We start from the raw sequence: 110,710 nt of genomic DNA, 5'->3' as shown, positions 1-110,710 counted from the left end.
GATCGCCTTCCACCACGCCAGCCGCGGCGGGCGCGTCCTGTTCGCCACCCTGCTCTCCGAGACGCATGAGCGGCTGTTCCAGTTCCTGTCGACGCTGAGCTTCTTCAGGCGGGACCGGGTGGGCGCGGAGATGCAGTTCGTCAGCGCCTTCGACACGCTGGAGAATGAGGGGCTGGACGAGGTGGTCAAGCTGCTGCGGCGCGAGATCAGCCGGCAGAAGGCCTCGGTGATGGTGGTGGACGGGGTGCTCAACGCCCGTTCCCGCGCCGAGACGCAGCTCGACACCAAGCGCTTCATCGCGGAGCTGCAGGGCCATGCCGCCTTCGCCGGCTGCACCGTGCTGTTCCTCACCAGCGCCCGGCTGGATGATGGCAGCCCGGAGCACACCATGGTGGACGGGGTGATCGAGCTGGGGGAGGAGCTGGTCGGCAGCCGCTCCCTGCGCCGCATCCACCTGCGCAAGACCCGCGGCAGCGGCGCCCTTGCCGGCCTGCACGAGTTCGAGATCAACAGCCAGGGCGTCGTGGTGTATCCCAGGCTGGAGACCGTCTGGGGGCAGGTCGCCTCGCAGGAGCCGGTGAGCGTGGCGCGGGAGAGCAGCGGCATCCCGGTGATGGACGAGATGCTGGGCGGCGGCCTGCCGCCTGCCTCCATCACCTTGGTGCTGGGGCCTTCGGGCAGCGGCAAGACCTCGCTCGGCCTGCATTTTCTGTCACGCTGCACGCCGGAGGAGCCGGGGCTGCTGTTCGGCTTCTACGAGACGCCGGAGCGCCTCTGCCTGAAGGCCGCCAACCTGGGCATCGACCTGCGCGGCCTGGTCGCCTCCGGCGCGGTCGAGATCATCTGGCAGCCTGCCTCGCAGCGGTCCCTGGATCGGCTGGGCCATCAGCTGCTCGGGGCCGTGGAACGGCGCAAGGTGCGGCGCGTGATGATCGACAGCCTGAGCGGCATGGCCCGCGCCGCCGCCCGCCCGGACCGGCTGATCGACTTCTACACGGCCCTGACCAACGAGTTGCGCGAACGCGGCGTCACCACCGTGTTCACATGGGAGATGCGCGGCCTGTTCGGAGCGGAGATCAATGCGCCGGCGCCGGAACTCTCCAGCCTCATGGACAACCTGCTGATGCTCCGTTTCGTCGAGGTGGAAGCGGATGTGAGGCGGGTGCTGACCATCCTGAAGGTGCGCGACAGCGACTACGACCCCTCCCTGCGCGACGTCACCATCACCAGCGATGGCATCCTCCTCAAGCCGAGCTTCGAGAAGATGTCCATGGTGCTTTCCGGCTCCCCTACGAAGAAGGGGAGCTGACCGCGCGAGCGTTCAGAGCGGTACCACATCATGACAACGATCTTGGTCGCGGACGACGAGTTCCTCATCACGGACGTGCTCGCCTTCGCCCTGGAGGATGAAGGGTTCATGGTGGTCCGTGCCAGCAACGGCAGGAAGGGGCTGGACGTGCTGGACCGCGAGCGCCCCGATCTCGTCATCACCGACTACATGATGCCGGTCATGAACGGCGTGGAGTTCGCCCAGGCGATCCGGGGCCGCCTTGGCACCGGCATGCCGATCATCCTGATGAGCGGCGCGCATGCCGACCTCGCCCGCGAGAGCGGACATTTGTTCGCCCGCATCTTCGAGAAGCCCTTCATCATCGGCGAGGTGATCGAGGCGGTGATCGCCCTGGTGGGCCGCCCGGGCTGAGGCAAGGCGCCGCCGCGCCGCCCCTCGCGCCGCCCCCTCGTGCCGCCCCCTGGTCAGCCTCCGGCGGGCGCCGGGGCCAGGCGGGCGGAGGCGGCCAGGGCCGGTGGCTCCAGCGCATGCAGCGCGTCGAGCAGCGCGACCTGGAAGCTGCCGGGGCCACACGCCTGCCCCGCCGCCCGCTCGGCCGCCACGCCCAGTGTGGCCAGCCCGGCCACCGCCGCCGCCATCCCCGGCAGCCCGGCGCCCAGGAAGGCGCCGATCAGCGCCGTCGCGGTGCAGCCCATGCCGGTGACGCGGGTGAGCAAGGGGTGGCCATTGGCCACCGCGACGGCCCTCTCCCCGTCGGTGACATGATCCACCGCCCCGGTGACGGCGACCGTGATGCCGAGCGCGCGCGCCAGCCGCGCCGCCGCCGCGTGCGCCATCGCCGTGGGATGCGCGCTGTCGACGCCGCGGGAGGCGAGGCCGGCCTCGCCGGCCACGGCCAGGATCTCGGAGGCGTTGCCGCGCAGCACGGCGGGACGCAGCGCCGCCATCTCCTGCGCCGCCGCCAGCCGGAACGGGGTGGCGCCGGCCGCCACGGGGTCGAGGACCCACGGCACGCCCGCCGCCCGCGCCGCCGGGACGGCGCGGCGCATGGCCCGCAGCTGCGGCGCGGTGAGGGTGCCGATATTCACCACCAGCGCGGCGGCGTGGGGGGCGAAATCGGCCACCTCCTCCTCCGCCTGCACCATGGCCGGCGAGGCGCCCACCGCCAGCAGGGCATTGGCCGTGACATTGGCGACGACGACATTGGTGATGTTGTGGACCAGCGGCGCGGCGAGGCGCAGCCGTTCCAGGGCGGCGGCGGCCTGCCGGGGCAGGTCCGTCGCGGTGGTCTCCGGCACGGGTGGAACTCCCTTGGCAATCCGGCGGGCAGGCCACGGCGGGCAGGCCGTGGCGGGCCGGCATGTTGCGGCGGCCGCGGGCCGGCCACAAGCGGCGGGGCCGCCGGGCAGCGGCGCAAAAAAGGCCGGGGAAGCGGATGCTCCCCCGGCCGGCCTCCGGCGCGGTCCGGGGCTGGTCGCCCCGGCGCGCGCGGCGCGTCACTCGGCCGGCTGCGCCAGCCCGATGGCCTCCGGCGCCTCCGGCAGCGCCTTGCCGCTGAGCGCCAGGCGCAGCTGCTCCTGGTCCAGCTCGCCTTCCCAGCGGGCGACGACGATGCAGGCCACCGCATTGCCCACCAGGTTGGTCAGCGCCCGGCACTCGGACATGAAGCGGTCGATGCCGAGGATCAGCGCCATGCCGGCCACCGGCACCGCCGGCACCACCGAGAGGGTGGCGGCCAGGGTGATGAAGCCCGCGCCGGTGATGCCCGCCGCGCCCTTCGAGGAGAGCATGGCCACCAGCAGCAGCAGCACCTGGTCCCACAGGCTCAGCTCGATGCCCGTGGCCTGGGCGATGAACAGCGCCGCCATGGTCATGTAGATGTTGGTGCCGTCCAGGTTGAAGCTGTAGCCGGTGGGCACCACGAGCCCCACCACCGACTTGCGGCAGCCGGCGCGCTCCATCTTCTCCATCAGTGTCGGCAGCGCCGCCTCGGAGGAGGAGGTGCCGAGCACCAGCAGCAGCTCCTCCTTGATGTAGCGGATCAGCGCCAGGATCGAGAAGCCGTTGTAGCGGGCGACCGCCCCCAGCACGACCAGCACGAAAATCAGCGCCGTGAGGTAGAAGGTGGCGATCAGCAGCGCCAGGCTGGCGATGGAGCCGATGCCGTAGCGGCCGATGGTGAAGGCCATGGCGCCGAAGGCGCCGATCGGCGCGGCCTTCATCAGGATGGCCACCAGCTTGAACATGCCGGCCGAGGCGGAGTGCAGCACGGCCATGACCGGCTCCGCCTTGTCGCCCACCGAGGCGAGGGCGATGCCGAACAGCACCGAGAAGAACAGCACCTGCAGGATGTCGCCCGAGACGAACGCGGCCACCGGGGAGGCGGGGATGATGTTGGTCAGGAAGCCGACCAGCGTCGTCTCGTGCGCCTTGGCGGCGTAGCCGGAGACGGCCTTGGGGTCGAGCGTGGCGGGGTCCACGTTCAGCCCGGCGCCGGGCTGCACGATGTTGGCCACGATCAGCCCGACGATCAGCGCCAGGGTGGAGAAGACCAGGAAGTAGAGCATCGCCTTGCCGGCGACGCGGCCGACCTTGCCGATGTCGCGCACCCCGGCGATGCCGGTCACCACCGTCAGGAAGATGACCGGGGCGATGACCATCTTGACCAGCTTGATGAAGGCGTCGCCCAGCGGCTTCATGTCCGCGCCGGTCTGCGGATAGAAGTGCCCGAGCAGGATGCCGACGGCGATGGCGAAGAGAACCTGCACATACAGGTGCTGGTAGAATTTGCGCGGCGCGCCGGGCGCGGTCGCCGCTTGGATGGGTGCATAGGCCATGGATATCCCCCCCTGCCTGAAGTTCCGGCGTGGCCGTGCCGCCGCGCCGGCGGTGTCGTTCCGTGGTGTGGACCGCCGCGAGGGCGGTGCTCGGAACCCCCATGGCAAGGGGGGTGCCAGAGCGGGCAGGGTCCGGCCGCTCTGGCTTACTCCTTGATCTTATACATGTTTGTGCGGCGGCATGGCCGGCACGCCGGCGCTGATCGTGCGGATTTCCGCACAGATTCCAGAGGCGTTGTGCGGCTTTCCGCCCGGCCTGGCGGGCATCCGGCATGAGCGCCGCGCCCGGCGCGGCCCGCCCATGGCGGAGCCTGTTCCAGGTTGTCGCGGCCCTCGCCGTGCTGTTCGCGCTCGACCGTGGCGCCGACCATCTGGCGCGGCGCTGGGTGCTGGCCGACCTCGCCGCCTCGGCCGGCGCCGCCGCCGAGCTGCGCGGCGCCGTGCTGCAGGCCGAGATCGAGAAGCAGCGCAGCCTGCCCCTCATCCTGGCGCAGGACCCCGACCTGCGGGAGGCGCTCGCCGCCCCCAGCCCGGCGCGGCTGGAGGCGCTGAACGCCAAGCTGGAGGCGCTGGCCCAGGGCACCCGCACCGCCGTGATCTACGCGCTGGACCGCACCGGCGTGGCGCTGGCCGCCAGCAACTGGCGCACCGGCACCAGCTTCGTCGGCAGCGACTATGCCTTCCGCCCCTATTTCCGCGATGCGCTGCGCGAGGGCGCGGCGGAGCATTTCGCCCTCGGCACCGTCAGCAACCGCCCCGGCCTCTACCTGGCGCGGCGGCTGGACGGGCGGGACGGGCCGGCCGGCGTCATCGTCGTCAAGGCGGAGTTCGAGGCGGTGGAGGAAGCCTGGCGCCGGCTGCCCGGTCCCGTCCTGGCCACGGACCCGCGCGGCATCGTCACCGTCACCAGCGTGCCGGCCTGGCACTTCCTGGCCACCCGGCCGCTGGCGGGGCCGGAGCACGAGGCGATCCGCGAGAGCCTGCAATTCGGCAATGCGCCGCTCGGCGACCTCCGCCTCGCGCCGCTGGCCGGCGATGCCACGCTGCGCCGCCTGCCGCCCGGCGCCCGGCCGGAGGACAGCCCGGCCCTGCCCGTCACCCGCCCCGTGCCCGGCACCGGCTGGACGCTGACCCTGCTGGCCCCGGTGCGCCCGGTGCTGGAGCCGGCCCGCCTGGCGGCGCTGCTGGGCGCGCTGCTGCTGGGCGGCGCCATGCTGGCGGGCATGGCGCTGGCGCGGCGGCGGCGCGGCCAGCTGCGCCGCGACCTGGCGCGCGACGCCGCCCGCCGGCAGGAGCTGGAGGAGCAGGTGAGCCTCCGCACCGCCGAGCTGCGCACCGCCAATGCAAGGCTGCGCGCCGAGGCAGTGGAACGCCAGCGCGCCGAGGCCACGCTGCACGGGCTGCGCGACGAGCTGGCCCAGGCCAACCGCCTGGCCATCCTCGGCCAGATCACCGCCAGCGTGGCGCATGAGATCAACCAGCCGCTGGCCGCCATCCGCACCTTCGCCGACAACGCGCTGAAGCTGCTGGGGCGCGGCGACGCGGCCACGGCCGGGCGCGCGGTGGAGACGATCGCCGGGCTGACAGGGCGGATCGGCACCATCACCGAGGGGCTGCGCGGCTTCGCCCGCAAGGGTGGCGGCGAGAGCGAGCCGGTGGCCCTGCGCGCCGCCATCGAGGGGGCGCTGCTGCTGGTCGGCCACCGGCTGCGGCAGCACGGCGTCGCGGTGGAGGTGGCGGTGGAGGGCGAGCCCCGGCTCCGCGCCGAGCGGGTGCGGCTGGAGCAGGTGCTGGTGAACCTCGTCCAGAACGCCATCGAGGCGTTGCAGGGCCGCGCCGATGGCCGCATCCGCATCAGCGCCGCCGCCGGGCCGGAGGGCGGCGCCACGCTGCGGGTCGCCGATAACGGCCCCGGCCTCGCGCCCGTGGTGCGCCGCTCATTGTTCATGCCCTTCACCACCACCAAATCCGCCGGTCTCGGCCTGGGGCTGGTGATCTGCCGCGACATCGTGGCCGATCTCGGCGGCACGCTGGAGGCGCCGGAACGCCCGGAGGGCCTGGAAGGCGCGGAATTCGTCATGACCTTCGGGAAGGCGCTGTGATGGACGTTGTGTTCGTCGACGACGACGACACCCTGCGGGAGGCCAATCTGCAGAGCTTCGCGCTGGAGGGGCTGACGGCCATGGCCGTGCCCTCCGCCGGGCGGGCGCTCGATGTGCTGGACGCCGACTTCCCCGGCGTGGTGGTGACCGACATCCGCATGCCGGGCATGGACGGGCTGGCCCTGTTCCGCCGCCTGCGCGCCCTGGACCCGGACCTGCCGGTCATCCTCATCACCGGGCATGGCGACATCCCGATGGCGGTCGGCGCCATCCGCGAGGGGGCCTACCACTTCCTGCCCAAGCCCTACCCGGCCGAGCAGCTCCTCGCCGCCGTGCGCCACGCGCTGGAGAAGCGGCGGCTGGTGCTGGAGAACCGGCGCCTGGCCCGGGCGGTGGAGGCGGCCGGGGCGGAGGACGGGGCCTTCCTCGGCGCCGCGCCGGCCATGCGCCGCCTGCGGGAGACGCTGCGCCAGGTGGCCGACGCGGCGGTGGACGTGCTGGTGGAGGGGGAGACGGGCAGCGGCAAGGACGTGGTGGCGCGCCAGCTCCACGCGCTGAGCCGCCGCGCCGCCCGCCCCTTCGTGGCGCTGAACTGCGGCGCCCTGCCCGAGAGCGTGATGGAGAGCGAGCTGTTCGGCCACGAGGCCGGCGCCTTCACCGGCGCGCAGAAGCGCCGCGTCGGCCGCATCGAGCATGCCGATGGCGGCACGCTGTTCCTCGACGAGATCGAGGCCATGACGCCCGCCATGCAGGTGAAGCTGCTGCGGGTGCTGGAGAGCCGCGAGATCGCCCCCCTCGGCACCAACGAGGTGCGGCGGCTCGACCTGCGCGTGGTGGCCGCCACCAAGGTGGGTCTGGCCGAGCTGGTGCGGCAGGGCGCCTTCCGCGAGGATCTCTACTACCGGCTGCATGTGGTGACGCTGCGGGTGCCGCCGCTGCGCGAGCGGCGGGAGGATATCCCGCTGCTGTTCGCGCATTTCCTGGCCCGCGCCGCGGCGCGCTTCGAGCGGCCCGCGCCGGCGATCGACGCCGCCACGCGGCGCCATCTGGAGAGCCATGCCTGGCCCGGCAATGTGCGCGAGCTCTCCCACTTCGCCGAGCGGGTGGCGCTGGGCCTGGCCGATCTGCCTGCCGCGGCCGGGGCGGCCCCGGCTGGGGCGATGGCGGGGGCTGCCTCCCTGCCGGAGCGCGTCGATGCCTATGAGGCGGCGCTGCTGGCGGAGGCGATGGCGGCGCACCAGGGCGATGTGCGGCAGGCCGTCGCCGCCCTCGGCATTCCGCGCAAGACCTTCTACGACAAGCTCAAGCGCCACGGTATCGCGCCGCAGGACTACCGCGGCGGCAGGGAGGAGGGCGCGGCCGGGTGAGGCGCCCCGCCCGCCGCCGGGCGTTCAGTCGATGCGGCGCAGCCCCTTGGCGAAGCGGCGCCAGTTCCGCACGTAGTTCTCGGCCGAGGCGCGCAGGCCGGCGATCGCCGCCTCGTCCAGCTCCCGCGCGGCCTTGGCGGGCGAGCCGATGATCAGCGAGTTGTCGGGGAATTCCTTGCCCTCGGTCACCAGGGCATTGGCGCCGATCAGGCAGTTGCGGCCGACCCGCGCATTGTTCAGCACCGTGGCCCCCATGCCCACCAGCGTGCCGTCGCCGATGGTGCAGCCATGCACGATGGCATGGTGGCCGACCGTCACCCCGGCGCCGATGGTCAGCGGCGCGCCGGGATCGGCGTGCAGCATCGCGCCCTCCTGGATGTTGGTGCCGGCGCCGACGATGATGGGCGTCCGGTCCCCGCGCAGCACGGCGCCGAACCAGATGCCCACATCCTCGCCCAGCGTCACGTCGCCGATCACATGCGCGTCGGGGGCGATCCAGTAGCGGCCGGCCTCCGGCAGGCGGGGCGCGATTCCATCCAGTTCATAGAGCGGCATGGCGTTTCCTGTGTTCTTCCCGGCGGGGTGGCCCCCGTCCGCGCGGTAGGATGCGTCAGGGGGCGGCAATGGTCCAGCACCCCCCTCCCCCACGCGCCAGGGCCCCTTGCCCCTGCCGCCGGAAGCCTCTAGCGACGGCGGCATGACCCGGTCCGCCTCCGCCATCACCGTGCTCGGCGCCTCGGGGCGCACTGGCGCGGCCCTCTGCCGCGCCCTCCTCGCCCGCGGCGACAGCGTCATCCCCGTGGTGCGCAACCCGGCCCGCTGGGCGGCGCGCGGCATCCCGCTCGAGCCCCGCCTGGCCGAGATCGGCGACCACACGGCGCTGGCGCGGGCGCTGGAGGGGGCGGAGCGCATCGTCTCCACCGCCCATGCGCGCTGGGCGGCCGCCATCCAGCGGGCGGCGCCGCCGGATGCCACGCTGGTGCTGATCGGTTCCACGCGCCGCTTCTCGCGCTGGCCGGACGCGCATGGCGATGGCGTGCGTGCCGGGGAGGCCGCCTTCCTGTCGGGGCCCCAGCCGGGGGTGATGCTGCACCCCACCATGATCTACGGCGCCCAGGGCGAGAACAACGTGCAGCGCCTGGCGGCCCTGCTGCGCCGGCTGCCCGTGGCGCCGCTGCCGGGGGGCGGCCGGGCCCTGGTGCAGCCCATCTACCAGGACGACCTGACCGCCTGCCTGCTGGCGGCGCTGGACCGCGACTGGCCCACCCCCCGCACCCTGGTGCTGGCCGGCCCGGAGCCCGTCGCCTACCGGGATTTCCTGGCGGCGGTGGCCCATGCCGCCGGGCGCCGGGCGCCGCCGGTGCTGCCCATGCCGCTGGCGCCGCTCGTCCTGCTGGGCCGCGTGGCCGCGCTGGTGCCCGGCCTGCCGCGCATCGGCCCGGACGAGCTGCGCCGGCTGACCGAGGACAAGGCCTTCGACATCGCCGAGATGCGCGCCACGCTGGGGGTCTCGCCCCGGCCGCTGGCGGAAGGGCTGGCCGAAACCTTCGCCCACGCCACGGGTTGAGGGCGGCGGCCGCCCGGGCCGGTGCTGTGGCAGAAAGGTTACGCCTTCTGCCATGTCGGTCATCATGACGGTGCAGCCGCAACCGTACGTTGTTCCGCTCCGTTATCCTGCCGAGACGCAAGCGCCCGGGAGGGCGAAGCCCGTGACTGATGACAGGCCACAGACGATGAAGACGCAAGCTCCGCCCGCCCTCCGCAGCCTGCCCGACCGGGCGCTGGATGCCTGGCTGCGGGCCAATCTCGAGCAGCCTGCCGCCCTGGATCAGGACCAGGATCTTCCGGCCGAGCTGGTGGCGCTGGTGCGCCATGCCAGCTTGAACTGACCGCCGCCTCCGCCTGAGGGAGAGCCACGCCGCTCTCCCTCCTCTCCACGCCTTCAGCGGGTGGCCGCGCAGAGCAGCTCCACCGCCTCGGCCCGCCCCAGCACCACGGGCCGGCGCCAGCCCGCCAGTTCCTCGGCGGCGCCGAACCCCGCGAAATCCTCCCACCCTTCTGCGCCAAGGGTGCGGATGGTGCCCCCCGCCGCCTGCACCAGCGCGAACCCGCCGGCCACGTCCCAGGCATTGGGCCGCTCGAACCGGGCCACTTCCAGCAGCCCCGCCGCGATGAAGGCGCACTCGATGGCGGCCGAGCCGGTCCGCCGCACCTCCCAGGCCGAGGGGATGTTCGGCGCATGGTTGGCCAGCCCGGCGAGGCGCCGGCGGATCGCCGGATTGTAGGCGCGGGCGACGGGCTCCTCCTCGAAGCGCAGCGTGCTCTGCACCGTCGCGTGATAGACACCGGCGCGCAGCGCGTGGCTCGAGGCGCACCACACCGCGCCCGCAATCGGCCGGCCGTCCAGCAACACGCCCACGGAGCCGGAGAAAAGCGGAAAGCCGTTGATGAAGTTGGCGGTACCGTCCACGGGGTCCACCGCCCAGACGAAGCGGCTGCCGAAGGCGGGGCGGTCCGGCATCTCCTCGCCGAGCACGTCATGGTCGGGAAAGCGCTCCGCCAGCCGGGCGCGCATCAGCACTTCCACGGCGCGGTCCACTTCCGAGACCGGGTCGCGCAGGCTGAGCTGCCCGGCGGGATCGCTCTTGTATTCCACGGCCAGGGTATGGCCCAGCGCCTGCGCCATCTGCGTCCCGGCCAGACGGGCCAGTTCCAGCGCCATCGCCTCGATCTCGGCCAGAAGGGCGGGGCTCAACCCATCCGGCAGCCCGACTCCGGCGGCGCTCATGCCACGCGCTCCGCCGCGGCGGGAACCAGCACGGTGAGCGCCTCCTGCTCCAGCCCCAGGCGGATTTCCTCGGGCAGCGTCTCGTCGCGGCACGTGTCGTCCTGCCGCACCGGGCCGGCGGGCCATGAGAGGACGATCTCATGCGCGGCGCGGCTTAACGTCGGCGGCGGCCCCTGCTCGGGGGCGTGCAGCCACGCGATCATGGCCTCGCGCCGCTCGGGTGGCAGCACCACAAGGTCCAGCCGGCCGTCTCCGGGGCGGGCCTGCGGCGCGATGGCCAGGTTGGGGCCGAAGAGCGGGATGTTCATGGCTTCGGCGAACAGGCTTTCCCCTTCCCATGGCTCGCCGTCCAGCAGGGCCCGGAAGCGCCGCGGCTCGGCATGGGAGAGGATGGTGCGGAAGGCGGCACGCCCGGCCTCGATGCCTTCCGTGCCGCTCTTGTCGGCATGGTCCACAGCGCGCGCGAGCGCACCGAAGCCCACCGCCTCCAGGAAGCGCTGGCGCTCGCCCAGGCCTTCCACGAAGGCGCGGTCAAGCCGGACCTGGCGGGCCTGCCTCCAGGATTCGGCGAAGGCCCGATGCGAATCCCACAGCCCCAGGGAGCGTGCCAGGTTGTTGGCGGTGCCGAAGGGCAGGATGGCCAGATGGGCCCTGCTGGGCATCCGCGTGGCGATGCGCCCGACCGTGCCGTCGCCGCCGGCCACGATGACCAGATCCGGCGCCGTCTCCAGCGCGCTGGCGGCGGCCTCGCCCTTGCTGGGGCAGACGCGCAGGGAGAGGCCGGCTCTCTCGAGCGCCGCCGTGAGCTCCCGCAGGGAATGGTCGCCCTGCCCCGCGGAAGGATTGTGGAACAGAAGAGCTTGCATGCCGAGGTAACACAGCATGGACGCCGCCGTTCCCCGGTCCCTTGAAGGGAGGAGGGGATGGCGCTTCTCAACTTCGCGCGCGGACCGCAAACAACTGTAGAAAAAAACGGACGAAGCGCGTTAATTCATCGCCATCAAAACAAATTCTATCAATTCTTCCGCGCATGCGGTTATCATGTCGCTTCACCAGTCATGTTAGTATCCAACAGCGGGCCGCCGAGAAGCGAACCCACCGCTCCCGCACGGACCGGCTTCGGAGGACAAAAGTTTCGTGAACCTGACGCCTGAAGAGGCCGCCATTGCGAAGGCGCGCGGCTGCCGCCTGGTCGCGGCTGATGCACAACAGGTGGCTGTGTTGTCGATGCAACGGCGCGTGTTCTGGATCCAGGGCGAGCCCTGGCTGATCATGCGGGAGGATGGCTTCTTCGAAACGGCCGCCACGCTCCGGCATCTTCTGGAACAGCCCGGGCCCGTGGCGGTTCCCGCGCCCGAGGCGCCCGCTGCTCCTGCCGCGCCGGCTCCCGCCGCCGCGGATGCCACCGCTTCCGACATCGCCGCGTCCGAGCCGCCCGCCGCCGAGCCGCCCGCCGCCGAACCACTTCCGGCGGCAGTCCCTGCCGGCATGGCCGCGGCGCAGGAACCGGCGGAGATGCCGGCGGATGCCGGGGCGCCGGAAGCGGAGGACACGCCGCCCCTGCCTTCTCCGCCGCTGCCTTCTCCATCCCTGGCTTTTCCGCCGCTGCCCGTGCCGCCGGACCTGCCGATCGCCGGTGGCATCCTGGCGCTCGGGGCGCAGGATGCCCCGCCACGGACCATTCCGGCGGCGCTGGTGATCACCGCGAACATCGTCTCGCGCTATGTCGCCGCCACGCCGGTGGACACGAAGGACCTGCCGGACCTGATCCGCAGCATCCATCGCAGTGTTTGTGCGTTGCAACCAAGCAAGGAAGGGGCCTGATCCCGGCTCCCTTCCGCGCGGTTTCCTCCGCGGTGCCGGGAGCAGCCCTGCCGCCCGGATGAGCGGAGGCGCGCACAACGCTGAAAGGATGACCGTGACGCTTGCGCTGCATGGCCTGGACAGGTTGATCCGCCTGCGCCAGCGCTGGAGCCGCCTGTTCGTCGGCGCGCCGGAAGGCCCCGCGGATGATGGCCGCCTGAACGAGATCGCCGATTTCGGCGAAAACCCGGGCGCGCTACGGATGCTCGTCCATGTGCCGGCCGCGCTCCGCCCCGGCGCGCCGCTGGTGGTGGCGCTGCATGGCTGCACCCAGACCGCTGCGGGCTATGACCGCGGCTGCGGCTGGTCCGCCATGGCGGACCGCCTCGGCTTCGCCCTGCTGCTGCCCGAGCAGCGCAGCGAGAACAACCCCAAGCGCTGCTTCAACTGGTTCGCCCCGGACGATACGCGCCGCGATTCCGGCGAGGCCGCCTCCATCCGCCAGATGGTGGACCACATGCTGCGCGAGCACCGGCTGGACCCGCGCCGCGTCTTCGTCACCGGCCTGTCGGCGGGCGGCGGCATGAGCTCGGCCCTTCTGGCCTGCTATCCGGAGGTGTTCGCGGCAGGGGCCATTCTCGCGGGCCTGCCCCATGGCGCCGCCGCCAGCGTGCCGCAGGCCTTCGAGGCCATGTTCCAACCGAAGATCCTGAGCGCCGAGGAACGGGCCGCGCCGGTGCGGGCCGCGTCCGGCCATGCCGGGCCCTGGCCGCGGATATCCGTCTGGCAGGGTGCCGCGGACCGGACGGTGGCCCCGGCCAATGCCGACGAGATCCTGAAGCAGTGGCTGGCGCTGCACGGGCAGGACCTGGAGCAGCCCGCCGGCAGCGCCACGGCCGATGGCGTGACGCACCGGCTGTGGCTGGCGCCGGACGGCCGGCGGCTGGCCGAGGCCTACAGCATCGACAGCCTGGCGCATGGCGTGCCGCTGCACCCGCCCGGCGAGGCGCAGGAGCATGAGGGCCGGATCGGCGAGGCCGGCCCCTACATGCTGGATGTCGGCCTTTCCTCCACCCATGCCATCCTGGATTTCTGGGGCCTGGCACCGGCCCCGCAAAGGGCCTTCGTGGTCAGCCGCGGCGGCGAGGCACGGGAGGTGACGGAGCGCCCCTCCCTGGCCGCCCGCCTGCTGCGCAAGGCCCGGCGTCTGGCCGGGCTGGGGAGCGATTGACCGACCCGCCCGGCCCGCGCCACAAAGCGCGCGGGCGCCATGACGGGGCGTCCGCAACCATGGCGGGTGGACCCCTTGACGAATCCCTATCTCGGTCTTCCGGACCATGCCTTCTGGTCGCGCGCCGTCTCGCGCCCGGCGGCGCGGGATGCGGTCGATCCGCTGGCCGGCACCCCCTTCACCATCGGCCCGCGCGACGCCGTGGCCACGGCGGGAAGCTGCTTCGCCCAGCACATCGCGCGGCATCTGGTGGCGCAGGGCTTCAGCTATCTCCGGGCGGAGAGCGGCGGCGACCCGGAGGCCGACCCGCATGGCTACGACCTGTTCTCCGCCCGCTACGGCAACATCTACACCTGCCGGCAGCTGCTGCAGACCTTCAACCGCGCCTACGGCCTGTTCGAGCCGCAGGACGATGTCTGGCAGCGGCCGGACGGGCGCTATGTCGACGCCTTCCGCCCGCGCATCCTGGAGACGGGGCATGACAGCTCGAAGGCGGTGCGGCGGGCGCGGGAGCCGCATCTGCAGGCGATCCGCCGCGCCTTCGAGGAATGCGACGTCTTCGTCTTCACCCTGGGGCTGACGGAGGGCTGGGTCAGCCGGCTGGACGGCGCGGCCTATCCGCTGGCGCCCGGCGTGGTCGGCGCGGGCCGGCCGGCGGAGGACTACGCCTTCCACAACTTCACCGCCGCCGAGACGCGCGCCGACCTCGCCACCTTCCTGGCCCGCCTGCGGGCGGTGAACCCCCGGGTGCGGGTGATCCTGACGGTCTCGCCCGTCTCGCTGATCGCCACCTACACGGCGCAGCACGTGCTGCCGGCCACGGTCTACAGCAAGTCCGTGCTGCGGGTGGCCGCGCAGGAGGTGGCCGACGGCCTGCCGGGCGTCCTCTACTTCCCCTCCTTCGAGATCATCACCGGCCCGCAATCCCGTGGCCGGTACTACGAGGAGGATCTGCGCTCCGTGACGCCGGAGGGCGTGGCGGCGGTGATGGACGTGTTCAGCCGGCACCTGCTGCGCTTGGCGGAGGAGGAGGATGGCGAGGCCGCGGCGGCCGAGCCCTTTCCGCTGCCGGAGGAGCCCCCCGCCGGGCCGCCGCCGTCCGATATCGGGGCTGGCACGGTGCCGCCCTCCCTGCGGCAGGACTATGCCGCCGAATACGCGCAGAACCTCGACATCATCTGCGACGAGGAGGAGATCGAGCGCAGCCTGCGCTGAGGCGCCGCCGGTTTCCTATGTTTTCCCGCCCGGCCGAAGGCGCCGGGCGATGCGCCACGGGTCCTGAAGAGGTGTCAGACGTCGAGATGAAAATTCTGCTCATCGGCAATTGCCAGACGGGCTCCTTCCGGGACGCGCTCCAGATCTGGCTGCCGGGGGCGCGGATCGACCACTTCCCGACCACGCGCCCGGATACCGCCCGCCAGGCGGAGGAGATCGCCGCCGCCATTCCCGGCTACGACCATGCCTTCGTCCAGCCGATCGGCGGCGCCCGCTTCGGCCCGCTGCGCCGCCAGGCGCTGGCGCAGGCGGCGCACGCCAACCTGCACTTCATCCCCGGCGTGACCTTCGGCGGCTACCATCCGGACTGCGTCTCCCTCGGCGATACCGCGGGGAACATCCAGGGGCCGATGGGCACCGGCAATTCCGCCCTGATCGCCGCCGCCTTCGTGGCCGGCCTGCCGCCCGAGCGCACGGCCCGCATGTTCAACAGCTTCGTCTATGCCCGGCTCGGCTATTTCGACGAGTTCGCGCTGGCGAGCCAGGCCTTCACCGCCCACATGGCGGGCTTCGGCCTCGACGGCGCCGCCCTGCTGCAGGGCTGGCGGGGCCGCGCCTTCATGCACACCGTGATCCACCCCAAGCCCTACGTCATCTCGGACATCGCCCATGCGGTGCTGCGGCGGCTCGGCCTGGTGGAGGAGCACACCGGCGAACTGGGCGATGCGCTGGGCGACCGGCTGCTCAACCATCCGGTCTGGCCGGTCTACCCCGAGATCGGCCGGCGCCTGGGCCTCCGGGGGCACCTGCATTTCCGCGGCTCGATCACGGGCAAGGGGGACCGGGAGCTCAACGTGATGGACCTCCCGGCCTATATCGCGCGCAGCTTCGAGCATTACGCCACCATGTCGGAGCGGGTGGCGCAGGCGGTGGCCGGCCACCGCCGCGCCGCCGCCGCGCTGGCGCTGCTGCGCGCCGAGCTGAACCTGGCGGAGGCCGCCATCGGCGCCGCCTGAGCGCGGCGCCGCGGCACGCTCAGAACATGGCGGTGGGCGCCACGGTGGAGCCGGTGCCGCCGCTGATCTTCAGCGGCTGCAGCATGAAGGCGAACTCCGACTGGCCGCGCCGCGCCAGCTCGTCCAGCTTCATGTTCTCCAGCAGGTGCACGCCATGCACCACCAGCGCCAGCTGATGCACCGGCAGGCTGGCATCCGGCATGGTCTTGGAGGGCGCGCATTCCACCGGCCAGTTGTCGGAGCCCATCAGCATCGGGTTGCGCTGCAGGATCCACTGCGCCGCCGCCACGCCGATGCCGGGGCAGCCGGCGACGTAGCGCGCATTCTCGCGGCCCCAGAGCAGGCCCCAGCCGGTGTGGATGATGACGGCGTCGCCCTCCTCCAGCGCCACGCCCTGCCGTTGCAGCGCCTGCTCCAGGTCGGCCACGGTGATCTCGTAGTCGTCGGGTAGGGTCTGCACCCCCTTCAGCCCGGCCACGTCGATCAGCACGCCGCGGGTGAAGATGGTGCCGACCCGGTCCACCCCCATCTCGCGGAAGCCGTCGCGGCCGGCGATGTCCTCGTACTTGACGCAGTTGTACACCTCGTCGCCGATGGTCTGGTGCGGGAAGGCGTCGAGCTGCGTGCCGACCTGGCCGATCTCGGAGACCACCAGCTCCTCGTTGCTGCCGCGCCGGTTGGCCTGGGGGTTCATGAAGGTGCGCTTCAGGTGCACGTCGAAGCGGCGGGTGCCGAAGAAGGGCATGGTCTGCGCCAGGGTGTGGCCCAGCTCCACCATGGTGCCGTTGCGCACCAGCCCGGCGGCGCGCTTGGCGCGCTCCGGCGTCATCAGGTTCATGCTGCCGCGCCGGTCCTGCGGGCCCCAGCGGGAGGGGCAGCGCTCACCCGAGGCCGGCGGGCTCCAGCGCGGGGACGAGGTGGACTGGGCCTGGGCCGGCGTGGCGCGCAGCCCGAGATGCGCGCCGCCACAGCCGAGGCAGGCCGCGCCGAGCAGGAACCGGCGGGAGAGGGATTTCACGGCATATCCTCCACAGGGCTTGCTTCATGGGCGGCCTCTTGCGGGCCGCGCCTTCAGCCTGCGGGCGTGGCGGGAGGATGGCCAGAGCCAAGCCGGGGCGGCCGGGCCCGCTCAAGATTTTGTGACGAGTCCGAACCGAAAAGGCTCAGCGGCGCGTGCTCCGGTAGAGCGTGCCGTTCCAGGCGGCGCGCCGCCAGGGGCCGTTGACGAAGCGCATCTCCAGATCCTGCCAGCCCTGGCTGCGCTCGCCGGCCAGCCGCACCCGGTCGGCGAAGAAGGTGCCGATCTCGACATGGCGGCCATCGGGCTGGCGCTGCAGCACCAGCATCGGGCAATCCGCCCGGCCAAGCGGCGCGCAGCCGCGCGGGGTGGAGAGGCGGGCCAGGATCTCCGGCTCGCCATCGCCGTTCAGGTCGAGGCGCAGAGTCTCGACCTCCACTGGCAGGCCGTTGGCCCGGACACGGACCAGCAGGGGGCCGCGCGCCTGCTCCACCGCCGACAGCGCCGCCGGGTCGGCCGCCGCGAAGCGGGGCATGGGCGCCTCGGCCCGGGCCGGGCCGGCCGCCGTGAACCCCTCCAGCGCCGGGCCGAGCCCGGTGCCCAGCACCGCGCCCAGCGCCAGCATCCCCAGGCCCCGCATCATCCATCCGCCGCGCATCGCTCCGCCCTCCTGGCCCGGCATCGTCCGCCCGTCCGGCAGGATGGCGCGGCAATGCTTGCGGCGCGGTGAAAGCGGCGCCGCGCGCGCTCAGCCCGCGCGGTGGAACAGCGGCATCAGGTTGTTGGCCGGCATCTCCTCCACCGGGCCGGGGCGGAAGCCGGCGGCGACGGCCGCGGCGGTCACCGCCTCCAGGTCGCGCACGCCCCATTCCGGGTCGCGCTGGCGCAGGCTCTCGTCGAAGGCGGCGTTGCCGGGGGCGGTGTGGGCGCCGCCCCGCCGGTAGGGGCCATAGAGCAGCAGCGGCGCCCCGGGCGGCAGGCAGCGCGCGGCGCCCGCCATCAGCGCCGGCGTCGCCGCCCAGGGGGCGATGTGGATCATGTTGACGCAGAGCACGGCATCCGCCCGCGTCACCGGCCAGTCCGGCGCCCGCACGTCGAGCGCCAGGGGCGAGCGGAGGTTGGGCAGGCCCGTCTCCGCCAGCCGGGCGGCGAGGCTGGCGCGTGCCTCCGGCGTCGGGTCGGTGGGCTGCACCGTCCAGCCGGGCAGATGGGCGGCGAAGTGCACCGCGTGCTCGCCGCCGCCGCTGGCGATCTCCAGCAGCAGCCCGGCGGGCGGCAGGTGGCGGCGCAGCACCGCCAGGATGGGGTCGCGGTTGCGCAGCGCGGCGGGGGAGGAGATGCGGGGGTCTTCGCTCATCCCCCTCACCTTCCCCGCCCGGGCGGCGCCGTCAAGCGGCGCGGCTCAGCCGCGGCCGAGCAGCGCCGCGCCCATGCGGCGCAGGCCGAGCACCTGCTGGCGCCACCAGCCGCCGGTGGCCAGCGCCTCCGGCAGCGAGGATTCGCCGGTGGGGCGGAAGATGTCGCGGCGGAAATCGGCGGTGCCGAACATCCAGTCCCACACCGGCAGCAGCACGCCGTAGTTGCGGCCTTCCTCGCCCGGCGCCAGCTCGCTGTGGTGCAGCCGGTGGAAGCGCGGCGAGACCAGCAGCCGCTCCCCCACCCGGCCGAAGGAGAGGCGCACATTGGCGTGGCTCAGCGCCTCCGCCAGCCGCAGCACCAGCACCACGATGGGGAAGTGCCCCGGCGGCACGCCGATCAGCAGCGCGATGCCGCCGAACCAGACGGCGCCGATGACGTCGTCCAGGATGTGGTTGCGGTCATCCGTCCAGAAGGTCATCTGGCGCTGGGCGTGGTGGATGGAATGCAGCGCCCACCACCAGCCGAAGGTGTGCTGGAAGCGGTGCCGCCAGTACTCGCCGAAATCCAGCACCACGATGTAGACGGCCAGCGCCAGCAGCGGCCAGTCCCGCAGGATCGGGAAGAGGGTCTCCAGCGTCGGCGGCACCCAGCCGCTGTCGGCCACCGAGGCCTCCCACCAGGCGCCGAGCGAGGCGAAGGCGATGAAGGCCAGCAGCGGCAGCAGCCCGAGCCGGGTGAGCACGGTGTAGAAGACATCCGTGCGGATGCTGCGCCCGTCGGTGCGCGGCTCCACCGGCTTCCACGCCTCCAGCGGCCGGCACACGGCGTAGATCACCAGCACCTGCACCACGCCGAACAGCGCGAAATTCATCCACTCGAAGGCGTCCTCGGCCCATTCCATCAGGCCGAGCGCGTAGAGCGCGGGCTGGACCAGCACCTCGAACAGCCAGCCCTGGCCCATGTTCCAGGCATCCTGCAGCGCGTCGATCATGCGCGCCCTCCTCTTTCCTCAGGCACCGCGTGTCGTCTCAGGCACCCGGCCTTCTCAAGCACCCGGTCTTCTCAAGCACCCGGTCTTCTCAAGCACCCGGTCTTCTCAAGCACCTTGGGCCGGCAGGGTGGCGAAGCAGAAGCCCTTCGCCAGCAGCCCGTCCAGCAAGGCGGGAAAAACCAGCCCGTAGGGCTCGCGCCGGCTGCGCACGCCCCAGTGCATCACCAGCACCTCGCCATCGCGGATGGCGCCCAGGGCGCGGGCGAGCAGCGCGGCGTTGGGGTGGGCGGCGCTGTCCAGCTCGTCGCCCAGGAAGCCGTTCGCGGTCCAGCCCTGGTGGCGCAGGCCGCAGGCGGCGGCCAGTCGCAGCGCGTTGGGGCTGGTGCGGCCGCCCGGCGCGCGCCACAGCGGCAGGATGCGGGCCTCCGGCGCCATGGCGCGCAGCGCATCGACCGGCCGCGCCAGCTCGGCGCAGAGGCCGGCGCCATCCAGCACCACCGCCCCCTCCCCCCGGCGGGAGGCGTAGCGCACCCGCCCCGGCCCGGGATCGGCGCCGAAATACCAGTGGCGGAAGGTGTGGCTGGCGAAGGCGTGGCTCTCCGCCGCGCGGGCGCGCCAGAACGGCGCCCAGCCCTCGCCCAGGGTGCGGCCGCCGCGGTAATCCGGCTCGTCGGCGACGAAGAGGGTGGCGCGCACGTCCCGCGCGCGCATGGCGGCGGCGATGTCCTCCGCCTCCCGGCCCCAGCCCGTGTCGATGGTGAGGTAGAGCGTGCCGGCGCGGCATTGCGCCAGGGCCGGCCTGGAGAGGGCCTGGCTGGCGGCCGGCTGGGCGGCCAGCCCGCCCAGCGCCACGCACAGCAGGCCCCGGCGGGAGGATGGCAACCGCATGGCGCTCAACGGGCCGGGGCGGCCGGCGCCCCGGCGGCGGGCGGCGCGGCCACTGCGGGCGCGGGCGGCGGAGCAGCCCCTGGGGCCACGCCAGCGGCCATTCCCGGAGCCATGACGGGGGCCATCTTGGCGGCGGCGGGCGGCGGGGGGGGCGCGGCGGGTGCCGGCGCCGGGCTGGCCGTGGCGCCCGGCGTGGCGGCGGCGGTGGTCCCTGCGGCGGCCTCCGGCGCGGCGCTGGCCACGGCCGCGTAGAGGATGCCGTGCGGCGAGCGGCCGACGCGCTGCGTCTCCAGCTTGCCGGTCTCGACATCCAGCACGCCGATGCGGCCCTGCCAGCGCAGCGTCACCCAGAGCCGGCCCTGCGGGTCGATGCTGATGCAGTCCGGCCCGCCCGGCACCTTCAGGCTGCGCACCACCTCGAGGCTGGCCGGGTCGAGCAGGGTGATACGGCTGTCCACCCGGCTGGTGACGTAGATCGTGCTGCCGTCCGGCGAGGGAAACAGCGCGTGCGCGCCGCGCCCGACCGAGACGGTGCGCTCCACCGCCTGGGTGGCGGGGTCCAGCACCGCCACGTGGTCGCTGCCCATGATGCCGACCAGCAGCCTGTCCCGGTGCCAGATGATGCCGGCCGGCTCCGGCCCCACCGGCACGGTCCAGAGCGGCTCCAGCGTCTCCAGGCTGATGGCGGCGACGGTGCCGCTGCCCTGGAGGGTGACATAGACCACGCGATTGTCCGGGCTGTAGGCGAGGTGGCTCGGCATGTCCGGCATGCCAAGCCGCTTGGCCAGGGTCAGCGCCGCGCCGTCCCAGCGGTAGATGTCCACCTGGTCCCGCCGCAGGCTGGTGATGACCAGGAAGCGGCCATCCGGGCTGAAGCCCAGGTGGTAGGGGTTGGAGAGCGCCTCGCGCCGGATCAGCTCGCCCGTGGCGGGGTTGATCATCAGCATCTCGTTGGCGCCGGAATCGCCCACCATCAGAGTGCTGCCATCCGGCGTCAGGGCCAGGTGGTGCACCTCGCGCAGCACGGGGATGCGGCGCACCTCCGCCCGCGTCTCGGCATCCAGCACCTGGATGGTGGCGTCGCCCGAGTTCAGCACATAGACCAGCCCGGCGGCGCGCGGCGCGGCGGGCGCGCCCAGCAGCAGCGCCAGGGCCGGCAGGGCCGCCAGCCAGGGGTGGGTCAGGCGCAGTCGGGGCATCCGCATCAGGCGAGGCTTTCGGGAAACGGCGGGCCGGGAGGACCAGGAGGAAGCACAGGAGAGGCGCGGCGGCCAGGATAGCAGCTTCGCCCCCCGGCCTGCCAGCAAGGCCATTCGCCCCCCCCCGCATGGTGGCCGCGCTCAGCCGCGGCCGAGGCGGCGCGGCTCCACCGGCTCCGGCGGCGCCGCCGCCACGGCGAAGCGCCCGGCATTGGCCGAGGCGGCGTGGTGCGCCGCCACCTCCCCCACCGTCGCCACCCAGGCCTCCGGCTCGGCGGTGACGCGCGCCAGCAGCCGCTCCAGCAGCACCAGCTGCTGCGCCCGGCCGGAGATCCAGTCATGCACCGTCACGGTCATCATCTGGCCCAGCCGGTGCAGCGCCGCCCATTCGTCCAGCCAGCCCTCCAGCACCGGGCCGGGCGCCATGGGCGGCCCGCGATCGGTCGGCAGGGCGGAGAACTTGAAGTGCACCGCGTCGTCGATCGCCCACTGCACCGGCACCTCCACCACGCCCTCCATCTCGTAGGGGTGGTCGGCGCCCATCAGCGAGCTGTCATAGAGGCCGTGGCGGCGCAGTTCGGCCAGCATGTGCGGCGTCATCTCCCAGGCGGGGGAGCGGAAGCCGCGCGGCGCGGCGCCCGTCTGCCGGCGGAACAGCTCGAGCGAAGCCTCCAGCGCCGCGGTGAACTCGGCATCGCTGCTCTGCGCCACGATCTCGTGGAACCAGCCATGCAGCCCCACCTCGTGCCCGCGCTCCAGGAAGGCGGGCAGCAGGTGCAGGTTGGCCTCGGCCACCACGCCGGGGACGAAGAAGCTGCCCTTCACCCCGAAGCGGTCCAGCAGGTCGAGCAGGCGCCAGATGCCCTGCCGCAGGCCGAAGCGGCGCTGCTCCAGCTGGCCCAGCATGCGGGCATCCTCCGGCCGGCGCTGCGCCCAGAGATAGGGCGCGTCCGCATCGACATCGACGCTGAGGCAGAAGGCACTGCGCTTCCCCTCCGGCCACTGGTAGGCCGGCCAGGGGCCCCGCTCCGCCCCGCTCACAGCGCCGACTTCTTGTCCTGGTGCACGGCGAGCGAACCGATGGAGTTGCCGCCATCCACCGTCATGGTGCCGCCTGTCATGTAGGCGGAGGCGCTGCTGGCCAGGTAGACCAGCGCGTTGCCGACATCCTCGGGCGAGCTGCCGCGGCCGAGCGGAATGGCCGCCACGGTGGCCTCCACATGCGCCGCCGTCAGCGGGCTGGCGGTGCTGCCGGGGGCAAAGCCGGGCTCCAGCGCGTTCACGCGGATGCCGTATTCCGCCAGCTCGATGGCGAAGCCCTTGGTCAGCCGGTCCAGCGCCGTCTTGGAGACGCAGTAGGGCACCACCGAGCGGCGCATCTTGCGCGAGGCGCCGGAGGAGATGTTGATGATGCTGCCCTTCACCCCCTGCCCCACCATCTGCCGCGCCAGGGCGCGGGTCAGCACGAAGGGCGCGCGCAGGTTGACATCCATGATGCGGTCCCACTCCGCCGCGTCGATGTCGAGCAGGAAGCCGCTGGGATAGACGCCGGCATTGTTCACCAGCACCTCGGCCGCGCCCCAGCGCGCGCCGATCTCGGCGGCCAGCGCCTCGATGGCGGCGGCGTCGGTCAGGTCCACGGCGCGGGCGAAGCCGCCCTCGCCCAGCGGGGTGGCCTCCGCCAGCGCCTCCAGCCCGGCGGCGTCGGCGTCCGTCAGGCAGAGCCGCGCGCCGGCGCGGGCGAAGGTGTCCACGATCCAGCGGCCCACCACGCCGCAGGCACCCGTCACCACCACCCGCCGGCCGGCCAGTTCCTGCGTGAAATCCATGGAGGTCGCTCCTCTTGCTGGCGAAGGCTCCGGGGCTATCCGAGCGAGAGAGAAGTGAAAAGGGCGGGGGAAGGAATTCCCCCGCGCCCCCATCTTTTTTCTGTCAGGTGCGGCGGGGCCAGTCGCCGGATTCGAAGCGGGCCGCGTCCATGGTGGGCAGGTCGAAATGGTCGCGCGTGCGGGCATAGGCGTGGCCGCCCATGCGGCCCACCGCGTCCAGCCCCGCCGGGTCCACATGCAGGCTGTCGTTGACGATGCCGGCGTGCAGATGGGCGTGCACCACCTCGCCCAGCACGATCTCGCGCGAGGCGCCGATCTCCAGGAAGGAGTGCAGCCGGCATTCCAGCGCCGCCGGCGCGGCGGCGATGCGCGGGCTGGCCACCGCCGTGCCGGGCAGCAGCGCCAGGCCCGCGCGCTCCAGCTCGTCCACCCCCGGGGGGAAGGGCACGGCGCAGACATTCATCGCCTCCAGCAGCGCGTCCGAGACGATGTGGACGGTGAAGCAGCCCGTCTCGCGGATGTTGCGCCCCGTATCCTTGGGCGAGCCGTCGGCGCGGAACTCGATGCCGAGCGCCACGATCGCCGGGTCGGCCGAGAGGCAGTTGAAGAAGCTGTAGGGCGCGGCATTCGGCCGGCCGGCGCCATCCACCGTCACCACCCAGGCGATCGGGCGCGGCACCACGGTGCCGATCAGCAGCTTGTAGCGCTCGCGGGGGGTGAGGCTGGCGAAGTCGAAGTCTCGCGTCTCGGTCATGCGGCGGCCCTGGGCTGGGTGGGGAGGGTCGGGAGGGGATGGGCGGGCGCGCGGGCCGGGGCGGTTCCGCCCCCTCCTGGCAGGGCCTGCGGGAATCGCATACCGTGCCCGGGCCGGGCGCGCCAGGGCGTGGCCGCGGCCCCACCCCTGACGCCGTCCTGGCCCTGCCGGAGCCTGCCCGCCGCATGACCGCGCTGCCCGTCACCTCCCTCTACGCCGCCCTCTCCGGGCTGCTGCTGCTGGCGCTCTCCCTGCTGGTGATCCGCGCGCGGCTCGCGGCGCGCGTGGCGCTCGGGCTCGGCGAGGATGTCCGGCTGCTGCGGGCCAGCCGGGCGCAGGGCAACTTCACCGAATACGCGCCGCTGACCCTGCTGCTCCTGCTGCTGCTGGAGGCCGCCGGCAGCGGGCCCGCCCTGCTGCACCTGCTGGGCGGCCTGGCGCTGGCGGGCCGGGTCCTGCACGCCATCGGCATCTCGCGCGAGCCGGAGACGCTGATCCTGCGCCAGGCCGGCATGGCGCTGACCTTCGCGGTGCTGGGCCTGGCGGCGCCGCTGCTGCTCCTGCGGCTCGCCGCCGGCTAGCCGCGCCCCGCACTCCCCCTTCGTCCCCGCGCGGCGCCGCCGCCAGCCCCGGAAGGCCCCATGACCCAGGATCTGCTGATCACCGACATCCGCCCGATGGGCGGCGCCCCCGCCGCCCTGCTGATCCAGGGCGGCCGCATCGCCGGCCTCGGGCCGGAGGTGACGGCGCCGCCCGGCGTGCCGGTGGAGGCCGGCGGCGGCGCCCTGCTGATCCCCGGCCTGGTCGAGGCGCACACCCATCTCGACAAGTCGCTGCTCGGCATGGGCTGGCGGCCGCACCAGGCCGGCCCGGCGCTGATCGACAAGATCGACACGGAGCGGCGGCTGAAGCGCGAATGGGGCATCGACCCGGCGCGGCAATCGGCGCGGCAGGTGGTGCAGTCGCTGCGCCACGGCACCACCCATATCCGCAGCCATGTCGATATCGACACCGAGCTGGGGCTGGAGGGGCTGGAAGGCGTGCTGGCGACGCGCGACGCCTACCGGGAGGCGATGGACATCGAGACCGTCGCCTTCCCGCAATCCGGCCTGCTGGCGCGCCCGGGCACGCTGGCGCTGCTGGAGGCCGGGATGCGCATGGGCGCCGACGTGGTGGGCGGCCTCGACCCCTGCGCCATCGACCGCGACCCGAAGGGGCATCTCGACGCGGTGTTCGGCCTGGCCGAGCGCTTCGGCAAGCCGGTGGACATCCACCTGCACGAGCCCGGCCTGCTCGGCGCCTTCAGCCTGGAGCTGATCTTCGAGCGCACCCTGGCGCTGGGCATGCAGGGGCAGGTGGTGGTCAGCCACGCCTTCTGCCTGGGTGATGCCGACACCGCCATGGTGGACGGGCTGCTGGACCAGATCGCGGCGCTCGACATCGGCATCATGACCACGGGCTCCGCCAGCCGCCCCGTGCCGCCCGTGGCGCGGCTGCGCGCGCGCGGCATCCGCGTCTGCTCGGGCTCCGACGGCATCCGCGACACCTGGGGCCCCTACGGCAATGCCGACATGCTGGAGCGCGCCATGCTGCTCGGCCTCCGCAACAATTTCCGGCGCGACGACGAGGTGGAGATGGCGCTCTCCGTCTGCACCGAGGGCGGCGCGGCGGTGATGCGCCTGCCGCATTACGGCCTGCGCGTCGGCGATTCCGGCGACGTGGTGCTGGTGGAGGCGGAGACGCTGGCCGAGGCGGTGGTGGCCCACCCGCCGCGCCGGCTGGTGGTCAAGCGGGGCCGGGTGGTGGCGCGCGGCGGCGTGGCGCTGGTGCAGGCACCCTGACGCACCGGCCCGCCCCTGGTCAGGCCGCGCGCCGCCCCCAGATGCGGCGGAGAGGCAGGGCAAGGGAACAGGGCCATGGATCGTCCGCAGCGCGTCGAGCCGGGGCCAGGGCAGGAATCGGTGTGGGACTATCCGCGTCCGCCCCGGCTGGAGCCGGTGCCGGAGCGGCTGCGCGTGGTCTTCGCCGGGCAGGTGGTCGCCGAGACCACCGCCGGGTGGCGCGTGCTGGAGACCAGCCACCCGCCCGTCTACTACTTCCCGCCGGCCGACATCCGCCCCGGCGTGCTGCAGCCCGCCCCCGGCCAGTCCTGGTGCGAGTGGAAGGGCCGCGCCGCCTACTGGTCGCTGGCGCTGGACGGGCGCACCGCGCCCGAGGCGGCCTGGAGCTACCCGGAACCGGTGCCCGCCTTCCGGCCCATCGCCGGCCACCTCGCCTTCTATGCCGGCCGCGTCGACTCCTGCTGGGTGGGGGAGGAGCAGGCGCGGCCACAGCCCGGCGGCTTCTATGGCGGCTGGGTGACCAGCCGTGTCACCGGCCCCTTCAAGGGCGAGCCGGGCACGCGCGGATGGTGAGCCGCCGCGCCCTGCTGGCCGGCCTCGCCTTCTCCGCCACGGCCCGCGCCGAGGCGCCCGGCCTCTGGGCGGCGCTGCGCGCGGGCGGCCATGTGGCGCTGATGCGCCACGCCACGGCCCCTGGCGTGGGCGACCCGCCCGGCTTCCGGCTGGAGGCGTGCGCCACGCAGCGCAACCTCTCCGAGGCGGGGCGGGAGGAGGCGCGGCGGATCGGCGCGGCCTTCCGCGCGCAGGGCCTCGGCGCGCTGCCGGTCTGGTCCAGCCAGTGGTGCCGCTGCCTGGAGACGGCCCGCCTGCTCGGCCTCGGCCCGGTGGAGGCGCTGCCGGCGCTGAATTCCTTCTTCCGGGACAGCGCGGCGCAGCCGGAATCCACCGCCGCGCTGCGCCGCTGGATCGCCGCCCGGGCGCCGCGCGGCGCCGCCCTGCTGGTGACGCACCAGGTGAACATCACCGCCCTGACAGGCCTCTTCCCCGCCTCCGGCGAGGTGGCGGTGCTGCGCGCCGACAGCAGCCCGCTCGGCCGCTGGCGCCTGCCCGGCTGAGCCACGCCCCTCCCGCCCCGGCTCGACGGCCGCGCCGGAAGCCGACATGGTGGCCGCCGGAGCACCCGGGAGGACACCACACCGCATGACGACGCAGGGCGCGATCCTGGCGCTGGACCAGGGCACCACCTCGACCCGCGCCATCCTGTTCCGCCCGCCGGCGCTGGAGCCGCTGGCCGTGGCGCAGGAGGAGTTCCCGCAGCACTACCCCGCCCCCGGCTGGGTGGAGCACGACGCGGAGGACCTCTGGCGCACCGCCCTCTCGACCCTGCGCGGCGCGCTGGCGAAGGCCGGGCTGGCGGCGGGCGCCGTCGCCGCCCTCGGCATCGCCAACCAGCGCGAGACGGTGGTGATCTGGGACCGCGCCACGGGCCGCCCCATCCACAACGCCATCGTCTGGCAGGACCGGCGCACGGCGCGGGCCTGCGCCGAACTTCGCCGCGGGGGCCATGCCGGGGCGGTGGCTGCCAGCACCGGCCTGCTGATCGACCCCTATTTCTCCGCCACCAAGATCGCCTGGCTGCTCGACCATGTGGAGGGCGCCCGCGCCGCCGCCGAGGCCAGGCGGCTGGCCTTCGGCACGGTGGACAGCTTCCTGCTCTGGCGCCTCACCGGCGGAAGGGTGCACGCCACGGACGCCACCAACGCCGCCCGCACCCTGCTCTACGACATCCATGCCGGGCGCTGGGACCCGGCGATGCTGGACCTGTTCCGCGTGCCCGCCGCCCTGCTGCCCGAGGTGCGGGACTGCGCCACGGAATTCGGCCACACCGAGCCGGGGCTGCTCGGCGCCGCCATCCCCATCCGCGGCATCGCCGGAGACCAGCAGGCGGCCACCATCGGCCAGGCCTGCTTCACGCCGGGCATGGTGAAATCCACCTACGGCACCGGCTGCTTCGCGCTGCTCAACACGGGGGCCGAGCCGGTGCGCTCCGGCCACCGGCTGCTCACCACCATCGCCTACCAGTTCCACGGGCGGCGGGCCTATGCGCTGGAGGGGGCGATCTTCGTCGCCGGCGCGGCGGTGCAATGGCTGCGCGACGGGCTGGGGCTGATCCGCGCCGCCGCCGAGAGCGGGGAGCTGGCGGCGCGCTCGGAGGCCGCGCGGCGGCTCTACATGGTGCCCGCCTTCGTCGGCCTCGGCGCGCCGCACTGGGATGCGGAGGCGCGCGGCGCCGTCTTCGGCCTCACCCGCGATTCCGGCCCGGCCGATTTCGCCCGCGCCGCACTGGAGAGCATCGGCTACCAGACGCGCGACCTGATCGAGGCGATGCACGCCGACTGGGCCGCGAGCCAGACGGCGGCGGGCGAGATCCCGGTGCTGCGCGTCGATGGCGGCCTCGCCGCCTCGGACTGGACGATGCAGTTCCTGGCCGACCTGCTCGACGCACCGGTGGACCGCCCCGCGGTGCAGGAGACCACGGCGCTGGGCGCGGCCTATCTGGCCGGGCTGCAATCCGGCCTCTGCCCGGAGCCGGAGGGGTTCGCGGCGGGGTGGCGGCTGGAGCGGCGCTTCACGCCCGACATGCCGGCCCGGGCGCGCGAGGCCGCCTATGCCGGCTGGCGCGACGCGGTGCGGCGGACGCTCTCCAGCCCGCGCCAGGCGTGACGGCCGGCGCGGCGGTGGCCCCAGGCTCCAGGCCCACGCCCCGGGCCGCGGCCGCTGCCCTGTTGCCCCGCCGCGTGCAGGCCGCGTAAGGACGGGCGACCATGCGCCACTTCCCCATCTTCCTGGACCTCCAGGGCCGCGACGTGCTGCTGCTGGGCGCCGGCGAGGCGCTGGAGGCCAAGGCCGCGCTGCTCGCCGCCGCCGGTGCCCGCCCGCGCCACGCCGCGCGCTTCTCGCCCGCGCTGCTGGAAGGCATCGCGCTGGCCTGCGCCGCCGGCGCGCCGGAAGAGGATCTGCACGCCCTGGCGGAAGCCTGCCGCGCCCGCGGCATCCCGGTGAACGTGGTGGACCGGCCCGAGCTGTGCGGCTTCATCACCCCCGCCATCGTGGACCGTGACCCCATCACCATCGCCATCGGCTCGGGCGGCGCGGCGCCAGCGCTGGCGCGCATGGTGCGGCAGCGGATCGAGACGGTGCTGGCGCCGGGCCTCGGGCGGGTGGCGGCGCTGGCGCGGCGCTTCCAGCGCGCCGTGCGCGCCCGCCTGCCCGACCTCGCCGCGCGCCGCCGCTTCCTCGACGCCGCGCTGACCGGCCCCGCCGCGCAACTGGCCGCGGCCGGGCGCGTGGCCGAGGTGCGCGCCGCCTTCGCCGCCGCGCTGGATGCGGCCTAGGCGGCGCCGGCGCGCAGCGTGCCTCTGGTCGGCGCCGGGCCGGGCGCCGCCGACCTCCTCACCCTGCGCGCGCTGCGCCTGCTGGGCGAGGCCGATGTCATCGTGCATGACCGCCTGGTGCCGGCGGAGGTGCTGGAGATGGCGCGGCGCGACGCGCGGCGCATCTATGTCGGCAAGGTGCGGTCGCATCACTGCGTGCCGCAGGCGGAGATCAACGCGCTGCTGGTCCGCCTGGCGCGGGAGGGCATGAAGGTCGTGCGGCTGAAGGGCGGCGACCCCTTCATCTTCGGCCGCGGCGGCGAGGAGAAGGAGGCGGTGGAGGCCGCCGGCCTTGTCTGCGAAGTGGTGCCCGGCATCACCGCGGCGCTGGCCTGCGCCGCGCAGGCGGGCATTCCCCTCACCCACCGCGACGCCGCCCGCAGCCTCACCCTCGTCACCGGCCACACGCGGGAGGGCCGGCTGGATGTGAACTTTGCCAGCCTGGCTCAGCCGGGGCAGACGGTCGCGGTCTATATGGGCGTCACCACCCTGCCGGCGCTGTTCGCGGGCATCGTGGCGGCGGGGGGCGACCCTTCGCAGCCGGCGGCCTTCATCGAGCGCGGCGGCACGTCGCGGCAGCGCGTGCTGCGCGGCAGCTTCGCCGAGGTGGCGCGGCAGGCCCAGGGCTGGGTGGAGGACGGCCCCGCCCTGCTGCTGCTGGGCGAGGCCTGCGCGCGCGGCGGCCTGCCGCTGGCCGCCGCCGCCGAGGAGCAGGCAAGCACCGCACCTTGACCGCTCACGCAACCGGGCCCATGGCCGCGCGTTGCCAATGGCCGGTGCGCCGCCGGCGGAACAAGGATGAACGACAATGCGGCTGGATGGTCCGGAAAGCCGGAATATCGAGGATCGGCGGGGCCAGGGTGGCAGCCGGGGCGGCGGCCGGGGCCTCGCCGTGGGCGGCGGGCTGGGCGGCGTGGTGCTGGTGGTGATCTGCCTGGCGCTGGGCATCGACCCTTCCGTGCTGTTCATGGATGAGGGCGGCGTGCCCACGCAGCAGACCCAGCAGACCCAGCAGGCCCGCCCCGGTCCGGGCGGCGAGGCCACCGCCGGCGGCGATGCGGAACGCCGCTTCGTCGCCCAGGTGCTGGGCGACACGGAGCTGGTCTGGAAGGCGCAGTTCCGCCAGCTCGGCCGGCCCTACCAGGACCCGGTGCTGGTGCTGTTCAACGGCGCCGTGCAGTCCGGCTGCGGCGCGGCGCAGTCCCAGGTCGGCCCGTTCTACTGCCCGAACGACCAGCGCATCTACATCGACCTCGGCTTCATGGCACAGCTGCAGCGCCAGCTCGGCGCCAATGGCGATTTCGCCGCCGCCTACATCGTGGCGCACGAGGTGGGGCACCATGTGCAGCAGCAGCTCGGCATCCTCGACCTGACGCGCTCCCTGCAGCAGCAGGCGGGCGAGCTGACGGAGGCCAACGCCATCCAGGTGCGGGTGGAGCTGCAGGCCGATTGCTTCGCCGGGCTCTGGGCCAGGCAGGCCGACCAGGCGCGCGCCATCCTGGAGAAGGGCGACGTGGAGGAAGGGCTGAACGCCGCCGCCGCTGTGGGCGACGACCGCCTGCAACGCCGCGCGCAGGGCCAGGTGCAGCCCGAGAGCTTCACCCATGGCTCCTCGCAGGACCGGGTGCGCTGGTTCCGCACCGGGCTGGAGCGCGGCGAGCTGGCCGCCTGCGACACCTTCGCGGGCCTGCGCTGACACCACCGGCCTTGACGCCTGCCGGCGCGTGGTGGCCCATGCTGCCACCACACGCCGGATGCCGACTCTCCCCATGACCCTACCGCCGCCCCTGGCCCTGACGATGGGCGAACCCGCCGGGATCGGCGGCGAGATCGCGGCGCGCGCCTGGGCGGCGCTGCGGGAGAGCGGCCCGGCCTTCCTGTTCCTGGGCGACGCGGCGCTGCTGCCCGGCATCCCCACCCGCACGGTGACGGAGCCGGCGGAGGCTCCTGGCCTGTTCCGGGAGGCCCTGCCGGTGCTGCCGCTGCCGCTGGCCGCCCCCGTGCGGCCCGGCCAGCCGGATGCGCGCAACGCGCCCCCCGTCATCGCCGCCATCGAGCGGGCCGTGGCGCTGGCCCTCGAAGGGCGCGTGGGCGGGGTGGTGACCAACCCGATCCAGAAATCCGTGCTCACCGCCGCCGGCTTCCGCCACCCCGGCCACACCGAGTTCCTCGCCGCCCTGGCGCCGGGAGACGGCCCGCCGGTGATGCTGCTGACCGCCGCCGGGCTGCGTGCCGTGCCGGTCACCATCCACCAGTCGCTGCGCAGCGCCATCGAGAGCCTGACGGTGGAGAAGATCGTCGCCATCGGCCGCGCCACGGCGGCGGGGCTGCGCCAGGATTTCGGCATCGCCGCGCCGCGTCTGGCGCTGGCCGGGCTGAACCCCCATGCCGGCGAGGACGGCACCATGGGCACGGAGGACCGCGACATCGTCGCCCCCGCCGTGGCCGCGCTGCGCGCCGGGGGTATCGACGCGCGCGGCCCCTACCCGGCCGATACGCTGTTCACCCCTCAGGCCCGCGCCGGCTACGACGCGGCGCTCGGCATGTATCACGACCAGGCGCTGATCCCGGTGAAGACGCTCGACATGCATGGCGGGGTGAACGTCACCCTTGGCCTGTCGGTGGTCCGCACCAGCCCGGACCACGGCACGGCGCTCGACATCGCCGGCCAGGGCCGGGCCGACCCCGGCAGCCTGATCGCCGCGCTGCGGCTGGCCGCAGAGCTCGCCGCGCACCGCCAGAGGAGAGAGTGTCCGTGAAGCCGCTGCGCCTTTCGGTCAATGTCGACCACGTCGCCACGCTGCGCAACGCGCGGGGCGGCCGCTTCCCCTGCCCGGTGGAGGCGGCGCGCGCCTGCCTCGCCGCCGGGGCGGACGGCATCACCATCCATCTGCGCGAGGACCGGCGCCATATCCGCGACGAGGATGCCCGCCGCATGGCGGCCGAGCCGGGGCTGCGGCTGAACTTCGAGATGGCGGCCACCGAGGAGATGGTGGGCATCGCCCTCTCCCTCGCCCCCGCCGCCTGCTGCCTGGTGCCGGAGAAGCGTGCCGAGCTGACCACCGAGGGCGGGCTCGACGTGCTGCGCGCCGGCCCCTCCCTGGCCGAGGCGGTGCGCCGGCTCGCGGGCGCCGGCATCGAGGTCTCGCTCTTCGTGGAGCCCGACCCGGCGCAGATCGACGCGGTGGCCGCGCTCGGCGCGCAGGCGATCGAGCTGCACACCGGCACCTATGCCGACACCGCGCCCGAGGCACGTGGCCCGCTCCTCGCCCGGCTGCGCGCCGCCGCCGGGCACGCCGCCGGCCTCGGCCTCGCCTGCCATGCCGGGCATGGGCTGGACTATGAAAGCGTGGTCGGCATCGCCGCCATCCCGCAGGTGGAGGAGGTGAGCATCGGCCACTTCCTGATCGGCGCCGCGGTGTTCGAGGGGCTGCCGGGCGCCGTGGCGCGGATGCGCGCGGCGATCGCCGCCGGCCGCTCGGAAACCGGCCATTGAGGAAAGAAGCACCGGGGCAGGAACGCCCAGGTTGAAAATTGTCTCGCGGATTTATAGCATTCGGATGTCGAGACTGCGTGGCAAAGCGAGTACGATCACACTGACCGTGTCGCCGGGCAGAGGCTGAGCGGCACCAGACCTTCCAGAAAGGGGGCCGGGTGGAAGCACAGGGTAGCCGCCATGCAAGGCGGAGCGGGTGGGCGAATCGCCCGGCCCGGCTTTGCCGGAGATGCCCTTGCCCGATCCATCCTTAGGACCGGGCCGGGGGCGGCCAGCACCGGGCGCCGTCGGGCGCCGCCCCAGGCGCTCCCTCGCCTTCTATCTGTTCCTGCTGTGCTTCGTGCTGCTGGTGCCGGTCGTGCTGCTCTCCGGGTTGATGCTGCACGGCCTGTTCGAGGCCGAGCGGGAGCGCCTGTGGCGCGCCGCGCATGACCGCGCCCGGGCCATCACCATCGTGCTGGAGCGGGATCTGGCGAGCCGCATTGCCGCGCTGCAGGCGCTCGCCGCCTCGCCGGAACTGGACGAGGCCGTGCCGGAGCCATCCATGCTGGAGGGATTCGCCCGCCAGGCGCGCGCCATCGAGACCCTGCTGGACGGCAGCGTCACCCTGCTCGACCCGGCAGGCCACTTCGCCGACCCGCGCGGCACGGCCGCGGCGGGCGGGGACAGGCCGACACTGCCCGGCTTCCTGGAGGTGCGGGCCGATGAAGGCGCGCCGCTGCGGCTGGTCGTGCCGGTGTCGCGGGGGGGCCGGCTGCTTCGGGCGCTGAGCCTTGACATGAGCCCGGACTGGCTGCGCCGGCAGTTGCTGCAGGCCCGGCTGCCACCGGGCTGGATCGCCGTGGCGGTCGACAGGGACGGGCGGCTGATGGCGCGCACGGAACGGCAGGAGGAGTTCCAGGGCCAGCGGATCGACGCCGCGCTGGTGCTGGCGGATGAGCAGACCACCCTCTGGCAGACCCGCAGCCTGACCGGCGAGCGGGTGCTGGTGGGCTATGCCGTTTCCGAGCTGTTCGGCTGGCGGGTGGGCGTGCTGGCCCCGGTGCGGCTGGTGGAGGACGCCCTGTATCCCTCCAGGACCTTCATGGGTGCGGCCTTCCTGCTCCTGGCGCTGGTGGCGGTCCTGCTGGCGCTGCTCTTCGCCCGGCGGATCGCCCGGCCGGTGCGGGCCCTGGCGGAGGCGGCGAAGGCGCTGGGCCAGGGCCGCGCGGTGCGGCTGCCGAACCTGCCGGTGCGGGAGCTGAACGATGTGGGGGCCGCCCTGGCCGAGGCCAGCCAGGCGCTGCAACGCCGGACCGCCGCCCTGGCCGAGAGCGAGGCGCGGCTGGCGCGCGCCCTGAAGGCGGGCCGGATCGCCACATGGGAATGGGAGGCGGCGGGCGACACCCTCACCGGCTCCCCGGGGCGGGAGGCGCTCTATGGCCGCCCGCCCGGCAGCCTCGGGGACCACGCGGCCCTGCTGGCGGCAACCCATCCCGAGGATCGGCCCCGCCTGCGCGCGACCATCGCCGCCGCGCTGGCGCCGGATGGCCCCGACCTCTACGACGTGAAGTTCCGCATCCTCCGCCCGGAAGGCACGGTGCGCTGGCTGCGCAGCCAGGGCGCGGTGGTGGAGCGCGAGGCCGGCGGCCGCCCGGCCCGGCTCAGCGGCGTGGTGATGGACATCACCGCCGCGCAGAAGGCGATCGAGCGCGAGCAGGTGCTGGTGAGCGAGGTGGACCACCGCGCGCGCAACGTGCTGACCGTGGTGCAGTCGCTGCTGCGCATGAGCCGGGCCGACGACCCGGCCGACTTCGCCGAGGCGGTGCGCGGCCGGGTCGGTGCCCTGGCCAAGGCGCACACCCTGCTGGCGCGGGAGCGCTGGAGCGGCGGCGAGTGGCATGCCCTGCTGCACGAAACCCTAGCCGCCTACCAGGCGGGGAAGCGCGTCCTGCGGCAGGGGCCGCCGCTGACGCTCGCGGCGCACAGCGTGCAGCCCCTGGCGATGGTGCTGCACGAGCTGGCCAGCAATGCCGCCCGGCATGGCGCCCTCTCGCACGACGGCGGGCGGGTGGAACTGTCCTGGTTCGTGCGGGAGGGCCGGCTGACCCTGCTCTGGGCGGAGCATGGCGGCCCGGCCCTGGCCGGGCCGCCCCTGCCTGGCTTCGGGCTGCGGCTTGTGGAAAGCACCATCCGCCGGCAGTTGGGCGGCGGGGTCGAGCTGGGCACAGCCGGCAACGTCCTGACCTGCCGCATCAGCCTGCCGGCGGAGCGGGTGCTGCGCGACGACAGCATGCCGCCGACCGCCTTCAGCCCCAGCGAGGCGGCTATCGCCCGCTTCGGCTGAGGCGGCGCGCCTCGGCGGCGTTCACCGTGCCTTCGGGCAGGGTGCCGGCGGCGAGGGCGGCCACCTGCCGCACCGTGTCCATCGCCTGATGCTCGGTGGCCGCGCGCGTCAGGCCGCCGATATGCGGGGTGGCCACCACATCCGGCCGGTGGGCCAGGGCGGGGCTCGGCATCTGGTCCGGCGCGCGGCCGACATCGAGCGCGGCGCCGCCGAGCTGGCCGCGCTCCAGCGCCGCCGCCAGGGCGGCCTCGTCCACCAGCTCGCCGCGCGCCAGGTTGATGAAGAAGGCACCGCGCCGCATCCGCGCGAAGGCGGCCTCGTCCATCAGGTCGCGGGTCTCCGGCGTGGCGGGGGCGAGGCAGACGACGAAATCGGCCTCGGCCAGCAGCGCCGGCAGATCCAGGAAGGTCACATCCTCCGTGGCCGGCGGATGGGGGTCGTTGGCCAGCACCCGCATGCCGCAGGCCCGGGCCAGCGCCCCCAGCCGCTGCGCGATGCGGCCATAGCCCACCAGCCCCAGCGTGGCGCCGCGCAGCTGCGTGCCCATGGCCGGCACCATGGCCTGCCCGGCCCGCGCCGCCCGCACGGCGGTGGAGACGCCGCGCGCCAGGTCGATCATCAGCCCGAGGCCCAGCTCGGCCACGGAATCGGTGAAGCCCGGCGTGGCCCGCGTCACCAGCACCCCGGCCGCCGAGGCGGCGGCGACGTCGATGGTGCTGATGTCCACCGCGCAGCGCAGGAAGGCCACGAGGTCGGGCGCGGCGGCGAAGGTCTCGGCCAGGCCCGGCGTGGCGCGGTCGGCCACGATGGCGTGGCAGCCGGCCGCGGCCTCGGCCAGGGCGGCGCCCTGCAGCACGCGGCCGGTGGGGTTGCGCACCACCTCGGCGTGACGGGACAGCGCCGCCAGCGGGCGCTCGCCATAGTAGTTGGCGAAGGCCGTCTCGGTGTGGGTCAGGAAAACCTTCATCGGACGGCCCCCCCTCCGCTCAGCCCAGGGCGCCGGCGCGCGGATCGTGGCGCGCCACGCGGGCGAGCAGGTACTCCACCTCGGCCTTGGCCTTGGCGGTCAGGCTGGCGCCCGGCTTGCGCTGCGCGTCGGAGGCGATGATGCCGCGCCGCGCCATGACGTATTTGCGCACGGCCAGCCCAGTCGGGCCCTGCTGCTGCTCGTAGCGCAGCAGCGGCAGGTGGGCGTCGAACAGGTCGTGCGCCGCGTCCCGCTGGCCCTCGGCCTGCAGCCGCACCACGTCGCACAGCATGTCGGGGAAGGCGTAGCCGGTCATCGCGCCATCGGCGCCGCGCTCCACCTCGAAGTCGAGGAACAGCCCGCCATTGCCGCAGAGGATGGAGATGGGGCGCATCGAGCCATCCGCCTGGAAGCCGCGCAGGGCGGAGATCTTCTCCAGGCCCGGCCAGTCCTCGTGCTTCAGCATCACGCAGGCCGCGTTCTCCTGCACGATGCGGCGGATGACGGCGTTGGTCATCACCACGGAAAAGGTCTGCGGGAAGTCCTGGATGACGAAGGGCACGTCCTCGCCGATCGCCTCGGAGGCCTGGCGGTAGTAGGTGGTGATCTGGTCGTCCGTGCGCAGCGTGTTGGGCGGCGCGATCATCACGCCGGCGGCGCCGGCCTCCATCGCGTTGCGGGCCAGGGCGCGCATCGCCGCGAAGCCGGGGGCGGAGACGCCGACGATCACCGGCAGCCCCTCGGCGCGGCGGATGAAGCGGCGGGCGATCTCCAGCGCCTCGGCGCCGTCGAGCTTCGGCGCCTCGCCCATCACGCCCAGCACCGTCATGCCGGTGCTGCCGACCGAGCGGTAGAAATCCGTCATGCGGTCGATCGAGGCGTAGTCCACCTGGCCATCGGCATGGAACGGGGTGGGGGCGATCGGGTAGACACCCTTGGCGGTGTGATCGAGCGGCATGCGGGAATTCCCTCCGGTACGGTGCGGATTCCTTTACCCGAGAAGCACCGGCAGGCAAACCGCGCCCCGGCGCGCTACCCTTGCGGGCGCACGGCGCTGTGGCAGGGTGGGGGCATGGCCAGACGCAGCAAGGATGCGCTCGGGAAAGCCGCCCGTCACGCGGCGATTCTCGAGGCGCTCGCGACCGACCCCACCGTCCGCATCAGCACGCTGGCGGATGGCTTCAACGTCTCCGCCGAGACGGTGCGGCGCGATGTGGAGGAGCTTTCCGCCCGCGGCATGGTGCGCCGCACCTATGGCGGCGCCTCCGCCTCCCACCCCGCCGTGCAGCCGGGCCTCGGCGAGCGCGAGCGCGTGCTGGTGGCCGAGCGCTCGCGCATCGGGCGGGAGGCGGCGGCGCTGGTGGAGGAGGGCGCGGTGGTGATGCTGGATGCCGGCAGCACCACCACGCATTTCGCCCGCGCCCTCGCCGCGCGTGGCGTGCGCGCCACGCTGCTGACCAACAGCCTGGACGCGGCGCTGGCCGCCGGCACCTCCGAGGCGCTGCGCGTGCTGGTGGCGCCGGGGGAGCTGAGCGTGGTGGAGCGCGGCCTCTACGGCGCCGAGACCCATGCCTTCCTGCGGCGCTTCAACGTGGACATGGCGGTGATCGGCGCCTCCGGCCTCACCGAGGAAGGGCCGTGCGAGGCGGAGAGCCGCGCCGCCTGGGTCAAGCGCGCCATGCTGGAGCGGGCGGAGCGGCGGCTGCTGCTTGCGGACTCTTCCAAGTTCGGCCGCGCCTTCCTGGAGGTGCTGGCGCCGCTGGAAAGCCTGACCGACGTGGTCACCGAGGCCCCGCCCCCGGCGGCGCTGGAGGCGGCGCTGGGGAAATGTGGGACTCGCCTCACAATCGCCGCGGATTCCTGAAAAACCTGTTTGACCTGCCACATTGAAGCGTGGCAGTTGTGTCATATATATGACACAAGAATCCACCCCTCCCCGGCCGCTCAGCGACGCCCCCGCCACAGGGCTGGCGGGGCTGCGCTACGTGCTGACCGACATCGACGACACCCTGACCACCGATGGCCGCCTGCCGGCCGAGGCCTATTCGGCGTTGCAGGCGCTGGACGCCGCCGGCATCGCCGTCATCCCTGTCACCGGCCGCCCGGCCGGGTGGTGCGACGCCATCGCCCGGCACTGGCCGGTGGCCGCGGTGGTGGGGGAGAATGGCGCGCTGTGGTACGCGCTGGACCGCCAGGCGCGGCGGATGCTCCGCTGGCAGGCCCAGACCGAGGCGGAGCGCCTGGCCAACCGCGCGCGGCTGATGGCGCTGGCCGATGCGGCCATGGCCGCCGTGCCGGGCGCCGCCATCGCCGCCGACCAGCCCTTCCGCCTCTTCGATGTGGCGGTGGATTTCTGCGAGGATGCCGGGCCGCTCGACCTCGGCGCCGCGCGGCGCATCGCGCAGGTGTTCCTGGACGGCGGCGCCGAGGCCAAGGTCTCCTCCATCCACGTCAATGCCTGGATCGGCGGCTGGGACAAGCGCGCGGGCATCGAGGCGCTGTTCGCCGCCCGCTTCCGCCTCTTCGCCGCGCTGCGCGACAGCGTGGCCTTCGTGGGCGACAGCGGCAATGACGCGCCGCTCTTCGGCGCTGTGCCTTTCTCCGTGGGGGTGGCGAATGTCGCCCCCTTCCTGGCCGGCATGGCGACGCCGCCGGCCTACATCACCCGTGCCGAGGGCGGCGCGGGCTTTGCCGAGTTCGCCGACGCGCTGCTCCAGGCGCGTGGCGCGATGCGAGAGGAAACGGCCGCATGAAGAACACGATCCTGGCGAGCACCGCGCTTGCCCTCACCCTCTGGGCCCTGCCCGGCGCGGCGCCCGCCATGGCGCAGGATGGCGCCTGCGCCTTCCGCGGTTCGCTCGACGAAGGCTATTGCGACACCAACCGCGATATGGTGGCCGACACCCCGGCCGACGCCTCGAAGCTGCGCGACCCCTCCACCATTGTCTTCACCTACACCCCCGTGGAGGACCCGGCGCTCTATTCCAGCCAGTTCCGCCCCTTCCTGGAATACCTCGGCAAGTGCACCGGCAAGCGCGCCGTGTACTTCCAGGTGACCTCGAACGCCGCCCAGGTGGAGGCGATGCGCTCCGGCCGGCTGCATGTGGCGGGCTTCTCCACCGGCCCCACCGCCTTCGCGGTGAACCTCGCCGGTGCCGTGCCCTTCGCCGTGAAGGGCAACGCGGATGGCTTCGAGAGCTACAAGGTCGTCATGCTGGTGAAGGCGGACAGCCCGTACAAGACGCTGGCCGACCTCAAGGGCAAACGCGTGGCGCACACCTCCGCCACCTCCAACTCCGGCAACCTGGCGCCGCGCGCCTTCTTCCCCGGCCTCGGCCTGACGCCGGAGACCGATTACCAGGTGGTCTATTCCGGCGGCCATGACCGCAGCGTGATGGGCGTCAACGCCGGCGACTACGATGCGGCGCCCGTGGCCTCCGACGTCTGGACCCGCATGGTGGCGCGCGGCCAGGTGAAGCGCGAGAACTTCCGCATCCTGTGGGAGAGCCAGCCCTTCCCCACCAGCGGCTTCGCCGTGGCGCACGACCTGAAGCCGGAGCTTTCCCAGAAGATCCGCCAGTGCTTCCTCGACTACCGCTTCCCCGAGCAGATGGCCAAGGACCTCGGCGGCAATGACCGCTTCTGGCCCGCCACCTATGCCGAGCAGTGGGCCCCGGTGCGCGCCGTGGCCGATGCGGTGAACGCGCCCTACAACCGCGCCGCCTTCGACGCCGAGGCCCGCAAGGAGCTGGAGGCCGAGGCCCGCAAGCGCGCCCAGCAGCAGCCCGCCGCCCCCACCCATGTCGCGCCCACGGGTGCCGCCCCCGCGGCACGCTGAGCGCCGGAAAGCCAACGCCATGTCCGCCACGCTGACCGCCGCGCCGCCGCCGGCAACCCGCCTCGAGCATGCCCTGGAGATCCGGGGCCTGTTCAAGGAGTACACCGCCGGCAAGCCGGTGCTGAAGGGCATCGACCTCGCGGTCGCGGCCGAGGGGATCACCGCCATCATCGGCCCCTCCGGCACCGGCAAGTCCACCCTGCTGCGCTGCATCAACCGGCTGGTCGAGCCGACGCGGGGCGAGATCCGCCTGCGCGGCACCGAGCTGACCGGGCTGCGCGGCAAGGACCTGCGGCTGGCGCGGCGGCGCATCGGCATGGTGTTCCAGGAATACAACCTGGTGGAGCGCCTGACGGTGATGGAGAACGTGCTGAGCGGAAGGCTCGGCTACGTGCCGTTCTGGCGCGCCTGGCTGCGCAAGTACCCGGAGGCCGACATCCAGCGCGCCTTCATGCTGCTGGACGCGGTGGGCCTGCCCGAGCACGCCACCCGCCGCGCCGACGCGCTCTCGGGCGGCCAGCGCCAGCGCGTGGGCATCGCCCGCGCGCTGATGCAGCGCCCCGAGATCCTGCTCGCCGACGAGCCCACCTCCTCGCTCGACCCGCGCACCGCGGTCGAGGTGCTGGAGCTGCTGGCGAAGCTGACGGCGGCGGAGAACGTGCCGGTCATCATCAACATCCACAACGTCGATCTCGCCAAGCGCTACGCCCGCCGCATCGTCGGCATGGCCGGCGGCAGCGTGATCTTCGACGGCCCGCCGGAGGCCCTGCAGACCCACCACCTGCAGGCCATCTATGGCGGCGAGGATTGGCTGTGAGCGCCACGCATCCCTCGCCGGAGGCGGCGCGGCGCGTCGCCTTCGCGCCCAACTGGCCGATGCGGCTGGCGCTGCTGGCGATCGCGGCCTACGCCGTCTGGGCCAGCTCCCGCCTCGGGCTGAGCTGGGACCGGCTGGGGCACGGCCTCGGCGAGGGCGGGCGGCTGCTCGCCCGCATGGTGCCACCCAATTTCGAGCGCTGGGGCCTGCTGCTGGAAGGCATGCTGGAGAGCCTGCAGATCGCGGTGCTGGCCTCGGCCATCGGCATCGCCATCTCGCTGCCACTCGGCGTGCTGGCGGCGCGCAACCTCTCGCCCTGGTGGATCTCGGGGCCGGTGCGCGCGGTGATCGCCGTCTGCCGCTCGCTGCACTACGTCATCGTCGCCATCCTCTTCGTCAAGGCGATCGGCTTCGGCGCGCTGGCCGGCACGGCGGCGCTGGTGGTGGCCTCAGTCGGCTTCATCGCCAAGCTCTTCGCCGAGGCGATCGAGGAGATCTCGATGAAGCAGGTGGAGGCGATCCGCGCCACGGGCGCCGGCGTGATGAAGGTGCTGGCCTATGCGGTGCTGCCGCAGGTGGCCTCACGCTTCATCGGCTTCTGCCTCTACCAGCTCGACAGCAACCTGCGGAACTCCACCCTGGTCGGTATCGTCGGCGCGGGCGGCATCGGCGGCACGCTGTTCGCGGCGTTCAAGCGCTTCGACTACGACTTCGTCGCCGCCATCCTGCTCTCCATCATCGCCCTCATCTTTCTGGCCGAGATCATCTCCGGCCGCGTCCGGGCCGCCCTGCGATGAACAGCATGACCTCCCCCTCCTTCGGCGACCCGATGGCGCCGCTGCGGCGTGAATGGACGCGCCACACGCCGGGCCAGCGGCTCTCGCGCTTCGCGGTGTGGCTGGTCTGCGTGGCCGCCATCGTCTGGGCGGTGCGCAGCATCGACATCATCCCCGAGTTCCTGGCCGACGCGCCGGAGCAGATGGCCGACCTGCTGATCCGCATGTGGCCGCCCAATGTCGCGCATTACTACCCCGAGGTGCACAACGCGCTGATCGAGACGCTGCACATCGCGACTCTCGGCACGCTGTTCTGCTTCATCCTCGCCGTGCCGCTGGCGCTGATGGCGGCGCGCAACATCTGCCCGATCAAGCCCCTCAACGTGGTGGCGCAGTTCAGCCTGGTGGCCTCGCGCTCGGTCAATTCGCTGGTCTGGGCGCTGCTCTTCGTCGCCATCTTCGGCCCCGGCGCGGCGGCGGGCGTCTTCGCCATCGCCTTCCGCTCGGTGGGCTTCGTCGGCAAGCTGCTCTCCGAGGCGCTGGAGGAGACCAACCACGGCCCGCGCGAGGCGCTGCGCGCCGCCGGTGCCTCCTGGGGCGCCGAGATGCTGAAGGGCGTCTGGCCGCAGGTTCAGCCGGCCTTCTGGGGCATCGCCCTGTTCCGCTGGGACATCAACGTGCGCGAGAGCGCCGTGCTGGGCCTGGTGGGCGCCGGCGGCATCGGGCTGGTGCTGGACGACGCCATCAACTTCTTCCAGTGGGACCGCGTTTCCACCGTGCTGCTGGCGATCCTGGCCGTGGTGCTGATCGCCGAGATCATCGTCACCCGTCTCCGTTCGAGGCTTCTCTGATGACCACCGACACTGTCGATCTGCTGGTGATCGGCGGCGGCGCCAATGGCGCCGGCATCGCGCGCGACGCGGCGGGGCGGGGGCTCTCCGTCCTGCTCGCCGAGCGCGGCGACCTGGGCGGCGCCACCTCCTCCGCCTCCTCCAAGCTGGTGCATGGCGGCCTGCGCTACCTGGAGCACTACGAGTTCCGCCTGGTGCGCGAGGCGCTGGGCGAGCGCGAGGTGCTGCTGCGCCTCGCCCCGCACATCGTCTGGCCGATGCGCTTCGTGCTGCCGCACCTCGCGGGGATGCGCCCGCGCTGGATGCTGCGCGCCGGGCTGTTCCTCTACGACAACCTTGCCCGCCGCGTGACCCTGCCGGCGAGCGAGGCGCTGGATTTCCGAACCCATCCCTGGGGTACGCCGCTGAACGGCGAATCCCGCCATGGCTTCGCCTATTCCGATGCCTGGGTGGAGGATGCGCGCCTCGTCATCCTCAACGCGCGGGACGCTGCGGCGCGCGGCGCCACCATCCTGGTGCGCACCGCCTTCACCGGCGCGAAGCGCGATGCCCAGGGCTGGACCGCCACGCTGCGTGAGGAGGGCGGCGAGGTACGCACCGTGCGCGCCCGTGCCATCGCCAACGCGGCCGGGCCGTGGGTGATGCAGGCGCTGGGCGAGACGGGCGTGGCGGCGAAGGACCGCATCCGCCTCGTGCGCGGCAGCCACATCGTCGTGCCCGCGCTCTACGAGGGCGATCAGGCCTACATCCTGCAGAACGACGACCGCCGCGTGGTCTTCGTCATCCCCTATGAGGGGCGCTTCACGCTGATCGGCACCACCGACGTGCCGCACGACGCCGATGCCGGCGCACCGCGCTGCACGCCGGAGGAAGCCGCCTATCTCTGCCGCGCCGTCTCCCGCCAGTTCCGCCGCCCCGTCTCGCCCTCGGACATCGTCTGGAGCTATTCCGGCGTGCGGCCGCTGCACGATGACGGCGCCGAGAACCCCTCCGCCGTGACGCGCGACTACGTGCTCAAGATGAACACGGACGGCGCGCCACTGCTCTCCGTCTTCGGTGGCAAGATCACCACCTACCGCCGCCTCGCCGAGGATGCGGCAGGGCAGATCGCCACGGCGCTCGGCCATGCGGGGGCGGCCTGGACGGCGGGCGCCACCCTGCCGGGCGGCGACCTCGGCGGCCGCTCCAGCGCCGAGTTCCTGGCCGAGGCGGCGCGGCGCTACCCGTTCCTGCCGGCGGCGCAGCTCCGTCGGCTGTTCCACTGCTATGGTGGCGAGCTGGATGCCGTACTGGGGCAGGCGCGAAGCCCCGCCGACCTCGGCCGCGACCTCGGCGGCGGCATCACCGAGCGCGAACTGGACTGGATGGTGCGCCAGGAATGGGTGCGCACGCCCGAGGACGCCCTGTGGCGCCGCACCAAGCGCGGGCTGCACATGACGGAGGCGGAGCGCCAGGATTTCGCGCGCAGCTTCCAGGAAGTGCGGCAGGCGGCCTGAGGCAGGCTGGGGGAAGGAATTCCCCCAGACCCCCATCTTTTTTCTGCAAATTCAGTCCGTGCCGGCGCAGTGCAGGCGGTTGCCGGAAAGGCGGCTGATCCAGGCAGGGGCATCGGGCGTCATTTGCCGCACCGCCTCCAGCTCCAGGTCGCGCAGGATCACCACCAGCGCCTCGGGCGTGCGCGGGCCGCGCGGCATCGGCACCATCGGGCTGAAGAGCGTGCCGACGCCCTGCACCAGCACGGCCAGGCCGGGCTGCTCGGGCGGGTGCAGGAAGCCCTTCACCCGCAGCAGCCGGTCCCCGGCGAAGGCGGCGAGGTTCTCCAGCCAGTCCATCCGGTCCTCCCAGCTCGCCTCGGATGTGAACCTTGCCAGCAGCACCGAGACGCGGGGATGCGCGCCCGCCTCCCCCTCCGGCAGGGCGGAAGGGCGGCCGGGCGGGGCGGTGAAGGCGGCCAGCGCCCGGCGCGCGCAGTCCGCTTCCAGAACGGTCGTGGCCAGCGGGTTGATCGATTCCACCAGGGCCAGGGCGGCCTCGGGCGGAGTCTGGTCCAGCTTGGTGAAGACCACCGTGTCGGCGGCGGCGATCTGGGCGGCGAACTCCTCGAAATGCGCGGCGCGCTCGGCGGCCTGGGCGGCGTCGCAGGTGGCCACCACCCGCACCCGCAGCCCGTGCGGTGCGAGCGGCCCCAGCGAGCGCAGGATCGGCCCCGGCCTCGACAGGCCGCTGCATTCCAGGATGATGCGGCGGAAGGGCGCGCCCCCCGCCTCCTGCCGCTGGCGCAGCAGGTTCTCCACGGTGAAGACGAGGTCGTTGGTCAGCGAGCAGCAGACGCAGCCATTGCTCAGCAGCGCCAGCGGCAGCGTGCCCTCCGCCGCGATCACCGCGCCATCGACGTCGATCTGCCCCGCCTCGTTGACGATCACCGCCGTGTCCGCCGCCTCCGGCAGGCGCAGCCACTCGGTCAGCAGCGTGGTCTTGCCGCTGCCGAGGAAGCCGGCGAGCAGGATGAACTCCGCCGGCGCGTCCTCCGCCTCCCTCATGCGGGCGTGGGCGCCTTCGCCGCCTCCGCCTCCACCGCCTTCTGGTCGGCCACCATGCGGCGCAGATCGGCCAGCAGCTCCGGCACGTCCAGCACCAGACCGGCGCGGATGGTGTGGCGCAGCGCCTGGCGCCATTCGGGCTGGCCGGTCGCGTCGTTCAGCCGCAGCGCGCCGGTGCCGTAGAGCAGCTTGAAGTCCTCCAGCGGGTTCTCGTCCAGCACCAGCAGGTCGGCGCGCTTGCCGACCTCGACGCTGCCCGTCTCGCCATCGATGCCGAGCAGCTCGGCGCCCTGCAGCGTGGCCGAGCGCAGCACCTCCAGCGGGTTGAAGCCCGCCTCCTGCAGCAGCTCCAGTTCCCGCACATAGCCGAAGCCGAAGGTCTGGAAGATGAAGCCGGAATCGCTGCCGGTGCAGACCCGCCCGCCACGGTTCTTGTACTCGTTGAGGAAGGCCATCCAGAGCTTGTAGTGGGTCTTCCAGTCCACCTCGTTGCCGATGGTCCAGCGGAACCAGTAGGAGCCGTGGCCGCCGCGCGCGGGCTGGAAGAAGCGCCACATGCTGGGCCAAGTGTAGGAATCGTGCCAGTCGGCGCGGCGGGTGCGCATGACATCGCGGTTGGCGTCGTAGATCGTCATGGTGGGGACGAAGGTGAAGTCGAGGTCGAGGAACCGCTGCATCACCGCGTTCCACTTGGCGCTGCCGGGCTCGGCCGCCTGCTGGAAGGTCTGGCCGGCGGAGGAGAAGCGGAAATATTCGTCGTTGTAGTTGTAGCCGCTCGGGTAGCTCTGGACGATGCGGTTGTCGTAGAGCGCCTCGGGCAGGCCGTAATAGTGCTCGGCGCTGGTCAGGCCCCATTCGGCGGTGGTCAGCGCGTTCATCCGCGTCACCGCCTGTTGGGCATGGTGGCAGCCGCTGCGCAGGCCGAGGCCGCGGCACTCCTCCAGCGCCGCCTTCATAATCGCGGGCGGCGCGCCGAAGAACTTCACGCCATCCGCGCCACGCTCGGCCAGGCGGCGCAGCCAGGCGCGCCCCTCCTCCGGCGTGTGGATGGTCTTGAGCATGTCGTTGACGGCGGGGAAGTAGGAATGCGCGACGATGTTGGGCGCGGCGATGCGGTTGGCCGCCGAGGCCGCCTTCTGCTCCAGCATCCAGCCGAGCCCGCTGAAGCTGCCCATCTCGCGGATGGTGGTGACGCCATGCGCCAGCCACAGCTTGTACACGTAGTCCGCCGGCGCCGGCGTGCCGTGCAGCGCGTGGTAGGGCACGCCGGTGTGGGTGTGGCAGTCGATCATGCCCGGCGTCACGAACTTGCCGTGGCAGTCGATCTCCACCTCGCCCTCGGGCGGGCGGCGGGAGGGGCTGATCGGCTTGCCCGGCACGCCGACCGCGACGATGGCGGCGATGCGGTCGCGCTCGATGACGATGTCGGCCGGCCCCCAGGGTGGCGCGCCGGTGCCGTCGATGATGGTGGCGCCGCGCAGCACGAGCCGTCCATAGGGCCCCTGCCCGCGGTCGCGCGACGTCGCCGCCGGGACCGGCGGCATGCCCATCTTCAGGTTGCGCCCGGTGATTTCCTCACCGACATTCGTCATCTCCGCCATGGTTGGCGTTTCCTTCCAGGCTGTGGGCGTCACGCCGCGCGGTAGCGGCGGCCGAGCAGGGTGCTGCCGACCACCGTCAGCACCAGGGTCACCGCGAGCAGGATGAAGGCCAGCGCCGCGCCGAAGGGCCAGTTGTTGCCGCGCACGAACTGGTCGTAGACGGCGGGCGCCATCATCTTGAACTGCGGCCCGCCGAGCAGCACGGGCGTGGCGTAGGCGTTCATGCACAGGATGAACACCAGCACCGAGCCCGCCACCACGCCCGGCAGCGCCAGCGGCAGCACGACGCGGCGGAACACCGTCATCGGCCGGCCGCCGAGATTGGCCGCCGCCTCCTCCGCCTGGCGCGGGATGCCCTCGATGACGGCAGCCAGCGTCAGGATCATGTAGGGCAGCACCACGGCGACGATGCCCACCACCACCGCGCCGCCATTGTAGAGCAGCGGCAGCGGCCCGCTGGTGATGCCGGCCCCCATCAGCGCCGCGTTGATGGCACCCTCATTGCCGAGCAGCGCCATCCACCCCGCCGAGCGGACGACATTGCCCACCAGCAGCGGGAACAGCACGAGGATGGTGGCGAGGCTCTTCCAGCGGCTTTCCATCCGCGCCAGCCAGTAGGCGGCGGGAAAGCCGAGGGCGAGGGCCAGCACGGTGCAGCCCAGCGCCACGCCCAGCGTGGTGCCGAGTACCTGCTGGTAGTAGGGGTCCTGCACCGCGCGCCAGTAGTTCTCCGCGGTCGTCGCCTCCACCATCAGTTCGGTCGGGCTGAAGCGGTTGAGCGAGATGCGCGCCAGCAGCGCCATCGGCGCCACCAGCAGCATGACCACCAGCAACCCGGCGGGAAGGACGAGCGCGGCCATCGGTTACGCCTTGAACTGCTTGTTCCAGAAATCCAGGATCTCGCTGTGCGACTTCAGCAGGTAGTCGTAGTCCGGCGCGCGCAGGCGCTCCTGCTCGGCCTCGCTGAGGCTGATCTGCTGGGCGATCGCGGCCGGCAGCGGCGCGTCCTTCACCGTGGGCAGGTAGCCCATGCGGTCGGCGAAGGCGGCCTGGGCGGAGGGCTGCAGCATCGCGTCCAGATAGGTGTAGGCGTTGTCCTTGTTGCGGCTGTTCTTCGGGATCGCCGCCTCGAAGACGATGGCGTAGGCGCCTTCCTTCGGCACCACATGCTTCACCGGGATGCCGGCCTTCTGCCACATGAAGCCGCGCGCCAGCCACATCGGCGTCAGCCACACCTCCTCGGACTTCAGGGCGCCGGCCAGCGCCTCGTTCGAGGGGTAGATGCGCGCATCGAGCGAGCGCATCTCCATCAGCTTCTTCTTGGCGGGCTCGTAGTCGCTGAAGCTGCCGCCGCCGGCCATGGCGGCGGAGAAGGTGTTGGTGCTGTAGAGGATGTCCGAGAAGCCGACGCGGCCGCGGTACTTCGGGTCCCACATGTCGGCGAAGCCGGTGGGCGGCGTGGTCACCTTGCTCGGGTTGTAGAGCAGCACCAGCGCCGAATAGATGTGCGGCACCGCATAGGGCTTGGCCAGCGCCGGCAGTATGGCGGAGCCGCGCTTCAGCTTGCCCATCTCCAGCGGCTCGAACACGTTCTGCGCCGCCACCATGTGCATGTCGGTGTCCGACAGGCAGGCGATGTCGTAGGTGCCGCGGCGGGCTTGGCGCTCGGCCAGCAGCTTGGTCTTGCGCGGGTCGGCCACCGCGATGTCCTGCAGCACCTCGATGCCCTGCGGCACCACCAGGGGCTGGTCGATGTTCTGGCGCAGCAGCTCGCCATAGTCGCCGCCCCAGGTGCCGACCACCACCTGCTTCGACTGGGCGCGGGCCAGGCCGGGCAGGCCGGCGGTGAGGGATGCGAGGGCGGCGGCGCTGCCGGTCAGCGCCGCGCGGCGGGTTGTCGTCATGCCTTGTCTCCCGTTGTTCCTGGGCATCGTCGTCGTCATTCGGCGGGCAGCAGCCGCGCGGCGGCGGCATCCCAGCTGAGCACCACCGCATCCCCCACCGCAAGCCGCCGCAGCGGGTCGCCGAGCGGCGCGGTCGGGCGGGCCACCAGCAGCGCCGTGCCGTCCTGCTCCACATGGTACTCGGTCTGCGCGCCGAGATAGGTGACGGCGGTGATGCGCGCGCGCCCCGCCGGGTCGGGCGCCAGCCCGATCCGCTCCGGCCGCAGCGCCAGCAGCGCCGCGCCGGTGGGGGCGGGGCCGGGGGCGGCACCGCTGTCGCAATGGAGCAGCGCGCCGCTCTCGGCGCGGAAGGCGTCCGCCGCCTCCAGCCGCCCGGGGATCAGGTTGCAGCGGCCGACGAAGCCGGCCACGAAGGGGTCGGCCGGGTGCTCGTAGAGCTCCTCGGCGGTGCCCACCTGCCGCACCCGGCCGCGCTCCATCACCACCAGCCGGTCGGCCATGGTCAGCGCCTCCTCCTGGTCGTGCGTCACGATCAGGGTGGTCAGGCCCAGGCGCTGCTGCAGCGCGCGGATCTCCATCCGCACCTCGCCGCGCAGCTTGGCGTCGAGGTTGGAGAGCGGCTCGTCGAGCAGGAACACCGCCGGGTTCACCACCAGGGCGCGGGCCAGCGCCACGCGCTGCTGCTGGCCGCCCGAGAGCTGGCGCGGCAGCCGGTCCGCCAGATGGTCGAGCCGCACCAGGCGCAGCGCCTCCATCACGCGGGCGTCGCGCTCGGCGCGGCCGACCTTCCGCATCTCCAGCCCGAAGGCGACGTTCTGCGCCACGCTCATATGCGGGAACAGCGCGTAGGACTGGAACACCATGCCCGTGTCGCGCGCATAGGGCGGCGTGTGCGTCACGTCCTGGCCGCCGATGATGACGCGGCCGGCGGTGGGCGGGATGAAGCCCGCCACCATGCGCAGCGTCGTCGTCTTGCCGCAGCCGGAGGGGCCGAGCAGCGCCACCATCTCGCCTTGCGTCACCTCCAGGTCGACCCGCTCCACCGCCGTGGAGGAGCCATAGCGCTTGCTCAGCGCCTCCAGCACCAGGCTGCCCATCAGCTCTCGTCCTCAGTCCGGTGTGGCACGGTCAGACAACCCTCGACAGTTTCACGAAGCGGTCGGTGATGAGCATCAGCCCGGCCACCAGCACGATCTGCACCGTGGCGACGGCGGCGAGCGTCGGGTCGATGCGGAATTCCAGGTAGCTCAGCATGGCCACCGGCAGGGTGGTGCGCCCCGGCCCCACCAGCAGCAGCGTCAGCTCCAGATTCTCGAAGCTCTGGATGAAGGAGAACAGCGCGGCGGCGACGATGCCGGGGCGGAGCATGGGCAGCGTCACGCGGCGGAACACGGTGAGCGGCCGGGCGCCGAGATTGGCCGCCGCCTCCTCCGCCGCGCGGTCCAGCCCCTGCAGGCTGGCCGAGACCAGCCGCACCGTCCAGGGGATGGTCAGCAGCACATGCGCGGCGACCAGCCCCTCCAGCGTCGCCGTCAGGTCGCGGTCCAGCCAGAACTCGGCGCGCAGATAGAACATGTAGAGCGCGGTGCCCGCCACCACGCCGGGCACGGCCAGCGGCCCCAGCAGCAGCGTGTTCAGCGCGCCCTTGCCGCGGATGGCGCTGCGCTGCAGGGCCAGCGCCGCCGCCGTGCCCAGCGGCACGCCGATGGCCGTGGCCAGCAGCGCCACCTGCAGGCTGGTGACGAAGCCGCGCGCGAATTCCTGCCGCGCCCAGGCGTTCACGTACCATTCCAGCGTCAGGCCGGGCGGCGGGAAGCTGACGATCTCCTGCCGGAACACGCTGATAACCATCACCATCGCGACCGGCGCCAGCATCAGCAGGAAGGCCGCGCCGATCGCGGTGCGGAACAGCAGGGTGCGGGGAGCGGGCAGAAGCATGCGGTGGAACCTCCGGGCCGTAAATTGCCCGTGCCGGCCGCCCGCGTCGAGGGCGGCGCGGCCGGCGCCGGCCATGGCCGCCGGGTCTCGCAATTGCCGTGCCGGTTTGCAAGCGGCGTGGCCGGCGGCATCATGCCGGCATGACCGCCCCGGCCCTGAACCTGCTGACCGACATCCCCGGCCTCGCCGTCGGCCATGCCACCGACCTGCGGCTGGGCTCGGGCGTCACGGTGGTGCTGTTCGATACCCCGGTGGTCGCCGCCGTGCGAATCAGCGGCGGCGCCCCCGGCACGCGGGACACCGCCCTGCTCGACAGCGACGCCACGCTCGACCGGGTGGACGCCATCGTGCTCTCCGGCGGCTCCACCTTCGGGCTGGACGCGGGGGGCGGGGTGCAGGCCTGGCTGCGCGAGCAGGGGCGCGGCCAGGTTTTCGCCAGGATGCCCATTCCGCTGGCACCCCAGGCCATCCTGTTCGACCTGCTGAATGGCGGGGACAAGGATTGGGGCCGCTTCCCGCCCTATCGCGAGCTGGGCTACACGGCGGCGCGCGACGCGGCGCCGGGGGCCTTCGCGCTGGGCAGCGTCGGCGCCGGCACGGGCGCCACCACCGCCACGGTGAAGGGCGGGCTGGGCTCGGCCAGCGGCGTCACCGCCAGCGGGCACCGGGTCGCGGCCATCGTGGCGGTCAACGCGGTCGGCTCGCCGCTGGTGGGGGACGGGCCGCATTTCTGGGCCGCGCCCTTCGAGCAGGGGGCGGAATTCGGCGGTCTCGGCCTGCCGGCGCGCTTCATGCCGGCGGATCTCGCCCCCCGGCTGAAGGGCGGCGCGCCCAGCGCCACCACCATCGGCCTGGTCGTCACCGACGCGGCGCTGAGCAAGGCGCAGGCGAAGCGCCTCGCCATCATGGCCGATGACGGGCTGGCGCGCGCCGTGCTGCCGGCGCATGCCCCCAATGACGGCGACACGATTTTCGCCGCCGCCACGGGCGCGAAGCCGGGCGCCGACCTCACCGCGCTCGGCCATCTGGCGACGCAGGTGATGGCGCGGGCCATCGCGCGCGGCGTGCATGCCGCCACGGCGCTGCCCTGGGCGGGGGCGCAGCCCGCCTGGTCCGACCGTTTCGGCGGCTGATGGCCGGGGCCCAACCCGGCCCCCGCCCTCAGGCGCTCCGCCGCGCTAGGCGCCAGCCGGCGCCGTGCCCAGTCGGGCCAGCAGGGTGGCGGCGAGGCGGCGCTCCGCCTCCGTCACGCCGTGCAGGTCGCCATCCCGGAGATGCAGGGTCACGTCGGCGCCGAGGCGGCCCAGCGCATCCTCCGTCTCCAGCACGCGGGCGAGCGGGATCTGCCGGTCCTCCCTGCCGCCGGCGAGCAGCACCGGCAGGCCGGCCAGGCCGGGCTCCGGCGCCGGGTCGGGTGGCGCCGCGCCCATCAGCCCTCCGCTCAGCGCAATCACGGCGCCCAGTCGCGGGCGGCGCCGCACCACATATTCCAGCGAGACGCAGGCGCCCTGCGAGAAGCCCATCAGCGCCACACGCTCCGGGGGCAGGCCGGCCGCGGCGATCAGCCCATCCACCACGGAGAAGGCGGAGTCCAGATGCGCCGCATTCTCCGCCAGCGGGCGGACGAAGCGGGCGGGATACCAGCTGCGCCCCTCCGCCTGCGGCGCCAGCAGGGCGAGGTCCGGCTGGCCCAGCACCCGCGCGTGGCGCAGGATGGCGTATGGGTTGCCCGCCCGGCCGTGCAGCAGCACCACCGCCGCGCGGGCCCTGTGCAGCGGCGCCCCCTCCAGGGCGACGGGCAGGCCGGCATGCGCGCCGGTGCCGCGCGACAGCCAGCTCAAAGCGGCTTCAGCCCCCGCTCGATGGCGGCGCGCCGCGGCTCCAGGAAGGGCGGCAGGGCCAGGCGCTCGCCGAGCGATTCCTTCGGCTCGTCCGCGTCGAAGCCGGGGCCGTCGGTCGCGATCTCGTAGAGGATGCCGCCAGGCTCGCGGATGTAGAGGCTGCGGAAGTAGTAGCGGTCCACCGGGCCGCTGGAGGGCAGGCGGTAGCGGTCGAAGCGGTCCACCCAGGCGCCGTAATCGGCATCGGGGATGCGGAAGGCCACATGGTGCACGGCGCCGGCACCCTGGCGGGCGCGGGGCAGGTGCGGCTCCACCCGCATGTGCAGCTCGGCCGCCGGGCCGCCCTCGCCCATCGCGAAGACATGCACCGTCGCCGGGGCGGCGTCGTCCGACTGGTAGGTGCGGACGCGGCGCATGCCCATCACCTCCGTGGCGAACGCCTCGGAATGGGCGAGGTCGGCCACGCTCATGGTGATCGGGCCGAGGCCGCGGATCTGCATCGCCGTCGGCACCGGGCTGCGCGCCCAGGGGTGGGCAACGCCCGAGCCGCCATCATCGACCAGCGCCAGGCGCTGGCCCTCGAAATCCTCGAAATCGAGTTGCAGGCGGCCGTCGATCTCGCGCAGCGGGCCGGGGGTCACGCCGTTCCCCGCCAGGCGCTCCGCCCACCAGACCAGGGCCGCCTCGCCCGCCACCCGCAGCCCGGTGCGGGTGACGCTGGCGGCGCCGCGCCGCTCGCGCTCCACCGGCCAGTCGAAGAAGGTGAGGTCGGTGCCGGGGCTCGCCTCGCCATCGGCGTAGAACAGGTGGTAGGCGCTGGTGTCGTCCTGGTTCACCGTCTTCTTCACCAGACGCATGCCCATCGGGCCGGTGTAGAAGGCGTGGTTGCCCCGGGCATCGGCCGAGACGGCGGTCAGGTGATGGATACCGTGCAGTTGCATGGCGGGGGTTCCTTTCCGCTGTCACGGCTCACGGCCGGGGCGGTGGCCGGTATGGGGGCGGGGGTTGATGGTCGCTGCCAGGAGGCGCCCCGGGGAGGCGGGGGGAGAGCGCCTCCTGGCCTTCGCGCGTCAGCCGGCGCGGCCGCGCACCAGGGCGCCGGTCACCTCGGCCACATGGCGGCCCTGGAACTTCGCCATCTCCAGCTCCGCCTCGGAAGGCTGGCGGGAGCCGTCGCCATTGGCGATGGTGGAGGCGCCGTAGGGCGTGCCGCCATTGACCGTGCTGATGTCGGTCAGGCGCTTCTCGCTGTAGGGCAGGCCGACGATCGTCATGCCGAAATGCATCAGGTTGACGATGGTGGACATGATCGTCGTCTCCTGCCCGCCATGCTGGCTGGCGGTGGAGGTGAAGACGGCGCCGACCTTGCCCACCAGCTTGTCCTGGAACCACAGCCCGCCCGTCTGGTCGAGGAAGCTGGCCATCTGCGAGGCCATGCGGCCATAGCGGGTGGGGGTGCCGATGATGATGGCGTCGTACTCCGGCAGCTCCTGCACGGTCGCGACCGGTGCCGCCTGGTCGAGCTTGAAGTGGGCGGCCTTGGCCACCGCCTCCGGCGCCGTCTCCGGCACGCGCTTGACCACCACCTCGGCGCCGGGCACCTGCCGGGCGCCCTCGGCGATGGCGCCGGCCAGGGTCTCGATATGGCCGTAGGTGGAGTAGTACAGGACCAGGATCTTGCTCATCGGCGGGTGCTCCTCTGCGTTGGGCCCAAGGTGCGTTCGCACGGCCGGGGCAGCAACGGCTTGTATGGAAACGCTGCGTTCGCTATCCGCGAACGATGCGCCCTGATGTGGATGCCCTCGCCACCTTCGTGCAGGTGGTGGACAGTGGCTCGGTCACCGCCGCCGCCGCCCGGCTCGGCCTTGCCAAGTCGGTGGTCAGCAAGCGTGTCACGCAGCTTGAAGCGCAGCTGGCCACCCCTTTGTTGCACCGCGCCCCCCGCCATGTTTCCCCCACCGAGGCGGGCGCCCTGCTGGCCGAGCGCGCCCGCGCCCTGCTGGCGCAGCTCGACACCGTGGCCGACGACGTGATGGCGCAGTCCGGCGCGCTGCAGGGCCTGCTGCGGCTGGCGGCGCCGCTCAGCTTCGGCAGCCGGCATCTCGGGCCGCTGGTCGCCGCCTTCATGGCCGAGTATCCCCGCATCGAGGTCTCGCTCGACCTGGACGACCGGCATGTGGACCTGCTGGGCGGCGGCTACGACCTGGCGCTGCGCATCGGGCGGCTGGCCGATTCCGCGCTGCGGGCGCGGCGGCTTGGCCTCAGCCGGCGGGCGCTGTGCTGCAGCCCGGACTATGCGGCGCGGCACGGCCTGCCCGCCACGCTGGACGCGCTGCCGGGCCATTCCTGCCTCGGCTACGCCAACACCACGGCGGGGCATCTCTGGCGCTTCGCCCCCGCCGGGCAGCCGGAGGGCGAGCCGCGCTCGCTGGTGCTGCGCGGCCGCCTTACCGCCAACAGCGGCGAGGCGCTGCTGGATGCCGCCACGGCCGGCATCGGCCTGGTGGTGCTGCCCCGCTTCCTGCTGTGCGACGCGGTGCGGCAGGGCCGGCTGCTGCGGGTGGAGATTCCCGGCTGGGAGCCGGTGCCGGACGTGATCCAGCTCGTCTATCCGCCCACCCCGGCCCTGCCGCTGAAGACGCGCCGGCTGCTGGACTACCTGGCGGCGCGCATCCGCGAGCCCTTCGCCTGGGACATGCCTTTCCAGCCGGGCGCTTCCGCGGCAGGCTGCGGGGCAGGATGAGGAGACCCGAATGAGCGCCACCAGCCTCGTGCCCGATGCCGAAGTCGCCGCCGCCCAGGCCCGCTGCCGCGAGGCCGGCGTGGCGAATGGCGACGTGCTGACCCAGCCCATCGCGGCGGCGCGCGCCAGCACCCAGGCCTACCAGGCCTTCCTGAACGCCGGCGGGCCGCAGATGGCGCGGGTGGAGGAGGTGGTGCTGGACCACGCCACGCCGCCGCTGCGGCTGCGCCTCTACCACCCGCGCGGCGGCAGCGCGCCGCGCCCGGCCTATTTGCACATCCATGGCGGCGGCTTCGCCGTGGGCAGCCTGGACTCGCTCGACCGCTGGAAGCGCGAGATCGCCGACGAGGCGGACATGGTGGCGGTCGGGCTGGACTACGCCCTGGCGCCCGAGCACCCCTACCCCACCGCCATCCACCAGGTGCTGGCGGCGCTGCGCTGGCTGCGGGAGCATGGCGCGGCGCATGGCATCGACGGCGCGCGGCTGGCGGTGGGCGGCGACTCTGCCGGCGGCAACATGGCGCTGAACGCGCTGCTGCGGCTGCGCGATGCGGGCGAGCCGCTGCCGGCGCTCGGCGTCATCGTCTATGGCATGCTCTCGGCCCGCCACGGCACGCCTTCGCACCGCGACCGGGGCGATGGCCGGTTCGGCCTCTCCACGGAGAAGCTGGACTGGTTCTGGACGCAGTACCTGCCCGACCCCGCGCTGCGCGAGGATGCCGGCGCCGCGCCGCTGCTGGCCGATCTCCACGGCCTGCCCCGCCTGCTGCTGCAGGCCGCCGCGCTGGACCCGCTGCTGGACGACACGCTGGACCTCGGCAGGCGCCTGACGGAAGCCGGCGTGCCGCATGGCATGACGGTGTATGAGGGCGTGCCGCACGGCTTCATCGGCCAGACGGCGCTGCTGGGCAAGGCAAACGCTGCCCGCCGCGAGGTGGTGGCTGCGCTTCGCAAGGCCTTCCCCGCCCACTGACAGAAAAGAAGGGGGTGCGGGGGAACTCCTTCCCCCGCCGCTTTCTTCCTCAGGCCAGTGCCTGCGCCAGATCCTCGACAAGGTCCTGCGGATCCTCCAGCCCCACGGAGAGGCGGAAGGTCCCCTCCCCCGTCCAATCGCGATAGGCCTGCGCGGCCTCCCCTTCCAGCTTGAAGGAGGCGCGCAGCACGTCCTCCGCGGGGATGTGGAAGAGCAGGCTCTGCGTCTTGCCGAGCGAGACGGCGTAGGTCCAGACCTTCAGCCGCGCCGCGAGCTGCCGGGCGAGGTTCCTGTCATCCTCGGCGACGAAGCCGACCATGCCGGAGAAGTTGCGCATCTGCCGCCGCGCGAGCGCGTGGTGCGGGTGGCTGGCAAGCCCTGGCCAGTAGACGCGCCGGATGCGCGGATGGCCCTCCAGATACCCGGCCACCACGCGGGCATTGGCCTCGTGCAGCGCCATGCGGGCGGGCAGCGTCTCCAGCCCGCGCAGGATCAGCCAGGCGGCGAAGGGGCTGATGGCGCCGCCGAGATGGATCACCGCCTCCTTGCGCAGCCCCTCGATGCCCGTGGCGCGGCCGATGACGGCGCCGCCGAGTGCGTCGCCATGGCCGCAGGCGTATTTCGTCAGCGAATGCACCACCCAGTCCGCGCCCAGCGCCAGGGGCTGCGTGGCGATGGGCGTGGCCATGGTGGAATCGACCGAAAGCTCCGCCCCGCCCGCATGGGCGATCCCGGCCAGCGCCGCGATGTCGGCCAGCTTCAGGATGGGGTTGGCGGGGGTCTCGACATGCAGCAGCCGCGTCTCCGGCCGCATGGCGGCGGCGACGGCGGCGGGGTCCGACATGTCCACCGTGGTGACGGCCACGCCGTAGCGCGCCAGCGTCTCCTGCGCGAATTCGGCGACGCCGGCGTAGCAGACATCGCTCAGCAGCAGGTGGCTGCCGGGGGCGAGGCGGTGCAGCAGCAGCCCGGCGGCGGCGGCCATGCCGCTGGCGAAGGCGAGGGCCGCCTCACCGCCTTCCAGCGCCGCCAGCCGCTGCTCCAGCAGCGCCACGGTGGGGTTGCCCCAGCGCGTGTAGAACATCGGCGCCGCCGCGCCGAGGTCGTTGGCCGAGAAGCCGATGGCATCGGGGCCGGTGTGGAAGCTGGTGGCGGCGACCAGCGGCGGCGTGACCGGCGCGCCGATCTCCCGCGCGGGGGCGGCGGCGTGGATGGCCTGGGTGGCGGGTCGCATCATTCTCCCTCCCGTTTTCTGCGGGCGGGCGGCGAAGGCGCGGCCCGCGCCGCGTTCAGCTGCGCGACGGCTTGCTGCCGTGCGAGACATCCGGCGTGCCCCGGAACAGCGACATGTGCGTGTGCGTCGCCACCCAGGGCTCACCCACCGCCGCGCGGGCGAAGGAGATGGTGGCCCGCCCACGCCGGTCGAAGGGAGTGCCATCGGGCAGGTAGCCGGTGGAATCCCAGATGGCCAGCCCCACGGCGAAGAGGCGGTCCGGCGAGACCAGGCTCTTCGCCTCGTCCAGCCGCCAGGTGAATCCGTCGATGGTCGGCCACACCTTGCGCCACTGGTTGGCCTCGGCATGGTCGCGGCCATAGACGAAGTCGCTGAAGGTGCCGAAGGCCAGGAAGTCCTCGGCGAAGAGGTGGCGGGCGGCGGCGAAATCGACAGCCTGCACATGCTCGGAGAGTTCGCGGAACCAGTCCTGGACCTTCTGGTGGTCGCTGGCATCGACCGGGGCGGTGGCACGCACGCTCATGCTCGCATCCTCCTCTGGCGGAGCCGCAGCCTGCACCGGGAGCGGCGAAAGCTGAAGGGGCCGGGCTTCCTGCCCGGCCCGGCATGAGACGCCAGCGCGCCGGCGGCCAGGGTCAGGAGAGAGGCTGCAGGCGCGGCGTGCGCTGGGTGCCGCGCTCGCGTTCCAGCAGCAGGCGTGCGACGCGCGCCGCCTCGGCCGGGCTGCTGAAGCGGGCGCCGTCGAGATCGTCCACCTGCGGGTCGATGGCCTTGAAGTGCCAGCCATCATGGCCGGAGACGGCGACGCCGACGAAGCGGCCACTGATATCGACGGGACGGGAGGTGATCATGGCTGTTCTCCGCGCCGCGCGGCGGCGGCGCCCTGTGCGGTCCGGGAAAGGTGCGGGAGCGGCGGTGTTGCCGGGTTCAGCGACAACAGCGGCGCATTCGGCGCGCCACGGACCACTCGCCACAGGACCGGCGGGAGAACGGGAGGCGCTTTAGCGTTTGGTGTCGCGGTGCAAGCTGCATGGGTCAAATCCCCGCGGGGCGGCCGATCCGCCCGGTGACGGCACCAAATTCAACATATCAGAACGGTGCTTTCAAGATATTTCATCATTTGAATTCGGATGATTTTGCGGATTGCGGCCGCGCCCAAAGGAAGACCGCCGAGCCGCCCGCCCGACCGGTCGCCCTCCAATCGGCAGCCGCGGGTGGGCGATCGCCTGGCCGAGACCGGCCAAGGCATCACGGCAAGGCGGCACCTCCCCGCCTCGACGGAAAGAAATCGCCTTTGGGAACGTGAATTAGCGGCAGGGAATGCCGGGCCGTGGGGTGGGCGGACGGCCCGGCCCGCGGCGGCAGGGCGGGGGGCAACCCGCCGGCACGGGCCGGGGTTCTCCCCGCACAACCCCGAACCAGAGGAGGCCCGCATGGCCGAGCAGGACAAGCCGAAGAAGACGGATGACGCGCCGAAGATTGGCGAGATGACCAGCATGCTCACCGGCAACGAGACCAAGGATGCCGAGACCACCCGGCCCGGGCACGAGAACCATGGAGCCGGCGAAGTGGGGAACCTGCTGAAGAACCAGAAGGACAAGTGAGGAAACGGCCGGGGGAGCTCCTCCCCCGGCCTTCCGCGCCGCCAGACTTCACGCCGGTTGGGCGGCCCCTTCGGGCGTCTCTTCCCGCGTCTCGGGCATCGCCAGCCATACCAGCAGCACGCAGAGCAGGCCGATCACCCCCAGCATGGCGAAGGCCACGCCCGGGCTGATCCAGCTCGCCACGGCCCCCGCCAGGCTGGTGCTGATGGTGCCGCCGATCCCGACCGACAGGCCGAACAGCCCCATGCACAGGTTGAAGCGGTTGCTGCCCCGCGTCAGGTCGGCGGCAATCAGCGGCAGCATCACGTTCAGCGTCGCGGCGCTGATGCCGTCCAGCGCCTGCACGAAGATCAGCCCGACCGGCGCCTCCACCAGCGCCAGCAGCGCGCCGCGCAGCGGCAGCATGCTGAAGCCCACCATCAGCACCAGCCGCCGGCCGCGCGCCTCCGCCAGCCACCCCACCGAGGGCGAGATGGCCACGACCACGAGCTGCGGCACAACGATGGAGGCGGCGATGATCAGGCTCGCCTCCTCGCCGGACTGGCGCGTCACCGCCGTGCCGGCCAGCGGCAGCATGGCGGCGTTGGACAGGGTGAACAGCGCGCAGCAGGCGGCGAAGACCAGGATGCCGCGGTCCCGCAGCAGGTCCAGCAGGCCCCGCCCCTTCCTCTCCTGCTGCGCGTGCGCCGCCGCCACATTGGCGGCGAGGTCCGCGGGGCGGATGCTGAGCAGGCAGAGCAGGCTCGGCACGGCCAGCGCCGCCGTCAGCCAGAACACGGCGGCCGGCGAGAGATAGGTGCCCACCAGCCCCATCACGCCCGCGGCGATGGCGCCCCCCAGCGCGGCGAAGCGCGTGTTGCGCCCGAGCCGCTCCCCCAGCCTCGCCCGGCCCACCAGCGCCAGGCTGATGGCGGCGATGGAGGGCGTGAGCACGCAGCTGGCAAAGCCGTGCAGCACCTCAGAGAGCAGCACCGGCAGGGTGGAAGGCCAGGCCGCCAGCAGGACCGCCGCCGTGGCGATGGCCAGCAGCGCCAGGATGGCGGTGCGCCGCTTGTCGTACACGGCGTCGACCAGGGCGCCGGCCGGCACCTGGCTGATCATCGCCGTCATGGTGCCCAGGCTGAGGGCGAAGCCGATCTGCACCTCCGTCCAGGCCTGCGTCGTCAGATAGACGGCGACAAACGGGCCGAAGCCGGTCTGCACATCCGCGACGAAGAAGTTCAGCCAGTCGAGGCCGCGCCTGCTGCGTTCGGCAGCCATGCGCGCCTATTCCGCCTTGCCGGGGCTGGGCGGCGCGGCGGGTGGCGGCTCCTTCGCCGGGTCTTGGCCCGGGGCCGGCTCCGGGGGAGATTTTGGAACCGCCGCGTCCGGGGTGGACGGCGCAGCGGACCGTGCTGCGGGCGCCGGGGCGGGGGCCGGGGCCGGGGCGTCCGATGCGGGCCTAGCCGCAGGGGGTGCGGCCGGCTGCAAGGCCATCTGCACAGCCTCGCCCTCCTTGTACTCAGGAAAATTCTTCAGCTGGTCACGGCTCAGCGACAGCTGGATACCCTCCGGCGTGAAGCGCAGCACCGACCAGGACACGGCGATGCGCCGCCGCCCCACGCCGAGGAAGCCGCCATAATCCAGCACGGCGGCGCGGGGCTGGCCGGCCTCGTCCACCAGGACGTTCACCACCTGGCCGACCACGATGCCGGTCACGCCCTTCACATCCTGGCCGAGGACGCGGAAGGTGGTGCCCTTGGCGAGGGTTTCGCGCTCCGCCAGGGGCGTGGTGCCGGTTTCCGCTTCCTGCGCCAGGACGGGCACGGCCGGCAGCGACAGGGCGAGGGACAATACCAGGGCCGATGGCCAGGCGGGGCGACCGGCCGGGCAAGACTGAATGGACACGATACAGCGCTCCGGAAGCAAGGTCCCGGCCCCGAAGGACCAGGGGGGCGACCCAGCGCCCCCGCAAGCCATAACGGCGCCCGGGCGCGTCGGTTGACCCAACGGCCCAGCTTAGCGCGCCCCGCGCGACACGGGGCCAGGCCCTCGTGCCTCGCTCCCCGGACTCCCTCCCCGGACGGCCCGGGCTCAGCGCGCCAGGGCGCGCATCCACACCAGCACCGCCGCGGCGCCGGCATCGGGCGTGCCCAGCGCGCGCGCGCCCAGGTAGGAAGCGCGGCCGAGACGCGGCGTCATCTCCTGCGTGGCGCGCAGCCCGGCCTCGGCCGCCGCCAGCGCCGCCCCCCAGGCGGGGCCGAGGCCCTGGCCGGCGGATTGCTCGAAGGCCTCGGGCGCCGGCAGCAACCCGGCCAGCATGGTGCGGTCGCCGGCCCTGGCGCCGCCCAGCGCGCCGATGGCATCGGCCGCCGCGCGGAAGGCGCCGGCCCAGGCCGCGGCGTCGGGGCTGGCCTGCCCTTCCAGGGCACGCGCCGCCCGCAGCAGCGCGACCGCGTAGAACGGCCCGGAGCTGCCGGCGATGGCGCGGCGCAGCGCCTGCCCGGCCTCCGCCAGCATTTCGGCGGGGTTGGCGTGGGCGCCTTCCGGCAAGGCGCGGAGCGCCGCCGCGCTGCGCGCCATGCTGATGCCGAGGTCGCCATCGCCGGCGGCGCTGTCCAGCGCGGTCAGCTCCGGCTCCGCGGCCTCCAGCGCCGCCGCGACGCGGAGGAGGGCGGCACCGATCGCGGGGGCCAGCGGGCCGGGTTCTGGGGCCGGCTCGGCGGGCGCCGCCGGCGGGGCGGGCAGGATGTTGGGCGGCGCGACGCGGCCATCGCCCGTCCAGGCCGGCGCGGCGGCGGGGGCGTCGAGCAGCGCCAGCCGCGCATCGTCCACACGCATCACGGAGAGCGAGCAGCCCGGCATCTCGATGGCGGTGAGGTAGTTGCCGCACCAGGCGCGCTCCACCACCAGGCCGCGCGCGCGCAGCCCGGCCAGCGCGGCGCGGGCGACGATGGCCAGCTCCATCGGCGGCGTGCCGCCCAGCCCGTTGACCAGCAGCACGACCCGCGCCCCCGGCTCCGTGCCGAGATCGGCCAGGATGCGCCCGAGCAGCGTCTCCACCAGCGCGTCGGCCGGCTGCAGGGCCTCGCGGCTGACGCCTTGCTCGCCATGGATGCCGAGGCCCAGCTCCACCGCATCCTCCTCCAGCGCGAAGCCGGGGCGGCCGGCGGCGGGCACGGTGCAGGCGCCGAGCGCGACGCCCATCGAGCCCAGCGCCGCCGAGGCCGCGCGCGCCTGCGCCGCCACCTCCTCCAGCTTCAGGCCGCGCGCGGCGGCGGCGCCGGCGATCTTGTGCACCAGCACCGTGCCGGCAATGCCGCGCCGCCGCTCCGGCGGCACCGTGTCGCGCAGCGCCACGTCGTCGGCCACCACGACGATCTCGGCGGGAATGCCCTCGGCGCGCGCCAGCTCGGCGGCGAGGCCGAAATTCAGCCGGTCGCCCGTGTAGTTCTTCACCACCAGCAGCGCGCCCGCCGGCCCGGCGACGGCGCGGATGGCGGCCAGCGCCCAGCCGGTGCTGGGCGAGGTGAAGACATCGCCGGCGACCGCCGCATCCAGCAGACCGGCGCCGACATAGCCGGCATGGGCCGGCTCATGCCCCGCGCCGCCCCCCGAGAGCACCGCGACGGGCCGTGCCTCCGGCGCGGCGCGCGCCGCGCGCACCACCACGTCGGCCTCGGCCAGCAGCGCCTGATCCGGGCAGAGCGCGACCAGCCCCTCCAGCATTTCCCGCACCACGCGGCGCGGGTCGTTGATCAGTTTCTTCATCTCGCGGCCCTCCTTCCAATCGTGCGGGAGGTTGGGCGGCGCGGACACCGCCATCAAGACGGTTTCTTTCAATGACAGGCACATTGAGGACTTCACGCCGGGCGCGGCCTGTGCTTTGGGTGGGGCCTTCCGCGAAAGGGCAGCGAATGTCGAAGAAGTTTCTGGCCGATGCCATCCAGAATTCGATCGAGATCACCGGCGTGGGCGCGAACGCCCTGGCCGGCGACATCATCGAGGCGATCAAGGGCGAGATCGTGAAGAATGGCCGCTTCACGATTCCTGACTTTGGCGCCTTTATCGTGCGTGAGACGCCGAAGCGCACCGCGATGAATCCCCGCACCGGCGAGAAGGTCGCGGTGAAGGCTGGCGCCACGGTGCGCTTCAAGCCTTCTCCCGCGCTGCGCGATGCCGCCTTCGCGGCGATGAAGAAGAGCAAGCGCAAGGCCGCCAAGGCCTGATCCGAGGCCCCGCCCGCCCGGCGCGGCGGGCGGGGCTTATTCCCGGCCCAGGAAGTCGAGCAGCGGCCGGCCGCCTTCCTCGATATCCTGCACCACCGCGGCGCGCACCATCGCCGCATCCTGCCGCCGCAGCCCTTCCAGCGCCTCCAGATGCCCGTGCCGCGGCCGGTTCTGCGGGCCGCCCGCATAGAGATGGCTGAGCAGCGGGCCACACTGCATCCACAGGATCTCGACGAGACCCAGCAGCACCGGCATGCCGGCGAGCCGGCACAGGCCGAAATGGAACTGCTCATTGCAGTGCAGCGCCGTGGGGAAGTCGCCACGCGCCTCGGCCTCCAGCAGCCTGCCATGGATCGCCGCCAGCGCCCCGATCGCCTCCGGGGTGGCGCGCGCGGCGGCCGCGGCGCCGGCCTGGCCCTCGAGATCGCAGCGCAGCGCGCGGATCTCCAGGAAACGCTCGCGGCCGATGCTCGGCACCACCACCGTGCCGCGCTCGTCCATCTGCAGCGCCTGCTCGGAGACCAACCGCAGCAGGGCCTCCCGCACCGGCGTGGCGCTGATGCCGAGCCGTGCCGCCAGCGGCCGCAGCAGCAGCTTCTCCCCCGGCCGCAGGCGGCTGAGCATCAGGGCCGCGCGCACCTCCTGGTAGGCGCGCTCGCTCAGGCTGTCGCGCGGGATGCGGCGGAAAGGGCCGTCGGCGGCAGGGTCGATGGCGGCAGGCCGGCTCGGCAACGTGTTCACGATTGACATGCCCCGCGTAACGTCCTCAGTGTTATATCAAATGACGCATAACAAGCGTCGTGACCAGGGAAGGAAGAAGTCCATGGACACCGCCGCGCACGCCCGGCCGGGCGTGGATCGGGCCGTCACCTTGCGGCCGGCCTCCGCCGGCCGCCGCCACGGCTCCCGCGCCACCTCCTCGCGCCCCTGACGCCATGCTCGCGCTCCGCAAGACCCGTGCCGCACCCGGGCTGGAAGCGCAGGAGGTACCACCCCCCGCCGCGCCGGGGCCGGGCGAGATCGGCATCCGCGTCGCCGCCGCCGGCATCTGCGGCAGCGACATCCATGCCTATGAATGGACACCGGGCTACGAGTTCATGGCGCCCCACATGCCCTTCACGCTGGGGCATGAATTCGCCGGCCATGTGACGGCGGTGGGAGCGGGTGTGGAAGGCTTCGCCCCTGGCGACGCGGTAACCGCCTGGCCCACCATCGGCTGCGGCCAGTGCCGCGCCTGCCGCGAGGGGCGCAACCAGGACTGCCAGGCGCGCCGCATCCTCGGCCTGCACTGCGATGGCGGCTTCGCGGCGCATGTGGTGGCCCCCGCCTCCCACTGCTTCCGCCTGCCCGACGGGGTCGATGCCGAGATGGGCGCGCTGTGCGAGCCCCTCAGCATCGCCGACAACGCGGTGGAGGTGGCGGAGATCAGCCCCGGCGACGCCGTGCTGGTGCTGGGCCCGGGGCCGATCGGCCTCGGCATCGCCTGGATGGCGCAGCAGCGCGGCGCGCGGGTGCTGCTCGCCGGCTTCGACGACACGCTGCGGCTCGACTGCGCGCGCCGCATGGGCATCGGCCACACGGCCGACCTGGCAGGCACGAGCCTGGCCGCCGCGGTGCAGGCCTGCTTCGGCGAGAAGGTGGACCGCGTGATCGAGGCCACCGGCGTCACCGCCTCGATCACCGAGGGGCTGTCGGTGCTGCGCTCGAGCGGCGTGCTGGTGATCACCGGCATCCATTCGCGCTCCCTGGAACTGCCGGTGACGACCATGGTGCGCAACAAGCACCAGCTCCGCGCCGCGCATGACACAAGCTGGGCCGCCTGGCCGCGCGTGCTGGCGCTGCTGGCCGATCCCGCGCACCGCGCGCAGCTGGCGCAGATGATCACGCACCGGCTGCCGCTGCGCGAAGGGCCGCGCGGCTTCGAGATGGCCCGACGCAAGGACGCCGTGAAGATCCTGCTGCGGCCCGGCGACGGCTGAGCCGCGCCGGCGGGCGCAACGACTGGGGAGGGAAACAAGAATGTTCAGGACGACACGCAGAGTGGCGCTCGGCCTTCTGGCCGGGCTCGGCATCGGCCTCGGGGCCGGCGCGGCGCAGGCGGAGATCCGCCTTGGCGCGCTTTACCCCTTCAGCGGTGAACTGGCCGTGCTCGGCGACGAGAGCTGGCGCGGGCTGGAGCTGGCGGTGGAGGAGCGCAACGCCGCCGGCGGCATCAAGGGCGAGAAGATCACCCTGGTGCGCGGCGACGCGGTGGACAACAACCAGGCCGTGGCCGAGGCCCGCCGGCTGATCTCGGTGGCCCAGGTGAAGGCCATCTTCGGCACCTACTCCTCCGCCCGCAGCCAGGTGGCGAGCCAGGTGGCCGAACTGGCGCGCATCCCCTATTTCGAGATGGGCGCGGTCTCCGATTCCATCACCGAGCGCAAGTTCCGCTACCTGTTCCGCACCAACCCCACCGCGCGGAACATGGCGGAGCGCTCGATCGAGATGGTGGTGAACTCCGTGGCCCCCGCCTTCTCGGTGGAGCCGAAGGCGCTGCGGATCGCCATCATCCACGAGGACAGCCTCTACGGCACCACGGTGGGCCGCTTCCAGGCGAGCTACGCGAAGGAGCGCGGCCTCACCATCGTCGAGACCCTGCCCTATCCCGCCAACATCGTCGACATGTCCTCGCTGATCCTGCGGTTGCAGGCGGCGAAGGCCGATGTGGTGCTGCAGACCTCCTACCAGAACGACACCGTGCTGTTCTTCCGCCAGGCGCGCGAAGCCAATTTCAGGCCGCGCGCCATCATCGGCGGCGGCGGCGGCTATTCGCTGCGCGAGACGATGCAGGCGGTGGGGCCGGAGGTGATGGACGGCGTGCTGAACGTCGACTTCACCCAGTACGCCATCAACCCGAAGGCGGCGCCGGGCATCGAGGATTTCGTCGCCGCCTACCGCGCCAAGTACGGCATGGAGCCGCGCTCGGGCCACAGCCTCGGCAACTATGTGGGCGCCAAGGTCTTCCTCGACGCCATCGCCGCGGCGAAGTCCCTCGCGGCGGACGACATCCGCGCCGCGGTCGCGGCGGTGGACGTGCCGGACGGCACCACGCCGGAAGGCTGGGGCGTGAAGTTCGGCCCCGACGGGCAGAACGAGCGCGCCAAGATGATGGGGCTGCAATGGCAGGATGGCCGCCTCGTCACCGTCTATCCGCCCGAGGCGGCGGTGTCCGAGCTGCGCCTGCGCCGCTGACGCCAAAGCCGCCGGCGCCGGAACCGCGGGCGCCCGGCGGCGCCCGCGAAACGCACGGCCCGAGGGCACGGCAAGAGGAGCGTCCATGGAAACCTTCGTGCAGCTCGTCCTCAACGGGCTGATGCTGGGCGGGCTGTTCGCCATCATCAGCGTCGGCCTCACGCTGATCTTCGGCATCATCCGCCTGGTCAACTTCGCGCATGGCGAGCTGCTGATGGTCGGCATGTACCTGACCTGGCTGGGCACCTCCCAGCTTGGCCTGCACCCCTACGTGCTGGCGCCGCCGCTGGTGCTGGTGCTGTTCGTCATCGGCGTGCTGATCCAGCGCTTCATCCTGCAGCCGCTGCTGGATGCGCGCGACGCGCATGTGCAGATCTTCGCGACCGTCGGCCTCTCCACCGCGCTGATCAACCTGGCGCTGCTGGTCTTCGGCGCCGATCTCTACGCCACCCCTTCGAGCGGCGTGCGGGACTCCCTCACCTTCGGCCCCTTCCGCATCCTGATCGGCCAGCTGGTGATGTTCGTCTGCGGCATCGTCGTGGTCGGCGCGCTGCACCTGTTCATGGAGCGCACCTATCTCGGCCGCGCCATCCGCGCCACGGCGCAGCACCGCGCCGCCGCACAGCTGATGGGCGTGGACGTCAAGCGCATCTACATCATCACCTTCGGCATCGGCGCCGCCTGCGTCGGGCTGGCGGCGGCGCTGGTGGCGCCGATCTACCCGGCCTCCCCCACCGTCGGCACCTATTTCGTGCTCACCGCCTTCGTCGTGGTGGTGCTGGGCGGCATGGGCAGCCTGCACGGCGCCTTCATCGGCGCGCTGCTGATCGGCCTCGTGGACAGCCTCAGCGCCTTCTACATCGCCCCCGACCTGAAGGAGGTGGTGATCTTCGGACTGTTCATCCTGATCCTGCTGTTCCGGCCGACCGGCCTGTTCGGCCTGGGCCGCGGCTCGGAATGAGGAGACCCGCATGAGCGACCTCGCCCTCCCCGCCGCCCGCGCGCCCCGCCGGCCTGACCGGGGCCTGGTGGCGGCCCTGGCGCTGCTGCCTCTGATCTTCCTCGTGCCGCTGCTGATCGGCGACGATTTCGTCTTCCACGTCTTCATCACCATCTGCCTCTACGGCGCGCTGGCCACGGCCTGGAACATCGTCGGCGGCTTCGCCGGGCAGCTCTCGCTCGGCCACGCCATCTTCTACGGCATCGGCGCCTACACGGCGGGGCTGCTGGTGCCGCTCGGCGTCTCGCCCTGGCTCGGCATGCTGGGGGGTGCCGCCATCTCGGCCATGGTGGGGGTCGCCATCGGCCTGCCCTGCTTCCGGCTGCGCGGGCCGTTCTTCGCGCTGGCCACCATCGCCTTCCTGCAGGTCATCCGGCTGCTGGCGCTGCACTTCACCGGCCTTACCGGCGGCGCGGTGGGGCTGATGGTGCCGCTGCAGACCGGCTGGGAATGGATGATCTTCTTCGAGCGCTGGCCCTCGCTGCTGATCGCCTTCGGCCTGCTGCTGCTGACGCTGGGCGTCACCGCCTGGCTCCGCCACGCGCGCTTCGGCTACTACCTCGTCGCCACGCGCGAGCGGGAGCCGGCGGCGGCGGCGGCGGGGGTCGATACGCTGCGGGTGCGGCTCTACGCCGTGGCGCTCTCGGCGGCGCTGACCTCGATGGTCGGCACCTTCCACGGCATGTACCTCACCTTCATCGAGCCGGAGGCGATGTTCTCGCTGGCCTTCTCCGTGCAGATCGCGATGTTCGCGCTGATCGGCGGCATCGGCACCGTCATGGGCCCGCTGCTCGGCACCCTGCTGGTGGTGCCGCTGACGGAACTGGCGCGCGGCTGGCTCGGCGCCTCCGCGCTCGGGCTGCACGGCTTCGTCTACGGCACGGTGCTGGTGCTGATCGTGCTGTTCGTGCCGGACGGGCTGGTGGGCCTGTTCCGGCGCGCGCCCAAGGGCAGCGCCGACGCGGCGGAACCCGCCGCGCCCGCCACGGTGCCGGCCACCGCGCGGGAGGACATCCGCCGCGAGATCAGCGAGCCCATCCTGGTGGCCGAGCACCTGCACAAGCATTTCGGCGGGCTGGCGGTGACGCAGGATGTCAGCCTCTCCCTGCGGCAGGGCGAGGTGCTCGGCATCATCGGCCCCAACGGCGCCGGCAAGACCACGCTGTTCAACCAGCTCTCGGGCTTCCTGGCGCCGGAGAGCGGCATCGTGCGCATCCGCGTCGAGGGCGAGGGCTTCATCCGCCCGGCCACGCCGCATGCCTTCGCCCGCGCCGGCGTCGGCCGCACCTTCCAGATCGTGCAGCCCTTCGCGGCGATGACGGTGCTGGAGAACATCATGATCGGCGCCTTCCACCACCATCCCGGCCGCGCCGCGGCGCGCGAGAAGGCGCTGGAGACGGCGCACCGCATGGGCCTCTGGGCGCAGCGCGACGTGGAAGCGCGCTCCCTCACCATCGGCGGGCTGAAGCGGCTGGAGATCGCCCGCGTCATGGCGATGGAGCCGCGCATCCTGCTGCTCGACGAGGTGATGGCCGGCCTCAACCAGACCGATGTGCAGCGCGCCATCCGCCTCGTCGAATCGATCCGCGACAGCGGCGTCAGCATCATCGCCATCGAGCATGTGATGCAGGCGATCATGGCGCTGTCGGACCGCGTGGTGGTGCTGAACTCGGGCCGCGTCATCGCCGAGGGGCGGCCGCAGGAGGTGGTGCGCGACCCGGTCGTCGTCGAGGCCTATCTGGGAGAGGATTTCGTCCATGCTCACTCTGCATGAGGTGCGGGCCGGCTATGGCCGCACCACCATCCTGCACGGCATCGACGTCACCGTGGGCGCGGGCGAGGTCGTCACCATCGTCGGTGCCAACGGCGCGGGCAAGACGACCACGCTGCGCACCATCGCCGGGCTGGTGCGCCCCACCGCGGGCCGCATCACCTTCGAGGGGGAGGAGATCGGCCGCCTCACGCCGCACGAGGTGGTGGCGCGCGGCATCACGCTGATCCCCGAGGGGCGCCAGCTCTTTCCCTTCATGACGGTGCGCGACAATCTGCGGATGGGCGCCTACACGCCGCATGCGCGCGGCCGCATGGCGCAGACGATGGACGAGGTGATGGATCTCTTCCCCCGTGTGCGGGAGAAGCTGGAGCAGCATGCGGGCTCCCTCTCGGGCGGCGAGCAGCAGATGGTGGCGATCGCACGCGGGCTGATGGCGCGACCGAAGCTGCTGATGTTCGACGAGCCCTCGCTCGGCCTCGCGCCGATCATCGTGAAACAGGTGTTCGACGTGGTGGAGCGCATCGTGGCCACCGGCGTCACCGTGCTGCTGGTGGAGCAGAACGTGTTCCGCACCCTCAGCCTCGCCGACCGCGGCTACGTGCTGGAGAATGGCGAGATCGTCATGACCGACACCGGGGCCGCCCTGCTGCGCGACGACCATGTGCGCCGCGCCTATCTCGGCATCTGAGGAGCAGGGCATGGACCAGGATCTTGCCAGCCGGCCGAGCCATGCGGGCTGCCGCGTGCTGGTCACGGGCGCCGGCCAGGGCATCGGCGGCGCCATCGCCGAGGCCTTCGCGCGGCGCGGCGCCCGGGTCGGTGTGCTCGATGCCGATGCGGCGCGCGCCGGGGCGATGGCGCGGCGCATCCGCGCCGCCGGCGGCATCGCCGCCCCCGCCTGCGCCGATGTCGCCGACTATGCCGCGCTCGGCGCCGCCGTCGCCGCGCTGGAGGAATCGCTCGGCGGGCATTTCGACACGCTGGTGAACAATGCCGGCATCTCGCCCAAGCACGAGGGCCGCGCCCACGCGGTGTGGGAGATGGCGCCGGAGGAGTGGCAGCGCGTCGTCGGCGTCAACCTCAATGGCTGCTTCAACGCCATCCGCCTGCTCACCCCGGCGATGCGCGCGGCGCGGCGCGGCTGCATCCTCAACATGTCCTCGGTCGCGGGGCGCACCTATTCCGTGGTGGTGGGCGCGCACTACGCCGCGACCAAGGCGGCGCTGATCGGCCTCACCAAGCACCTCGCGGGCGAGCTGGGGCCGGACGGCATCCGCGTCAACGCCATCGCGCCCGGGCGGATCGACACGCCGCTGATCCGCACGGTGGGCGAGGCGGTGAATGCGGGCCAGGTGGCGGCCACGCCGCTGCGCCGCCTCGGCCGGCCGGAGGAGGTGGCCGACCTTGCGCTCTACCTCGCCTCGGAGGAGGCTTCCTTCGTCACCGGCCAGGTCGTGGACGTGGCCGGCGGCATGATGATGACCTGAGGGATAGGCGCGTGGACGAGGTTGCGGACTACATCATCGTCGGCGGCGGTTCCGCCGGATGCGTGCTGGCGGCACGGCTTTCGGAGGACCCCTCGGTCCGCGTGCTGCTGCTGGAGGCGGGGCCGGAGGACCGGGACATCTGGATCCATGTGCCGGCCGGCTATGCCCGCCTCTTCGCCAGCGGCCGCTACGACTGCAAGTTCGCGACCGAGCCGGAGGCGGAGCTGAACGGCCGCAGCATCAACTGGCCGCGCGGCCGCGTGCTGGGCGGCTCCGGCTCGGTCAACGGGCTGGTCTTCCTGCGCGGCTCACCGCACGATTTCGACCGCTGGGCGCAGGCGGGCGCACGCGGCTGGTCCTATGAGGACGTGCTCCCCTATTTTCGCCGCATGGAGGACTGGCAGGGGCCGCCCGGCGAGACGCGCGGCCAGGGCGGGCCGCTGCCGGTCAGCCAGGTGCGGCGGCTCTCCCAGGGCGCGGCCGCCTTCATCGAGGCCTGCGCCGCGCTCGGCCTGCCGCGCAACGCCGACATGAATGACGGCCCGCTCGACGGCGTCATGCCGATCCAGATGAACGTGCGCGGCGGCCGGCGGATGAGCACCGCGCGCGCCTTCCTGCAGCCCGCGCGCGGCCGGCCCAACCTGCGCGTGCTGACCGGCATCGAGGTGCGGCGCGTGCTGCTGCGCGAGGGCCGCGCCATCGGCGTCGCGGCGCGGCGCGAGGGAGAGGCCGGCGAGGTGGAATTCCACGCGGCGCGCGAGGTGGTGCTCTCCGCCGGCGCCATCGCCACGCCGAAGCTGCTGATGCTCTCCGGCATCGGCGATGGCGCGGCGCTCGGCGCCTTCGGCATCGAGACGCGGGTGCACAGCGCGGGCGTGGGCAAGAACCTCCAGGACCACCTGATCGCCCGCCTCGCCTTCCGCACCCGCCCGGCCGGCACGGTGAACGAGATCATGGCCAACCCGCTGCGCCTGGGCTGGACGGCGCTGGGCTACGCGCTGCGGCGCAGCGGCCCGCTGGCGGTGGGCGCCACGGAGGCCACCGCCTTCGCCCGCGTGACACCGGGCGCCGAGGAGGCGGAGGTGCAGTACCAGTTCATCAACTTCAGCCTCGCCGGCACGGGCTACGTGCTGCCGAAGACGCCGGGGATGATGATCAATTTCGGCCAGTGCCGCCCCGACAGCCGCGGCGAAATCCGGCTGCGCAGCCCGGCGCCGGAGGACAAGCCGCTCATCCTCGCCAACTATCTCACCGCGCCGGGCGACCAGCGGGTGATGCTGGAGGCGGCAAGGCTTGGCCGCCGCATCGGCCGCACCGCGCCCTTCGCCGGGCTGGTGGAGGAGGAGATCGCGCCGCCCCGGGGCCAGGATGACGAGGAGACGCTGCTGGCGCATATCCGCGCCGCCGGAACCACCGTCTACCACCCCTGCGGCACCTGCCGGATGGGGAGCGACGACGCCGCCGTGCTCGACCCGCAGCTCCGGCTGCGTGGCATCGAGGGGCTGCGGGTGGCCGATGCCTCGGTGATGCCGCTGGTGCCCTCCACCAACATCCAGCCCGCCGTCATCATGGTGGCGGAGCGGGCGGCGGCGCTGATCCGGACCGGCAGGTAGGGGTGCTCCCCCGCCGGCTCAGCCCTGCAGCAGCTCGGCCACGCAATGCGCCAGGTCGGCACGGCGGAAGGGCTTGCGCAGCACGGGGTAGCCCTCGGGCACGCGGGCGGGGTCGGCATAGCCGGTCAGCAGCAGGATCGGCAGGGCGGGGCGCAGGCTGCGGGCATTCCGGGTCAGCTCCACCCCGCTCATGCGCGGCATCACCAGGTCGGAGACCATCAGCCCGATGCCGGGGTTGTCGCGCAGGCTGCGCAGGGCGGCCTCGCCATCCGGCACCTCCACCACCCGGTGGCCGAGATCGGCGAGGAAGGTGGCGGTGACGCGGCGCACCGCCGGGTCGTCATCCACCACCAGCACCGTCACGGGGTGCGCGGCGGGTTGCGGCACGCCATCCTGGCTGGCCTGCGCCTCGGCCGGCCGCAGCGCCCGCGGCAGGAACAGCTCCACCGTGGTGCCCTCGCCCGGCACGCTGGTGATGACGGTGGTGCCGCCGGACTGGCGCGTCAGCCCATAGACCATCGAGAGGCCAAGCCCCGTCCCCTTCCCCACTTCCTTGGTGGTGAAGAACGGCTCGAAGGCCTGCGCCATCACCTCCGGCGGCATGCCGCTGCCGGTGTCGGAGACGGCGATGGCGACATAGTCGCCGCCGGCGAGGTCGCCGACCTCCTCCTCCCCCACCGATACGTTGCGGGTGCGGAGCGTGATGCTGCCGCCCTCCGGCATGGCGTCGCGGCTGTTGATGCAGAGGTTCAGCAGAGCCAGGCCGAACTGCTCGGGGTCCACCATGGCGGGCCACAGCGCATCGGCGAGCTGCCGGTGCAGGGTGATGGCATCGCCCAGGCTGCGCAGCAGCAGGTCCTCCACATCGGTCACCAGCCGGTTCACGTCCGAGGCGCGCAGCTGCAGGTCGCGCTTGCGGCTGAAGCTCAGCAGGCGCTGCGTCAGGGTGGAGCCGCGCTCGGCCGCCAGGATGGCGTTCTTCACCAGCCTCTCCTGCCGCGGCTGCGCCATGCCGCTGTGCAGCAGCAGCTCCAGGCTGCCCAGGATCGCGGTCAGCAGGTTGTTGAAGTCGTGCGCGATGCCTCCGGCCATGGTGCCGAGCGCCTGCATCTTCTCGGCCTGGTGCAGCCGCTCCTCCAGGGCCCGCTGCTCGGTCATGTCGTGCTCGACCGTGGCCAGGTGCGTCGGCTGCCCGTCGCGGCCGAGGATCGGGATGCGGCTGATCCGCACCCAGCGCGGCGGCGCGCCGGCTTCCTGCCGCTGCTCCACCACCTCCACGGGGCGGCGCCGGGCCATCGCCTCCGCATCCGCCCGGCGCAGCGCCGCGGCGGCGGCGGGGCGGTCCAGCATCGCCGCTTCCTCGTGGTGCAGGCATGCCTCCAGCGGGCGGGCGAGCGCGGCCGCCTTGGCCGCGTTCAGGCGCACGAAACGGCCCTGCGCATCCTTGAAGCTGAGAGCGTCGGCGGAGGATTCCAGCAGGCCCTGCAGCAGCGCCTGCTCCGTCTCCAGGCTGCGGCCGAGGCGGAAGCGCTCGGCGGCGTTGCGCACCATGCTCAGCAGCGCCGCCGGCTCCCACGGCTTCGGCGCGTATCCGGCGATGCGGCCATGGTTCAGCGCATTGATCACCGCCTCGAGGTCGGCATAGCCGGTCAGCAGCAGCGCCTCGGCCTGGCTGACCTGCCGCGCGCGCCCGAGAAAGGCGTCGCCCGTCATCTCCGGCATGCGCTGGTCGGAGATGATGACATGCACATCCGGCTCCGCCGCCAGGATCTCCAGCCCGTGCGGCCCGGAGGGGGCGGTCAGCACGCGGAACTCGTCCTCGAACAGGTCGGCCAGGGCGACGAGGATCTCCGGCTCGTCATCGACAAGCAGCAGGGTGGCGGGGGTGTCCAGATGCATCGCTTGCACGCTCAGCGCCCTGCTTTCATCGGCACGCTGACCGTGAAGGTCGCGCCGCCCGACGGTTCGTTCTCGACCGAGATGCTGCCATCATGCGCCTGGATGACGTTGTAGGCGATGGCCAGCCCCAGCCCCGTGCCGGACCCCACCGGCTTGGTGGTGAAGAAGGGCTCGAAGATTCGCTCGCGCAGCGCGTCCGGCACACCCGGGCCGCTGTCGGTCACGGCTATACGATACATCTTCTCGTCGTTCGAGGTGGCGATGCGAATATGGCCACGCTCGGGGATGGCATCGGCGGCGTTGCTGACGATGTTCATCACCACCTGGTTCAGCAGGGCGGGCGAGCAGCGCAGCTCCGGCACCGCCCCGTAATGGCGCTCCACGGCGATGCGGTCGCCGAGCTTGTGCGCCAGCAGCGCCAGCACCGTGTCCAGCGCATCCGGCACGTTGACGCGCTGGAAGGCGTCGTCCTGGCGGGAGAACTTGCGCAGCTTCAGCACCAGGTCCTGGATCCGCCCCAGCCCCAGCGCCATGGAGCGGGAGCGGTCGCGGCAGCGGGCGACCAGCGGATGCGCCGCCGAATCCTCGCCCAGCCCGGCTTGGATCTGCCCCAGCAGCCGGTCCACCGTCCCCTGGTGCGCGATGATGAAGGCCAGCGGGTTGTTGATCTCGTGCGCGATGCCGGCCACCAGCTCGCCCAGCGAGGCCATCTTGGCGGCCTGCACCAGCTTGGTCTGGGTCTCGCGCAGCTGGCGGTTGGCGTCCTCCAGCTCGCCATTGGCGCGGGCCAGCGCCTCGGCCAGGGCGGCCTTGGCCTGGGCGGCGGCGGCCTCGGCCTGGGCACGCTCCATGGCCAGCTCCCGGTCGCGCAGCTCGGCGGCGCTGCGCCGGTCCTCGTCCTGCAGCAGCTTCCGGCGCAGCGCGGCGCGGATGCGCACGCTCATCACCTTGGCCTCGGCCATGGCCGGGATCAGGTCGTCCGCCCCCGCCTCGAAGACATGCGCCAGGGTCTCGCGCTCGGCCGGGTTGTCGCTGCCGAGCGCGACGATCTGGAAGCCCGCCCCGTCCCCCGCATTGCCGGAGGCGGCGGCGCGCAGCGCGTTCAGCCGGGCGCAGAGGGTGACGCCGTCGAAGCTGTTGCTGAAGGCGTTCAGCACCACGCAATCCCAGCTCTGCGGTGCCGCGGCCGCCGCCTCCAGCGCCGCCTCGGCATTGGCCACGGCCTCCACCATGTAGCCGTCGCGGCTCAGCAATCCGGCAAGGTAGGTGCGGTAGGTGACGCTGTCGTCCACCAGCAGCATCCGCGCCCGGCGAAACGCCGCCACGCCCTGCCCGCTCCCCGCCGGCCCGGCGACGGCGCGGCGGCGCAGCAGCGCCTTGATGCGCAGCAGCAGCAGGTCCTGGTCGGCCGATTTCGGCACATAGGCATCGGCGCCGCTTTCCAGGCCCTGGCGCTCCAGGTCGCCCTCGCGCGCCTCGGTCAGCATCAGCACGGGAATGGCACGGGTGCGGCTGTTCAGCCGGATCTGCCGGGCCAGCTCGTCGCCATTCATGCCGGGCAGGTGGTAATCGGCGATCACCAGGGCGGGCAGCGCCTCGTTCAGCGCCTCCAGCGCCAGCTCCGCCGTGGCGGTGCGGCACACGGCGAAGCCCTGGCTTTCCAGCAGCCGGCGCATCTGCAGGGCCTGGGTCTCGGAATCCTCGACCAGCAGGATGGGCGTGCCGGGAGGAACGGGCTGGGCGGGCATCAGAGCGATGCCCGGGCGAGCTGCTGCAGGCGGGGGCCGATCAGCGGCAGCGGCAGGCTGATGCTGGAGCCGCCCATCCGCACCGCCGCCGCCGGCATGCCATAGACCACGGCCGTGCTCTCATGCTCGGTGATGGTGAAGGCGCCCTCCTGGCGCATGTGCACCAGCCCCGCCGCGCCATCCTCCCCCATGCCGGTGAGCAGCACGCCGAGGCCGCGCGGCCCCAGCGTCTCAGCCATGGAACGGAACAGCAGCGTCGCCGCCGGGCGCTGGCTGGCCACCGGCCGGTCCTTCGTCACGCGCAGGTAGCCCTGCGGCGCCAGCATCAGGTGGCAGTCGCCGGGCGCGACGTAGACATGGCCCGGGCGCGGCGTCTCGCCATCCCGCGCCAGGGCCACCGGCAGCGGCACCACCCCGCCCAGCCACTTGGCGAAGCCCTCCATGAAGGCGGCCCCCATGTGCTGCACCAGCAGCACGGGCAGCGGGAAATCGGCGCTCAGCGCACCAAGCACCTGGGCCAGGGCCGGCGGGCCGCCGGTGGAGGCGGCGATGCCGAGCAGCGCCGCCGGCTGCCGCGCCGCCGGCTCCGCGCGCGGCGCGGCGGGCGGGGCGGCGCGGAAGCCCGCCATCATCCGCCGCCGGATCACCGGCACCTCGCTCATGATGTAGAGCTGCGTGCAGATCGTCTCCGACACCCGCTCATGCCCGCCGGTCTCCATGCCGACCGGCTTCTCCACCACCGAGAGCGCGCCGGCACGCAGCGCGTTCATCGAGATGCGCAGCGAGCTGTCCTCCACGCTGTCGGCGATGACGACGATGGGGGTGGGCTGCTCCGCCATGATCCGCCGCGTCGCCTCCAGCCCGTCCATGCCGGGCAGGCGGATATCCATGGAGATCACGTCGGGCCGGACGCGCGGCAGCTCCTGCAGAGCCTCCTCGGCCGAGGCGACGGCGGCGACAACGGTCAGGCGCGGGTCGCGCGAGATGATGTGGTTGAGGAGCCGGCGCACCACCAGCGAATCCTCGACGATCATGACGCGCACAGGCTGGGAGGACATGGTCAGAGCATCTGGCTGATCGTCGCCAGCAATTCACGCTGGTCGAACTTCTGCTTGGTGATGTAGGCGCCGGCGCCGAGGTCGAGGCCGCGCCGCACATCCTCCGCGCTGGCGCGGGAGGTCATCAGGATCACCGGCACCGGCGCCAGGCGCGGATCGTTCTTCATGGCCTGCAGCAGGCCGAAGCCGTCCAGCCGGGGCATCTCCACATCCGCCACCACCAGATCGACGGCCACCTCGCCGCTGCGCAGCAGGTTCAGCGCATCCAGCCCGTCGACGCTGAGCAGCACGCGGAAGCCCTGCGCTTCCAGGATGCTCTTCTCCAGCGTCCGGGTGGTGATCGAATCGTCCACCACCAGGATCGTCGCCGCGGCCCGCAGCTGCGGCGCCGGCACCAGGCCCAGCCCGGCCGAGGCCAGGCGGCCCTCGTCGCGCAGCCAGCGGCTCACCAGCCCTTCCGGGCTCAGCACCAGGGCCAAGCGCTCCCCCTCCTGCATCGCCACCCCGGCCACCAGGTCCACCTCGGACGCCGGGGCATCGAGCGCCTCCACCGTCAGGGTGCGGACATCGCTCAGCATGTCGACCGCCAGCGCGCAGCGGCGCTCGCCGCTGCGCAGCAGCACAAGGCTGACATGCCCGGCCTCCACGGGAATCGCGGAGGCAGGCCGGCCGAGAAGGGTCGGCAGAGCAATCACGGGGGCAATAACGTCGCGTCCCTCGATTTCGATGCGCGTCACCGGCTGCGCCTCGACACTTTCGATGGCGGCGGCAGGCAGGCGCAGCAGCCGCTCCACGCCGCGGGTGGGCAGGCCATAGGCCTCGCCCCCCACCTCCACCAGCAGCAGCGGCTGCCGGGCGGCGGAGAAGGGCACCACGATCTCCACCTCCGCCCCCCAGGGACGGCGCTGGCGCAGCGCCGCGGTGCCGCGCAGCCGCCGCGCCGCCTCGGCCACCACCGACATGCCGATGCCGCGGCCGGAGAGGCGGTCGGCCGTCTCGGTGGTGGAGAAGCCGGGCTCGAACACCAGGGAGAGCAGGTGCTCGCCGGGCGGCGGGGGGGTATCGGCGGGGCGCGGCGGCAGCAGGCCGCGCCGCACCGCCTCGGCCTCGATCCGCGCCAGGTCAGGACCGCGCCCGTCGTCGAACACGGTCAGCGACAGCAGCCCGCCCCGCGCCACCAGCCGCAGCCCGATCTCGGCCTGCGGCGGCTTGCCCTGGCGGGCGCGCTCCGCAGCACTCTCGAGCCCGTGGCTCACGGCGTTGCGCAGCAGGTGCGTCACCGGGTCCTTCAGCGTCTGCAGCACGCGGCGGTCGGCCTCCAGCTCCAGCCCTTCCATCCGCACCGCGGCATTGCCGCCGGCTTCGCGCACCAGGTCGCGCGTCATGCGGGCCAGCGAGCCGAGCACCGCCTCGGCCGGCACGAGGGCGATGCGCTCCACGCGCGCGCGGAGCTGCGCCGCGGCGGCATCGGTGGCCCAGGCGACCGCGCGCTGCTGCCGCGCCAGATGGCCGAGCTGGCGGAACATCGCCAACAGGCCATGGCTGAAATCCTGCAGCCGCGTCGCGCTGCCCTCCCCCCGGGGGGCCTGGGCCATGCCACGGCCCAGCCGGTCCCATTCCCGGCGCAGGCCGCGCATGTCGGCCTCCAGGGCGCGCAGGACGGCATCGACCTCCGCCTGCCGCGACAGGGTGTCGGACAGGGCATGCACCGCGCCGGCAAGCTCCTCCAGCTGCTCCGCCCGGACACGAAGGTACTCCACCCCGCCGCCGGCCGGCTCGGCTGCCGCCGGAGGGGCGGGCGGAGCAGCCTCGGCCGCCTGCGGTGCGGTGGCAGCGGGCGCCACGGCCGGCGGCGGCGTGGCGGGAAGGGCCGCAGCGGGAGAAGCGCCGGCAGCTTGTGCCAGCGGGCGCGAGCCGCCGAGCAGGCCGTCGAGCGCCTCCAGCGCGGCGATGGGCAGGGCCGGGTCCGGGTCGCTCCCCAGCGCCGCCACATAGCCCTCGATGGCGTCCAGACCAAGCTGCACCGTGCCGATGCTGGCCGGGCCCAGCGACAGCGCCCCCTCCCCCACCCGCATGAACACGGCTTCCAGCCGGTGCGACAGCTCCTCCACCGCCGGCAGGTCGACCGCACGGGCGGCGCCCTTGAGGCTGTGGGCGCGGCGGAAGATGTCGCGCAGATCGAAGGGCCGGCCGGCCTCGGCCTCGGCCAGGGCGGCGCGGATCGCCTGCAGGTGCTCCTGATGCTCGATGGCGAAGGCGGCCAGCAGCTCCTGGCGCAGATCGTTCATGCGGCACCGCCCCGCAGGCGTGGCGAGGGCGGCCGATGGCCCGCCCTGCCCCGCCGCTCACCCGCCGATGGCAGACGCATGGCCAGCCCCCCGCTCAGAGCCGGTAGCGGTCGGCCAGGGCGACGAGCTGCTGCGACAGCTGCGACAGGTTCGCCGCCGCCGTGTCCAGCTGCCGCGTGCCGGCCGCGGTCTGCTGGCTGGCCTGGCGGATGTTCTGCAGCGCGCTCATCACCTGCTCGATGCCGAGCTGCTGCTGGTTGGTCGAGGCGACGATCTGCTGGAAGGTCTGCACGCTCTCCTGGATGCGGCCGGTGATCTCGGTGATGGTGCTCTGCGTCGTGTCGGTGCGCTCGCGCCCGGTGGCCACGCGCTTCACCGCCTCCTCGGTCAGCATGACGGAGGCGTTGATGCCGCGCTGGATGTCGCCCAGGATCGAGCGCACCTGGCTGGTGGCCTCCTTCGCCTGGTCGGCCAGCGTCTTCATCTCGGCGGCGACGACGGCGAAGCTGCGCCCCTGCTCGCCGGCGGCGGCGGCCTCGATGGCGGCGTTCAGCGCCAGCAGGTGGCTGCGCTCGGAGATGTCGTTCACCGTGGCGATGATCTCGCCGATCGCCTGCGTCTTCTCGGAGAGCGCGACGATGTTGGTGGCCACCGCCTCGGCCTGCTCGCGGATGGCGTCCATCGCGCGCACCGTCTCGTCCACCGCGCGCAGCCCGGCGGAGGAGGTCTGCGCCGTGGCCTGGGCGGAAGCGATGACCTCCTGCGCCCGCTTGCCGATCTGCACGCCGGAATGGGTGATCTCGTCGACCGTCGCGGCGGTCTCCTGCACGGCGGCGAGCTGCTCCTCGACGCTGGCGGCCTGCTCCTGCGTGCTGGCGCGGATCTCGGCGGCGGCGGCGTTCAGGTTCTCGGTGGCCTCCCGGCTCTGGCCGGCGAGCTGGCGCAGGCCCTCCACCATGGCGTTGAGCGTGCCGCCGAGGCGGCCCAGCTCGTCATGCCCGGTCGAGGCCAGGTCGCCGCCGAGGTCGCCCCGGCCGACGCGCTCGACGAAGTTCATGAAGGCCGAGAGCGGCCGCACGATGGAGCGGCGGATCAGCACGGTGATGGCGATGCCGAGCAGCACCGCGCCGATCATGACCATGATCACCGAGAAGCGGCTCTCGAGATAGATCTCGTTGCTGCGCCGCTGGCCGCTGCCAATCACCTCGTTCAGCGCCTCCTGCAGCTGGCCGGTGAGGCGGTAGAATTCCTGCCGCGCGGGCAGCAGGGCGGCACCCACGCCCTGCACCGCGTCCAGGTTGCCGGCCTGGATGGATTGCAGCTGCTCCTGGCTGCGCTCGCGGATCTGCCGCAGCGGCAGCGCCGCCTGGGTGACGATCTGGGAGATCTGCTGCCAGCCGGTCTGCCGCTCCGTGGAGGCGGCGTTGGCCAGGTTCTGGCTGGCCTGGGCCTGGATCTCGTTCAGCAGGCGCTCTGCCTCGGTGACATAGCGCGGCACCAGCGGGGCCGGGTCCTCGGCTGCCGTCTCCCGGCCCAGGCTGCGCAGCAGGAAGCGCGAGACGGCCCGGCTGCGGGCGTCCTGCAGGTCGTGCTCGGCATCCTGCAGGTCGATCAGCTTGCGCAGCATGGCCATGTCGCGGGTGACCGTGACCTCGGAGGCACGGGTGACCACGCTGATCTGGTTCAGGCTGTAGAGTCCCAGGCCGACCAGCAGCAGCGTGATGGCGGTGAAGCCCAGAAGGATGCGGTTGGCGATGCTCACGGCGTCACGCTCCGGAAAGTCTCGGGAGAAGACAGGTAGGGTTGCAGCAGGCGGTCCATGTCGATCAGGCCCAGCACCGGCCGGCGGCCGCCGGCCAGGGCGGGAGGCAGCCAGGCATGGCCCGCCACCATCCGCTCCGCCACGGGCTGGCCGGGCTGTTGCAGCGGGGCCACCTCGGCCACGCCCAGCACACGGTCCACGCGCAGGGCGAAGCGGCGCGGAGCGTGGCGCAGCAGCACGACATGCCCCTCCATCATCCGCCCGTGAAGCGCCGGGTCGGACGCCGCCTCGGGCCGGGCGGCGGGGCGGCCAAGCGCCAGGCCAAGATCCAGCACGCTGAACACCTGCCCGGTGCGGCCGAGCAGCCCCAGCATCGCCGGCGGCGCACCGGGCAGCGGCACGCAGGGCGCGGCAGGCAGCACATGCGCGGCCATGGCCAGGGGCAGGCCGTAGAACTCGTCGCCCAGCGCACACGCGATCACGGACAGGACCGGATGGGCCGCGTCCTGCGCCGCGTCGGCGCGGGCCCGGCCGGCCAGGCTGCGCGTGCGCTCGTCCATCAGCCGCTCCGCACGGGCGCGCAGCGACGGCAAGGCCGCGGCGAGGGTCCGGCCGGGCATCAGCGGGCCGTCCCTGCGGGATGGGTGTCGAGATGCAGCCGCGCCGTCTCGCGCAGCGCCCGTGCGGTCATGCCGTCGCCCTCCTCCACGGTCTCGTCCGGCGGCATCGCATGCGCGATGCGCGACGCCACGGCGAGGGCGCGCCGTCCGGCGGCGGCCTCTCCCTCGTCGAGCAGCAGCAGGCCCAGCTGATAGTGCGCCATGACGAAATCGTTGCGCAGGTAGAGGGCACGGCGGAAGGCCCGCTCGGCGGCGGCACGCTGGCCGAGGGCCCGCTGCACCAGCCCCTCGTAATAATGCAGGGCGGCGTCGAGCGGCCATTCCCGCAGGCCGGCCGCGCAGGCCTGGCTGGCCGCGAGAAGGTCGCCCCTGTCGGCCTGGGCGCGCACCTGGTCCAGCCAGCCGGCGCCGCTCTGCCGGGCGGCGCCGCTGTCCTCCTGCGCAGCCGCGGTGGAGGGCGGCGCGGCAGGGCGCGGCGGAGCGGCCGCTGGCTGGGCTGGCCCCGGAGGGAAAGCCGAGGTGGGTGCCACCGGCATCCAGGGTGCCGGGTTGGTGACGGCAGGCGGGCTGCCCGGCCACCCGGCCGGCAACGGCCGTGCGGCAGCCGTGGCGGCGGAGGGGGGCGCCAGGCCCGTCTCCCCGCGCCGCCGATAGGCGACGGTGCCCGGCAGGTTCACGACCTCCAGGAACTCGGCGAAGTCCGGGTTGGGCTCGGCATGGCCCAGCAGCAGCCAGCCCCCCTCGTGCAGCCGCTCCGACAGGGCCCGGACGATGCGCAGCACCACCTCGGGGTGGAAGTAGATCAGCACGTTGCGGCAGAGGATCAGGTCGTAATCCGTGAACTGGAGCGGAGAGGTGCCGTCCAGCAGACTCAGCAGGTTGTGCTTCTCGAAGCGCACCATGGCGCGGTGCTGGGGCCGCAGCAGCCAGTGGCGGCCATCGGCGGCGGGGATGAAGTCCCGCTGCAACTCCTCCGGCGAGAGGGTCCGCAACGCCCAGCGGCTGAACCGCGCCTGCCGTGCCGTCTCCAGCACCGCCTCGTTCAGGTCGGTGCCCAGGATGGACAGCCGCCAGTCCGGCAGGGCCTCGCCCAGCAGGCGGCGCAGCAGGATGGCCACCGAGTACGGCTCCGCGCCGCTGGCGCAGCCGGCGCTCCAGATACGCAGCCGGCTCCGCGGGCGGGCCCGCTCCAGCAGGGCCGGCAGGATGGTCTCGCCCAGCGCCGCGAACTGCTCGGCATAGCGGAAGAAGAAGGTCTCGCCGATGGTGATCTCGGCCTCCAGCGCCGCCCATTCGGCCTCGCCCTGCGCCATGTCCCGCAGCCGGGCCAGGTACGCGCCCGCGCCGACCAGCCCGGTGGCATGCAGCCGGCGCCGGACCCGCTCCCACAGCAGCTCGTCCTTGTCCTGGTAGTAGTGGTGGCCCGTGCGGGCGACGATCTCGGCCTTCAGCGCCAGGAAATCCGCGTCCGGCAGCAGGGTGGCCGTGAAGGGCCCGGGCGCCGCGCGCGTCATGCCGCGCCCTCCCTTCCCGCGCCTTCCCACTCCGCCAGCCGGGACTGCGCGCCCTCGCGCAGCGTGGCCAGGGTGGCGGCTTCCTGCGCCAGCAGGATGCGGTCCGGTGCCAGCAGGTGGATGAAGCCTTCCGGCGTCTCGATCTCGGCCGTGGCACAGCCATTCAGCGTCGCCTCGGGCGGCACGGGGCGCAGCCGCTCCGGCGGGATGCGCCGCATGTCCAGCACCCGGTCCACCAGCAGGGCCAGGAGCGGCTTCCCCTCCCCGCTGGTCAGCAGCAGGTGGCGGTACAGCGCGTCCTCGGCGTCGCCGGATGCGGCAAGGCCGAAGAGGCGCGGCAGGTCCAGCACCGGCACCGCCTCGCCGGCGAGATTCATGAAGCCCGCCAGAGGGCGCGGCAGGCCCGGCGGCCGCCAGAGGCGCGGCAGCGGCAGCACCTCGCGCACCGCGGCGCAGGGCAGGGCACAGCGCCGGCTGCCCAGACGCATCACCACGTAATGATCCGCTGGAAGGGCCGTCATAGCGCGCCAGTTCACGAAAGAGGATTTCCTGCTGCGGCGTTTTGGTTACCACCGGTTGTATCGCACGCCAACCGGCTCCCCTCGACCCTGCGGCGTGGGCGCGGCAGGATAGGGCATAACATTCCGGAGATTTCGCTCATGGCCACAGACCTTGCCGCCGCCGCGGCCGCCCTGCTGGAGGCACGCCGCAGCCGCCGCTGGCTGGCCGCGCTGCCCGAGGGCGCCCGGCCCGCCACGCAGGAGGAGGCCGTGGCGATCCAGGCGCTGGTGGCGGAGGCGCTGGGGCCGGTCGGCGGCTGGAAGGTCGGCGCCGCCACGCCGCAGGCCACGCCAAGCGGCGCGCCGCTCTACGCCAGCAACTTGCGCTTCGACAGCACACCCTTCGCCGCGGCCGATTTCAACATCACCAGCATCGAGGCGGAGATCGGCTTCCGGCTGGGCGCCGACCTGCCCCCGCGCGAGACGCCCTACAGCCGGGAGGAGGTGATGGCGGCGGTGGCCAGCCTGCACCCCACCATCGAGATCGTGGACACCCGCTTCACCGCGCTCAACTGCACCGACGCGCTGAGCCATGTGGCGGACCAGGTCAACCACGGCGCGCTGGTGGTCGGCCCCGCGCTGGAATCCTGGCGCCACATCGACCCGCCGAACGAGCCCGTGCGGCTGACCTTCAACGACGAGGTGGCGGTGGAGCATGTCGGCGGCAACACGGCGGGCGAGCCCATCCGGCTGCTGCAATGGCTGGCCAATGAGGGGGCGCGCGGCCTCGGCGGGCTGAAGGCGGGCATGGTGGTCACCACCGGCAGTTGCACCGGCCTGCTGCTGGTGAAGCCCGGCACCCGGGTCCGCGCCAGCTTCCGCAATGCGGGCACGGTCGAGACCGCGATCGTCTGAGCGGGCACGAAAAAGGCCGGGGGCGTTGCTTCCCCCGGCCTCTGGCGACGCTCAGGCCCGGCCTGTCAGGCCAGGAAGCTGCGCAGCGACTTGCCGCGCTTCGAGACCTGCAGCTTCTTCAGCGCCTTCGCCTCGATCTGGCGGATGCGCTCGCGGGTCACGTTGAAGGTCTTGCCGACCTCCTCCAGCGTGTGGTCGTTCTCGCCGCCGATGCCGAAGCGCATGCGCAGGATGCGCTCCTCGCGCGGCGTCAGGTCGGAGAGGATGCGCATGGTGGCATCCCGCATCGAGGAGCGCGCGGCGGCCTCGAAGGGGATCACCGCGTTCTCGTCCTCGATGAAGTCGCCGAGGCGGCCGTCATCATCCTCGCCGATCGGGTTCTCGAGGCTCACCGGCTCGCGCGCCAGGCGCTGCACGGCGCGCACCTTGTCCACCGACATGCCCAGCTCGCCCGCCAGCTCCTCCGGCGTCGGCTCGCGGCCGGCCTTCTGGGCGAAGCGGCGGCTCATCCGCGCAACCTTGCCCACCGTCTCCGTCATGTGCACCGGCACGCGGATGGTGCGCGCCTGGTCGGCCAGCGAGCGGGTGATGGCCTGCCGCACCCACCAGGTGGCGTAGGTGGCGAACTTGAAGCCGCGGCGCCAGTCGAACTTGTCCACCGCGCGCATCAGGCCGATGTTGCCCTCCTGGATCAGGTCGCCGAACATCAGGCCGCGGTTGCGGTAGCGCTTGGCGATGTGCACGACGAGGCGCAGGTTGGCGCGCGTCAGCTCCTCCTTCGCCTTGCGCATGTCGCGCTCGCCCCGGCCGACCTCGGCACAGACGCGGCGCAGCTCCAGCACGGCCAGGCCGCTCTCCGCCTCCAGCTTGCCGATGGCGGCGCGGATCTCGGGCAGGCCCTCGCGCAGCTCGCGCAGCGCCACCTCGCGCTTGGCGGAGCTGGTGCGCAGCTTCTGCGCCGCTTCCAGCAGCGCCGCCGCCCCCGCCTCGGTGCCATTCCAGACGCCGAGCACGAGATCGCGGTCCAGCCGGGTGGCCAGCGCCAGGCGCACCGCCTTGCCGTCCAGCGCCATCAGGCGGCGGCTCACCTCCCGCACCTCGCCCACCAGCAGGTCGAGGCGCGCGGGGCGCAGGCGCAGCGCGCCGAACAGCCCCACCATCTCCACCCGCTCCGCCTTGGCGGCGGCGCTGCCGATGCCGAGCGCGCAGAGCCGCGCATGCGCATCGAGGGCGGCGTTGAAGGCGGCCAGCACCTCGGGCTTCATCTTCTCGTCGAGCGTGGCGTGCGGCGCGGCCTCGCTCTCCTCGCCTTCCTCGAGCTCCGGCAGCGGCGCGGCGTCGGCCGCCATGGCCTCCAGCTCCACCACCTCGCGCAGCGGCATCTCGCCTGCCTCCAGCGCGGCCTTCCAGGCGGCGATGTGGCGGAAGGTCATCGGGTTCTCGCACAGCCCGGCCAGCATGGCGTCGCGCCCGGCCTCGATGCGCTGGGCGAGGGCGATCTCCTCGTCGCGCGTCAGCAGCTCGGTGCCGCTCATCTCGCGCAGGAACATCCGCACCGGGTCGTCGGAGCGGGAGAGGCTCGCCTCGTTGACGTTCCCGCCCTCCGCGGCCTCCTCGCTCGGCTCCTCGCGCGCCTCCTCGGCGTCGGGCGAGCGCTCCTCATCCTCCGCCGGCTCGTCCTCCGCCGCATCGCTGCGCACGTCGATCGTCTCGGGGCTGTCGAACTCCTCCCCGAATTCGGCACGCCAGCCGCGGCCATTGGTCAGCACAGGCACAACCCGTTCCGCCTCCTGCCCTTCCCGGGCCAGGATGTCCCCATAGGTGCCCGCCCGTGCCTTGAGCTCCGCGCCATTCTCCGCGTCACCCTGATCCGCCGCGCCGTAGGTAAACATCCCGTCCATCGATTCACCTGTCTCGTTCGTGCTGGGGGACCAGGGAAGGCCCCATCTCGTATCGTGTCTCGCCGGAGTGTCCCGGGCCTGCCGGCCCGCAGGCCATAGCCCGCCGCCGCGCGGCGGCGCGACTTTAGAGGGCGAGATCATAAGGAAAGCTGGGCGTCCGCTCCGCCAGACGCCTGCCTCATCTAGGGAGCCGTTCCCGCTCCCAAAACCCCCGCCGCCTGCAAGGCGGCGATGCGGTGGCATGCCAGGGGTGCCGCCGGCCTGCCGCCAAGGGCTTCAACCGCCCCGAAGCCGAGCTGCTCATGCGCGCTCCTCTTGGCCGTGCCAGACCCGAAGGATGACCACCGTTCCCGCCTCCCCCAGCTGGTAGCGCAGCCCGAATGCCGTTCCGGCGAAAGGCACCACCAGCTCCCGCCGGCCCGTGCCATCGGCCAGGGGGCGGCCGATGGCGCCTTCGGCCAGGCGGTCCGCGGCGCGGGCGACAGCCTGGGCGGCACGCCGCGCCGCCTCGGGATTTCTCTCGTGCAGAAGGAGAAGAAGGCGCTCAAGAGCGCCGACCGCCTCCGGCAGCCAGGTCAGGACAGCCATGTCGTGGTCCGGCGCTCACTCAGGGCGAGGTCGCCCGCTCTCCGTTCCGAAGCTGTCCAGCCACTCCCGCACCGAGGCGTGCGGCACGCCGCGCCCGGCCAGGCGGTACTGTTCCCAGCGCGCCAGATCCTCCTGCTTCTCCTGCTCGTAGCTTTCCTCGCGGTCGAGATACTCGAGCACGGCCTTCTTCATCAGCCAGTGCGGCGAGCGGTCACGCAACTGGCCGAGCGCCTGCAGTCGCCTGCGGGTCTCCTCATCCAGCTTCAGCGCGAGGCTGCTCGACATCGGCCATGCTCCGGGGTGCCACTCGGTCATACTCGTCTATACCGTTGCCTCCTGTCACAGCAATGAAATCTGTGCAGGGCTGTCCCCACGCCCACGCTCAAGCCGGCGATGCGCGAGACAGAGGCGCGCCCGGCATATGTGAACCTTGCCAGCCGAGGGGTTCTGCCTCCCTCCACCGATTCGCGGGCCCGGTGTGAACTTTGCCAGCCGGCGCAAAGCAGGCAGCCAGGGGCCTCTTGTGAACTTTGCCAGCCGGCCGGGAGGCGCCGGGAAGCCCGGGATGTGAACCTTGCCAGAACCCGGATTTCCCGATTTATCGCCTCTTTACAGAGGGTTGTAGAGTTATCCACGTGAACCCTGCCAGCCCTTCTTCAATAACAATCTCTCCACTACCCCTAGGCTTGCTCTGGGCTGGCAAGGTTCACAGACCTGGGAAGGACCGGTGACGGGGCTGGATGGCAAGGTTCACATCGACGGACGAGAAACGGCGTTGCAGGGTGCGGCGCATGGTCGAGCCAGATGACAAGCCGGGCAGCAGCGTCGAGCAGGGAGACCTGTTCGGGCCTAACAACAGCGTGCACCGGATTGTCGCGGCCAAGGGGGCCAAAGGAGCCGTGAAGGCAGCCCAGACAGCCATCCTCGAGCCGCGCCCGCCCAGCCTGCCGAAGGCGCTGGCCGGGCGTATGGGGCGGCAGATCGCCGACACCGCCTCCTCCGCCATCGTCCGCGAATTCGAGGGCACCAGCGAGATCGGCTACAGCTACTCCGCATGGTGCCTGGCCGGCCTGCCGCACCGGGACCAGCCCCGGGACCAGAACTGGCTGATCGAGACCGATTTCGCCCGGCTCCTGGTCCGCCCCGGCGTGCGGCTGCGCGACGACAACAGCCAGGAATATGTCGGCGTGCCCTTCGGCAGCTATGCGCGGCTCCTGCTGATCGACTGGCAGACCGAGGCGCTGGAGCGTGGCAGCCGGGAGATCCACATGGGGCGCTCGGCCAGCGCCGTGGTGGCCCGGCTCGGGATCAACCGCGGCGGGCCAAGCAACGGCAAGGTGGCCGAGCAGCTGGAGCGCCTCGCGAGTTGCACCGTCGACTTCAGCTTCGGCAACGACAAGAAGGGCGTCATCGTCAACCAGCGCCTCGTCGATGCCTTCAGCTATGTGGGCGAGCCGGATCCACGCTCCAAGAAGACGGCCAGGCTCGTGGAGCGCGTGGTTCTCTCCCAGGCCTTCTTCGACGAGTTGCGGCGGCACCCCGTGCTGGTGGACCGCGCCGCGGTGCGGGACCTGACCACCTCGCCGCTGGCGATCGACATCTATCTCTGGCTGGCCTACCGGCTGCACTCCCTGCAGAAGGAAACGCCGATCGGCTGGGACAGGCTGTGGCGGCAGTTCGGCTCCAAGGTGGGCGCGCTCAAGAACTTCAAGACGCAGTTCGAGGGACCCCTGCACCTGGCATTGTCCGCCTACAAGAACGCCAAGGTGCGCGTGAGCGACCGGGGATTGCTGCTGGAGCCCTCCCCTCCCCCGATCCATCACTGAGCGGCTTGCAGGGATCACACCCTGCCGCCCCCCCGCCGCTGGGAAGGATCACAGGCGGCCCGCTCCGTCTGCCTAGCCGCCTGAACGGCGCGGCTTCTGCAGCCCTGCCGCCAGTTCCGGCAGGCGATCCGCCATGGCGTGCACCGTCTCATCGGTCAGCGAGGTGGCGAAGCGGAACACCCATTGCCCGCCATTGCGGGTCAGGGTTCCGATGCGGCGGCCCTCATGGACGATATGGCGGCGTTCGGGCGGCTCGGGCTGCGCGGCCGGCTGGCGGCTGCCGCGCCCCTCGGCGGCCCGCATCAACACCGCGATCTGCTCATCCGGGTCGAAGGCGGATTGCGCCTGGCGCCGATAGGCGTCGAGGGCCTCCAGAATGCGCGCCAGCGCGTCCGGGCTGGCCTCGACCGCTTCCATCACCCGGCGGGCCCGCAGCACGGCCAGGCGCCGTGGCTCCTCCAGCCGCTCGATGATCTCGGCGGGAAAGCGCGAAAGCCGGAGGTAGAGGCTGAGCGTCGAGGGATCGAGGCCGAACTGCGCCGCAAGCTCCCGGCCCGGCCCCTCAAGCCGGGCGCGAACCTCGGCGAACCAGCGGGCACGCTCCAGCGCCGAGATGTCCTCGCGCCGCTCGTTCTCCGAGAACTGCACCCGCAGCATCGCCGCATCGTCGAGGGCACGGATGCGGGCGAGGACGGAAAGGCCCAGGCGGCGGCAGGCTTCCAGCCTCCGGCGGCCGGCGGCGATCTCGTAGCGCCCCTCCGGCTGGCGGCGGACGGTGATGGCGTCGTTCTGGCCGTTGTGGCGAATGTCCTCCAGAAGCGCCGTGAATTCCGGTCCTTCGAAGGCACCCGGCAGCCTGTCGCGCGGCAGGGGATCGGCGATCACGGAAGGGTCCAGGAAGAGGAACTCGTCGGCCGAGTCCCCTGCCCTGCCAGCCGCATCACGGGCATGGGCGAGCGCACGCTCCAGACCGGCATTGGCGGTGCTGGCCTTGGCCAGCTCGGCCTCCAGCCGCACCACCCGCTCCCGCAGGCCCTCGGCCGCGAGGTTCAGCGCCGCGGCCGGCCTGTGCACCCCGGCCCCTTCCGGCGCCGCAGGGCGGCCAGACGCGGCGTCGGTCATTGCGGTCCGGTCGCGGACAGCCTGGGCCAGGGTGCCGAAGCGGGAGGCGGCGGGCTTCATGGTTGCGTCTCCTTCACCATCGCATCGCGGCCCCAGGCCCGCCAGACGTCCCGCTCGATCGCGCGGCTGACGCTGTTGGCGCTGGCCAGGACACGGTTGTAGGCGGCCCGGTCCGTGCTGGGCTCGTACTCGTAGAGAGTTTCCTTGCCGAAGCCCGCGGTCCCCATGATGCGCGAATGCAGGAAGGGATCCGGCAGCACCATGTCGGTGAAGCGCTCCCGCAGCAGGTTCAGCAAGGCTTCCTGGCTGCGGTCGGTCGGATCATAGGCGGTCACCAGGATGCGGTTGAAGGCCAGCTTCAGCCCGTGGCCGAAGGCCTCCTGGAAGGCGGTGGTGTAGCCGGCGAGGTGGGCGAAGAACTCCCCCGTCGATGCCAGGTCGGTCATGGTGGCGCGGCTTGGCACCACGATCCCGGTCGCCGCGTGCAGGGCGGTGGTCATCAGCATGTTGACGTCCGGCCGTGTGTCGATGACCGCCACATCATAGTCGCTGGCAACCTCTGCCAGGAAGGCGGACAGCTCCTCGAAATAAAGGGTTTCCTTTGCCTCACCGCTGGCTGCGCGGCGTGCCAGCATCTCCTCCGCCTCCGACAGGGCCGCACCCGCGGGGACGAGGTCGATATTGGGCCAGTAGGTTGGCTGGCAGAGAGCCTTGGCGGAGAGTGGAACATGCTGCCGCGCCACCCAGCCGGCAAAGCTGTTGCCAAGCCCCACCTCCTCCGCCGGGTCCATCCCGAACTGCGCCGTGGTACTGCCCTGGCTGTCCAGATCGATCAGCAGGATACGGTAGCCCGCAAGTGCCATGTACTGCGCGAAGTGCACGCTGCTGGTGGTCTTGGCGGAGCCACCCTTGAAGTTGGTAAATGCGATGGCCGCCAGTTCCTCGCCTTTCGCCGCGTCACGCCGAGGCAGGAAGGACAATTGCCCGGTGCTTTGATAGAGTGCCGCGCGCGCCGCCATGATCTCGGCGAAATCCATGCGGGCCCGTGGCGCGATCCCCTTGCCCGCCGGCTTCAGGCCGCTGGCCTGCCGCAACTGCCGAGGCGTCACGCCCAGCAGTGCAGCCACCTCCTGGGTCGAGAAACGCCGCAGCCGCTTGCGCTTGTCCGGGGCATTCTCCACCTCGATGGCCATGCGCTGCGCGGTACGCAACACCTCGGCGACGTGGCGGAACCTGGCGGCCTGATCCATCGCACTACCTTTGAATCCGTCTTTTCTCCTTAATGGCCTGTGGTGGCTTGCGGAAGCCCCTATGGCATTGGATGCATCCAACACTGGCCGGAAGGCTCATTGGATGCATCCAATTCCGCCGCCCTGCCATCCCGCCGGACCCATGGTATAGAGCGCCGCTGCGAAGGAGCTGGGCCATGATGCAACGCGATGAACTCACCCGTGTAAAGGCACGCATCAAGGCCCTGACCGAAAAGACGGTGTCCAATGGCTGCACCGAGGCAGAGGCGATGGCCGCCGCCGAGATGGCCGGGAGGCTGCTCGAACGCTACGCGCTGAGCATGGACGAGATCGAGGTCCGGCAGGCGCGCTGCGTACAGGCCGAGGTGCCTTTGGCCGGGCGGCAGAGACGGCCCATTGATGGCTGCGTCCCGGCCGTGGCGCGGTTCTGCGGCTGCAAGGTCTGGCTGAGCCGCGACGAGGAGGGGGCGCGCTATGTCTTCTTCGGCTTCGAAAGTGACGTGGCCCTGGCCACTTACCTGTTTGCGGTGATCGAGCGGGGTATGCAGACGGAGCTGGAGCGTTTCCGCCACGCCCATCCCGCCCTGCGCGGCGTGCCGCTGCGTCAGGCCTCCGTCAGCTACCAGCAGGGCATGGCCGGGCGGATCGCCGAACGGCTGGAAGCGATGCTGGCAGCGCGCGAGGCCGAAGTGGCCGCCCAGCGCAGCGACAGCACCGCGTTGATGATCGTCAAGCACCGGGTGGTGGAGGACGCCTTTCGGGAGACCACCATACGGCTCGTCGCCACGCGCCGGGCGGGGATCCGGGCCAATGGCGCCTACCGCCAGGGCTATGCCGCGGGAGACCGGATCAACCTGAACCGGCCGGTCGGCGGAAGGACGCGCGACGTCCTGCCATGAGCCGCGCCAGGGATACGCAGCGCGCCCGCGTCTATGCCTGGGAGGACCGCTTCGTCGCGCCTTCCGGCGGCGGGACGGTCGGCTTCGCGCAGGCCCCGCGCATGGTCGAGGCGATCTGGGCGGATCTGGGGCTGCGATATCCTCCCAGGGTCGAGCCTCTGCCCGCCCAGGCGCGCCGGCGCCTGGCGGATGCCGACCGGATGCGGATGCGGCTTCCCGAATCCGTGCCGGACTGGGTCCTTCTGCATGAACTGGCCCATGCCCTGAGCGCCACGCATGACGGCCAGTCGGATGGCCATGGTGCCCGGTTCCTGGGATTGTATGCGCAACTTCTGATCCGTTATCTCCGCATCCCGGAGGAAGCCTTGTTTTCCTCGATGGCCGAGGCCGGGCTGCGCGTCGATCGGGCGGCGCGGCCGCTGTTCCTGGATCCTGTCCGCGCATGACGGAGACCCTGTCTCACCTGGCCGGCCTGAACGAGGCGCAGGCCGCGGCCGCCATGGCCACGGCACCGCAACTCGTCCTGGCGGGCGCCGGCTCCGGCAAGACCGAGACCCTGACCCGGCGGGTTGCCGATCTGATCCTCCGGCGTGGCGAGGCACCCGAACGCCTGCTCTGCATCACCTTCACCACCAAGGCGGCGGGAGAGATGCGGGCCCGGCTCGCCGCGCGGCTGGGGGCGGGGAGGGTGCCCCGCTGGGTCGGCACCTTCCATGCCGTCATGGCCCGGCTGATGACCGAGGAGGCGTCGCAGGTGCCCGGCCTGCCGCGCGGCTTCGCCATCCTGGGGCAGTCCGATGCACGGGCCGTGCTGATGGCGCTCGCCGGGCTGAAGGATGCGCGCGAGGGAATGGCTCTGCAGGATGCGGTGTCGCTGCTGAAGGGGTCCCTTCTCGGCGCACGGGATGCCTGCCCGCAGGGTCCTGCCTTCGCCCGCTTCGAGGCGGAGACCCTGCGGCAGGCGCAGGCCCTGCTCCCCGCCTATCGCGCGGAACTGGACCGCCGCGCGGCGCTGGATTTCGACGACCTGATCACCCGCCCCGTCGAGGCCATGCAGGCGGACCGCGCCCTGGCGCAGCGCTGGGGAACGAGATGGTCGGAGTTGCTAATCGACGAGTACCAGGACACCAACCTGGCCCAGCACCGGCTGATACGCCTTCTGGCGGGGGAACAGGGAAGGGTCTTCGCCGTGGGCGACGACACCCAGTCCATCTATGGCTGGCGGGGCGCCGATGTGTCGCAGATCCGCCGCTTCCGCCGCCAGTATCCGGGGGCTGGGGAGACCATCCGGCTGGAGATCAACTACCGTTCCGCCCGTGCCATCCTGCTGGCGGCGAATGCCGTCGCGGCGCGCGACCCGCAGGCGCTGCGCAAGACCCTGCGGCCGGCCCGGCCCGATGCGAACTGGGGCACACCCCTGCTGTTGCGCGAGGCGGAGACGCCGGAGCAGGAAGGCCGGGCGGTGGTGAAGCATCTTCAGGCGCTGCGCACGGGGGAGGAGGGTCTTCCCTGGAGGGAATGCGCGGTCCTGCTGCGTGCGGGATTCCTGGCGGAGCCTATCCTGGCGGCCCTGGCCGAGGCAGGAATGCCGTTCCGCCGCGTCTCGGAGCGGGAGCCGGAAGTGCCCCGCGATATCCTGGCCGCCCAGGCCTGGCTCCAGCTGGCCATGAGCCATGACGGGCATGGCTGGAACGCCGCCGCCGATGACGCCTTCCGCCGGGCCTGCGCCCATCCGCCCAGAGGGATCTCCGGGCGGCTGTTCGCGCAACTCCGCCAACATGCCGCGGAGACCGGCCTGGCCCTGGCCGCCGCGGCGGAGGACCTGCCCGGCTCCGACGAGGACCGCCTGCGGCTGCGGGCAGTCGCCGATCAGGCGCGGGCACTTGCCGCGGACATCCACAGGCGCCGCCTGCCGCCGGAGGATGCGCTGCAACTGGCCGCCGAGCGGGCCGGGCTGGCCGCCGGGCTGCGGGAAGCGGGGCAGGCGCATCTGGCGGCCTGGGAGGCGGCCTTCAGCGCCGCCGGCCGCTTTGGCAGCCCCGCCGCCTATTGCGAGGCCACGGCGCTGGGAGAGGCGGCGGATGCCGACCTGCAGGCCGACGCCGTGCCGGTGATGACGCTGCACCGCGCGAAGGGCCTTGAATTCGACCATGTGCTGATGCCCGGCCTGGAGGACGGCGTTTTTCCCAGCTACCGGGCGGAGGCGCAGGGCAGCCTCGCAGAGGAGCGCCGTCTTTTCTATGTCGGCCTGACGCGGGCCCGGCGCAGCCTGTGGCTGAGTTGGGTGCGGCACAGGCGGGACTGGGCAGCCAAGCCTTCCCGTTTCCTTGCGGAGATTCCGGAACAGCTTTTCAAAGGCCCGCCCGGCGCCGGGGCGCCTCCCGGCCCGGTCAAGAGGACGCTGCCCCCTCCGACCCAGGCGGAGACGGACCGCCTCGTCGCGGAATTCCACGCCCGCAGGAAGCCTCCCGGATCGGGCCGTAGGAGGGGGGAAGGGTAGGGGCGGCTCGTGGCCGGAGCCGGATCCTCTACCTGGCCTTGCCGATCATCTCCTGCACCTTCGCGGCGAGGGCGCCGAGTTCGAACGGCTTGGTCATCAACATCATTCCGGGTGCCAGGGGCTCCTTCAAGGCGTCCCCGGCATAGCCCGTGATCAGCAGCACCGGCAGGTCTGGCCAGCGCTGGCGTGCGGCGTCGGCCACCTGCCGCCCGTTGAGGCCGTTCGGCAGGCCCAGATCGGTCACCATCAAGGCCACCTGGGGTGCCTCCTGGCCGTAGAGGATGCGCAGCGCCGAAGGGCCATCGGTGGCCTCCAGCACCCGGTAGCCCAGTTCGCGCAGATATTCGGCCGAGACCGAGCGCACCGGCGCCTCATCCTCGACCAGCAGCACGACGCCTTGCCCGGCCGGTTCGGCGAAGCGCCTCCCGGCCGCCGGCTGTGGCACGGCGGCAACGGAATGCTCGCCCTGCCGGTCCGCACGCGGGAGGTAGAGGCGCAGCGTCGTGCCCTGGCCAACGGCGCTGTCGATATGCACCGCGCCATAGGATTGCCGCACGAAGCCATAGATCTGGGAGAGACCGAGACCCGTTCCCTGGCCGAGCGGCTTCGTGGTGAAGAACGGCTCGAAGGCGCGCGCCTTGGTCGCCTCGTCCATTCCGGTGCCGGTATCCGTCACCGCGATCTCGACATAGTCGCCGGGCTGGGCGCCCTCCTGGTAGGCGATCTCCGCCGCGTCCAGATGGACATTGCGGGTGGCGATCGTCAGCCTGCCGCCTTCCGGCATGGCATCGCGCGCGTTGATGGCCAGGTTGAGCAGGGCATGTTCCAGCTGGTTCGGGTCGCACAGCACGGGCCAGGAGCCGTCGCAGAGGCGCAGCTCGACCCGCACCTCGGGCCCGACCGTGCGCCGGATCAGCTCCGTCATGCCCGTGGCCAGCAGATCCGGATTCACCGCGCGGGGATGAAGGGCCTGGCGGCGGGCAAAGGACAGCAGGCGGTGCGTCAGTGCCGCCGCGCGCTCCACCCCCTGCCGCGCCGCATCCACGAAGCGTTCCGCCTCCGCCACACGCCCCTGCGCGACGCGGTGCTGCATCAGCTCCAGGCTGCCCATGATTCCCTGCAGCATGTTGTTGAAGTCATGCGCGATGCCGCCCGTCAGCTGGCCCACCGCCTCCATCTTCTGGGCCTGGCGCAGCGCCTCCTCGGCCTGGATGCGGTCCATGGCCTCGGCCTGCAGGGCATCCAGCGCGCTGCGCAATTCTGCGGTGCGCGTGTCCACCTGCACCTCCAGCGTCTCGTTCAGGTTGCGCAGCGCCGCCTCGCTTTCACGCAGGCGGCCCTCGGCGGCACGGCGCTCGGTCACGTCCTGGCCAATCTTGAGGAAGCCCTGCAGCTTGCCGTCCGGCCCTCGCAGAGCGGTCCTGCTGCCCTCGATGAACACCCGGGAGCCGTCGCGGCGGAGGTGCCAGCGCACATTGGGCGCCGAACCCTTCTCCCGCGCGACCGCAGCCTCCCATTCGGGCACACCCTGCTCGCGGTCCTGCGGTGTGTAGAGCATGGAGCCCGGCTGCCCCACCGCCTCCGCGGCGCTCCACCCGAACACCACAGCCGCGCCTGGCAGCCAGTCCGTGATCCGGTCCTCCGCATCGGTGAGGAAGATCGCGTAGTCGCGCGCCTTCTCGACGATCAGGCGGAAGCGCTCCTCGCTCGCCGCCAGGGCCGCAGTGGCACGATGCAGGGCTTCGCTCTGCGCCTCTGCCGGCGGTGCTTCGGCAGGGACGGGGCCGGCCCCTGGCCTCGCGCGGGCAAGCTCGGCGCGAAGCCGGGCCACCTCGGCGTTCAGCGCTGCCTCGCGGCTTGGCCCGAGGCCGTCCTGCCTATTCTCGCTCATCTGCCTGAAGAGGATGGGCGCCGGCTGTCCGTGCCGCAGGCGCGAATACCAGGGAAGGAGGCGCGATGGAGCGCGCCCTCCCGGGGCGGAGCCAAGCCGACGCGGCCTGTCGCGCGGCAGAATGCAACGTGGATGAGCATGCCATGCAACCTTGATACCCAAGACCGATGCCAGACCTCGACGCGATCTGCCCCTCTAAAGTTGCAGCAGGCAGAAGGGTTGCGGCATGAGTCCCGATGCCGCATGGCCGCACACGCGCAACTGATGCCTGGCCGATTTCCGGCGACTGCAGACTATCACCATGGCCGCTATGGCCGCCCGCGCCTGCAGCAGGCGCCTGCATGCCGCCGGTTGTCCTGTTCGCCGGGGCCATTTCGAGACAGGCTCATGCGGGCCTATGGGAGCCAGGCTATCGTCCGCCGGCGCTTCCGTCCCCCGGCCACCCACAGCCGCCATGCCTTTGCCGTTGCCCCGAAGCTGCTGGGCTGGGCCAAGCGCGAGCAGTGGCGGGCGCAACTTGCCTGCTCGGCGCTCACCATGGCCATCCGGCGGCATGGCGCGCCCGGCTGGGCGTGCGGGAGCAGAGCGTAGGCAGGCCGAGCAAGGTGAGGCAGCTTGTATCCGGCGCTGGCGGGCGATAGCCCAAGGCGCTGCGCGGCCGGACCGTGTTGTCGTGCCGCCACCAGCGCTCGATCTGCACCTCGGCCTCGCAGAGCGAGCAGAAAATCTCCCGCCCCAGCCAACTGCGCACCGCCTTGGCCGCGAACGCCCGCCCGTTGCCAGAGCGGATGTGGTCCGGCGGACCGCGTTCGATAGGCAGCTCGGCCAGGACCCGAAGCACGTCATCTGCACGGCATGAAAGCCGATGCAGGGTTTCGACATCCGCGCCATGGGCGGCAGCGGCAAGGACACCAGACCGTGGCCTTCATAGAAGCTGCGTGACTCCCGAAGAACGTCTTGCCATCCGTTGCGCCGCGCCCCTTCGGTATCCAGGCCAGCAGCTCTCGCGGAGGCCTTCATCGTGCCTTCAGTCCCAGTCGCCGCATGCGGTCCCACAGCGTGGTGCGCGAGACGCCGAGCGCCCGGGCAGCATCGCCGAGCCGGCCTCCATGTTCCGCCAGGACAAGGCTGATATGTTGTCGTTCAGCCAAGTCGCGCGCCTCAGCCAGCGATTGCCTACCTTCTTCGGTTGAATCACTGGAGTTGGAGGACGTCGGCTGGCCAACAGGATGCGGGCCTGCCGCAGCATCAGGTGGTTCGCCGCTCCGGGAACGCTCCGGAAAGAGATCCGCCGCGCCAATCTGCGAGGTGGCGGCGAATAGCGCCGCACGCTCGATACGGTTGCGCAATTCACGAAGATTGCCGGGCCAGGAATGTGCCCGCAACGCCGCCAGCCCGTCCGCAGCGAAATTGAATGATGTCTCGGCTCTGCCGCCCGTGACGCGACGCAGGAAGTAGCATGCGAGCTCGTCGATATCCTCAGGCCGGTCACGCAGCGGCGGCACAATCAGGTCCAGGACTGAGAGCCGGAACCAGAGATCCTGCCGGAAGCTGCTCCTTGTCGTCATGGACCGCAGATCGGCATGCGTGGCCGCTACAATCCGAGCTCGGAAGGGGCGGGGCCGGCGGGCACCCACAGGTAGGAATACCTGCTCCTCGACCAAACGGAGCAGACGAGCCTGAAGTGCCGTGCTCAGTTCGGCGATCTCGTCAAGGAATAGCGTGCCGGCGCCGGCCTGCCCAACAAGCCCTGGGACCTCCTCGGCAGCAGATCCTTGGCCCACACCTTCCTGACCAAGCAGAACGGCTTCGGCCTGTGCCAGCTCGGCCGGCAGAGCGGCGCAATCAACCACCACGAAGGGTTCCTGCGCCCGCGAGCCCATGTCATGCAGCATGCGCGCCATGTAACCCTTGCCGGCGCCGCTCTCTCCGGTGATCAGCACCGGAACTCCTGTTTCTGCGGTGCGCCCAAGCAGGCTGTGCAGGGCCCGCATGGGCGGCGAGCGCCAGCCGGGCATGCCCTGCGCCCCTGCGGCGCCGGCCTCAGGATCCGCGCGTGCACGCTGCAACTCGGCAAAGCCGGACAGTTTGTGGAGGAGCTGCTGCACTGGGAAAGGCTTGGCCAGGTAGTCATCCACGCCAAGGCGCATCAGGCGCACGGCTTGCTCGATGCCCCCATAGGCTGTCATCACCACCACCGGTGTCGTACCGAGCTCCGGCATCAGCCGTGCGATGAGAGCTTCGCCGCTCTCGTCGGGCAGGCGGATGTCGCAGAGCACCATTGTCGGCCGATGGCGGCGCAGCAGCGCCTCTCCTTCTGCGGCAGAGCGTACCCAGTGCGTGGCAACTCCGGCCAGCCGCAGACGCTGCACCAGCGATCGGCCCAGAACGGCGTCGTCCTCGATCAGCGCCACGGAAAGCGCGGCTTCCTGGTTCATGCGAGAAGCTCCGGAGGCATTGGCTCGTTCTGCGACGATGCGGCGGCGGCCTGCAGGATGATACGCGTGCCACGCCCACCTGCTCCAGGCTGCACCGCGATCTCCACGGCCAGTTGCTGACCGAGGGCGGCAACCACCTCCAGCCCGAGCCCGAGGACAGGCGCCGCATCGTCCTCTACGGGGGAAGCAGGGCTGCAAAGCCGCCGCTCCGCGGCTGGCGAAAGGCCCGCACCGCTGTCCTCGACCACAACGGCGAGCCGCGCATCGGTTCCCACCTTCACTTCCAGCCGGACGCGGCCACCCGCTGGCGTGGCCGCAACCGCATTCAGCAGGAGGTTGAGCACCATCTGCCGTAGACGCAGCGCGTCCACGGGGAAAGGTTCTGGCAGCGCCACGCACCAGTCGAGCGCAATGCCACGCCGCTGTGCGGCAGGGGTGACGAGCACGCGCAGATCCTCGAAATCCGCTGCGGCGAGGAAGCGTGGCGGACCCCAGTCACGGTGCACGGCCAGGGTCGAGGCAACGACCCGCTCAATCTGGCGCAAACCTCGTTCCAGAACGTCCAGCGCCTCATTCCGCTCGTGCTCGTCATGGCCGAACTGTCGCGCCGTCTCAACGGCGGTCAGCATGCCAGCGAGCGGGTTCCGCACCTCATGCGCGACGGTCCCGACGAGCCGGCCGAGCAATGCCGCCCGCTCCCGTTCGGCCAGACGCCGGGAGAGGTTTTCCCGCCTGGTGAGCTGCGCGACCATGCCGTTGAAAGCATGCCCCAGCCGACCTGCCTCGCTGTCCGAGGGCGGCATCATAGGCTCGGCAAGCGGTTCGAGCTGCCCGGCCCCGACCCGCCGCAGCGCCTGAGTGATGGCTAGCACTGGCTTGAGGGCGTAGCGCGCGGCAAGTGCGGAGAAGGCCGCGCCGATCAAGGCGATGGCCAGGCCGAAGCTCAGCATCGCCAGGTCAAGCCGGCGCCGGCGCTCCGTGATGGAAGAGACGTCGAGCTTCGCTGCGACCACGCCGATCACCTGCCCACGGTCCTTGAGCGGGCGCTGCGCCCAGACCGCGTCGCCATCGGTGGCCAATTCCCAGATATGGCCACGCAGGCCGCGGGCAAAGGGGGCAGGCCATTCAGGGTTGGGGCCGATTCCGGCGGAGGCAAGCCGCTGGCCATCCGCAGAGCCGATGACAATCCGCCGTTCCCGGATGCCTTCCTGAAAGCCAAGCGCGCGCTGCAGGGCTTCCTGGAGCGCCTCTGCGTCACCATTCCGCACCGCTGGCAGTACCGCGGCGGCAAGACCATCGAGATACACCCGGCCCAGGCGCTCTGCCTCCTGATCCAATCGTTGCCCCATCGCCCAGCTGACGAGTTGTCCTGTCGTCACGGTGAACAGGAACACAGTGGCTGCCGTGAGGAGCGGCACACGAAGGGCAAGCGGCGGGAGAGGAAGACGGAATGCCATCGGGGAGAATCGCAATGTCTGCTGCCACTTCTGCTCAACGCCAATGCGGCGCTGTCGTCGCCTGCTCAGCGAAGGAGGAAGTCAGGGCGGCTTCGGGCCGGTTGCCGCCAGGGTCGCTTGCTGAACCGTAGAGCGAAGTATGAAAGCACGATGCGCCAAAGTATCGCAAATTCGAAACCGCCAATGTTCGGATTAATGAACACGCTTTCCGAATTCTGAACATGCATCTGAAGATCTTTTACAAATAAAATCATGAACAAGCGCAGGCTTTACTGCAACCTGTTCGCCGTGCCTTTTGTTATTGAAGCGGTCGGGACAAACCATTGTCCGGCATCGGCAAAGGTCATGCCTGGCGTGGGCGGCCATTCCAGCTCTGACCGATCCGGCACAGGGTTTGACGGGTCTTCGCCCGCTCGACCACGGGCAAGGAACGTGGCCATGGCGCATGCGGCCCAGGACATAGAAGCCAGACGGCCGGAGATGACAGACAGCGCCCGTATGAAAGGCTCGGCCGAACAGACCGACGGCGCAGTGAAGAAGGACGCTGGCACCATGACGGGTGATGAGAAGATGAAGCGTAGGGCCGAATGAACCAAGAAGGTAAGGCTCGGAACGTTGTTGGCCGCGCCAAGGTCGCCGCTCAGGGTGCGCTTGGGAAGAATCGCGGGCAGGCCGTCATCGCTCTCGGCCAGAGCGGAGAGCCTGCGGAGCAGGATACGTCACCGGCGCCTCAAGCAGAATAACGTCATGGCGGGAACGGCGTCCGGCTGGCGCAACATCATCGGGCAGAAGCGGGCTGTTCCCGGGCCGAAATTCCTTGACCAAGGAGATGATTATGATTGGCGGCATTCTGAAGCTCCTCGGCGGCACCATCGGCCTGATCTTCCTGATCGGCCTGCTTGTCGTCATCGGGTTGCTTGCACTGATCTTCTAGGCCTTTGGGCGGCGCCATCCCCACAGGCGGCGACCAACTGCGGCCCGAGGCGCTGCCCGCTGTGCAACCCTGCTGCAGCCAGGCAGGCGCGAGGGCGGCAAAGCACCCAGGAATACTCAACACCAGCCTGGAGAAACCCAAGACATGGCTTCAAAGCTTCACACGGCTGCTGCGGCGGCACTTCTTGTCGTTGCCCTCGGGGTAGCGGCTTGCGATGACGCTTCGGACTCTGGCGGCCAAGCCGATCAGACCTCCGGGCAGACCGGCACGACTGGCACCGGCACGACTGGCACCGGCACGACTGGCACCGGCACGACTGGCACCGGCACGACCGGCACCGGCACAACCGGCACCACTCCATAATCTCTGCTGGCCGCCGGCGGGAACATGCGGCTCTACCGGCGGCACCAACGCCACTCTTTCGACTTGTGCGTGAAGCAGAAAGAGAAGCTCCGAGCTTGACCTTGGCGAACAGCCTAAGGTGGCCGACCTGCGCCGCCATTCCGCAATGGAGCTTCTGCAGATATTTTTGTGAGCGCGGCGGGGAAAGCGTTATTGGCAAGCAACCAATTTTCAAAAATAAGCTTCCCCACGCGAAGTCACTGCCTCGGAAGCTATGCAGTTTCCCACTGCACCCTTTGCTCGACCGGCTTGAGAAAGGCCTTTGCACCAAAGCTGGTTTCGATGGCGCCTGACGGCGTCGTTCACGCCGGTAACTTGAGAATTTGGAACATCGAACCGCGCAGCCCGCACGACCGGAGGTAGAAACAATGAGCGACAGACTTGCCGGCCGGCTCGAAGCGCTTTCTGCGCTGACAGGTATCCGTCTCGTCAGGCAAAGCGGCGAGCCGGCGCGGTTGCCAGCGGCGCTGCGCCTCCTCCGGCCGCATCAGTGGGTCAAGAACGCCATTGTCGCGTCGCCATTGCTGCTCTTCCCGGCAGATCTCACCCTTGAAAACCTATACCTTATCATTTCGGCCGTGGTCAGCTTCTGCCTGCTGGCCAGTGCCGTCTATATCATCAATGATATCTGTGACCGGGAAGCCGATCGCGTGCACCCGGTCAAGCGGTTCCGCCCGATTGCCAGCGGCGCCATCAGCCTGCAGATCGCCCTCTTGCTTGCAGCCTTCGCGCTGCTGGCCGGCCTGGGTCTGGGATTGTGGCTAAGCCCCCGGTTCGCTGCCATCGGTGCCGTCTATTTTGCGGCCAATCTTGCCTACTCCTTCGGTTTGAAGAATGCCTCGATCATCGACGTCATGATCATCGCGCTCGGCTTTGTGCTGCGCATCGTGGCCGGCACGGTCGCGATCGGCGTCACCGCCGGGGTTTGGGTGATGGTCTGCGTTGGGCTGGCCGCCTTGTTCCTGGCCCTCGCCAAGCGGCGCGATGACGTGGTGCGCGCGCTCGACACTGCGCATCGCAGGAGCCTGAACGGCTACAACAAGCTCTTCCTGGACACCGCCATCGCCGTCGTGCTCGGCGCGCTGCTGGTCGCCTATGTCATCTACACGACAAACGAGGCCGCTGTGGCCCGGTTCGGCACGCCCGATCTCTACCTCACCTTGCCCTTCGTGCTCGCCGGCATTCTGCGCTACCTGCAGATCACGCTGGTGGAAGAACGTTCCGGCGCGCCGACGGTGATCCTGCTGACCGACCGTTTCATGATTGGCAGCCTGGCGTGCTGGGCGGTCAGCTTTGCCTTGCTGGTGCATCTGTGATGCTGGCCCTGGAGGCGCTGCCGGCGCCGAAGCTGCGCCGCCTGGAGTTCGGCATCATCGCCGTCATCGGTCTTTTCGCCATTGGCATGGCCGTGGCGGCGGCGCTAGCCGGCGGGCCGGAGGTCTGGTCGCATCTGCGTTCGCTCAGTCTGCCGCTGACGGTTGCCCTGCTCGGCCTGTCGCTGGCGAACTACCTGCTGCGCGGCCTGCGCTGGCACCTCTACAGCCGCCGGGTTGGCGCGGAAGTCTCGCTATGGCAGTCACTGTTCTACTACATCTCGGGCTTCGCCCTGACCACGACCCCGGGCCGGGTTGGCGAGGCCTTCCGCCTCTGGATGATGCAGCGCTGCAACGGCACGCCCTATGAGCGGACGCTTCCGGTGCTGGTCGCCGACCGGCTTAGCGATCTCGGCGCGGTTGGCCTGCTGATGCTGTTCTGCCTTCTGACCGCCTCGCCGCAGCCCTGGCTGCTGGCCACTGCCCTTGTCGCCACCTTCGTCTCCTTTCTCCTGGCCTTGCGGCCACAGATAGCGCTGGCCATGGTGGGTATGACCTTTCGTGCCACCGGCCGGTGGCCGCGGCTTTTCGGCCGGTTGCGCGGCATGGTTCGGCGGATGACGGCACTTTTCTCGCCGGAGGTGTTGCTGCTGACCCTTACCCTGGCCTTGGCCGGCTGGCTGGCCGAGTGTTATGCCTTCTTCCTGATCCTGCAGGCTTTCGGCGCGGAGGTGCCTTTGCATCATGCCGTCCTCATCTTCACCGCCGGCATGCTGGTGGGTGCGGTCACCCTGATCCCTGGCGGCGTGGGCGGCACGGAGGCAACCATGCTGGCCCTGCTCGCCGCCCAGGGCGTGCCGATGGAGCTGGCCATTCCAGCCATCGCGGTGATCCGCGTGACGACGCTCTGGTTTGCCGTCGCTCTGGGCTGCCTCGCCCTGCCGCAGGCCCTTCGCCGCGCCCGGCAGGCTCTCTGATGGCCTGGAAGCGGATGGCGCTACAGGGCTGGGGGCGCGTCACGCGCGCCGAGACCCTGGCCAGCCGGCCCGAGCGGCAGCGCGAGGTTGCTCCGCTGCTCCTTGCGCCCGAGGCGGCACCGGGCGTGATCGCCTATGGTGGCGGCCGCAGCTATGGCGACGTGGCGCTGAATTCCGGCGGCGCGACGCTGCTGACCCAGCGCCTCAACCGCCTGCTGGATTTCGTGCCGGACACCGGCCTGCTGGTCTGCGAGGCCGGCGTGACCTTCCAGGACATCCTGCGCACCTTCCTGCCACGCGGCTATGCCGCGCCCGTCTCGCCGGGAACCGCCTTCGTCACCATCGGCGGCGCCATTGCCAACGACGTGCATGGCAAGAACCACGACCGCCACGGCAGCTTCGGCGACCATCTGGCCTGGATCGAGCTGGTGCTGCCTGACGGCCGACTGGTGCGCGCCTCGCGCGAGGAGGAAGCGGAGCTCTTCGCCGCCACCATCGGTGGTCTGGGCCTGACCGGCCTGATCCTGCGCGCCGCCTTCCATCTGCAGAATGCGCCCTCGACGCATTTCGTGGTGCACGAGCGCCGCCTGCCCGACCTGCAGAGCTTCATGGCCGCCTTCGCCGAGGTACGGCGCCAGGCCACCTACTCGGTCGGCTGGATCGACGGCGTGGCGCGCGGTGGGCAACTGGGGCGCGGCATCCTGCAGACGGCGGAATATGCCACCGGCGAGGTGCCGCGCGCACGGCCCGCCCGGGAGCGCCGCATGCCGGTGGACCTGCCGGCCCTCGCACTGAACCGCCACAGCGTCCGCCTGTTCAACGAGGCCTATTTCCGCCGCGTCCCGGCTGCGGGGCGCGAGCGCATCCTGCCGGTGGAGCAGTTCCTCTATCCGCTCGACGCGGTGCTGGACTGGAACCGCCTCTACGGCAAGCGCGGCTTCTACCAGTTGCAATGCGTGCTGCCCGACGCGGCGGCCGAGCGTGGCCTGCCGGCGCTGATGGAGCGGGTTGCCGAGGCTGGCGCCGCCTCCTTTCTGGCGGTGCTCAAGACGCTTGGTGAGCGTGGGCGGGGTTATCTTTCCTTCCCTCTGCCGGGCTTCACCCTGGCACTGGACCTTCCAGCCCGCCCGGAGACCCCTGCGCTGATGGCCCAGCTTGAAGCCATGATCCTCGACCATGGTGGCCGGGTCTACCTGGCCAAGGACGCCTGCCTCTCGCCTGAGGGCTTCCGCCGCATGTATCCCGAGCTGCCGCACCTGCAGGCGGTGCTGCAGCGGGTGGACCCCGCCGGCCGCATGCGCTCGGACATGGCGCGGCGCCTGCAGATCCATGGTGCGGCATGACGGCCGATCTCTGGGTGGTGCTCGGTGCCAGTTCCTCTGTCGCCCGCGCCTTCGCCCGCGCTGCGGCGGAAGGTGGGGCCGACCTCGTGCTCGCCGGGCGCGACCAGGCCGACCTCGCCGACACCGCCGCCGACCTGCGCCTGCGCACCGGGCGCCGGGTGGAGTGCCTCGACTTCGACGCCGCCGGCTTCGACAGCCATGACGCCTTCGTCGAGACCTGCTGGCGGCTGGCCGAAGGGCACCGCCTGAACCTCTTCTTCGCCGCTGGCAGCATGCCGGACCAGGAAGCGGCCATGCGCGACTTCCGGTTGGCGCGCTCCATCGTGGAGGTGAACTTTCTCAGCGTGGTCTCGCTGCTGAACCGGCTGGAACCCGGTCTGCGTGCACAGCGCGGCGGCGCCGTGGTGGTGCTCGGCTCGGTGGCCGGTGACCGTGGGCGGCGCAAGAATTTCCTCTACGGCTCGGCGAAGGCGGGGTTGCACGCCTACCTCCAGGGTATGCGCGGTCGCCTGCTGGCCGACGGCGTGCGCGTCGTCACCGTGAAGCCCGGCTTCCTCGACACGGCCATGACCTGGGGCCTGCCAGGCCTTTTCCTGGTGGCCTCGCCCCAGGCGGCGGCACGTGCCGGCCTGCAGGCTGCCGGAAAGGGACGCGACGAGATCTATTATCCCGGCTTCTGGCGCCTGATCATGCTGATCATCAAAGCCATTCCCGAGAGGCTGTTCAAGCGCCTTTCCATCTGACGCAGGAGCATCCGTGGACCTCACCTATCCGCTCGCCCCCCTGCTTGGCTATCTCGCTGCAGGCAGCCTGAAGTTCGCCATCAACACGCTGCGCGACCGCAAGGCCGCCTGGCGCGGCATCGGCCTCGGCGGCGCCGTCAGCACGCACACCACCATCGTCTGGACCACCTGCTGGCTGCTCGGCTTCCGTGACGGCTTTGGCCAGCCGGCCTTCTCGGTGGCACTGACCCTGGCGGTGATCGTGATGATCGATGCCATGGACCTGCGCCAGAAGATCGGCGCCCAGGCCCTGGCGCTGAAAGCGGCCTTTCCCGAGCGGCCTGATGTGGCGGCGCTGCGCGGGCGCCTCGGGCACAAGCCCCAAGAGGTTCTGGGCGGCATCGCGCTCGGCGCCCTTTGCGCCGCGATGCTCAACTGGCTCTGAGCCTCCCGGAGGGCCACGCTGTGGCGGGCGCTGCTGTTTCTCCACACTCTCGTCACATTCCCGCCCTACCCGGGATCGGTCCGCCACTGCGCGGCATCCCTCTGCCCAGAGCCGGAAAAATGGCATGACTGGTCGCTTTCGCTTTGCGCATTCGTGGCGTTGGATGCTCCTGGCCCTCGCCCTGCTGCCGGTCCATCGCTCCTCCTCCGCGACCAACAGCACCTCGCATGCCAGCGGGCCTGAGATACGCAAGATCTGCCAGGTGGTCGGCGAGTTCGATCGCCAGCAGGGCATGCCCACCGTCAATGCCACGGAGCGCCGGTTCAAGTTCTGGGGGGCCGATCTCGGCGCCTCCTTCGAGCATAAGGGCAGGCTCTACTTCCTGTTCGGCGACACGCATCCGAGTGGCGGTCTGGTCCGCGCGCGAGACGCGGATTCCATGGCGGTCAGTGACACCACCAACCCGCGGGACTGCATCCGCCTATCGTTTCTGACGGACCCGGATGGCGGCTTCCGCCAACTGCAGATCCCCGGCGTGTATTCCGGTGCCTTCGCGGTGCCGACAGGCGGCTTCAGCCTCAACGGCCGCATGTACATCCTGGCCACTGGCGATCATCGCGAGCGCGGGAATGTCGGCCGTTCCGTCCTCGCGCGGTCGGATGATGACGGGCACGAATTCCGCTACCTCTACGACATCTCGCGCGACAAGATGGTGCATGTCGCGCCGGTGCTTGTATCTGCAGGGCAGGTGCAGAACCTGCCGGCCCCCGACGGCGCCGGCGTGCTGCTCTGGGGCAGCGGCGACTTCCGCCGCAGCAACCCGCATCTTGCCTTCCTGCCTGCCGGCGCCGTCGAGGATACGAGCGCATTGCGGCATTTCGCCGGCCTCGACCCGGTGACGAAGACGCCGCGCTGGAGCGCCGACGAGGCGGAGAGCGTGCCGCTTTTCGACCAGCCCTGCCTCGGCGAACTCTCGGCCGGCTGGAACGCCTTTCTCCAGAAATGGATGCTGCTCTATACCTGCGGCGGCCCGCGCGCCGCCACGTTCCTGCGCACCGCCGATCAGCCCTGGGGCCCCTGGTCGGCGCCGGAGGCGCTGGTCGATCCGGCGCGGGAAGACGGTGAATGCGGCTTCATCAGCGCCGGGCGGCCGCCGCAGCAGCAGCCCGCGTTGCTGCAGCTTGTCCGCCTCGGCCGCCGCTGCCACACGGTGTCGGATCCGCACACGCCTTTCACACCGGGCGAGGCATATGGGCCCTACCTGATCTCCCCCTTCACCGAGGGCGAGCCCGGTCTCTCCTCAACGATCTATTTCCTCGTCTCCACCTGGAACCCCTATACCGTCGTGCTGATGCAGGCGACGCTCCGCGCTGGCAACGGCCCCATCCTGCGCGACGCCGCGCCACTGGCGCGGCACCCCTGAAATCCGCCTTCGGCTGCTGGGGTGAACCAGCAGCCAGCTTGGACGTTAGTGTCGGCTGCAAGAGGCCTTCCCCAGCGAGAGCGAGCACCCCCCTGATGCCCCTCAGCGATCTGTCTGTCGGAACGGCGGCCGTCCCGCACCGCTCCTGGCGCGTGCACATCACCAGCGCCGCCTGGGCGCATGTCACCCTGGCGCTCTGCCTCGTGGTGGCTCTGCTGCCGCTGCTGGCCACCAGCATGCCGCCCTTGTTCGACTATCCCAACCACCTGGCCCGGGTTGACGCTATCAATCACTGGGCCAGCAGCCCCGGCCTGCAGGCGAACTACCGGCTTGCCAGCTTTCTGATTCCGAACATGCTGTCGGACGTGGTGATGCTGGCACTGATGCAGGTCGCCGATGCGCGGGCGGCGGGCCTTCTGCTGCTGGCCCTGACCTTCATCCTCACGCTGGGCGGTCTCTACCTTCTCAATCGGGCCGTGGCCGGCCGCTACAGCGTCTGGCCCCTTCTGGCCGGCGTCTTCCTGACCAACGAAATGTTCTTCTGGGGCTTTCTCAACTACAACCTGGGTCTCGCCCTGCTGCCTTGGGGCCTCGCCGCCTGGCTGCTGATGGAGGGACGGCCGCGCTGGCAGCAGGTGGTGCTGGGCGCATTCTTCGCACTGCTGATCTTTCTCGCGCACCTCGTCGCCTTCGGCCTCTACGCGGTGGCCATCGCAGCGCTGGAGCTGCGGCACGCCTGGCTGCGGCGGCGCGAGGGGCTTGGCCCTGCCTTCCTGCGCCTCGTTGCGTCGGCTTCGCAATTCATCCCGGCCCTGGTGCTCTACTGGGCGATCAGCCCGTCGCACGGCCTGCCGCTGAGCCCGCACTTCAACTTCAGCGCCTTCGTCAAGCTCTCTCCCTTCACCCGCCTGCTTTCCTCCGGCAACCCGCATGCGGATGCCGCGGCCTCGCTGATCTCGCTGGCAGCCCTGGTGCTGGCGCTGACGATGCGGCAGGTCCGGCTACATCCCGGCCTGTTGCTGGTTGCCGCGCTCTTCGCCCTGCTGGTGCTGGTGCTGCCCTATTCGGCGATGGAGTCATTCTTCCTGGACTGGCGGATCGCCATCGCCGCGGCCTTCATGCTGCTCGCTGCAATCGTGCCACGCCGCCCGCGCCCGCTGGCGACAGCGATTGCTTCCATGGTCATCCTGCTGCTGCTGGGCTCGCGCAGCTACGTTCTGGCGCAGGACTGGCGCGTCCAGGGGAAGGTGATCGGCGAGATGGTCGCGGCCTTCCAGCGCATTCCGCCGGGAAGCTTCATTATTCCCGCCGCGCGCTACCCGATTGAACTCGGCGACTGGACGCAGACGCGCCGCATGCGGCCGCCGCCCGAACACATCGTCGCCTATGCGATGATTGACCGCCAGGCCATCATCCCCAGCCTCTTCGCCAAGGCGGGGCAGAATCCGCTCGTCTTCGAGCCGCTCCTGCCGGAGATGAAAGCCTTGGACCGTGGCCCGATCGCCCGCGTGCCGGACGCGGCGGCGTTCCGCCCGCTGGTCCAGAACGCGCTGGCCGTGGCCTCGCGGGCCGATGAGGTGCAGCCGCCGCTCGCGGGAGTCTACATCGCCATGTACCAGTGGGGCTGCGAGGACTGGCTGGCGGGCCTTGCCGTGCAGCCGGTGGCCTGTGGCCAGGGCTTCTCGGTGATGCGTGTCGTGCCGCCGGCCAAGGCCTCAGAGGAGGCCGGGTGATGGCGGCGTCGCTCTCTCATCCAGCGCGGCGCGCGCTGGCCGCTGCCCTGTGCCTGCTGCTGCTGCCGCTCATCGTCTGGAGCCTTGCGCGGGCACTGCCAACGCCGGGGCTTCTGGACTATGGCTCCTTCATCGCCTCCGGCCGGGCGGCCTCCGAGGGCCTTGACCCCTATGGCATCTATCCGCTGACGTTCCACGTGGCGTTGCCGGGCTTCGAATCCTGGAACCCCAACCTCAATCCGCCGGCCGCGCTGCCGCTGTTTCAGTTGCTTGGCTTGCTGGACCCGCATGAGGGCTTCCGCCTGTGGTGGAGCATTTCTGTGCTCTGCTACGTCGCGACGATCCTGCTGCTGGTGCGCCGCCAGGGCAGCGGCGATGGGCGCTGGCTGGCTGCTCTCTGGGCTTTCGCCCTTGCCGGGTTCTGGGACACGCTGTGGGCGGGGCCTGGCGGCGGGTGTTGCCATCGGGCTCGTCGTTGCAGTGAAGCCGAACTTCGCTGTCTGGCCGGTCTTGCTGTTCCTCTCAGGCTATTACCGGCCTGCAGTTTCTGCTGGCGTCACGGCGCTCCTGCTCAGCCTTCTGCCCGTGCTGCTCTACGGGCCTGAGGTCTACCAGCAATGGTTCGCAGTGCTCGCCGCGGAAGGGAACCGCGCCGTTTTCCTCACCAACGCCTCGCTGGCCGGCTTGCTGCAGCGAGGCGGGCTCGGTGCCTTTGCGGCGCCCGCCGGCGCCTTGGTGCTGGGCGCGCTTGCCCTCTGGGCCTGGCGCTGCCGGCCCAGCCTGGCACAGGCGAGTGCGCTGGGCCTGGTTGGTGCGTTGCTCGCCTCACCGCTCGCCTGGGTGCATTACACGCTTTTCCTGTTGCCTGTTTTTCTCCTCCGGCCGTTGAACTGGGCTCTCAGTTTGGCGGCGGTGCTGTTGTTGATCCCGGTCCCTTGGGTTCTGGCCTTCATGGGATCACCTGCCTGGGTCCAGGCGACGTTCGGCTCCATCTACGGATGGGCGGTGCTGCTGTGCCTTGTTGGCGCGATTGCCGGCATGGAGTGCCGGGCTGGCGGAGAGAGACGCCTGCGGCGGCAGGCCGCCTCCGCCGACCTTGCCCAAGGATCCGGAGCAAGCTGAAGCCTGCCCGGGAGAACCCCCCTGCTGCCGTGTACGCCGAAATCTGCTGGCAGCCGGTGGGGCAGGGGGACGTCTCGGATCACCGGGGGCTACACGGCCCGAAGATGCACCGCCACCTCCCGAGACTACACACCTAATCAGGCTCAATCGGGCCGCTACCACGAGTTGCGGCCGCCGATTGAGACTCCTTGTACTATATCCGTCCCGCTCGGGGGGCAGCGGCGGCTCCAGCCAGCGGTGCCGCACGCTCAGGCAGCACGCCGTTGAACAGCAGCCGCAGCACAGGGCGGCGACGGACCAGTTGCTGATGAAACCCCAGCGACAGGATCGTGGAAGCCGCCACCAGCAGCACGAACTGCAGCAGCACCGGAATCCCGCTGCCCATCATAAGC

Annotated in this window: 104 protein-coding genes and 1 pseudogene (2 of these 105 running past the window's edge); 55 read left to right on the top strand and 50 right to left on the bottom strand. The window is 71.9% G+C overall.

Translation table 11 applies throughout. The features are described 5' to 3' along the window. Together ACFOY6_RS03830 and ACFOY6_RS03825 are read left to right on the top strand one after the other, a co-directional pair. A protein-coding gene (locus ACFOY6_RS03830) for an RAD55 family ATPase (protein ID WP_379640793.1) crosses the window boundary here: on the top strand, positions 1–1,309 show its 3' portion. It extends 131 nt beyond the left edge of the window; only the last 1,309 of its 1,440 coding nucleotides appear in the window; its start codon lies off the left edge, out of view; the stop codon is at positions 1,307–1,309. Between the two features lie 30 nt (positions 1,310–1,339). Next, positions 1,340–1,702: a response regulator gene (locus tag ACFOY6_RS03825; protein WP_109517298.1), complete on the top strand. Its 363-nt coding sequence runs from the start codon at positions 1,340–1,342 to the stop codon at positions 1,700–1,702. Positions 1,703–1,755: 53 nt separating this feature from the next. Here ACFOY6_RS03825 and thiM read toward each other — a convergent pair whose 3' ends face one another. Together thiM and ACFOY6_RS03815 are read right to left on the bottom strand one after the other, a co-directional pair. Then, complete coding sequence (thiM, locus tag ACFOY6_RS03820; protein WP_379649051.1) at positions 1,756–2,589, bottom strand: hydroxyethylthiazole kinase; 834 nt, start codon at positions 2,587–2,589, stop codon at positions 1,756–1,758. A gap of 198 nt (positions 2,590–2,787) precedes the next feature. Then, positions 2,788–4,128, bottom strand: coding sequence for a dicarboxylate/amino acid:cation symporter (locus ACFOY6_RS03815; RefSeq protein ID WP_379649049.1), 1,341 nt, complete (start codon positions 4,126–4,128; stop codon positions 2,788–2,790). 272 nt (positions 4,129–4,400) lie between these two features. Here ACFOY6_RS03815 and ACFOY6_RS03810 point away from each other — a divergent pair, with 272 nt between their 5' ends. Beyond that, positions 4,401–6,230: a sensor histidine kinase gene (locus ACFOY6_RS03810; RefSeq protein ID WP_379649048.1), complete on the top strand. Its 1,830-nt coding sequence runs from the start codon at positions 4,401–4,403 to the stop codon at positions 6,228–6,230. After that, positions 6,230–7,597 (top strand): sigma-54-dependent transcriptional regulator, encoded by a 1,368-nt coding sequence (locus tag ACFOY6_RS03805; protein WP_456316930.1) that lies wholly within the window; start codon positions 6,230–6,232, stop codon positions 7,595–7,597. Before ACFOY6_RS03810 ends, ACFOY6_RS03805 begins: the two co-directional genes overlap by 1 nt. A 24-nt stretch (positions 7,598–7,621) precedes the next feature. Here the strand turns inward: ACFOY6_RS03805 and ACFOY6_RS03800 are convergent, their stop codons facing one another. Then, a complete protein-coding gene (locus ACFOY6_RS03800) occupies positions 7,622–8,152 on the bottom strand; it encodes a gamma carbonic anhydrase family protein (RefSeq protein WP_109517294.1) in 531 nt (176 codons plus the stop codon). Positions 8,153–8,294: 142 nt separating this feature from the next. Here ACFOY6_RS03800 and ACFOY6_RS03795 point away from each other — a divergent pair, with 142 nt between their 5' ends. Beyond that, a complete protein-coding gene (locus ACFOY6_RS03795; protein WP_379649046.1) occupies positions 8,295–9,164 on the top strand; it encodes an SDR family oxidoreductase in 870 nt (289 codons plus the stop codon). A 166-nt stretch (positions 9,165–9,330) separates the two neighbouring features. Beyond that, a complete protein-coding gene (locus ACFOY6_RS03790; protein WP_379649044.1) occupies positions 9,331–9,486 on the top strand; it encodes a hypothetical protein in 156 nt (51 codons plus the stop codon). A 53-nt stretch (positions 9,487–9,539) separates the two neighbouring features. On the opposite strand, the gene ACFOY6_RS03785 is transcribed toward ACFOY6_RS03790, so the two are convergent. Both ACFOY6_RS03785 and ACFOY6_RS03780 read right to left on the bottom strand, forming a co-directional pair. Beyond that, positions 9,540–10,385 (bottom strand): inositol monophosphatase family protein, encoded by an 846-nt coding sequence (locus ACFOY6_RS03785; RefSeq protein WP_379649042.1) that lies wholly within the window; start codon positions 10,383–10,385, stop codon positions 9,540–9,542. Next, positions 10,382–11,251, bottom strand: a complete 870-nt coding sequence (locus ACFOY6_RS03780; protein WP_379649040.1) for a diacylglycerol/lipid kinase family protein — start codon at positions 11,249–11,251, stop codon at positions 10,382–10,384. The genes ACFOY6_RS03785 and ACFOY6_RS03780 overlap by 4 nt, the downstream gene beginning before the upstream one ends. 271 nt (positions 11,252–11,522) lie before the next feature. Between ACFOY6_RS03780 and ACFOY6_RS03775 the strand changes: the two genes are divergently transcribed. From ACFOY6_RS03775 to ACFOY6_RS03760, 4 genes are all read left to right on the top strand, one after another. Beyond that, positions 11,523–12,209 carry a hypothetical protein gene (locus ACFOY6_RS03775; protein WP_379649038.1) on the top strand — a complete coding sequence of 229 codons (687 nt, stop codon included), beginning with the start codon at positions 11,523–11,525 and terminating at the stop codon, positions 12,207–12,209. A gap of 88 nt (positions 12,210–12,297) precedes the next feature. Next, positions 12,298–13,419, top strand: a complete 1,122-nt coding sequence (locus ACFOY6_RS03770; RefSeq protein ID WP_379649036.1) for an extracellular catalytic domain type 1 short-chain-length polyhydroxyalkanoate depolymerase — start codon at positions 12,298–12,300, stop codon at positions 13,417–13,419. Between the two features lie 75 nt (positions 13,420–13,494). Beyond that, the gene (locus tag ACFOY6_RS03765) at positions 13,495–14,634 is read left to right on the top strand and encodes a GSCFA domain-containing protein (protein WP_379649034.1); all 1,140 of its coding nucleotides are present in this window, start codon (positions 13,495–13,497) and stop codon (positions 14,632–14,634) included. An 86-nt stretch (positions 14,635–14,720) separates the two neighbouring features. Further along, entirely contained in the window at positions 14,721–15,650 is a 930-nt protein-coding gene (locus ACFOY6_RS03760; protein ID WP_379649032.1) for a WcbI family polysaccharide biosynthesis putative acetyltransferase, read from the top strand. Positions 15,651–15,669: 19 nt separating this feature from the next. On the opposite strand, the gene ACFOY6_RS03755 is transcribed toward ACFOY6_RS03760, so the two are convergent. The 9 genes from ACFOY6_RS03755 to ACFOY6_RS03715 all read right to left on the bottom strand — a co-directional run bounded on the left by ACFOY6_RS03755 (position 15,670) and on the right by ACFOY6_RS03715 (position 23,688). Next, on the bottom strand, positions 15,670–16,668 hold the full coding sequence (locus ACFOY6_RS03755; RefSeq protein WP_109517287.1) for a cyclase family protein: 999 nt from the start codon (positions 16,666–16,668) through the stop codon (positions 15,670–15,672). 145 nt (positions 16,669–16,813) lie between these two features. Next, entirely contained in the window at positions 16,814–17,326 is a 513-nt protein-coding gene (locus ACFOY6_RS03750; protein ID WP_109517286.1) for a hypothetical protein, read from the bottom strand. 90 nt (positions 17,327–17,416) lie between these two features. Further along, a complete protein-coding gene (locus ACFOY6_RS03745; RefSeq protein WP_379649030.1) occupies positions 17,417–18,025 on the bottom strand; it encodes a DUF938 domain-containing protein in 609 nt (202 codons plus the stop codon). A gap of 45 nt (positions 18,026–18,070) precedes the next feature. Next, complete coding sequence (locus ACFOY6_RS03740) at positions 18,071–19,018, bottom strand: sterol desaturase family protein (protein WP_379649028.1); 948 nt, start codon at positions 19,016–19,018, stop codon at positions 18,071–18,073. Positions 19,019–19,123: 105 nt separating this feature from the next. Then, positions 19,124–19,906, bottom strand: coding sequence for a polysaccharide deacetylase family protein (locus ACFOY6_RS03735; protein ID WP_379649026.1), 783 nt, complete (start codon positions 19,904–19,906; stop codon positions 19,124–19,126). A 5-nt stretch (positions 19,907–19,911) separates the two neighbouring features. Beyond that, on the bottom strand, positions 19,912–21,111 hold the full coding sequence (locus ACFOY6_RS03730) for a YncE family protein (RefSeq protein ID WP_379649024.1): 1,200 nt from the start codon (positions 21,109–21,111) through the stop codon (positions 19,912–19,914). Between the two features lie 135 nt (positions 21,112–21,246). Continuing rightward, the gene (locus ACFOY6_RS03725; RefSeq protein ID WP_379649022.1) at positions 21,247–22,146 is read right to left on the bottom strand and encodes a polysaccharide deacetylase family protein; all 900 of its coding nucleotides are present in this window, start codon (positions 22,144–22,146) and stop codon (positions 21,247–21,249) included. Then, complete coding sequence (locus tag ACFOY6_RS03720) at positions 22,143–22,934, bottom strand: SDR family NAD(P)-dependent oxidoreductase (RefSeq protein ID WP_379640776.1); 792 nt, start codon at positions 22,932–22,934, stop codon at positions 22,143–22,145. Before ACFOY6_RS03720 ends, ACFOY6_RS03725 begins: the two co-directional genes overlap by 4 nt. 103 nt (positions 22,935–23,037) lie before the next feature. Further along, positions 23,038–23,688: a flavin reductase family protein gene (locus ACFOY6_RS03715; RefSeq protein WP_109517280.1), complete on the bottom strand. Its 651-nt coding sequence runs from the start codon at positions 23,686–23,688 to the stop codon at positions 23,038–23,040. A 185-nt stretch (positions 23,689–23,873) separates the two neighbouring features. Here ACFOY6_RS03715 and ACFOY6_RS03710 point away from each other — a divergent pair, with 185 nt between their 5' ends. The 11 genes from ACFOY6_RS03710 to ACFOY6_RS03660 all read left to right on the top strand — a co-directional run bounded on the left by ACFOY6_RS03710 (position 23,874) and on the right by ACFOY6_RS03660 (position 34,785). Continuing rightward, complete coding sequence (locus tag ACFOY6_RS03710) at positions 23,874–24,269, top strand: MAPEG family protein (RefSeq protein ID WP_109517423.1); 396 nt, start codon at positions 23,874–23,876, stop codon at positions 24,267–24,269. A 60-nt stretch (positions 24,270–24,329) separates the two neighbouring features. After that, positions 24,330–25,529 carry an amidohydrolase family protein gene (locus ACFOY6_RS03705; RefSeq protein WP_379649019.1) on the top strand — a complete coding sequence of 400 codons (1,200 nt, stop codon included), beginning with the start codon at positions 24,330–24,332 and terminating at the stop codon, positions 25,527–25,529. Between the two features lie 75 nt (positions 25,530–25,604). After that, a complete protein-coding gene (locus ACFOY6_RS03700; protein ID WP_379640772.1) occupies positions 25,605–26,102 on the top strand; it encodes a DUF427 domain-containing protein in 498 nt (165 codons plus the stop codon). Continuing rightward, entirely contained in the window at positions 26,099–26,644 is a 546-nt protein-coding gene (locus ACFOY6_RS03695; protein WP_456316929.1) for a histidine phosphatase family protein, read from the top strand. Before ACFOY6_RS03700 ends, ACFOY6_RS03695 begins: the two co-directional genes overlap by 4 nt. Positions 26,645–26,729: 85 nt before the next feature. Further along, positions 26,730–28,253, top strand: coding sequence for a glycerol kinase GlpK (glpK, locus tag ACFOY6_RS03690; protein ID WP_379649018.1), 1,524 nt, complete (start codon positions 26,730–26,732; stop codon positions 28,251–28,253). A gap of 101 nt (positions 28,254–28,354) precedes the next feature. Beyond that, positions 28,355–28,924, top strand: coding sequence for a precorrin-2 dehydrogenase/sirohydrochlorin ferrochelatase family protein (locus tag ACFOY6_RS03685; RefSeq protein ID WP_379649016.1), 570 nt, complete (start codon positions 28,355–28,357; stop codon positions 28,922–28,924). A gap of 18 nt (positions 28,925–28,942) precedes the next feature. Beyond that, a complete protein-coding gene (gene cobA, locus ACFOY6_RS03680; RefSeq protein WP_379649014.1) occupies positions 28,943–29,695 on the top strand; it encodes a uroporphyrinogen-III C-methyltransferase in 753 nt (250 codons plus the stop codon). A gap of 76 nt (positions 29,696–29,771) precedes the next feature. Further along, entirely contained in the window at positions 29,772–30,659 is an 888-nt protein-coding gene (ypfJ, locus tag ACFOY6_RS03675; RefSeq protein ID WP_379649012.1) for a KPN_02809 family neutral zinc metallopeptidase, read from the top strand. Positions 30,660–30,732: 73 nt separating this feature from the next. Further along, positions 30,733–31,722: a 4-hydroxythreonine-4-phosphate dehydrogenase PdxA gene (gene pdxA / locus ACFOY6_RS03670; protein ID WP_379649010.1), complete on the top strand. Its 990-nt coding sequence runs from the start codon at positions 30,733–30,735 to the stop codon at positions 31,720–31,722. Next, positions 31,719–32,459 (top strand): pyridoxine 5'-phosphate synthase, encoded by a 741-nt coding sequence (locus tag ACFOY6_RS03665; RefSeq protein ID WP_456316928.1) that lies wholly within the window; start codon positions 31,719–31,721, stop codon positions 32,457–32,459. The genes pdxA and ACFOY6_RS03665 overlap by 4 nt, the downstream gene beginning before the upstream one ends. Positions 32,460–32,694: 235 nt before the next feature. Then, entirely contained in the window at positions 32,695–34,785 is a 2,091-nt protein-coding gene (locus ACFOY6_RS03660) for an HWE histidine kinase domain-containing protein (protein ID WP_379649008.1), read from the top strand. Here ACFOY6_RS03660 and ACFOY6_RS03655 read toward each other — a convergent pair. Both ACFOY6_RS03655 and ACFOY6_RS03650 read right to left on the bottom strand, forming a co-directional pair. Next, positions 34,766–35,752 (bottom strand): NAD(P)-dependent oxidoreductase, encoded by a 987-nt coding sequence (locus tag ACFOY6_RS03655; protein ID WP_379649006.1) that lies wholly within the window; start codon positions 35,750–35,752, stop codon positions 34,766–34,768. The genes ACFOY6_RS03660 and ACFOY6_RS03655 overlap by 20 nt on opposite strands. A 19-nt stretch (positions 35,753–35,771) precedes the next feature. Continuing rightward, positions 35,772–36,710 (bottom strand): dihydrodipicolinate synthase family protein, encoded by a 939-nt coding sequence (locus tag ACFOY6_RS03650; protein WP_109517270.1) that lies wholly within the window; start codon positions 36,708–36,710, stop codon positions 35,772–35,774. A gap of 114 nt (positions 36,711–36,824) precedes the next feature. Here ACFOY6_RS03650 and ACFOY6_RS03645 point away from each other — a divergent pair, with 114 nt between their 5' ends. From ACFOY6_RS03645 to glpD, 7 genes are read left to right on the top strand one after another with little or no spacing between them, the layout of a single operon-like run. Then, positions 36,825–37,616 carry a DeoR/GlpR family DNA-binding transcription regulator gene (locus tag ACFOY6_RS03645; RefSeq protein ID WP_379640763.1) on the top strand — a complete coding sequence of 264 codons (792 nt, stop codon included), beginning with the start codon at positions 36,825–36,827 and terminating at the stop codon, positions 37,614–37,616. A 49-nt stretch (positions 37,617–37,665) separates the two neighbouring features. Continuing rightward, positions 37,666–38,505 carry an HAD family hydrolase gene (locus ACFOY6_RS03640; RefSeq protein WP_379649004.1) on the top strand — a complete coding sequence of 280 codons (840 nt, stop codon included), beginning with the start codon at positions 37,666–37,668 and terminating at the stop codon, positions 38,503–38,505. After that, positions 38,502–39,590 carry a phosphate/phosphite/phosphonate ABC transporter substrate-binding protein gene (phnD, locus tag ACFOY6_RS03635; RefSeq protein WP_379640761.1) on the top strand — a complete coding sequence of 363 codons (1,089 nt, stop codon included), beginning with the start codon at positions 38,502–38,504 and terminating at the stop codon, positions 39,588–39,590. Before ACFOY6_RS03640 ends, phnD begins: the two co-directional genes overlap by 4 nt. Before the next feature lie 19 nt (positions 39,591–39,609). Further along, positions 39,610–40,407: a phosphonate ABC transporter ATP-binding protein gene (gene phnC, locus ACFOY6_RS03630; RefSeq protein WP_379640760.1), complete on the top strand. Its 798-nt coding sequence runs from the start codon at positions 39,610–39,612 to the stop codon at positions 40,405–40,407. Continuing rightward, positions 40,404–41,204 (top strand): phosphonate ABC transporter, permease protein PhnE, encoded by an 801-nt coding sequence (phnE, locus tag ACFOY6_RS03625; RefSeq protein WP_379640759.1) that lies wholly within the window; start codon positions 40,404–40,406, stop codon positions 41,202–41,204. Before phnC ends, phnE (ACFOY6_RS03625) begins: the two co-directional genes overlap by 4 nt. A gap of 5 nt (positions 41,205–41,209) precedes the next feature. Continuing rightward, positions 41,210–42,034, top strand: coding sequence for a phosphonate ABC transporter, permease protein PhnE (gene phnE, locus ACFOY6_RS03620; protein ID WP_379649002.1), 825 nt, complete (start codon positions 41,210–41,212; stop codon positions 42,032–42,034). Further along, on the top strand, positions 42,034–43,530 hold the full coding sequence (gene glpD, locus ACFOY6_RS03615; RefSeq protein WP_379649000.1) for a glycerol-3-phosphate dehydrogenase: 1,497 nt from the start codon (positions 42,034–42,036) through the stop codon (positions 43,528–43,530). Before phnE (ACFOY6_RS03620) ends, glpD begins: the two co-directional genes overlap by 1 nt. Before the next feature lie 51 nt (positions 43,531–43,581). Here glpD and ACFOY6_RS03610 read toward each other — a convergent pair whose 3' ends face one another. Genes ACFOY6_RS03610 through ACFOY6_RS03585 form a run of 6 tightly spaced genes read right to left on the bottom strand, consistent with a single transcriptional unit; the run spans position 43,582 to position 50,017 of the window. After that, entirely contained in the window at positions 43,582–44,574 is a 993-nt protein-coding gene (locus tag ACFOY6_RS03610; RefSeq protein WP_109517263.1) for a CobW family GTP-binding protein, read from the bottom strand. Further along, positions 44,571–46,175, bottom strand: a complete 1,605-nt coding sequence (locus tag ACFOY6_RS03605) for an amidohydrolase family protein (protein ID WP_379648997.1) — start codon at positions 46,173–46,175, stop codon at positions 44,571–44,573. Before ACFOY6_RS03605 ends, ACFOY6_RS03610 begins: the two co-directional genes overlap by 4 nt. A 29-nt stretch (positions 46,176–46,204) precedes the next feature. Further along, complete coding sequence (locus ACFOY6_RS03600) at positions 46,205–47,035, bottom strand: ABC transporter permease (RefSeq protein ID WP_379640755.1); 831 nt, start codon at positions 47,033–47,035, stop codon at positions 46,205–46,207. Between the two features lie 3 nt (positions 47,036–47,038). Beyond that, positions 47,039–48,079, bottom strand: coding sequence for an ABC transporter substrate-binding protein (locus ACFOY6_RS03595; protein WP_109517261.1), 1,041 nt, complete (start codon positions 48,077–48,079; stop codon positions 47,039–47,041). A gap of 35 nt (positions 48,080–48,114) precedes the next feature. After that, positions 48,115–49,176: an ABC transporter ATP-binding protein gene (locus tag ACFOY6_RS03590; protein ID WP_109517260.1), complete on the bottom strand. Its 1,062-nt coding sequence runs from the start codon at positions 49,174–49,176 to the stop codon at positions 48,115–48,117. Positions 49,177–49,207: 31 nt separating this feature from the next. Continuing rightward, entirely contained in the window at positions 49,208–50,017 is an 810-nt protein-coding gene (locus ACFOY6_RS03585; RefSeq protein WP_109517259.1) for an ABC transporter permease, read from the bottom strand. Between the two features lie 140 nt (positions 50,018–50,157). On the opposite strand from ACFOY6_RS03585, the gene ACFOY6_RS03580 reads away from it, so the two are divergent. Continuing rightward, a complete protein-coding gene (locus tag ACFOY6_RS03580) occupies positions 50,158–51,150 on the top strand; it encodes a P1 family peptidase (RefSeq protein WP_379648994.1) in 993 nt (330 codons plus the stop codon). A gap of 45 nt (positions 51,151–51,195) precedes the next feature. Here the strand turns inward: ACFOY6_RS03580 and ACFOY6_RS03575 are convergent, their stop codons facing one another. The 3 genes from ACFOY6_RS03575 to wrbA all read right to left on the bottom strand — a co-directional run bounded on the left by ACFOY6_RS03575 (position 51,196) and on the right by wrbA (position 53,543). Next, the gene (locus ACFOY6_RS03575) at positions 51,196–51,858 is read right to left on the bottom strand and encodes an alpha/beta hydrolase (protein WP_109517257.1); all 663 of its coding nucleotides are present in this window, start codon (positions 51,856–51,858) and stop codon (positions 51,196–51,198) included. Next, entirely contained in the window at positions 51,855–52,799 is a 945-nt protein-coding gene (locus ACFOY6_RS03570) for a ring-cleaving dioxygenase (protein WP_379648992.1), read from the bottom strand. Before ACFOY6_RS03570 ends, ACFOY6_RS03575 begins: the two co-directional genes overlap by 4 nt. A gap of 129 nt (positions 52,800–52,928) precedes the next feature. Then, positions 52,929–53,543, bottom strand: a complete 615-nt coding sequence (gene wrbA, locus ACFOY6_RS03565; RefSeq protein ID WP_379640747.1) for an NAD(P)H:quinone oxidoreductase — start codon at positions 53,541–53,543, stop codon at positions 52,929–52,931. Between the two features lie 95 nt (positions 53,544–53,638). Here wrbA and ACFOY6_RS03560 point away from each other — a divergent pair, with 95 nt between their 5' ends. Then, positions 53,639–54,601 carry a LysR family transcriptional regulator gene (locus ACFOY6_RS03560; RefSeq protein WP_379648990.1) on the top strand — a complete coding sequence of 321 codons (963 nt, stop codon included), beginning with the start codon at positions 53,639–53,641 and terminating at the stop codon, positions 54,599–54,601. A 10-nt stretch (positions 54,602–54,611) separates the two neighbouring features. Then, on the top strand, positions 54,612–55,574 hold the full coding sequence (locus ACFOY6_RS03555) for an alpha/beta hydrolase (RefSeq protein WP_379648988.1): 963 nt from the start codon (positions 54,612–54,614) through the stop codon (positions 55,572–55,574). Between the two features lie 49 nt (positions 55,575–55,623). Here ACFOY6_RS03555 and ACFOY6_RS03550 read toward each other — a convergent pair whose 3' ends face one another. From ACFOY6_RS03550 to ACFOY6_RS03540, 3 genes are all read right to left on the bottom strand, one after another. After that, positions 55,624–56,811, bottom strand: a complete 1,188-nt coding sequence (locus ACFOY6_RS03550; RefSeq protein ID WP_379648986.1) for a trans-sulfuration enzyme family protein — start codon at positions 56,809–56,811, stop codon at positions 55,624–55,626. Positions 56,812–56,863: 52 nt separating this feature from the next. After that, a complete protein-coding gene (locus tag ACFOY6_RS03545) occupies positions 56,864–57,331 on the bottom strand; it encodes a YybH family protein (RefSeq protein ID WP_379641422.1) in 468 nt (155 codons plus the stop codon). A 112-nt stretch (positions 57,332–57,443) separates the two neighbouring features. Beyond that, a complete protein-coding gene (locus ACFOY6_RS03540; protein WP_379640744.1) occupies positions 57,444–57,659 on the bottom strand; it encodes a hypothetical protein in 216 nt (71 codons plus the stop codon). A 582-nt stretch (positions 57,660–58,241) separates the two neighbouring features. On the opposite strand from ACFOY6_RS03540, the gene ACFOY6_RS03535 reads away from it, so the two are divergent. After that, the gene (locus ACFOY6_RS03535) at positions 58,242–58,412 is read left to right on the top strand and encodes a hypothetical protein (RefSeq protein WP_181378132.1); all 171 of its coding nucleotides are present in this window, start codon (positions 58,242–58,244) and stop codon (positions 58,410–58,412) included. Positions 58,413–58,460: 48 nt separating this feature from the next. On the opposite strand, the gene ACFOY6_RS03530 is transcribed toward ACFOY6_RS03535, so the two are convergent. From ACFOY6_RS03530 to ACFOY6_RS03520, 3 genes are all read right to left on the bottom strand, one after another. Beyond that, positions 58,461–59,672 (bottom strand): MFS transporter, encoded by a 1,212-nt coding sequence (locus ACFOY6_RS03530; protein WP_109517250.1) that lies wholly within the window; start codon positions 59,670–59,672, stop codon positions 58,461–58,463. 6 nt (positions 59,673–59,678) lie between these two features. Further along, positions 59,679–60,299: a PRC-barrel domain-containing protein gene (locus ACFOY6_RS03525; protein WP_379648984.1), complete on the bottom strand. Its 621-nt coding sequence runs from the start codon at positions 60,297–60,299 to the stop codon at positions 59,679–59,681. A 186-nt stretch (positions 60,300–60,485) separates the two neighbouring features. Beyond that, complete coding sequence (locus ACFOY6_RS03520) at positions 60,486–62,162, bottom strand: dihydroxyacetone kinase family protein (RefSeq protein ID WP_379648982.1); 1,677 nt, start codon at positions 62,160–62,162, stop codon at positions 60,486–60,488. 146 nt (positions 62,163–62,308) lie between these two features. On the opposite strand from ACFOY6_RS03520, the gene ACFOY6_RS03515 reads away from it, so the two are divergent. Continuing rightward, on the top strand, positions 62,309–62,620 hold the full coding sequence (locus tag ACFOY6_RS03515; protein ID WP_109517248.1) for an HU family DNA-binding protein: 312 nt from the start codon (positions 62,309–62,311) through the stop codon (positions 62,618–62,620). Between the two features lie 36 nt (positions 62,621–62,656). Here ACFOY6_RS03515 and ACFOY6_RS03510 read toward each other — a convergent pair whose 3' ends face one another. Next, on the bottom strand, positions 62,657–63,370 hold the full coding sequence (locus ACFOY6_RS03510) for a GntR family transcriptional regulator (protein WP_379648980.1): 714 nt from the start codon (positions 63,368–63,370) through the stop codon (positions 62,657–62,659). A 185-nt stretch (positions 63,371–63,555) separates the two neighbouring features. Here ACFOY6_RS03510 and ACFOY6_RS03505 point away from each other — a divergent pair, with 185 nt between their 5' ends. From ACFOY6_RS03505 to ACFOY6_RS03475, 7 genes are all read left to right on the top strand, one after another. Next, a complete protein-coding gene (locus ACFOY6_RS03505; protein ID WP_379648978.1) occupies positions 63,556–64,599 on the top strand; it encodes a zinc-dependent alcohol dehydrogenase in 1,044 nt (347 codons plus the stop codon). Positions 64,600–64,660: 61 nt separating this feature from the next. Then, complete coding sequence (locus tag ACFOY6_RS03500; RefSeq protein ID WP_379640738.1) at positions 64,661–65,854, top strand: ABC transporter substrate-binding protein; 1,194 nt, start codon at positions 64,661–64,663, stop codon at positions 65,852–65,854. Between the two features lie 85 nt (positions 65,855–65,939). Next, complete coding sequence (locus ACFOY6_RS03495) at positions 65,940–66,815, top strand: branched-chain amino acid ABC transporter permease (protein WP_109517244.1); 876 nt, start codon at positions 65,940–65,942, stop codon at positions 66,813–66,815. Between the two features lie 10 nt (positions 66,816–66,825). Next, on the top strand, positions 66,826–68,628 hold the full coding sequence (locus ACFOY6_RS03490) for a branched-chain amino acid ABC transporter ATP-binding protein/permease (RefSeq protein WP_379648975.1): 1,803 nt from the start codon (positions 66,826–66,828) through the stop codon (positions 68,626–68,628). Beyond that, the gene (locus ACFOY6_RS03485; RefSeq protein ID WP_109517242.1) at positions 68,612–69,316 is read left to right on the top strand and encodes an ABC transporter ATP-binding protein; all 705 of its coding nucleotides are present in this window, start codon (positions 68,612–68,614) and stop codon (positions 69,314–69,316) included. Before ACFOY6_RS03490 ends, ACFOY6_RS03485 begins: the two co-directional genes overlap by 17 nt. Before the next feature lie 10 nt (positions 69,317–69,326). Beyond that, positions 69,327–70,115: a 3-oxoacyl-ACP reductase FabG gene (gene fabG, locus ACFOY6_RS03480; RefSeq protein ID WP_379648973.1), complete on the top strand. Its 789-nt coding sequence runs from the start codon at positions 69,327–69,329 to the stop codon at positions 70,113–70,115. Positions 70,116–70,126: 11 nt separating this feature from the next. After that, a complete protein-coding gene (locus ACFOY6_RS03475; RefSeq protein WP_379648971.1) occupies positions 70,127–71,728 on the top strand; it encodes a GMC family oxidoreductase in 1,602 nt (533 codons plus the stop codon). An 18-nt stretch (positions 71,729–71,746) separates the two neighbouring features. Here ACFOY6_RS03475 and ACFOY6_RS03470 read toward each other — a convergent pair whose 3' ends face one another. The 8 genes from ACFOY6_RS03470 to ACFOY6_RS03435 form a co-directional block, all read right to left on the bottom strand. Beyond that, the gene (locus ACFOY6_RS03470; protein ID WP_379649080.1) at positions 71,747–73,627 is read right to left on the bottom strand and encodes a response regulator; all 1,881 of its coding nucleotides are present in this window, start codon (positions 73,625–73,627) and stop codon (positions 71,747–71,749) included. An 11-nt stretch (positions 73,628–73,638) separates the two neighbouring features. Next, entirely contained in the window at positions 73,639–75,375 is a 1,737-nt protein-coding gene (locus ACFOY6_RS03465) for a response regulator (RefSeq protein ID WP_109517238.1), read from the bottom strand. Further along, complete coding sequence (cheB, locus tag ACFOY6_RS03460) at positions 75,375–76,433, bottom strand: chemotaxis-specific protein-glutamate methyltransferase CheB (RefSeq protein ID WP_379648968.1); 1,059 nt, start codon at positions 76,431–76,433, stop codon at positions 75,375–75,377. The genes ACFOY6_RS03465 and cheB overlap by 1 nt, the downstream gene beginning before the upstream one ends. Positions 76,434–76,435: 2 nt before the next feature. Continuing rightward, the gene (locus ACFOY6_RS03455; protein ID WP_379648966.1) at positions 76,436–78,721 is read right to left on the bottom strand and encodes a hybrid sensor histidine kinase/response regulator; all 2,286 of its coding nucleotides are present in this window, start codon (positions 78,719–78,721) and stop codon (positions 76,436–76,438) included. 94 nt (positions 78,722–78,815) lie between these two features. After that, a complete protein-coding gene (locus ACFOY6_RS03450; protein ID WP_379648964.1) occupies positions 78,816–80,483 on the bottom strand; it encodes a methyl-accepting chemotaxis protein in 1,668 nt (555 codons plus the stop codon). Next, complete coding sequence (locus tag ACFOY6_RS03445; protein ID WP_379648962.1) at positions 80,480–81,103, bottom strand: chemotaxis protein CheW; 624 nt, start codon at positions 81,101–81,103, stop codon at positions 80,480–80,482. The genes ACFOY6_RS03450 and ACFOY6_RS03445 overlap by 4 nt, the downstream gene beginning before the upstream one ends. After that, complete coding sequence (locus tag ACFOY6_RS03440) at positions 81,103–82,617, bottom strand: CheR family methyltransferase (protein WP_379648960.1); 1,515 nt, start codon at positions 82,615–82,617, stop codon at positions 81,103–81,105. Before ACFOY6_RS03440 ends, ACFOY6_RS03445 begins: the two co-directional genes overlap by 1 nt. Next, positions 82,614–83,153: a chemotaxis protein CheW gene (locus tag ACFOY6_RS03435; protein ID WP_379648958.1), complete on the bottom strand. Its 540-nt coding sequence runs from the start codon at positions 83,151–83,153 to the stop codon at positions 82,614–82,616. The genes ACFOY6_RS03440 and ACFOY6_RS03435 overlap by 4 nt, the downstream gene beginning before the upstream one ends. Positions 83,154–83,276: 123 nt before the next feature. Between ACFOY6_RS03435 and ACFOY6_RS03430 the strand changes: the two genes are divergently transcribed. After that, entirely contained in the window at positions 83,277–84,032 is a 756-nt protein-coding gene (locus ACFOY6_RS03430) for a 2-keto-4-pentenoate hydratase (protein ID WP_379641377.1), read from the top strand. 65 nt (positions 84,033–84,097) lie between these two features. On the opposite strand, the gene rpoD is transcribed toward ACFOY6_RS03430, so the two are convergent. From rpoD to ACFOY6_RS03415, 3 genes are all read right to left on the bottom strand, one after another. Next, the gene (rpoD, locus tag ACFOY6_RS03425; protein WP_109517231.1) at positions 84,098–85,933 is read right to left on the bottom strand and encodes an RNA polymerase sigma factor RpoD; all 1,836 of its coding nucleotides are present in this window, start codon (positions 85,931–85,933) and stop codon (positions 84,098–84,100) included. A 300-nt stretch (positions 85,934–86,233) separates the two neighbouring features. After that, positions 86,234–86,521, bottom strand: a complete 288-nt coding sequence (locus ACFOY6_RS03420; RefSeq protein ID WP_109517230.1) for a type II toxin-antitoxin system RelE/ParE family toxin — start codon at positions 86,519–86,521, stop codon at positions 86,234–86,236. Between the two features lie 15 nt (positions 86,522–86,536). Then, on the bottom strand, positions 86,537–86,806 hold the full coding sequence (locus ACFOY6_RS03415) for a CopG family ribbon-helix-helix protein (protein ID WP_109517229.1): 270 nt from the start codon (positions 86,804–86,806) through the stop codon (positions 86,537–86,539). Positions 86,807–87,312: 506 nt separating this feature from the next. On the opposite strand from ACFOY6_RS03415, the gene ACFOY6_RS03410 reads away from it, so the two are divergent. Further along, positions 87,313–88,347 carry a replication protein RepA gene (locus ACFOY6_RS03410; RefSeq protein WP_109517228.1) on the top strand — a complete coding sequence of 345 codons (1,035 nt, stop codon included), beginning with the start codon at positions 87,313–87,315 and terminating at the stop codon, positions 88,345–88,347. A gap of 72 nt (positions 88,348–88,419) precedes the next feature. Here the strand turns inward: ACFOY6_RS03410 and ACFOY6_RS03405 are convergent, their stop codons facing one another. Continuing rightward, positions 88,420–89,529: a ParB/RepB/Spo0J family partition protein gene (locus ACFOY6_RS03405; RefSeq protein ID WP_379648955.1), complete on the bottom strand. Its 1,110-nt coding sequence runs from the start codon at positions 89,527–89,529 to the stop codon at positions 88,420–88,422. Continuing rightward, the gene (locus ACFOY6_RS03400) at positions 89,526–90,719 is read right to left on the bottom strand and encodes an AAA family ATPase (protein ID WP_379648954.1); all 1,194 of its coding nucleotides are present in this window, start codon (positions 90,717–90,719) and stop codon (positions 89,526–89,528) included. The genes ACFOY6_RS03405 and ACFOY6_RS03400 overlap by 4 nt, the downstream gene beginning before the upstream one ends. 176 nt (positions 90,720–90,895) lie before the next feature. On the opposite strand from ACFOY6_RS03400, the gene ACFOY6_RS03395 reads away from it, so the two are divergent. The 3 genes from ACFOY6_RS03395 to ACFOY6_RS03385 all read left to right on the top strand — a co-directional run bounded on the left by ACFOY6_RS03395 (position 90,896) and on the right by ACFOY6_RS03385 (position 94,118). After that, entirely contained in the window at positions 90,896–91,618 is a 723-nt protein-coding gene (locus ACFOY6_RS03395) for a DUF7168 domain-containing protein (protein ID WP_379641354.1), read from the top strand. 101 nt (positions 91,619–91,719) lie between these two features. After that, on the top strand, positions 91,720–92,064 hold the full coding sequence (locus ACFOY6_RS03390; protein WP_379648952.1) for a hypothetical protein: 345 nt from the start codon (positions 91,720–91,722) through the stop codon (positions 92,062–92,064). After that, the gene (locus ACFOY6_RS03385) at positions 92,061–94,118 is read left to right on the top strand and encodes an ATP-dependent helicase (protein ID WP_379648950.1); all 2,058 of its coding nucleotides are present in this window, start codon (positions 92,061–92,063) and stop codon (positions 94,116–94,118) included. The genes ACFOY6_RS03390 and ACFOY6_RS03385 overlap by 4 nt, the downstream gene beginning before the upstream one ends. 28 nt (positions 94,119–94,146) lie before the next feature. On the opposite strand, the gene ACFOY6_RS03380 is transcribed toward ACFOY6_RS03385, so the two are convergent. The 4 genes from ACFOY6_RS03380 to ACFOY6_RS03365 all read right to left on the bottom strand — a co-directional run bounded on the left by ACFOY6_RS03380 (position 94,147) and on the right by ACFOY6_RS03365 (position 99,841). After that, positions 94,147–96,009 (bottom strand): hybrid sensor histidine kinase/response regulator, encoded by a 1,863-nt coding sequence (locus tag ACFOY6_RS03380; protein WP_379648948.1) that lies wholly within the window; start codon positions 96,007–96,009, stop codon positions 94,147–94,149. A 532-nt stretch (positions 96,010–96,541) separates the two neighbouring features. Further along, positions 96,542–96,850, bottom strand: coding sequence for an integrase core domain-containing protein (locus ACFOY6_RS03375; RefSeq protein WP_379641345.1), 309 nt, complete (start codon positions 96,848–96,850; stop codon positions 96,542–96,544). Positions 96,851–97,025: 175 nt separating this feature from the next. Further along, positions 97,026–98,447, bottom strand: coding sequence for a sigma-54-dependent transcriptional regulator (locus ACFOY6_RS03370; RefSeq protein WP_379641343.1), 1,422 nt, complete (start codon positions 98,445–98,447; stop codon positions 97,026–97,028). Next, positions 98,444–99,841 carry a sensor histidine kinase gene (locus tag ACFOY6_RS03365; RefSeq protein WP_379648945.1) on the bottom strand — a complete coding sequence of 466 codons (1,398 nt, stop codon included), beginning with the start codon at positions 99,839–99,841 and terminating at the stop codon, positions 98,444–98,446. The genes ACFOY6_RS03370 and ACFOY6_RS03365 overlap by 4 nt, the downstream gene beginning before the upstream one ends. Before the next feature lie 315 nt (positions 99,842–100,156). Between ACFOY6_RS03365 and ACFOY6_RS03360 the strand changes: the two genes are divergently transcribed. The 10 genes and pseudogenes from ACFOY6_RS03360 to ACFOY6_RS03320 all read left to right on the top strand — a co-directional run bounded on the left by ACFOY6_RS03360 (position 100,157) and on the right by ACFOY6_RS03320 (position 110,318). Beyond that, a complete protein-coding gene (locus ACFOY6_RS03360; RefSeq protein ID WP_379641339.1) occupies positions 100,157–100,495 on the top strand; it encodes a CsbD family protein in 339 nt (112 codons plus the stop codon). Between the two features lie 244 nt (positions 100,496–100,739). Next, positions 100,740–100,838 carry a small membrane protein YohP gene (locus tag ACFOY6_RS24385; RefSeq protein ID WP_456316316.1) on the top strand — a complete coding sequence of 33 codons (99 nt, stop codon included), beginning with the start codon at positions 100,740–100,742 and terminating at the stop codon, positions 100,836–100,838. A 770-nt stretch (positions 100,839–101,608) separates the two neighbouring features. Beyond that, on the top strand, positions 101,609–102,556 hold the full coding sequence (locus ACFOY6_RS03355) for a decaprenyl-phosphate phosphoribosyltransferase (protein WP_109517219.1): 948 nt from the start codon (positions 101,609–101,611) through the stop codon (positions 102,554–102,556). After that, on the top strand, positions 102,556–103,530 hold the full coding sequence (locus ACFOY6_RS03350) for a lysylphosphatidylglycerol synthase transmembrane domain-containing protein (protein WP_379641336.1): 975 nt from the start codon (positions 102,556–102,558) through the stop codon (positions 103,528–103,530). Before ACFOY6_RS03355 ends, ACFOY6_RS03350 begins: the two co-directional genes overlap by 1 nt. Beyond that, the gene (locus tag ACFOY6_RS03345) at positions 103,530–104,873 is read left to right on the top strand and encodes an FAD-binding protein (protein WP_379648943.1); all 1,344 of its coding nucleotides are present in this window, start codon (positions 103,530–103,532) and stop codon (positions 104,871–104,873) included. The genes ACFOY6_RS03350 and ACFOY6_RS03345 overlap by 1 nt, the downstream gene beginning before the upstream one ends. Beyond that, positions 104,870–105,616 carry an SDR family NAD(P)-dependent oxidoreductase gene (locus tag ACFOY6_RS03340; RefSeq protein WP_109517216.1) on the top strand — a complete coding sequence of 249 codons (747 nt, stop codon included), beginning with the start codon at positions 104,870–104,872 and terminating at the stop codon, positions 105,614–105,616. The genes ACFOY6_RS03345 and ACFOY6_RS03340 overlap by 4 nt, the downstream gene beginning before the upstream one ends. A 13-nt stretch (positions 105,617–105,629) precedes the next feature. Continuing rightward, a complete protein-coding gene (locus ACFOY6_RS03335) occupies positions 105,630–106,040 on the top strand; it encodes a divergent PAP2 family protein (protein ID WP_379648940.1) in 411 nt (136 codons plus the stop codon). Between the two features lie 163 nt (positions 106,041–106,203). Next, complete coding sequence (locus tag ACFOY6_RS03330; RefSeq protein WP_379648938.1) at positions 106,204–107,463, top strand: DUF4185 domain-containing protein; 1,260 nt, start codon at positions 106,204–106,206, stop codon at positions 107,461–107,463. A gap of 203 nt (positions 107,464–107,666) precedes the next feature. Beyond that, complete coding sequence (locus ACFOY6_RS03325) at positions 107,667–109,196, top strand: hypothetical protein (protein WP_379648936.1); 1,530 nt, start codon at positions 107,667–107,669, stop codon at positions 109,194–109,196. Next, positions 109,196–110,318, top strand: a pseudogene (locus ACFOY6_RS03320) (glycosyltransferase 87 family protein). Before ACFOY6_RS03325 ends, ACFOY6_RS03320 begins: the two are co-directional and overlap by 1 nt. Positions 110,319–110,511: 193 nt before the next feature. On the opposite strand, the gene ACFOY6_RS03315 reads toward ACFOY6_RS03320, so the two are convergent. Continuing rightward, positions 110,512–110,710, bottom strand: the 3' end of a protein-coding gene (locus tag ACFOY6_RS03315; protein WP_379648934.1) for an acyltransferase family protein. 998 nt of this gene lie beyond the right edge of the window; the window shows 199 of its 1,197 coding nt (coding positions 999–1,197); the start codon falls outside the window, past its right edge; its stop codon occupies positions 110,512–110,514.

This window comes from Teichococcus aestuarii (assembly GCF_042651065.1).
GTDB lineage: Bacteria > Pseudomonadota > Alphaproteobacteria > Acetobacterales > Acetobacteraceae > Pseudoroseomonas > Pseudoroseomonas aestuarii.
Note: the sequence above shows the minus strand (reverse complement) of the source record. Positions and strands in the feature narration are given on the sequence as shown.

Excerpts from the sequence above, each read along its gene's own strand:
- ACFOY6_RS03710 (WP_109517423.1), top strand. The coding sequence starts at position 23,874 with ATGACCGCGCTGCCCGTCACCTCCCTCTACGCCGCCCTCTCCGGGCTG.
- ACFOY6_RS03530 (WP_109517250.1), bottom strand. The coding sequence starts at position 59,672 with ATGGCTGCCGAACGCAGCAGGCGCGGCCTCGACTGGCTGAACTTCTTC.
- ACFOY6_RS03610 (WP_109517263.1), bottom strand. The coding sequence starts at position 44,574 with ATGAGGGAGGCGGAGGACGCGCCGGCGGAGTTCATCCTGCTCGCCGGC.
- ACFOY6_RS03345 (WP_379648943.1), top strand. The coding sequence starts at position 103,530 with ATGGCCTGGAAGCGGATGGCGCTACAGGGCTGGGGGCGCGTCACGCGC.
- ACFOY6_RS03655 (WP_379649006.1), bottom strand. The coding sequence starts at position 35,752 with ATGAAGGTTTTCCTGACCCACACCGAGACGGCCTTCGCCAACTACTAT.
- ACFOY6_RS03800 (WP_109517294.1), bottom strand. The coding sequence starts at position 8,152 with ATGCCGCTCTATGAACTGGATGGAATCGCGCCCCGCCTGCCGGAGGCC.
- ACFOY6_RS03385 (WP_379648950.1), top strand. The coding sequence starts at position 92,061 with ATGACGGAGACCCTGTCTCACCTGGCCGGCCTGAACGAGGCGCAGGCC.
- ACFOY6_RS03535 (WP_181378132.1), top strand. The coding sequence starts at position 58,242 with ATGGCCGAGCAGGACAAGCCGAAGAAGACGGATGACGCGCCGAAGATT.
- ACFOY6_RS03570 (WP_379648992.1), bottom strand. The coding sequence starts at position 52,799 with ATGCAACTGCACGGTATCCATCACCTGACCGCCGTCTCGGCCGATGCC.
- ACFOY6_RS03405 (WP_379648955.1), bottom strand. The coding sequence starts at position 89,529 with ATGAAGCCCGCCGCCTCCCGCTTCGGCACCCTGGCCCAGGCTGTCCGC.
- ACFOY6_RS03455 (WP_379648966.1), bottom strand. The coding sequence starts at position 78,721 with ATGAACGATCTGCGCCAGGAGCTGCTGGCCGCCTTCGCCATCGAGCAT.
- ACFOY6_RS03815 (WP_379649049.1), bottom strand. The coding sequence starts at position 4,128 with ATGGCCTATGCACCCATCCAAGCGGCGACCGCGCCCGGCGCGCCGCGC.
- ACFOY6_RS03420 (WP_109517230.1), bottom strand. The coding sequence starts at position 86,521 with ATGGCTGTCCTGACCTGGCTGCCGGAGGCGGTCGGCGCTCTTGAGCGC.
- glpK (WP_379649018.1), top strand. The coding sequence starts at position 26,730 with ATGACGACGCAGGGCGCGATCCTGGCGCTGGACCAGGGCACCACCTCG.
- ACFOY6_RS03550 (WP_379648986.1), bottom strand. The coding sequence starts at position 56,811 with ATGATGCGACCCGCCACCCAGGCCATCCACGCCGCCGCCCCCGCGCGG.
- cheB (WP_379648968.1), bottom strand. The coding sequence starts at position 76,433 with ATGTCCTCCCAGCCTGTGCGCGTCATGATCGTCGAGGATTCGCTGGTG.
- ACFOY6_RS03395 (WP_379641354.1), top strand. The coding sequence starts at position 90,896 with ATGATGCAACGCGATGAACTCACCCGTGTAAAGGCACGCATCAAGGCC.
- ACFOY6_RS03400 (WP_379648954.1), bottom strand. The coding sequence starts at position 90,719 with ATGGATCAGGCCGCCAGGTTCCGCCACGTCGCCGAGGTGTTGCGTACC.
- ypfJ (WP_379649012.1), top strand. The coding sequence starts at position 29,772 with ATGCGGCTGGATGGTCCGGAAAGCCGGAATATCGAGGATCGGCGGGGC.
- ACFOY6_RS03510 (WP_379648980.1), bottom strand. The coding sequence starts at position 63,370 with ATGTCAATCGTGAACACGTTGCCGAGCCGGCCTGCCGCCATCGACCCT.
- ACFOY6_RS03545 (WP_379641422.1), bottom strand. The coding sequence starts at position 57,331 with ATGAGCGTGCGTGCCACCGCCCCGGTCGATGCCAGCGACCACCAGAAG.
- ACFOY6_RS03410 (WP_109517228.1), top strand. The coding sequence starts at position 87,313 with ATGGTCGAGCCAGATGACAAGCCGGGCAGCAGCGTCGAGCAGGGAGAC.
- phnD (WP_379640761.1), top strand. The coding sequence starts at position 38,502 with ATGAAGAACACGATCCTGGCGAGCACCGCGCTTGCCCTCACCCTCTGG.
- fabG (WP_379648973.1), top strand. The coding sequence starts at position 69,327 with ATGGACCAGGATCTTGCCAGCCGGCCGAGCCATGCGGGCTGCCGCGTG.
- ACFOY6_RS03730 (WP_379649024.1), bottom strand. The coding sequence starts at position 21,111 with ATGCGGATGCCCCGACTGCGCCTGACCCACCCCTGGCTGGCGGCCCTG.
- ACFOY6_RS03595 (WP_109517261.1), bottom strand. The coding sequence starts at position 48,079 with ATGACGACAACCCGCCGCGCGGCGCTGACCGGCAGCGCCGCCGCCCTC.
- ACFOY6_RS03825 (WP_109517298.1), top strand. The coding sequence starts at position 1,340 with ATGACAACGATCTTGGTCGCGGACGACGAGTTCCTCATCACGGACGTG.
- ACFOY6_RS03745 (WP_379649030.1), bottom strand. The coding sequence starts at position 18,025 with ATGAGCGAAGACCCCCGCATCTCCTCCCCCGCCGCGCTGCGCAACCGC.
- ACFOY6_RS03590 (WP_109517260.1), bottom strand. The coding sequence starts at position 49,176 with ATGGGCAGCCTGGTGCTGGAGGCGCTGAGCAAGCGCTATGGCTCCTCC.
- phnC (WP_379640760.1), top strand. The coding sequence starts at position 39,610 with ATGTCCGCCACGCTGACCGCCGCGCCGCCGCCGGCAACCCGCCTCGAG.
- ACFOY6_RS03490 (WP_379648975.1), top strand. The coding sequence starts at position 66,826 with ATGAGCGACCTCGCCCTCCCCGCCGCCCGCGCGCCCCGCCGGCCTGAC.
- ACFOY6_RS03445 (WP_379648962.1), bottom strand. The coding sequence starts at position 81,103 with ATGCCCGGCCGGACCCTCGCCGCGGCCTTGCCGTCGCTGCGCGCCCGT.
- glpD (WP_379649000.1), top strand. The coding sequence starts at position 42,034 with ATGACCACCGACACTGTCGATCTGCTGGTGATCGGCGGCGGCGCCAAT.
- ACFOY6_RS24385 (WP_456316316.1), top strand. The coding sequence starts at position 100,740 with ATGATTGGCGGCATTCTGAAGCTCCTCGGCGGCACCATCGGCCTGATC.
- ACFOY6_RS03700 (WP_379640772.1), top strand. The coding sequence starts at position 25,605 with ATGGATCGTCCGCAGCGCGTCGAGCCGGGGCCAGGGCAGGAATCGGTG.
- ACFOY6_RS03640 (WP_379649004.1), top strand. The coding sequence starts at position 37,666 with ATGACACAAGAATCCACCCCTCCCCGGCCGCTCAGCGACGCCCCCGCC.
- ACFOY6_RS03790 (WP_379649044.1), top strand. The coding sequence starts at position 9,331 with ATGAAGACGCAAGCTCCGCCCGCCCTCCGCAGCCTGCCCGACCGGGCG.
- ACFOY6_RS03605 (WP_379648997.1), bottom strand. The coding sequence starts at position 46,175 with ATGGCGGAGATGACGAATGTCGGTGAGGAAATCACCGGGCGCAACCTG.
- ACFOY6_RS03555 (WP_379648988.1), top strand. The coding sequence starts at position 54,612 with ATGAGCGCCACCAGCCTCGTGCCCGATGCCGAAGTCGCCGCCGCCCAG.
- ACFOY6_RS03785 (WP_379649042.1), bottom strand. The coding sequence starts at position 10,385 with ATGAGCGCCGCCGGAGTCGGGCTGCCGGATGGGTTGAGCCCCGCCCTT.
- ACFOY6_RS03430 (WP_379641377.1), top strand. The coding sequence starts at position 83,277 with ATGGCCACAGACCTTGCCGCCGCCGCGGCCGCCCTGCTGGAGGCACGC.
- ACFOY6_RS03720 (WP_379640776.1), bottom strand. The coding sequence starts at position 22,934 with ATGGATTTCACGCAGGAACTGGCCGGCCGGCGGGTGGTGGTGACGGGT.
- rpoD (WP_109517231.1), bottom strand. The coding sequence starts at position 85,933 with ATGGACGGGATGTTTACCTACGGCGCGGCGGATCAGGGTGACGCGGAG.
- wrbA (WP_379640747.1), bottom strand. The coding sequence starts at position 53,543 with ATGAGCAAGATCCTGGTCCTGTACTACTCCACCTACGGCCATATCGAG.
- ACFOY6_RS03645 (WP_379640763.1), top strand. The coding sequence starts at position 36,825 with ATGGCCAGACGCAGCAAGGATGCGCTCGGGAAAGCCGCCCGTCACGCG.
- ACFOY6_RS03495 (WP_109517244.1), top strand. The coding sequence starts at position 65,940 with ATGGAAACCTTCGTGCAGCTCGTCCTCAACGGGCTGATGCTGGGCGGG.
- ACFOY6_RS03520 (WP_379648982.1), bottom strand. The coding sequence starts at position 62,162 with ATGAAGAAACTGATCAACGACCCGCGCCGCGTGGTGCGGGAAATGCTG.
- ACFOY6_RS03685 (WP_379649016.1), top strand. The coding sequence starts at position 28,355 with ATGCGCCACTTCCCCATCTTCCTGGACCTCCAGGGCCGCGACGTGCTG.
- ACFOY6_RS03360 (WP_379641339.1), top strand. The coding sequence starts at position 100,157 with ATGAACAAGCGCAGGCTTTACTGCAACCTGTTCGCCGTGCCTTTTGTT.
- pdxA (WP_379649010.1), top strand. The coding sequence starts at position 30,733 with ATGACCCTACCGCCGCCCCTGGCCCTGACGATGGGCGAACCCGCCGGG.
- ACFOY6_RS03350 (WP_379641336.1), top strand. The coding sequence starts at position 102,556 with ATGCTGGCCCTGGAGGCGCTGCCGGCGCCGAAGCTGCGCCGCCTGGAG.
- ACFOY6_RS03705 (WP_379649019.1), top strand. The coding sequence starts at position 24,330 with ATGACCCAGGATCTGCTGATCACCGACATCCGCCCGATGGGCGGCGCC.
- ACFOY6_RS03760 (WP_379649032.1), top strand. The coding sequence starts at position 14,721 with ATGAAAATTCTGCTCATCGGCAATTGCCAGACGGGCTCCTTCCGGGAC.
- ACFOY6_RS03340 (WP_109517216.1), top strand. The coding sequence starts at position 104,870 with ATGACGGCCGATCTCTGGGTGGTGCTCGGTGCCAGTTCCTCTGTCGCC.
- phnE (WP_379649002.1), top strand. The coding sequence starts at position 41,210 with ATGACCTCCCCCTCCTTCGGCGACCCGATGGCGCCGCTGCGGCGTGAA.
- ACFOY6_RS03380 (WP_379648948.1), bottom strand. The coding sequence starts at position 96,009 with ATGAGCGAGAATAGGCAGGACGGCCTCGGGCCAAGCCGCGAGGCAGCG.
- ACFOY6_RS03735 (WP_379649026.1), bottom strand. The coding sequence starts at position 19,906 with ATGCGGTTGCCATCCTCCCGCCGGGGCCTGCTGTGCGTGGCGCTGGGC.
- ACFOY6_RS03740 (WP_379649028.1), bottom strand. The coding sequence starts at position 19,018 with ATGATCGACGCGCTGCAGGATGCCTGGAACATGGGCCAGGGCTGGCTG.
- ACFOY6_RS03750 (WP_109517286.1), bottom strand. The coding sequence starts at position 17,326 with ATGCGCGGCGGATGGATGATGCGGGGCCTGGGGATGCTGGCGCTGGGC.
- ACFOY6_RS03390 (WP_379648952.1), top strand. The coding sequence starts at position 91,720 with ATGGTCGAGGCGATCTGGGCGGATCTGGGGCTGCGATATCCTCCCAGG.
- ACFOY6_RS03580 (WP_379648994.1), top strand. The coding sequence starts at position 50,158 with ATGACCGCCCCGGCCCTGAACCTGCTGACCGACATCCCCGGCCTCGCC.
- ACFOY6_RS03485 (WP_109517242.1), top strand. The coding sequence starts at position 68,612 with ATGCTCACTCTGCATGAGGTGCGGGCCGGCTATGGCCGCACCACCATC.
- ACFOY6_RS03715 (WP_109517280.1), bottom strand. The coding sequence starts at position 23,688 with ATGACCGAGACGCGAGACTTCGACTTCGCCAGCCTCACCCCCCGCGAG.
- ACFOY6_RS03465 (WP_109517238.1), bottom strand. The coding sequence starts at position 75,375 with ATGCCCGCCCAGCCCGTTCCTCCCGGCACGCCCATCCTGCTGGTCGAG.
- ACFOY6_RS03440 (WP_379648960.1), bottom strand. The coding sequence starts at position 82,617 with ATGACGCGCGCGGCGCCCGGGCCCTTCACGGCCACCCTGCTGCCGGAC.
- ACFOY6_RS03600 (WP_379640755.1), bottom strand. The coding sequence starts at position 47,035 with ATGGCCGCGCTCGTCCTTCCCGCCGGGTTGCTGGTGGTCATGCTGCTG.
- ACFOY6_RS03650 (WP_109517270.1), bottom strand. The coding sequence starts at position 36,710 with ATGCCGCTCGATCACACCGCCAAGGGTGTCTACCCGATCGCCCCCACC.
- ACFOY6_RS03355 (WP_109517219.1), top strand. The coding sequence starts at position 101,609 with ATGAGCGACAGACTTGCCGGCCGGCTCGAAGCGCTTTCTGCGCTGACA.
- ACFOY6_RS03540 (WP_379640744.1), bottom strand. The coding sequence starts at position 57,659 with ATGATCACCTCCCGTCCCGTCGATATCAGTGGCCGCTTCGTCGGCGTC.
- ACFOY6_RS03370 (WP_379641343.1), bottom strand. The coding sequence starts at position 98,447 with ATGAACCAGGAAGCCGCGCTTTCCGTGGCGCTGATCGAGGACGACGCC.
- ACFOY6_RS03505 (WP_379648978.1), top strand. The coding sequence starts at position 63,556 with ATGCTCGCGCTCCGCAAGACCCGTGCCGCACCCGGGCTGGAAGCGCAG.
- ACFOY6_RS03795 (WP_379649046.1), top strand. The coding sequence starts at position 8,295 with ATGACCCGGTCCGCCTCCGCCATCACCGTGCTCGGCGCCTCGGGGCGC.
- ACFOY6_RS03770 (WP_379649036.1), top strand. The coding sequence starts at position 12,298 with ATGACCGTGACGCTTGCGCTGCATGGCCTGGACAGGTTGATCCGCCTG.
- ACFOY6_RS03805 (WP_456316930.1), top strand. The coding sequence starts at position 6,230 with ATGGACGTTGTGTTCGTCGACGACGACGACACCCTGCGGGAGGCCAAT.
- ACFOY6_RS03780 (WP_379649040.1), bottom strand. The coding sequence starts at position 11,251 with ATGCAAGCTCTTCTGTTCCACAATCCTTCCGCGGGGCAGGGCGACCAT.
- ACFOY6_RS03330 (WP_379648938.1), top strand. The coding sequence starts at position 106,204 with ATGCTCCTGGCCCTCGCCCTGCTGCCGGTCCATCGCTCCTCCTCCGCG.
- ACFOY6_RS03470 (WP_379649080.1), bottom strand. The coding sequence starts at position 73,627 with ATGCATCTGGACACCCCCGCCACCCTGCTGCTTGTCGATGACGAGCCG.
- ACFOY6_RS03515 (WP_109517248.1), top strand. The coding sequence starts at position 62,309 with ATGTCGAAGAAGTTTCTGGCCGATGCCATCCAGAATTCGATCGAGATC.
- ACFOY6_RS03415 (WP_109517229.1), bottom strand. The coding sequence starts at position 86,806 with ATGTCGAGCAGCCTCGCGCTGAAGCTGGATGAGGAGACCCGCAGGCGA.
- ACFOY6_RS03560 (WP_379648990.1), top strand. The coding sequence starts at position 53,639 with ATGCGCCCTGATGTGGATGCCCTCGCCACCTTCGTGCAGGTGGTGGAC.
- ACFOY6_RS03585 (WP_109517259.1), bottom strand. The coding sequence starts at position 50,017 with ATGCTTCTGCCCGCTCCCCGCACCCTGCTGTTCCGCACCGCGATCGGC.
- ACFOY6_RS03810 (WP_379649048.1), top strand. The coding sequence starts at position 4,401 with ATGAGCGCCGCGCCCGGCGCGGCCCGCCCATGGCGGAGCCTGTTCCAG.